Origin of the sequence: Curtobacterium sp. 1544 (assembly GCF_040544915.1) — a bacterium.
GTDB classification, from domain to species: domain Bacteria; phylum Actinomycetota; class Actinomycetes; order Actinomycetales; family Microbacteriaceae; genus Curtobacterium; species Curtobacterium pusillum_C.
Window position 1 is genome coordinate 55,478 of the sequence record NZ_JBEPKX010000003.1, and the last position, 113,600, is coordinate 169,077.

116 protein-coding genes and 1 pseudogene (2 of these 117 running past the window's edge) are annotated in these 113,600 nt (G+C 70.5%); 88 read left to right on the forward strand and 29 right to left on the reverse strand.

Features of this window, described 5'->3' with window-relative positions:
- Positions 1-499, reverse strand: the 5' portion of a protein-coding gene (locus ABIC61_RS02930; RefSeq protein ID WP_354028762.1) for an SDR family NAD(P)-dependent oxidoreductase. 257 nt of this gene lie to the left of the window's left edge; only the first 499 of its 756 coding nucleotides appear in the window; it begins with the start codon at positions 497-499; its stop codon lies off the left edge, out of view.
- A 35-nt stretch (positions 500-534) separates the two neighbouring features.
- Between ABIC61_RS02930 and ABIC61_RS02935 the strand changes: the two genes are divergently transcribed.
- Together ABIC61_RS02935 and ABIC61_RS02940 are read left to right on the forward strand one after the other, a co-directional pair.
- Positions 535-1,353, forward strand: a complete 819-nt coding sequence (locus tag ABIC61_RS02935; RefSeq protein WP_354028763.1) for a putative RNA methyltransferase — start codon at positions 535-537, stop codon at positions 1,351-1,353.
- A complete protein-coding gene (locus ABIC61_RS02940; protein WP_354028764.1) occupies positions 1,350-1,913 on the forward strand; it encodes a GNAT family N-acetyltransferase in 564 nt (187 codons plus the stop codon). The genes ABIC61_RS02935 and ABIC61_RS02940 overlap by 4 nt, the downstream gene beginning before the upstream one ends.
- Here the strand turns inward: ABIC61_RS02940 and ABIC61_RS02945 are convergent.
- Both ABIC61_RS02945 and ABIC61_RS02950 read right to left on the reverse strand, forming a co-directional pair.
- Positions 1,910-2,410 carry a hypothetical protein gene (locus ABIC61_RS02945; RefSeq protein WP_354028765.1) on the reverse strand — a complete coding sequence of 167 codons (501 nt, stop codon included), beginning with the start codon at positions 2,408-2,410 and terminating at the stop codon, positions 1,910-1,912. The two genes, ABIC61_RS02940 and ABIC61_RS02945, sit on opposite strands and share 4 nt — an antisense overlap.
- Positions 2,411-2,501: 91 nt before the next feature.
- Positions 2,502-2,918, reverse strand: coding sequence for a VOC family protein (locus tag ABIC61_RS02950; RefSeq protein ID WP_354028766.1), 417 nt, complete (start codon positions 2,916-2,918; stop codon positions 2,502-2,504).
- A gap of 62 nt (positions 2,919-2,980) precedes the next feature.
- Here ABIC61_RS02950 and ABIC61_RS02955 point away from each other — a divergent pair, with 62 nt between their 5' ends.
- The 5 genes from ABIC61_RS02955 to kdpC all read left to right on the forward strand — a co-directional run bounded on the left by ABIC61_RS02955 (position 2,981) and on the right by kdpC (position 8,618).
- The gene (locus tag ABIC61_RS02955; protein WP_354028767.1) at positions 2,981-3,925 is read left to right on the forward strand and encodes a helix-turn-helix transcriptional regulator; all 945 of its coding nucleotides are present in this window, start codon (positions 2,981-2,983) and stop codon (positions 3,923-3,925) included.
- Between the two features lie 226 nt (positions 3,926-4,151).
- Positions 4,152-4,241 (forward strand): potassium-transporting ATPase subunit F, encoded by a 90-nt coding sequence (locus ABIC61_RS02960; protein ID WP_354028768.1) that lies wholly within the window; start codon positions 4,152-4,154, stop codon positions 4,239-4,241.
- Positions 4,241-5,923, forward strand: a complete 1,683-nt coding sequence (kdpA, locus tag ABIC61_RS02965) for a potassium-transporting ATPase subunit KdpA (RefSeq protein WP_354028769.1) — start codon at positions 4,241-4,243, stop codon at positions 5,921-5,923. Before ABIC61_RS02960 ends, kdpA begins: the two co-directional genes overlap by 1 nt.
- A complete protein-coding gene (gene kdpB, locus ABIC61_RS02970; protein ID WP_354028770.1) occupies positions 5,920-8,013 on the forward strand; it encodes a potassium-transporting ATPase subunit KdpB in 2,094 nt (697 codons plus the stop codon). The genes kdpA and kdpB overlap by 4 nt, the downstream gene beginning before the upstream one ends.
- Positions 8,014-8,015: 2 nt before the next feature.
- Positions 8,016-8,618: a potassium-transporting ATPase subunit KdpC gene (kdpC, locus tag ABIC61_RS02975; protein ID WP_354028771.1), complete on the forward strand. Its 603-nt coding sequence runs from the start codon at positions 8,016-8,018 to the stop codon at positions 8,616-8,618.
- 8 nt (positions 8,619-8,626) lie between these two features.
- Here kdpC and ABIC61_RS02980 read toward each other — a convergent pair whose 3' ends face one another.
- Positions 8,627-8,770 carry a hypothetical protein gene (locus ABIC61_RS02980; RefSeq protein WP_354028772.1) on the reverse strand — a complete coding sequence of 48 codons (144 nt, stop codon included), beginning with the start codon at positions 8,768-8,770 and terminating at the stop codon, positions 8,627-8,629.
- A gap of 197 nt (positions 8,771-8,967) precedes the next feature.
- On the opposite strand from ABIC61_RS02980, the gene ABIC61_RS02985 reads away from it, so the two are divergent.
- The 5 genes from ABIC61_RS02985 (at position 8,968) to ABIC61_RS03005 (ending at position 14,706) form a co-directional block, all read left to right on the forward strand.
- Entirely contained in the window at positions 8,968-11,460 is a 2,493-nt protein-coding gene (locus tag ABIC61_RS02985; RefSeq protein WP_354028773.1) for an ATP-binding protein, read from the forward strand.
- A gap of 13 nt (positions 11,461-11,473) precedes the next feature.
- On the forward strand, positions 11,474-12,166 hold the full coding sequence (locus ABIC61_RS02990) for a response regulator (RefSeq protein ID WP_144753528.1): 693 nt from the start codon (positions 11,474-11,476) through the stop codon (positions 12,164-12,166).
- 113 nt (positions 12,167-12,279) lie between these two features.
- Positions 12,280-12,777 carry a helix-turn-helix domain-containing protein gene (locus ABIC61_RS02995; RefSeq protein WP_354028774.1) on the forward strand — a complete coding sequence of 166 codons (498 nt, stop codon included), beginning with the start codon at positions 12,280-12,282 and terminating at the stop codon, positions 12,775-12,777.
- Between the two features lie 124 nt (positions 12,778-12,901).
- Positions 12,902-13,987, forward strand: a complete 1,086-nt coding sequence (locus tag ABIC61_RS03000; protein ID WP_354028775.1) for a GNAT family N-acetyltransferase — start codon at positions 12,902-12,904, stop codon at positions 13,985-13,987.
- Positions 13,984-14,706: an alpha/beta hydrolase gene (locus tag ABIC61_RS03005; protein WP_354028776.1), complete on the forward strand. Its 723-nt coding sequence runs from the start codon at positions 13,984-13,986 to the stop codon at positions 14,704-14,706. Before ABIC61_RS03000 ends, ABIC61_RS03005 begins: the two co-directional genes overlap by 4 nt.
- On the opposite strand, the gene ABIC61_RS03010 is transcribed toward ABIC61_RS03005, so the two are convergent.
- Positions 14,666-15,106 (reverse strand): NUDIX domain-containing protein, encoded by a 441-nt coding sequence (locus tag ABIC61_RS03010; protein ID WP_354028777.1) that lies wholly within the window; start codon positions 15,104-15,106, stop codon positions 14,666-14,668. The two genes, ABIC61_RS03005 and ABIC61_RS03010, sit on opposite strands and share 41 nt — an antisense overlap.
- Before the next feature lie 45 nt (positions 15,107-15,151).
- Here ABIC61_RS03010 and ABIC61_RS03015 point away from each other — a divergent pair, with 45 nt between their 5' ends.
- The 3 genes from ABIC61_RS03015 (at position 15,152) to ABIC61_RS03025 (ending at position 19,094) form a co-directional block, all read left to right on the forward strand.
- The gene (locus ABIC61_RS03015) at positions 15,152-15,613 is read left to right on the forward strand and encodes a P-loop nucleotide/nucleoside kinase family protein (RefSeq protein ID WP_354028778.1); all 462 of its coding nucleotides are present in this window, start codon (positions 15,152-15,154) and stop codon (positions 15,611-15,613) included.
- Between the two features lie 125 nt (positions 15,614-15,738).
- Positions 15,739-16,506 (forward strand): HAD family hydrolase, encoded by a 768-nt coding sequence (locus ABIC61_RS03020; RefSeq protein ID WP_354028779.1) that lies wholly within the window; start codon positions 15,739-15,741, stop codon positions 16,504-16,506.
- 77 nt (positions 16,507-16,583) lie between these two features.
- A complete protein-coding gene (locus ABIC61_RS03025; protein ID WP_144753510.1) occupies positions 16,584-19,094 on the forward strand; it encodes a glycoside hydrolase family 65 protein in 2,511 nt (836 codons plus the stop codon).
- A gap of 33 nt (positions 19,095-19,127) precedes the next feature.
- Here the strand turns inward: ABIC61_RS03025 and ABIC61_RS03030 are convergent, their stop codons facing one another.
- Genes ABIC61_RS03030 through ABIC61_RS03040 form a run of 3 tightly spaced genes read right to left on the reverse strand, consistent with a single transcriptional unit; the run spans position 19,128 to position 20,316 of the window.
- The gene (locus ABIC61_RS03030; protein ID WP_354028780.1) at positions 19,128-19,514 is read right to left on the reverse strand and encodes a VOC family protein; all 387 of its coding nucleotides are present in this window, start codon (positions 19,512-19,514) and stop codon (positions 19,128-19,130) included.
- Complete coding sequence (locus ABIC61_RS03035) at positions 19,511-20,062, reverse strand: DUF1697 domain-containing protein (RefSeq protein ID WP_354028781.1); 552 nt, start codon at positions 20,060-20,062, stop codon at positions 19,511-19,513. Before ABIC61_RS03035 ends, ABIC61_RS03030 begins: the two co-directional genes overlap by 4 nt.
- On the reverse strand, positions 20,053-20,316 hold the full coding sequence (locus ABIC61_RS03040) for a hypothetical protein (protein WP_354028782.1): 264 nt from the start codon (positions 20,314-20,316) through the stop codon (positions 20,053-20,055). Before ABIC61_RS03040 ends, ABIC61_RS03035 begins: the two co-directional genes overlap by 10 nt.
- A gap of 136 nt (positions 20,317-20,452) precedes the next feature.
- Between ABIC61_RS03040 and ABIC61_RS03045 the strand changes: the two genes are divergently transcribed.
- The 3 genes from ABIC61_RS03045 to ABIC61_RS03055 are packed head-to-tail and all read left to right on the forward strand — an operon-like array spanning position 20,453 to position 21,763.
- Complete coding sequence (locus ABIC61_RS03045; protein WP_097181309.1) at positions 20,453-20,917, forward strand: prevent-host-death protein; 465 nt, start codon at positions 20,453-20,455, stop codon at positions 20,915-20,917.
- Positions 20,918-21,265, forward strand: coding sequence for a hypothetical protein (locus ABIC61_RS03050; protein ID WP_354028783.1), 348 nt, complete (start codon positions 20,918-20,920; stop codon positions 21,263-21,265). It begins immediately after the preceding gene.
- A gap of 36 nt (positions 21,266-21,301) precedes the next feature.
- Positions 21,302-21,763 (forward strand): hypothetical protein, encoded by a 462-nt coding sequence (locus tag ABIC61_RS03055; protein WP_354028784.1) that lies wholly within the window; start codon positions 21,302-21,304, stop codon positions 21,761-21,763.
- A gap of 52 nt (positions 21,764-21,815) precedes the next feature.
- On the opposite strand, the gene ABIC61_RS03060 is transcribed toward ABIC61_RS03055, so the two are convergent.
- On the reverse strand, positions 21,816-23,288 hold the full coding sequence (locus ABIC61_RS03060) for an NCS2 family permease (RefSeq protein WP_079237442.1): 1,473 nt from the start codon (positions 23,286-23,288) through the stop codon (positions 21,816-21,818).
- Positions 23,289-23,446: 158 nt separating this feature from the next.
- On the opposite strand from ABIC61_RS03060, the gene folE reads away from it, so the two are divergent.
- The 5 genes from folE to ABIC61_RS03085 all read left to right on the forward strand — a co-directional run bounded on the left by folE (position 23,447) and on the right by ABIC61_RS03085 (position 27,145).
- On the forward strand, positions 23,447-24,058 hold the full coding sequence (gene folE, locus ABIC61_RS03065; RefSeq protein WP_354028844.1) for a GTP cyclohydrolase I: 612 nt from the start codon (positions 23,447-23,449) through the stop codon (positions 24,056-24,058).
- A complete protein-coding gene (folP, locus tag ABIC61_RS03070; protein ID WP_354028785.1) occupies positions 24,055-24,993 on the forward strand; it encodes a dihydropteroate synthase in 939 nt (312 codons plus the stop codon). The genes folE and folP overlap by 4 nt, the downstream gene beginning before the upstream one ends.
- The gene (locus tag ABIC61_RS03075; RefSeq protein WP_354028786.1) at positions 24,990-25,742 is read left to right on the forward strand and encodes a pyrimidine reductase family protein; all 753 of its coding nucleotides are present in this window, start codon (positions 24,990-24,992) and stop codon (positions 25,740-25,742) included. Before folP ends, ABIC61_RS03075 begins: the two co-directional genes overlap by 4 nt.
- A gap of 117 nt (positions 25,743-25,859) precedes the next feature.
- Complete coding sequence (locus ABIC61_RS03080; protein ID WP_354028787.1) at positions 25,860-26,513, forward strand: HAD-IA family hydrolase; 654 nt, start codon at positions 25,860-25,862, stop codon at positions 26,511-26,513.
- Positions 26,514-26,602: 89 nt separating this feature from the next.
- A complete protein-coding gene (locus ABIC61_RS03085) occupies positions 26,603-27,145 on the forward strand; it encodes a type 1 glutamine amidotransferase domain-containing protein (protein ID WP_144753479.1) in 543 nt (180 codons plus the stop codon).
- A 16-nt stretch (positions 27,146-27,161) separates the two neighbouring features.
- Here the strand turns inward: ABIC61_RS03085 and ABIC61_RS03090 are convergent, their stop codons facing one another.
- Positions 27,162-27,734: a molybdenum cofactor biosysynthesis protein gene (locus tag ABIC61_RS03090; RefSeq protein WP_354028788.1), complete on the reverse strand. Its 573-nt coding sequence runs from the start codon at positions 27,732-27,734 to the stop codon at positions 27,162-27,164.
- Positions 27,735-27,823: 89 nt separating this feature from the next.
- On the opposite strand from ABIC61_RS03090, the gene ABIC61_RS03095 reads away from it, so the two are divergent.
- The 7 genes from ABIC61_RS03095 (at position 27,824) to ABIC61_RS03125 (ending at position 33,942) form a co-directional block, all read left to right on the forward strand.
- Positions 27,824-29,404, forward strand: coding sequence for an Ada metal-binding domain-containing protein (locus tag ABIC61_RS03095; protein WP_354028789.1), 1,581 nt, complete (start codon positions 27,824-27,826; stop codon positions 29,402-29,404).
- A complete protein-coding gene (locus ABIC61_RS03100; protein ID WP_144753473.1) occupies positions 29,401-29,913 on the forward strand; it encodes a methylated-DNA--[protein]-cysteine S-methyltransferase in 513 nt (170 codons plus the stop codon). The genes ABIC61_RS03095 and ABIC61_RS03100 overlap by 4 nt, the downstream gene beginning before the upstream one ends.
- Positions 29,914-29,941: 28 nt before the next feature.
- Positions 29,942-30,202, forward strand: a complete 261-nt coding sequence (locus ABIC61_RS03105; protein ID WP_354028790.1) for a type II toxin-antitoxin system Phd/YefM family antitoxin — start codon at positions 29,942-29,944, stop codon at positions 30,200-30,202.
- Positions 30,199-30,459 (forward strand): type II toxin-antitoxin system RelE family toxin, encoded by a 261-nt coding sequence (locus ABIC61_RS03110; RefSeq protein WP_354028791.1) that lies wholly within the window; start codon positions 30,199-30,201, stop codon positions 30,457-30,459. Before ABIC61_RS03105 ends, ABIC61_RS03110 begins: the two co-directional genes overlap by 4 nt.
- Positions 30,460-30,607: 148 nt before the next feature.
- Complete coding sequence (locus ABIC61_RS03115; RefSeq protein ID WP_354028792.1) at positions 30,608-31,426, forward strand: alpha/beta fold hydrolase; 819 nt, start codon at positions 30,608-30,610, stop codon at positions 31,424-31,426.
- Between the two features lie 14 nt (positions 31,427-31,440).
- Complete coding sequence (locus ABIC61_RS03120; RefSeq protein ID WP_502908778.1) at positions 31,441-32,322, forward strand: hypothetical protein; 882 nt, start codon at positions 31,441-31,443, stop codon at positions 32,320-32,322.
- Between the two features lie 144 nt (positions 32,323-32,466).
- Positions 32,467-33,942, forward strand: coding sequence for an APC family permease (locus ABIC61_RS03125; protein ID WP_144753459.1), 1,476 nt, complete (start codon positions 32,467-32,469; stop codon positions 33,940-33,942).
- A gap of 23 nt (positions 33,943-33,965) precedes the next feature.
- Here ABIC61_RS03125 and ABIC61_RS03130 read toward each other — a convergent pair whose 3' ends face one another.
- Positions 33,966-34,781, reverse strand: a complete 816-nt coding sequence (locus tag ABIC61_RS03130; protein WP_354028794.1) for a LysE/ArgO family amino acid transporter — start codon at positions 34,779-34,781, stop codon at positions 33,966-33,968.
- Positions 34,782-34,850: 69 nt separating this feature from the next.
- On the opposite strand from ABIC61_RS03130, the gene ABIC61_RS03135 reads away from it, so the two are divergent.
- Complete coding sequence (locus ABIC61_RS03135; RefSeq protein ID WP_354028795.1) at positions 34,851-35,786, forward strand: LysR family transcriptional regulator ArgP; 936 nt, start codon at positions 34,851-34,853, stop codon at positions 35,784-35,786.
- Here ABIC61_RS03135 and ABIC61_RS03140 read toward each other — a convergent pair.
- Complete coding sequence (locus ABIC61_RS03140; protein ID WP_354028796.1) at positions 35,768-36,313, reverse strand: TetR/AcrR family transcriptional regulator; 546 nt, start codon at positions 36,311-36,313, stop codon at positions 35,768-35,770. The two genes, ABIC61_RS03135 and ABIC61_RS03140, sit on opposite strands and share 19 nt — an antisense overlap.
- A 128-nt stretch (positions 36,314-36,441) precedes the next feature.
- On the opposite strand from ABIC61_RS03140, the gene ABIC61_RS03145 reads away from it, so the two are divergent.
- On the forward strand, positions 36,442-37,476 hold the full coding sequence (locus tag ABIC61_RS03145) for an aldo/keto reductase (RefSeq protein WP_354028797.1): 1,035 nt from the start codon (positions 36,442-36,444) through the stop codon (positions 37,474-37,476).
- A 193-nt stretch (positions 37,477-37,669) separates the two neighbouring features.
- On the opposite strand, the gene ABIC61_RS03150 is transcribed toward ABIC61_RS03145, so the two are convergent.
- Positions 37,670-38,449, reverse strand: coding sequence for an Fpg/Nei family DNA glycosylase (locus tag ABIC61_RS03150; RefSeq protein ID WP_354028798.1), 780 nt, complete (start codon positions 38,447-38,449; stop codon positions 37,670-37,672).
- 8 nt (positions 38,450-38,457) lie between these two features.
- The gene (locus ABIC61_RS03155) at positions 38,458-43,179 is read right to left on the reverse strand and encodes an ATP-dependent helicase (protein ID WP_354028799.1); all 4,722 of its coding nucleotides are present in this window, start codon (positions 43,177-43,179) and stop codon (positions 38,458-38,460) included.
- A 162-nt stretch (positions 43,180-43,341) separates the two neighbouring features.
- Between ABIC61_RS03155 and ABIC61_RS03160 the strand changes: the two genes are divergently transcribed.
- A complete protein-coding gene (locus tag ABIC61_RS03160; protein WP_354028800.1) occupies positions 43,342-43,998 on the forward strand; it encodes a PadR family transcriptional regulator in 657 nt (218 codons plus the stop codon).
- Positions 43,999-44,077: 79 nt separating this feature from the next.
- Here the strand turns inward: ABIC61_RS03160 and ABIC61_RS03165 are convergent, their stop codons facing one another.
- On the reverse strand, positions 44,078-44,695 hold the full coding sequence (locus tag ABIC61_RS03165) for an alpha/beta hydrolase (protein ID WP_354028801.1): 618 nt from the start codon (positions 44,693-44,695) through the stop codon (positions 44,078-44,080).
- An 85-nt stretch (positions 44,696-44,780) separates the two neighbouring features.
- On the opposite strand from ABIC61_RS03165, the gene ABIC61_RS03170 reads away from it, so the two are divergent.
- Entirely contained in the window at positions 44,781-45,323 is a 543-nt protein-coding gene (locus tag ABIC61_RS03170) for an NUDIX hydrolase family protein (protein ID WP_079237421.1), read from the forward strand.
- Between the two features lie 87 nt (positions 45,324-45,410).
- On the opposite strand, the gene ABIC61_RS03175 is transcribed toward ABIC61_RS03170, so the two are convergent.
- On the reverse strand, positions 45,411-45,614 hold the full coding sequence (locus tag ABIC61_RS03175; RefSeq protein WP_097181291.1) for a CsbD family protein: 204 nt from the start codon (positions 45,612-45,614) through the stop codon (positions 45,411-45,413).
- Between the two features lie 171 nt (positions 45,615-45,785).
- Positions 45,786-47,393 carry a DEAD/DEAH box helicase gene (locus ABIC61_RS03180; RefSeq protein ID WP_144753434.1) on the reverse strand — a complete coding sequence of 536 codons (1,608 nt, stop codon included), beginning with the start codon at positions 47,391-47,393 and terminating at the stop codon, positions 45,786-45,788.
- A gap of 230 nt (positions 47,394-47,623) precedes the next feature.
- Between ABIC61_RS03180 and ABIC61_RS03185 the strand changes: the two genes are divergently transcribed.
- Positions 47,624-48,457: an endo alpha-1,4 polygalactosaminidase gene (locus tag ABIC61_RS03185; RefSeq protein ID WP_354028802.1), complete on the forward strand. Its 834-nt coding sequence runs from the start codon at positions 47,624-47,626 to the stop codon at positions 48,455-48,457.
- Between the two features lie 154 nt (positions 48,458-48,611).
- On the opposite strand, the gene ABIC61_RS03190 is transcribed toward ABIC61_RS03185, so the two are convergent.
- From ABIC61_RS03190 to ABIC61_RS03200, 3 genes are all read right to left on the reverse strand, one after another.
- Positions 48,612-48,971, reverse strand: a complete 360-nt coding sequence (locus ABIC61_RS03190) for a GntR family transcriptional regulator (RefSeq protein ID WP_354028803.1) — start codon at positions 48,969-48,971, stop codon at positions 48,612-48,614.
- 10 nt (positions 48,972-48,981) lie between these two features.
- Positions 48,982-49,551 carry a DUF1684 domain-containing protein gene (locus ABIC61_RS03195; RefSeq protein ID WP_354028845.1) on the reverse strand — a complete coding sequence of 190 codons (570 nt, stop codon included), beginning with the start codon at positions 49,549-49,551 and terminating at the stop codon, positions 48,982-48,984.
- A gap of 128 nt (positions 49,552-49,679) precedes the next feature.
- Positions 49,680-50,171, reverse strand: a complete 492-nt coding sequence (locus tag ABIC61_RS03200) for a hypothetical protein (protein ID WP_354028804.1) — start codon at positions 50,169-50,171, stop codon at positions 49,680-49,682.
- 87 nt (positions 50,172-50,258) lie between these two features.
- On the opposite strand from ABIC61_RS03200, the pseudogene ABIC61_RS03205 reads away from it, so the two are divergent.
- Positions 50,259-50,879, forward strand: a pseudogene (locus tag ABIC61_RS03205) (carbonic anhydrase family protein); the annotation flags it as partial.
- A gap of 14 nt (positions 50,880-50,893) precedes the next feature.
- Complete coding sequence (locus ABIC61_RS03210; RefSeq protein ID WP_354028805.1) at positions 50,894-51,025, forward strand: hypothetical protein; 132 nt, start codon at positions 50,894-50,896, stop codon at positions 51,023-51,025.
- 24 nt (positions 51,026-51,049) lie between these two features.
- Here ABIC61_RS03210 and ABIC61_RS03215 read toward each other — a convergent pair whose 3' ends face one another.
- Positions 51,050-51,682 carry a GNAT family N-acetyltransferase gene (locus tag ABIC61_RS03215; RefSeq protein ID WP_354028806.1) on the reverse strand — a complete coding sequence of 211 codons (633 nt, stop codon included), beginning with the start codon at positions 51,680-51,682 and terminating at the stop codon, positions 51,050-51,052.
- Between the two features lie 96 nt (positions 51,683-51,778).
- On the opposite strand from ABIC61_RS03215, the gene ABIC61_RS03220 reads away from it, so the two are divergent.
- On the forward strand, positions 51,779-52,399 hold the full coding sequence (locus tag ABIC61_RS03220; protein ID WP_354028807.1) for a hypothetical protein: 621 nt from the start codon (positions 51,779-51,781) through the stop codon (positions 52,397-52,399).
- Between the two features lie 37 nt (positions 52,400-52,436).
- A complete protein-coding gene (locus ABIC61_RS03225) occupies positions 52,437-52,739 on the forward strand; it encodes a DUF427 domain-containing protein (protein ID WP_144753423.1) in 303 nt (100 codons plus the stop codon).
- A gap of 7 nt (positions 52,740-52,746) precedes the next feature.
- Here the strand turns inward: ABIC61_RS03225 and ABIC61_RS03230 are convergent, their stop codons facing one another.
- The 6 genes from ABIC61_RS03230 to ABIC61_RS03255 all read right to left on the reverse strand — a co-directional run bounded on the left by ABIC61_RS03230 (position 52,747) and on the right by ABIC61_RS03255 (position 58,176).
- On the reverse strand, positions 52,747-54,003 hold the full coding sequence (locus ABIC61_RS03230; protein WP_354028808.1) for an Nramp family divalent metal transporter: 1,257 nt from the start codon (positions 54,001-54,003) through the stop codon (positions 52,747-52,749).
- A gap of 73 nt (positions 54,004-54,076) precedes the next feature.
- Positions 54,077-54,772: a CGNR zinc finger domain-containing protein gene (locus ABIC61_RS03235; protein WP_144753417.1), complete on the reverse strand. Its 696-nt coding sequence runs from the start codon at positions 54,770-54,772 to the stop codon at positions 54,077-54,079.
- 47 nt (positions 54,773-54,819) lie between these two features.
- The gene (locus ABIC61_RS03240) at positions 54,820-55,296 is read right to left on the reverse strand and encodes a SprT-like domain-containing protein (RefSeq protein WP_354028809.1); all 477 of its coding nucleotides are present in this window, start codon (positions 55,294-55,296) and stop codon (positions 54,820-54,822) included.
- Entirely contained in the window at positions 55,293-56,132 is an 840-nt protein-coding gene (locus ABIC61_RS03245) for a hypothetical protein (protein ID WP_354028810.1), read from the reverse strand. Before ABIC61_RS03245 ends, ABIC61_RS03240 begins: the two co-directional genes overlap by 4 nt.
- A gap of 129 nt (positions 56,133-56,261) precedes the next feature.
- Positions 56,262-57,029: a hypothetical protein gene (locus ABIC61_RS03250; RefSeq protein ID WP_354028811.1), complete on the reverse strand. Its 768-nt coding sequence runs from the start codon at positions 57,027-57,029 to the stop codon at positions 56,262-56,264.
- 304 nt (positions 57,030-57,333) lie between these two features.
- Entirely contained in the window at positions 57,334-58,176 is an 843-nt protein-coding gene (locus ABIC61_RS03255; RefSeq protein ID WP_079237409.1) for a spermidine synthase, read from the reverse strand.
- A gap of 133 nt (positions 58,177-58,309) precedes the next feature.
- Between ABIC61_RS03255 and ABIC61_RS03260 the strand changes: the two genes are divergently transcribed.
- From ABIC61_RS03260 to rpoC, 6 genes are all read left to right on the forward strand, one after another.
- Positions 58,310-58,819, forward strand: a complete 510-nt coding sequence (locus tag ABIC61_RS03260; RefSeq protein WP_354028812.1) for a hypothetical protein — start codon at positions 58,310-58,312, stop codon at positions 58,817-58,819.
- Entirely contained in the window at positions 58,816-60,039 is a 1,224-nt protein-coding gene (locus ABIC61_RS03265; RefSeq protein WP_354028813.1) for a sensor histidine kinase, read from the forward strand. The genes ABIC61_RS03260 and ABIC61_RS03265 overlap by 4 nt, the downstream gene beginning before the upstream one ends.
- Positions 60,036-60,686, forward strand: coding sequence for a response regulator transcription factor (locus ABIC61_RS03270; protein ID WP_354028814.1), 651 nt, complete (start codon positions 60,036-60,038; stop codon positions 60,684-60,686). The genes ABIC61_RS03265 and ABIC61_RS03270 overlap by 4 nt, the downstream gene beginning before the upstream one ends.
- Positions 60,687-61,052: 366 nt before the next feature.
- A complete protein-coding gene (locus ABIC61_RS03275; RefSeq protein ID WP_144753394.1) occupies positions 61,053-61,571 on the forward strand; it encodes a hypothetical protein in 519 nt (172 codons plus the stop codon).
- A gap of 396 nt (positions 61,572-61,967) precedes the next feature.
- Positions 61,968-65,456, forward strand: coding sequence for a DNA-directed RNA polymerase subunit beta (gene rpoB, locus ABIC61_RS03280; protein WP_144753391.1), 3,489 nt, complete (start codon positions 61,968-61,970; stop codon positions 65,454-65,456).
- 42 nt (positions 65,457-65,498) lie between these two features.
- Complete coding sequence (gene rpoC, locus ABIC61_RS03285) at positions 65,499-69,380, forward strand: DNA-directed RNA polymerase subunit beta' (protein WP_354028815.1); 3,882 nt, start codon at positions 65,499-65,501, stop codon at positions 69,378-69,380.
- A gap of 69 nt (positions 69,381-69,449) precedes the next feature.
- Here rpoC and ABIC61_RS03290 read toward each other — a convergent pair whose 3' ends face one another.
- Together ABIC61_RS03290 and ABIC61_RS03295 are read right to left on the reverse strand one after the other, a co-directional pair.
- Complete coding sequence (locus ABIC61_RS03290; protein ID WP_354028816.1) at positions 69,450-70,598, reverse strand: Ig-like domain-containing protein; 1,149 nt, start codon at positions 70,596-70,598, stop codon at positions 69,450-69,452.
- 145 nt (positions 70,599-70,743) lie between these two features.
- The gene (locus tag ABIC61_RS03295) at positions 70,744-71,142 is read right to left on the reverse strand and encodes a VOC family protein (RefSeq protein WP_144753382.1); all 399 of its coding nucleotides are present in this window, start codon (positions 71,140-71,142) and stop codon (positions 70,744-70,746) included.
- A gap of 63 nt (positions 71,143-71,205) precedes the next feature.
- Here ABIC61_RS03295 and ABIC61_RS03300 point away from each other — a divergent pair, with 63 nt between their 5' ends.
- The 43 genes from ABIC61_RS03300 to rplO all read left to right on the forward strand — a co-directional run.
- Positions 71,206-72,240 (forward strand): GNAT family N-acetyltransferase, encoded by a 1,035-nt coding sequence (locus ABIC61_RS03300; RefSeq protein ID WP_354028817.1) that lies wholly within the window; start codon positions 71,206-71,208, stop codon positions 72,238-72,240.
- A gap of 172 nt (positions 72,241-72,412) precedes the next feature.
- Entirely contained in the window at positions 72,413-74,083 is a 1,671-nt protein-coding gene (locus ABIC61_RS03305) for a GspE/PulE family protein (protein ID WP_079237399.1), read from the forward strand.
- Between the two features lie 16 nt (positions 74,084-74,099).
- On the forward strand, positions 74,100-75,731 hold the full coding sequence (locus tag ABIC61_RS03310; protein ID WP_354028818.1) for a type IV pilus twitching motility protein PilT: 1,632 nt from the start codon (positions 74,100-74,102) through the stop codon (positions 75,729-75,731).
- Entirely contained in the window at positions 75,731-76,954 is a 1,224-nt protein-coding gene (locus tag ABIC61_RS03315) for a type II secretion system F family protein (protein ID WP_354028819.1), read from the forward strand. The genes ABIC61_RS03310 and ABIC61_RS03315 overlap by 1 nt, the downstream gene beginning before the upstream one ends.
- Positions 76,955-77,140: 186 nt before the next feature.
- Entirely contained in the window at positions 77,141-77,623 is a 483-nt protein-coding gene (locus ABIC61_RS03320) for a type II secretion system protein (protein ID WP_313957234.1), read from the forward strand.
- 53 nt (positions 77,624-77,676) lie between these two features.
- Complete coding sequence (locus ABIC61_RS03325; RefSeq protein ID WP_354028820.1) at positions 77,677-79,098, forward strand: type IV pilus modification PilV family protein; 1,422 nt, start codon at positions 77,677-77,679, stop codon at positions 79,096-79,098.
- Positions 79,095-79,787, forward strand: coding sequence for a PulJ/GspJ family protein (locus ABIC61_RS03330; protein WP_354028821.1), 693 nt, complete (start codon positions 79,095-79,097; stop codon positions 79,785-79,787). The genes ABIC61_RS03325 and ABIC61_RS03330 overlap by 4 nt, the downstream gene beginning before the upstream one ends.
- The gene (locus ABIC61_RS03335) at positions 79,784-81,574 is read left to right on the forward strand and encodes a hypothetical protein (protein WP_354028822.1); all 1,791 of its coding nucleotides are present in this window, start codon (positions 79,784-79,786) and stop codon (positions 81,572-81,574) included. The genes ABIC61_RS03330 and ABIC61_RS03335 overlap by 4 nt, the downstream gene beginning before the upstream one ends.
- A complete protein-coding gene (locus tag ABIC61_RS03340; RefSeq protein ID WP_354028823.1) occupies positions 81,571-82,410 on the forward strand; it encodes a prepilin peptidase in 840 nt (279 codons plus the stop codon). The genes ABIC61_RS03335 and ABIC61_RS03340 overlap by 4 nt, the downstream gene beginning before the upstream one ends.
- 23 nt (positions 82,411-82,433) lie before the next feature.
- Positions 82,434-83,489 (forward strand): type IV pilus assembly protein PilM, encoded by a 1,056-nt coding sequence (gene pilM, locus ABIC61_RS03345; RefSeq protein ID WP_354028824.1) that lies wholly within the window; start codon positions 82,434-82,436, stop codon positions 83,487-83,489.
- Positions 83,486-84,235 carry a hypothetical protein gene (locus ABIC61_RS03350; RefSeq protein WP_354028825.1) on the forward strand — a complete coding sequence of 250 codons (750 nt, stop codon included), beginning with the start codon at positions 83,486-83,488 and terminating at the stop codon, positions 84,233-84,235. Before pilM ends, ABIC61_RS03350 begins: the two co-directional genes overlap by 4 nt.
- On the forward strand, positions 84,232-85,038 hold the full coding sequence (locus tag ABIC61_RS03355) for a type IV pilus inner membrane component PilO (protein WP_354028826.1): 807 nt from the start codon (positions 84,232-84,234) through the stop codon (positions 85,036-85,038). Before ABIC61_RS03350 ends, ABIC61_RS03355 begins: the two co-directional genes overlap by 4 nt.
- A 176-nt stretch (positions 85,039-85,214) precedes the next feature.
- Positions 85,215-85,787, forward strand: a complete 573-nt coding sequence (locus ABIC61_RS03360; RefSeq protein WP_354028827.1) for a CBU_0592 family membrane protein — start codon at positions 85,215-85,217, stop codon at positions 85,785-85,787.
- 24 nt (positions 85,788-85,811) lie between these two features.
- Entirely contained in the window at positions 85,812-86,267 is a 456-nt protein-coding gene (locus ABIC61_RS03365; RefSeq protein ID WP_144753352.1) for a DUF6121 family protein, read from the forward strand.
- Between the two features lie 34 nt (positions 86,268-86,301).
- On the forward strand, positions 86,302-87,438 hold the full coding sequence (locus ABIC61_RS03370) for a hypothetical protein (RefSeq protein WP_354028828.1): 1,137 nt from the start codon (positions 86,302-86,304) through the stop codon (positions 87,436-87,438).
- Between the two features lie 476 nt (positions 87,439-87,914).
- Entirely contained in the window at positions 87,915-88,283 is a 369-nt protein-coding gene (gene rpsL / locus ABIC61_RS03375) for a 30S ribosomal protein S12 (RefSeq protein WP_071292552.1), read from the forward strand.
- Positions 88,284-88,287: 4 nt separating this feature from the next.
- A complete protein-coding gene (gene rpsG / locus ABIC61_RS03380; RefSeq protein ID WP_071299505.1) occupies positions 88,288-88,758 on the forward strand; it encodes a 30S ribosomal protein S7 in 471 nt (156 codons plus the stop codon).
- A gap of 89 nt (positions 88,759-88,847) precedes the next feature.
- Positions 88,848-90,962 (forward strand): elongation factor G, encoded by a 2,115-nt coding sequence (fusA, locus tag ABIC61_RS03385; RefSeq protein WP_144753346.1) that lies wholly within the window; start codon positions 88,848-88,850, stop codon positions 90,960-90,962.
- Positions 90,963-91,109: 147 nt separating this feature from the next.
- A complete protein-coding gene (gene tuf / locus ABIC61_RS03390; protein ID WP_079237384.1) occupies positions 91,110-92,297 on the forward strand; it encodes an elongation factor Tu in 1,188 nt (395 codons plus the stop codon).
- 193 nt (positions 92,298-92,490) lie between these two features.
- On the forward strand, positions 92,491-92,757 hold the full coding sequence (locus ABIC61_RS03395) for a DUF6079 domain-containing protein (protein ID WP_144753343.1): 267 nt from the start codon (positions 92,491-92,493) through the stop codon (positions 92,755-92,757).
- 347 nt (positions 92,758-93,104) lie between these two features.
- Positions 93,105-101,672: an isopeptide-forming domain-containing fimbrial protein gene (locus ABIC61_RS03400; protein WP_354028829.1), complete on the forward strand. Its 8,568-nt coding sequence runs from the start codon at positions 93,105-93,107 to the stop codon at positions 101,670-101,672.
- A gap of 95 nt (positions 101,673-101,767) precedes the next feature.
- Positions 101,768-102,745 carry a DNA topoisomerase IB gene (locus tag ABIC61_RS03405; RefSeq protein ID WP_354028830.1) on the forward strand — a complete coding sequence of 326 codons (978 nt, stop codon included), beginning with the start codon at positions 101,768-101,770 and terminating at the stop codon, positions 102,743-102,745.
- 81 nt (positions 102,746-102,826) lie between these two features.
- A complete protein-coding gene (locus ABIC61_RS03410; protein WP_354028831.1) occupies positions 102,827-103,636 on the forward strand; it encodes a DarT ssDNA thymidine ADP-ribosyltransferase family protein in 810 nt (269 codons plus the stop codon).
- A gap of 518 nt (positions 103,637-104,154) precedes the next feature.
- Positions 104,155-104,463, forward strand: coding sequence for a 30S ribosomal protein S10 (gene rpsJ, locus ABIC61_RS03415; protein ID WP_022903286.1), 309 nt, complete (start codon positions 104,155-104,157; stop codon positions 104,461-104,463).
- A 13-nt stretch (positions 104,464-104,476) separates the two neighbouring features.
- Positions 104,477-105,130, forward strand: coding sequence for a 50S ribosomal protein L3 (gene rplC / locus ABIC61_RS03420; protein ID WP_079237379.1), 654 nt, complete (start codon positions 104,477-104,479; stop codon positions 105,128-105,130).
- A gap of 2 nt (positions 105,131-105,132) precedes the next feature.
- Positions 105,133-105,792 carry a 50S ribosomal protein L4 gene (rplD, locus tag ABIC61_RS03425; RefSeq protein ID WP_079237378.1) on the forward strand — a complete coding sequence of 220 codons (660 nt, stop codon included), beginning with the start codon at positions 105,133-105,135 and terminating at the stop codon, positions 105,790-105,792.
- Complete coding sequence (rplW, locus tag ABIC61_RS03430) at positions 105,789-106,088, forward strand: 50S ribosomal protein L23 (protein WP_022903283.1); 300 nt, start codon at positions 105,789-105,791, stop codon at positions 106,086-106,088. The genes rplD and rplW overlap by 4 nt, the downstream gene beginning before the upstream one ends.
- 18 nt (positions 106,089-106,106) lie before the next feature.
- Positions 106,107-106,946, forward strand: a complete 840-nt coding sequence (gene rplB, locus ABIC61_RS03435) for a 50S ribosomal protein L2 (RefSeq protein ID WP_144753331.1) — start codon at positions 106,107-106,109, stop codon at positions 106,944-106,946.
- Between the two features lie 11 nt (positions 106,947-106,957).
- Positions 106,958-107,239 (forward strand): 30S ribosomal protein S19, encoded by a 282-nt coding sequence (gene rpsS / locus ABIC61_RS03440; protein ID WP_022906343.1) that lies wholly within the window; start codon positions 106,958-106,960, stop codon positions 107,237-107,239.
- Positions 107,240-107,264: 25 nt separating this feature from the next.
- Positions 107,265-107,657, forward strand: a complete 393-nt coding sequence (rplV, locus tag ABIC61_RS03445) for a 50S ribosomal protein L22 (protein ID WP_022906344.1) — start codon at positions 107,265-107,267, stop codon at positions 107,655-107,657.
- Complete coding sequence (gene rpsC / locus ABIC61_RS03450) at positions 107,657-108,454, forward strand: 30S ribosomal protein S3 (RefSeq protein ID WP_022906345.1); 798 nt, start codon at positions 107,657-107,659, stop codon at positions 108,452-108,454. The genes rplV and rpsC overlap by 1 nt, the downstream gene beginning before the upstream one ends.
- A 2-nt stretch (positions 108,455-108,456) precedes the next feature.
- Positions 108,457-108,876, forward strand: a complete 420-nt coding sequence (gene rplP / locus ABIC61_RS03455; RefSeq protein WP_066657030.1) for a 50S ribosomal protein L16 — start codon at positions 108,457-108,459, stop codon at positions 108,874-108,876.
- Positions 108,876-109,196, forward strand: coding sequence for a 50S ribosomal protein L29 (gene rpmC, locus ABIC61_RS03460; protein ID WP_071292542.1), 321 nt, complete (start codon positions 108,876-108,878; stop codon positions 109,194-109,196). Before rplP ends, rpmC begins: the two co-directional genes overlap by 1 nt.
- Positions 109,196-109,480, forward strand: coding sequence for a 30S ribosomal protein S17 (gene rpsQ / locus ABIC61_RS03465; RefSeq protein WP_022906348.1), 285 nt, complete (start codon positions 109,196-109,198; stop codon positions 109,478-109,480). The genes rpmC and rpsQ overlap by 1 nt, the downstream gene beginning before the upstream one ends.
- A gap of 31 nt (positions 109,481-109,511) precedes the next feature.
- Positions 109,512-109,880: a 50S ribosomal protein L14 gene (rplN, locus tag ABIC61_RS03470; RefSeq protein ID WP_017885523.1), complete on the forward strand. Its 369-nt coding sequence runs from the start codon at positions 109,512-109,514 to the stop codon at positions 109,878-109,880.
- Between the two features lie 3 nt (positions 109,881-109,883).
- Entirely contained in the window at positions 109,884-110,243 is a 360-nt protein-coding gene (gene rplX, locus ABIC61_RS03475) for a 50S ribosomal protein L24 (RefSeq protein ID WP_022906349.1), read from the forward strand.
- Entirely contained in the window at positions 110,243-110,833 is a 591-nt protein-coding gene (gene rplE, locus ABIC61_RS03480; protein ID WP_022906350.1) for a 50S ribosomal protein L5, read from the forward strand. Before rplX ends, rplE begins: the two co-directional genes overlap by 1 nt.
- 153 nt (positions 110,834-110,986) lie before the next feature.
- A complete protein-coding gene (gene rpsH / locus ABIC61_RS03485; protein ID WP_022906351.1) occupies positions 110,987-111,385 on the forward strand; it encodes a 30S ribosomal protein S8 in 399 nt (132 codons plus the stop codon).
- Between the two features lie 6 nt (positions 111,386-111,391).
- The gene (gene rplF / locus ABIC61_RS03490; protein WP_031261772.1) at positions 111,392-111,928 is read left to right on the forward strand and encodes a 50S ribosomal protein L6; all 537 of its coding nucleotides are present in this window, start codon (positions 111,392-111,394) and stop codon (positions 111,926-111,928) included.
- Between the two features lie 2 nt (positions 111,929-111,930).
- On the forward strand, positions 111,931-112,305 hold the full coding sequence (gene rplR, locus ABIC61_RS03495) for a 50S ribosomal protein L18 (RefSeq protein WP_031261773.1): 375 nt from the start codon (positions 111,931-111,933) through the stop codon (positions 112,303-112,305).
- The gene (gene rpsE / locus ABIC61_RS03500; RefSeq protein WP_354028832.1) at positions 112,302-113,117 is read left to right on the forward strand and encodes a 30S ribosomal protein S5; all 816 of its coding nucleotides are present in this window, start codon (positions 112,302-112,304) and stop codon (positions 113,115-113,117) included. The genes rplR and rpsE overlap by 4 nt, the downstream gene beginning before the upstream one ends.
- Positions 113,117-113,302, forward strand: coding sequence for a 50S ribosomal protein L30 (gene rpmD, locus ABIC61_RS03505; protein WP_022906355.1), 186 nt, complete (start codon positions 113,117-113,119; stop codon positions 113,300-113,302). Before rpsE ends, rpmD begins: the two co-directional genes overlap by 1 nt.
- On the forward strand, positions 113,299-113,600 hold the 5' portion of the coding sequence (gene rplO, locus ABIC61_RS03510) for a 50S ribosomal protein L15 (RefSeq protein WP_022906356.1). The gene runs 163 nt beyond the window's last position; only the first 302 of its 465 coding nucleotides appear in the window; it begins with the start codon at positions 113,299-113,301; the stop codon falls past the right edge of the window. The genes rpmD and rplO overlap by 4 nt, the downstream gene beginning before the upstream one ends.

Consider the following 113,600-nt stretch of genomic DNA (forward strand, 5'->3'; position numbering starts at 1 on the left):
CCAGTGCCTCCAGACCGGCCTTGGAGACCCCGTAGGCGCCGCTGGCCGCGAAGGGGCGGTGGGCCTGCTGCGAGCTGATGCTGATGATGCGGCCGTGGCTGCGCGCTGCCATGCCGGGCGCGAGCTGCTGTCCCAGGACGAACGGTGCGTCGAGGTTCACCGCCATGGTGGCGTCCCAGGTGTCCTCGTCGAGTTCGGCCATCGTCGGGCGGAGGTTGATCCCCGCGGAGTTCACGAGCACGTCGACGGCGCCGGCTGCGTCGGCGAGTGCGTGCGCCCCAGCGCGGGAGGAGAGGTCGGCGACGATGCCGTCGGCCGATCCGCCCTCGCGCCGGATCGTGGCGACCGTGTCGTCGATGGTCGCCTCGGTGCGTGCTGCGACGAGGACGTGCGCACCGGCGTCCGCGAGGGCGGAGGCGATGGCCCGGCCGATCCCGGAACTCCCGCCGGTGACCAACGCGGTGCGACCGTCGAGTCCGAAGAGCTGCTGCAGCGACATCCGGTCAGGCTACCGACGCCCGTACGCTGGTCTCCGTGCGCGACGACCTCCTGCCCGTGCTCGCCTGCCCCGTCTGCGCCGAGCCCCTCGGTCGTGTCGACGGCGGCCAGGTCGGCTGCGCCGAGGGCCACCGCTTCGACGAGGCGAAGCAGGGCCACCTGACGCTGCTGCCCGCGAAGCGTCGGGCACTGACCGCGGACACCCCGGAGATGGTCGACGCGCGCCTCCGTTTCCTGGGGCGCGGCCACTACGCGCCCGTCGAGCGGGCGCTCGCCGCGGTGGTCGCGTCGGTCGACGTGCCGGGCGTGGTCCTCGACGTCGGGTCGGGCCCGGGCACCTACCTCGCACACGTGCTGACAGCCAATTCCGTTCCTGTCTGGAGGCGCGGGGTGGCGTTGGACCTGTCGGCCATCGCGATCCGGCGGGCGGCTCGGGCACACGAGCGTGCGGGAGCCGTCGTCGGGGACGTGACCGAGCGCCTCCCGGTCGTGGACGGCGCGGCCGCCGTCGTGCTCGACGTCTTCGCCCCGCGGAACCAGACCGAGTACGCCCGGGTGCTGCACCCCGACGGCGTGCTGGTGGTGGTGACCCCGCGGACCGGGCACCTGGCGGAACTCGCCGAGGCCACGATCTCGGTGGACCCGGAGAAGGAGCGGCGTCTGCACGACTCCCTGACGCCGGCGTTCGTGCTGCGGTCGTCGGAGGACCTGACCTGGGCGATGGACCTCTCCGCCGAGGACGTCCACGACGTGGTGCACATGGGGCCGAGTCACCACCACGTCGACCCGGAGACGGTGTTCGCCCCGGCGACGGTGACGGCAGCGGTGACGGTGAGCACGTGGAGCCCGGCATGACCGCGCTCGCGGAGCGCCTCGCCGCGCAGCCGACGCTGACCACCGAGCGGCTCCGGCTCGTGCAGCTCGGTCCGGACCACCTCGACGAGACGATGGCGGCGCTCGACGACCGGGACGCGATGCGCCTCACCGGCACGCGCGGCTCGTTCACGCGCGAGCAGGTCCGTGCGCACCTCGACCGCCTGCCCGGTGCGGGGGACCGGGCCGACTTCGCGATCACGGACGCCGACGGTGCGTACCTCGGCGAGGTCGTCCTCAACGAGCTCGAGGAGGACGACCTCGCGATGAACTACCGGATCGCACTCGCCGGCCCGTCGCTGCGCGGGAAGGGCTACGGCACCGAGGCCGGTCGGGCGGTCGTGGACTGGGCGTTCGACGAGGTCGGGCTGCACCGGGTCTCCCTCGAGGTGTACGCGTTCAACCCGGGGGCGCAGCGGTCCTACGAGAAGATCGGCTTCGTCGTCGAGGGTCGCGCGCGGGACGCCCTGCGGTGGGACGGGGCGTGGGTCGACGCCGTGCGGATGGCGATGCTCGACACCGATCCACGCCCGGGCCGCTAGACCTGCCGCCGAGCGGTGTGCGCCCGCCCACGCGCCCGGTCGACCGCGATGCCGATCCGGGCGAGCAGGAGCACGGCGCCGACGACCCCCGCCGCGATCGGCGTGACGAACAGCCCGAGGTCCATCCCGGGCATCCGCCAGAAGTCGATCGACCACGCTGCGGTGCCGGCGAACCCGAGCAGGAGTCCGGCACGCCACCACCACGGCCCTGGCAGCGATCGGACCCCGAGGGCGGCGAGCACCAGGAGCGCCCAGCACCCCTCCGGAGCGAAGGACCGCGGATCGTTCGTGCCGCAGCTCGACACGGCGCACTCCCACACGACCTGGTCGGCGACGCCGGCGTACCAGTGGAACAGTGCAGCCGCCCCGACGACCGCGACCAGAGCGACCGGTGGCCCGGCCCAGCGCCAGACCCGGCCGAACCGGGAGCGACGACGGCGACCGGAGGCCCATCCGCTGCCGAGCTCGTAACCGGGCAACGGGCGGAACTCGGGCATGCCGGCACGCTACCGGTGGCCGGATTTCGTGGGGAAGTGGTTCGGAAAGCACCGTGCGGCCCGGGGCAGGTCCCCGAGCCGCACCGTCGTCCTACTCGGTCGGGGCGACGTCGAGCTGCCAGACGACGCCGAAGCGGTCGCGCAGCTGACCCGCCAGCGGTGCCCACGGTGTCGGGCCGAGCGGCTGGCGGATCTCGGCCTCTTCGGACAGCGCTGCCCAGTAGCGCTCGATCTCGGCCGCGTCGTCGCCGTGCACGAACACGTAGAACGCGTTCGAGCCCTGGTCGTACGGCTGGTCCGGCCAGACGTCGAACGCCATGACCCGGAAGCCGGCGTCGGTGGCGACCTGGCCCCACACGATCCGGTCCGCCCAGGCCGGGTCCTGGGAAGCGCCCATCGCGCCGTAGGTCATGGCGGAGACCTCGCCGCCGAAGACCGTGGCGTAGAAGTCGAGGGCCGCGCGGGCCTGTCCGTCGAAGTTGAGGTGGGTTGTCGTTTCGATGCTCATGAGACGAGCATCCGCGGTATTGCGGTCAGATCGTGGCCGCTTCTCCGGCGATACTGATCGACATGTCCGGTCCGTCCTCGCGCATGCTCGCGCTGCTCTCGCTGCTGCAGGTGCACCGCGACTGGCCCGGGGACGAGTTGGCCGGACGACTCGAGGTCAGCCCCCGCACGCTCCGGCGCGACGTCGACCGGCTCCGCGAGCTCGGCTACCGGGTCGAGTCGCTCCGCGGCCCGGCCGGCGGGTACCGGCTCGCAGCTGGCTCCGACCTGCCGCCGCTCCTGTTCGACGACGACCAGGCGGTCGCGATCGCGCTGGCACTCTCCGTGGCACCGGCATCGGGGGCGGACATCGCGGAGTCGGCCGCGCGGGCGCTCGCGACGGTCCGGCAGGTGATGCCGGCGCGGCTCCGATCACGGATCGACGCGGTCGAGGCGCTGACCACACCCGGTCCGACCCGGACCGACCCGGGGGTCCTCGTCGCCGTCAGCGAGGCCGTGCACCTCCGAGAACTCCTCCGCTTCGGCTACGGCGACGAAGAGACGCCGCACCGTGTCGAACCGCACGCGGTCGTCGCCCGCAACGGCCGCTGGTACCTGCTCGACTGGGACCTCGAACGCCAGGACTGGCGCACCCACCGGATCGACCGGATCACGCCGCGGATGCGGACCCGGGTGCCGTTCGCACCGCGGGCGATCCCGGGCGGCGACGCCGCGGCCTTCGTGTCCGCGCGGTTCAAGGGCTCGGCCCACGAGGACGTCTGGCCCTGCGTCGGCACCGCGGTCCTCGAGGTGCCCGCCCGGACCATCGCGCCGTACCTGCCCGCGGACGCCGAGCTCGAACCGCTCGGACCCGACCGGTGCCGAATCACCCGTGGATCGTGGTCGTGGGAGGGACTCGCCGCGGCGTTCGCTGCGTCGGCGGTGGACTTCACGGTGGAGGGCCCGGACGAACTGCGCGACGCGACCGCTGCCCTGGCCGAACGGCTGCGGGGCGCGAGCGCGCGTTAGCGAGGCGCATGCGTCCGCCAGGAGCGCGTTAGGGATCCGTCAGGACCGGCCTGGAGGCGCGGTGCAGGACCCAGCATCGGTTCGGCACCACACGTGGTGCCGTCCGCGTCGCCCGGCGCGGACCCCGTGACCTTCTGGAGTCCCTCGTGTTCGACGTCTTCGTCGTCGCCGGTGTCCTCGCCGTGTTCGGCGTGGTGGCAATGATCGCCAAGGGGGTGGAGCGGCTGTGATCGTCATCACCGTCGCGGCCGCCGTCCTCGGCATCGCCGCTGTCGTGTACCTCGTCTGGGCGCTCGTGCGCCCTGAGAAGTTCTGATGAGCACGTCGGACACGTGGGCCGGCATCGTCCAGGTCGCCACGCTCGTCCTGCTCCTCGTCGTCGCCTACCGTCCGGTCGGCGACTGGATGGCCCGTGTCTACACGCCGGTCCGGCACACCCGCGTCGAGCGCGGCGTCTACCGGGTGATCGGAGTCGACCCCGACGCTGAGCAGTCCTGGGCGGCGTACCTGCGCGGCGTCCTGCTCTTCAGCGTCGTCGGGCTGCTGGTCGTCTACCTGCTCCAGCGCATCCAGGTCGTGCTCCCCGGGGACCTCGGACTGCCGAACGTCGGACCGTCGCTCGCGTTCAACACCGCGGCGTCGTTCGTGGCGAACACGAACTGGCAGTCCTACTCGCCCGAGGCCACCGTCGGGTACTCGGTCCAGATGGCCGGACTCGCGGTGCAGAACTTCCTGTCCGCAGCGGTCGGCCTCGCGGTCGCCGTCGCACTCGCCCGCGGGTTCGCCCGTCGGAAGTCCGGCACCCTCGGCAACGTCTGGGTGGACATCGTCCGCGGGACCGGTCGGCTCCTGCTGCCGGGAGCGTTCGTGTTCGCGATCGTGCTCGTCGCCGGCGGTGTCATCCAGTCGTGGGGGAGCGGCATCGACGTCACGACCCTGACGGGTGGCTCGCAGCACATCCCGGACGGGTTCGTCGCCTCGCAGGAGGCCATCAAGGAACTCGGGACGAACGGCGGCGGGTACTTCAACGCGAACTCGGCGCACCCGTTCGAGAACCCGCAGGCGTGGACGAACCTCGTCGAGGTCTTCCTCATGCTCGTCATCCCGTTCTCGCTGCCGCGCACCTTCGGGCGCCTGGTGGGCGACGACCGGCAGGGCTACGCGATCCTCGCCGTGATGGGCACGATCTTCCTGGTCTCGCTCTCGGTGATGTCCGCGTTCGAACTCGCCGGGGCGGGAACGGCCACCCACGCGGCCGGTGCCGCGATGGAGGGCAAGGAGGTCCGGTTCGGGATCCTCGGCACGACGCTCTTCGGCACCACGTCGACCGCGACCTCGACCGGCGCCGTGAACGGGATGTTCGACAGCTTCACGCCGATCGGCGGGATGATGGCGCTCCTCAACATGATGCTCGGCGAGATCTCGCCCGGCGGCGTCGGCTCGGGGCTCTACGGCATGCTCGTGCTCGCCGTGATCACGGTGTTCATCGGCGGCCTGCTGGTCGGTCGGACGCCGGAGTACCTCGGCAAGAAGATCCGTGCCCGCGAGATGACCTTCGCCGCGCTGTACATCCTCGTCACGCCGACGCTCGTGCTGCTCGCCACGGGGCTCTCCCTGGTGATCCCGGGTGTCCGCGAGCAGGTCATCGGCACGTCGATCTTCAACCCCGGCAACCACGGCCTGTCCGAGCTGCTCTACGCGTTCACCTCGGGTGCGAACAACAACGGCTCGGCGTTCGGCGGCCTCACCGCGAACACGACGTGGATGAACTCCGCGCTCGGCGTCGTGATGCTGCTCGGCCGGTTCGTGCCGATGGTGTTCGTCCTGGCGCTCGCCGGGTCGCTCGCCGCGCAGGACAAGGTTCCGGAGACCGTCGGCACGCTGCCCACCCACCGCCCGCTCTTCATCGGGCTGCTCGGCGGCGTCGCCGTCATCGTCACCGCACTCACCTACTTCCCGGTGCTCGCACTGGGCCCGCTCGCAGAAGGACTGTCATGACCGTGACCACCGAGCCGGAACCGCGCACCGCAGTGGAGCCGGCCACCCGCTCGTCCGCATTCGGACCCCGCCAACTGGTGGCGGGCCTCCCGGGCGCCCTGCGGAAACTCGATCCGCGACTGATGTGGCGGAACCCCGTCATGTTCATCGTCGAGGTCGGCGCCGCGCTCACCACGGTCTCGCTGTTCGTCGAGCCGTCCGCGTTCACGATCGCGATCGCCGTGTGGCTCTGGCTCACCGTCGTCTTCGCGAACCTCGCCGAGGCCGTGGCCGAGGGCCGCGGCAAGGCGCAGGCCGACACCCTGCGGAAGACCCGTTCCACCACCACCGCCCGACGCGTGCTCCGGTACGAGGCGAGCGACGCCGCGGCGACCGGCAACGAGACCGAGGACGTCGCCTCGGTCGACCTCGCCAAGGGCGACGTCGTCGTCGTGGTCGCCGGCGAGGTCATCCCCGGGGACGGCGACGTCGTCGACGGCATCGCCTCGGTGGACGAGTCCGCGGTGACGGGTGAGTCAGCGCCCGTCATCCGCGAGTCCGGCGGCGACCGCAGCGCCGTCACCGGCGGCACCCGGGTGCTCTCCGACCGCATCGTCGTGCGGATCACCTCGACCCCCGGCGAGACCTTCATCGACCGGATGATCCGGCTCGTCGAGGGGGCCGCGCGGCAGAAGACACCGAACGAGATCGCACTGAACATCCTGCTCGCGTCGCTGTCGATCGTCTTCGTGATCGTCTGCCTCACGATGCAGCCGATCGCGGGGCTCGTCGGTGCGACCGTCAGCATCCCGGTGCTCATCGCACTGCTCGTGTGCCTGATCCCGACGACCATCGGCGCGCTGCTCTCGGCGATCGGCATCGCCGGCATGGACCGCCTCGTGCAGCACAACGTGCTGGCGATGTCGGGCCGTGCGGTCGAGGCGGCCGGCGACATCACCACGCTGCTGCTCGACAAGACCGGCACCATCACGTACGGCAACCGTCGGGCGTCCCGCGTGGTGCCGATCGCCGACGTCGGCGAGGAGGACCTGCTCGCCGCGTCCGCCCTGTCGTCCGCTGCTGACTCGACCCCCGAGGGCCGGTCGATCGTGGAGCTCGCCGCGGCCGCCGGTGTGACGACCGGACTGCCGACCGGGGCGACCGAGGTGCCGTTCACCGCGCAGACCCGCATGTCCGGGGTCGACCTGGCCGACGGCACCCAGGTCCGCAAGGGTGCCGCAGCGGCTGTGCTCGCCTGGGCCGGAACCGCCTCGGCCGGTGTCGCCACGGCGATCGACGAGACCGTCGTCGCCATCTCGGACGAGGGCGGCACTCCGCTCGTCGTCGCACGGCGTGACCCGTCCGGAGCCGTGTCGCTGCTCGGCGTGGTGCACCTCAAGGACGTCGTCAAGGACGGCATGGCCGCCCGGTTCGCGGAGATGCGCGAGATGGGGATCCGCACGGTGATGATCACCGGCGACAACCCCCGGACGGCTGCCGCGATCGCCGCCGAGGCCGGGGTCGACGACTTCCTCGCCGAGGCCACGCCGGAGGACAAGCTCGCGTACATCAAGCGCGAGCAGGAGGGCGGCAACCTCGTCGCGATGACGGGCGACGGTACCAACGACGCCCCGGCCCTGGCGCAGGCGGACGTCGGCGTGGCGATGAACACCGGGACGACCGCGGCGAAGGAGGCCGGCAACATGGTCGACCTCGACTCGGACCCGACGAAGCTCATCGACGTCGTCCGGATCGGCAAGCAGCTCCTCATCACCCGCGGAGCACTCACCACGTTCTCGATCGCCAACGACGTCGCGAAGTACTTCGCGATCATCCCGGCGATGTTCCAGCTCGCGTTCCCGGGGCTGGGAGCGCTGAACATCATGGGCCTGCACAGTCCGTCGTCCGCGATCCTGTCGGCGGTGGTCTTCAACGCGCTCGTGATCGTGGCACTCATCCCGCTGTCCCTCCGCGGGGTCGCCTACCGCGCGGCGTCCGCGTCGTCGATCCTCGGCCGCAACCTGCTCCTCTACGGGGTCGGCGGCGTGATCGTCCCCTTCATCGGCATCAAGCTGATCGACCTCGTCGTCGGTCTCATCCCGGGGTTCTAGTCATGGCATCTGCACGATCCACCTTCCGTTCCACGGGTGTGGCGATCCGCCTCACCCTGCTCAGCACCGTCGTCCTCGGCATCGCCTACCCGCTCGCGGTGTGGGGTGTCGGCCAGGCCGCGTTCCACGACCAGGCCAACGGCTCGATGGTGACCTCGTCCGACGGCACGACCGTCGGCTCGTCCCTGATCGGGCAGTCCTTCGACGGGAAGTCCGCTGACGAGTGGTTCCAGTCGCGGCCGAGCGCCGCGGGGGAGAAGGGCTACGACGCCAACGCGTCCAGCGGCTCGAACCTCGGGCCGAACAACCCGGACCTCCGCAAGGCGATCGAGTCGCGGCGCGCGGACATCGCGAAGGCCGACGGTGTGCCCGTGTCCGACGTGCCGGCGGATGCGGTGACGGCATCGGGCTCCGGTCTCGACCCCGACATCAGCCCGGCCTACGCGGAGCAGCAGGTCGCCCGGGTGGCTTCGGCCCGGGGCCTGTCGGAGTCGGCGGTGCGGAAGCTCGTCGAGCAGCACACCGAGGCCCGGCAGCTCGGGTTCCTCGGTGAGCCCGTGGTGAACGTCCTCGAGCTGAACCTGGCGCTCGCGAAGGCGTCCTGACCGTGCCGTCACGCCGCTGCCCAGGTCGGGCGCCCGCCGATACCGACGACCAGGTCGTCGTGCTCGTCGACGAGGCGCCGGACGGCGGCGGCGTGGCGATCGCACGGGCCGACGGTCTCGGCGAGGTGGGCCAGGAGCTCGAGCGAGTGCACGGGGGTGCGCTTCGGCAGGCCCGCCAGCCGCGCGACGTGAGCGGTGAAGAAGAGTGCCCCGCGCCGGGGAACGACGCGGGGCGGTGCAGTCCCACCCGATTTGAGGAAGCCGGAGCTCGAGCCTTGGTGGGAACCGTTACGAGGAGAATATCAGTCGATCGGATGCCCCGCAACCGCACACGCGAGAGGATGAGCACGTGAAGCGCGGGAAGCTGCGGGTCCTGCTCGGTGCGGCGCCCGGTGTCGGCAAGACGTTCACGATGCTCGAAGAGGGGCGCCGCCTGCTCGACGAGGGCCGGGACGTCGTCGTCGCCGTCGTCGAGACCCACGGCCGGGCCGCCACCGCGGCGCTGGTGGACGGGCTCGAGGTCGTGCCACGCCGTGTGGTGGAACACCGCGGGGTCGAGCTCGACGACATGGACCTCGAAGCGGTCCTCCGCCGGGCCCCCGACGTGGCATTGGTCGACGAACTCGCGCACACGAACGCCCCCGACGGCCGCCACGAGAAGCGCTGGCAGGACGTCGAGGAACTGCTCGCCGCCGGCATCTCCGTGGTGAGCACCGTGAACGTGCAGCACATGCAGTCCCTCGGCGACGTGGTCCGCGAGATCACCGGCACCGTCCAGCGCGAGACCGTCCCGGACGCGGTGGTGCGTGCGGCCGACCAGGTCGAGGTGGTGGACCTGGCACCCGCGGCGCTCCGTGAACGACTCTCGGACGGCCTGGTGTACCCGGCCGCCCGGATCGATGCGGCGCTGTCGAACTACTTCCGGCTCGGCAACCTCACCGCCCTGCGGGAGATCGCGCTGCTCTGGCTCGCCGACGAGGTCGACGACGCACTCAAGGCCTACCGCGCCGAGCACGGCATCGACCACCGCTGGGAGACCCGGGAACGCGTGCTCGTCGCCCTGACCGGCGGACCCGAGGGCGAGACACTGCTGCGCCGCGGTGCGCGCATCGCCGCCAGGAGCGCGGGCGGTGAACTCGCGGCCGTCCACGTCACGACCAACGACGGCCTCCGCGAGCGTCACCCCGGTGCCCTCGGGAAGCAGCGCACCCTGCTCGAACAGCTCGGCGGGACCTACCACCAGGTGGTCGGCGACGACGTCCCCACGACGCTGGTGCGGTTCGCGAAGTCGATCGACGCGACGCAGATCGTGATCGGGGTGAGCCGCCGCAGCCGTCTCGCCGCGGCCACCACGGGACCGGGCATCGGCAACACGGTGATCCGCGAGTCCGGCGACATCGACGTGCACGTCGTCACGCACGAGCGGGCCGGCGGGGGCTTCGCCCTGCCCAAGCTCGGCGGCAGCCTGTCCCGCGGCCGGATCGTCGCCGCGTTCGTGCTCTCCCTGGTGGCCGGCCCGCTGCTCACGTGGCTGCTGTCGTTCAGCACCGATCCGGACTCGATCACCGTCGACGTGCTCGCGTACCAACTGCTCGTGCTCGTCGTGGCGCTCGTGGGCGGGATGTGGCCGGCGGTGTTCGCGGCGGTGCTGTCCGGGCTGAGCCTCGACTTCTTCTTCGTGCAACCCCTGCACATGGTCACCGTGCAGCAGCCCTGGCACCTGGTCGCCCTCGTCATGTACGTGATAAGCGCCGTGCTCGTGAGCTTCGTCGTGGACCGGTCGGCTCGTCGCTCGCGTGCTGCCCGGCGTGCTGCGGCCGAGTCGGGCCTCCTGATGGGGATCGCCGGGAGCGTGCTCCGCGGGGACGACGCCCTGCAGGCACTCCTCGACCGGACGCGCGAGGCCTTCGGTTTCGCGGGCGTCCGGATCCGGCAGGGCGACGACGTCCCGGCCGCGTCGGGGACGTTCGGCGACGTGCCGGACGCGGCCACGCGCCTCCAGTCCGGTGCCGTCCTGGAGTTCGCTGGCGCACCCGACGACCCGACCCAGCGTCGGCTCCTGCGGGTCGTCGAGCAGCAGCTCGACGCCGCCGTCGAGCACCGTGACCTCACCCGTGCGGCGGTCGACGCGGAGCGGATCGCCGCGGCGGACCGCGTGCGGAGCGCCATCCTGGCGGCTGTCGGACACGATGTGCGGCGGCCGATCGCGGCCGCCTCGGCCGCCGTGCAGACGCTGCGTGCGTCCGACATCGAGCTGTCGCAGACCGATCGGGAGGCACTGCTCGCGACCGCCGACGAGAGCCTGCGTCAGTTGGCTGTCCTGTTGGCAGACCTGCTGGACGTCAGCCGTGTGCAGGCCGGGGTGCTCGCCGTCGCGCCGGTGGCACTCGCGATCGAGACGGTCGTCGCGCCGGCCCTGGACGAGCTCGAACTCGGACCGGACGACGTGGACCTCGACCTGCCGGCGGAGCTGCCGCAGGTGCTCGCCGACGCCGTCCTGCTGCAGCGCGTCGTCGTGAACCTGCTCGCGAACGCCGCTCGGTACGCTCCCGTCGGCACCCGGATCCGGGTCGCCGCGAGTGCGTTCGGCGGCGGGGTCGAGCTGCGCGTCGCCGACCACGGCCCCGGTATCCCGGACGACCGTCGCGGCGAGGTGTTCCAGCCGTTCCAGCGCCTCGGCGACACCGACAACGACACGGGTCTCGGGCTCGGACTCGCGCTCGCCCGCGGGTTCACCGAGGGCATGGGCGGGACCATCGAGGTCGACGACACCCCCGGCGGCGGGCTCACCGTCGTCGTGCGGCTGCCGATCGCCGGACACCTGGGAGTGGAGATCCGATGAAGGGCCGAGTGCGATGAAGGTCTTGATCGTCGACGACGACGCCCAGCTCGTGCGGGCGCTCGCGGTCACGCTCGCCGCCCGGGGCTACGACGTCGTCACCGCCCGCGACGGCCGCGCCGCGATCGACGCCGTGATCACCGAGCGGCCGGACCTCGTGCTGCTCGACCTCGGGATGCCGCGGCTCGACGGCATCGGGGTGCTCGAGGGCGTGCGCGCGTGGTCGCAGGTGCCGGTGCTCGTGCTCTCCGGTCGGACGGACTCGTCGGACAAGGTGGACGCGCTCGACGCCGGCGCGGACGACTACGTCACGAAGCCGTTCCAGATGGACGAACTGCTCGCGCGGCTCCGTGCCCTCGGCCGGCGGCAGGTCGCGGCGGCGTCTGCCGCTGGTGCGACGCCGACGGTGTCGGTCGGCGACCTGGTGGTGGACCTCGTCGCGAAGCAGGTGACGCCGTCGTCCGGCCCGGCCATCCGACTGACCCCGACGGAGTGGCGGCTCCTGGAGGTCCTCGTCACGAACCCCGATCGCCTGATGACGCGCGAGATGCTGCTCACCGAGGTGTGGGGACCGACGCACGGCAACGACTCCGGGTACCTGCGGCTGTACATGGCGCAGCTGCGGCGGAAGCTCGAGCCGGACCCGTCGCACCCGCGGTACCTGGTGACGGAGTCGGGCATGGGGTACCGGTTCAGTCCCGCGGGATGAGCACGCTGGCGGGCCCGTGGCGGGCGTGTGTCGAGCCCGTGGCGGGTGCGTGTCGTGCGGCTGTCGTGGCCGTGTCGTGGTCCGGGGACGGACGCTTCCCTAGTGTTCTGGGCATGAACGAGATGCGGATCGCTGAGCTGCGACGACACCGTGGATGGACGCAGGAACGCCTTGCCGAGGCGAGTGGGATCGCAGTGCGCACCGTGCAGCGCATCGAGCGCGGGAGCGACGCCAGCCTCGAGTCGCTGTCGTCCATCGCGAGTGCGCTGGAGGTGCCCGTACGGGAGTTGTTCGCCGTCGACGATGCGGGCGAGCGAACGCTCGGGCCCGAGGTCCGAGGACTCGACGAGCGGACGTCCTCGGAGCAGGCCCAGCGCGATGCGTTCATCCGTGGATGGCAGCACCTGTACACGGGGGTCGGGGTACTGGTGACGTTGGCGGCGGTCGCCTTGGTGGCCACCGACGTGGTCCCGTGGGTCGTGTTCCTCGTCGTGCCCGCGTACTGGGCCGCAGGGTCGCTGCTGTCCCGGTTCCTCAAGGCCACCGTGCTGGACCCGTGGCTCGACCGCCGGTACCCGCTGTCGCGGGTGGGCGCCACGCCCGGGCCCTGACGGCGGGACGGTGACTGAGCAGTAATCGTCGGGTGCGCGGTGCGGTACTCGACGATTGCTGCTCACTCGACGCGTCCGCCACCCGTCCACCCCGCGCCCGCGACCTCCGCGGTAGCGTCGGGGCGTGACGATCGAGCTGCGCCGGGTGACGGCGGACGACTGGGAGACCTGGCGCCCGGTCCGCCTGGCGGCGCTCGCCGAGGCCCCCGACGCGTTCGGGTCCACGCTCGACGACTGGGCGGACGCGCCGGAGCACCGGTGGCGGACCCGGCTCTCGATCCCGGGAGCGCTCGACCTGGTGGCGTACGACGGCTCGGCGGCGATCGGCATGGCGAGCGGCGTCCCCGGTGACGAACCCGGGACCACCGAACTCATCTCGATGTGGGTCGACCCGGTCGCCCGCGGCCGCGGTGTCGCGACCGACCTGATCCGCGCGGTCGTCGGATGGGCCGCCGGGGCCGACTCGCACACGCTCGAGCTCTCCGTGATGCCCGACAACGCAGCCGCCCGTCGGACCTACGAGCGGAACGGCTTCCTCGTCGCCGACGGGCCCGGGGACCCGCTGCCGGACGGCCGGCACGAGGTCCTCATGCGCCGCGACCTCACGGCGGAACGCACCCTCGCCGCGTACGAACACGGCGCCGAGCAGTACGCCGACCGCACCGACGGCCACCGATCCGGCCTCGTCGACGACCTGGTCGCGCTGGTCACGCCGGGGTCCCACGTCCTCGAACTCGGTTCGGGACCCGGTCGTGACGCCCTCGCGCTCGAGGACGCCGGACTCGTGGTGGACCGGACCGACGGCGCGCACTCGTTCGTCGAGGCGCTCCACGCCGACGGGCACACGGCACGCGTCCTCGACGTCCGGTCGGACGACTTCGGCGGCCCGTACGACGCCGTGTTCGCCAACGCGGTCCTGCTGCACGTCGCGCGCGAGCTGCTCCCGACCGTGCTGGAACGCGCCCGCGAGGCCGTCCGCCCCGGCGGGGTCCTGGCCGCGACGTTCAAGCACGGCGACGGCGATGCCTGGAGCACCCGCAAGCTCGACCGTGCCCGGCACTTCACCTACTGGACCGACCAGGACCTGACCGCCGTCGTCGAGCGAGCCGGCTGGACCGACGTCGTGGTCCGGGACACCACCCGCCCCGGCGCCGACGAGCGCTGGCTGACCGTCACGGCCCGTCGGCCGGAGGAAGCAGGACGACCGTGAACCGAGCACTCCGTTGGACCGCGGGGGTCGTCGCCGTGGTCGTCCTGATCGCAGTGGTGTTCCTCGTCTGGGCCAACATCGTCATGCAGGGCACCCGCAGCGCCGCGCTGCAGGTCTGGCGGGACGACCGCGTGTCCGTCCGCGACGCCGGTGACTCCGTCGTGATGACCCCGACCGGGACCGCGAACGGTGTCGGGATCGTGTTCATCCCCGGGGCGAAGGTCGACCCGTACGCGTACATGGCGACGTTCCGGCAGGTGGTGGCGTCCGGCACGACGGTGGTCATCACGAAGCCGACACTGCACCTCGCCTTCTTCGACACCCGTCCGCTCTCGACGTTCGAGGCGCACGCCCCGTCCGTCACGCGGTGGGCCGTCGGTGGACACTCGCTCGGCGGTGTGCGTGCCTGCCAGCTCGCCCCGGACGCGGACGGCCTGCTCCTGCTCGGGAGCTACTGCGCGAACGACATCAGCCGCTCGTACATCAGCGTGCTCAGCGTGTCCGGATCTCGCGACGGCCTCTCCACCCCGGCGAAGGTCGACGCCGCACGGCACCTCCTGCCGTCGAACGCGACGATGACGGAGATCCAGGGGTCGAACCACGCCGACTTCGGTGCGTACGGCGCCCAGCCCGGCGACGACACGGCGACGATCTCCCGTGCCGACGCCCGGCAGCAGATCAGCGCGGCGATCGAGGAGTGGGTCGGGACGCTGCGCTGACCGCGCGCACGGCTCGCGCCGGGACGAGACCGACGTCCCCGAGCGTGTCGATGCCCACCCACGTCGGACGGTAGCGGTTCTCCGCCGTCGTGCGTCGGGCCTCCGGGGAGTTCGGCCCCAGGGCCGGTTCGTCGCCCGTCACGTGGACCCGCAGGTACACGGCGGGGGCGTCGCGGTCGACCCCGACCGGCAGCAGCTCCTCGACGACCCCGTCGAGGCCGGTCTCCTCACGGAGCTCGCGCAGGCACGCCTCCTGCGGAGTCTCCCCGGCCTCGACCGCACCGCCGGGCAGCACGGCGTACGACCGTCCGTCGCGCTGGCGGAGGACGACCAGCACCTCGTCCCCCCGCACGGCCACTGCGACGGCTCGGATGCGCAGGGCTCCAGCCTGTCCGGTCATGCCCCGACGGTAGCCGGTGCGGGCTGCTGCTGGCAGCATCGGGGCATGGCCGTCGTCGCGTTCGACATCGACGTGCTGCGGGCGATGATCGGCGGCTGGCGTGACGCGCTCCGCCCGGCGGGCATCGTCGCCCGGGAGATGGCGATGGCGGCGATGCGCGCGCACCTCCGTTCCGGCCGGGACGTGATCGTGCCGCAGTACGCGCGGAGCGCTGCGTTCGTCGACGAGCTCGCGGCGCTCGCAGGGGACGAGGGCGCGGTGTTCGTGGAGTGCGCGCTGGACGCCGACCCGGCCGAGGCGGACCGGCGCTTCGCCGCGCGGGCCGCCTCCGGACCCGGCGTCCACGGTGATCTGGGCGGCGATCGGATGGTGGACGTGGCGGTCGGCCTGGAGGCGTTCCTCACGACCCGCAGGCACGTCACCCGGGTGGGTGGTCCGGCCCAGGGCATCGGTGCGGTCCTCGACCATGTCGACGCCGCCGTCGCCGCGGCGCGGCTGCAGGGGTGATCCCTCCACATCGAACGACTGTGTGAACTCTTTCCACAGCGGGCGGCGCGCCTGAACACCGCGCCTGGAGCGGTCCTAGACTCGTCCGGAAGCACGTCGACGACACCGTCCCCGGAGGGCACCACATGACGACGCCGGACCGGCGCACACCAGCGCGACTCGCAGACCAGCGAGCGCTCCTGTTCGACCTCGACGGTGTCCTCACCCCGACCGCTGACGTCCACATGCGTGCCTGGAGCCGACTGTTCACGCCGTACCTCGCGGCGCACGGCGTCGACCCGTACACGGAGCAGGACTACTTCGCGTACATCGACGGCAAGCCGCGGTACGACGGGGTCCGCTCCCTGCTCGAGTCGCGCGGCATCGACCTGCCGCAGGGCACGCCCGACGACTCCCCGGACGCCGACACCGTGTGCGGTCTCGGCAACCGGAAGAACGCCGAGTTCACCGCCGAGCTGACCGAACACGGTGTCGAGCCGTACCCGGGCTCGCTCCGGTTCCTCGACGCCGCGATGGCCGCCGGAGTGTCCGTCGCGGTGGTCTCCAGCTCCGCCAACGCCACCTCGGTGCTGCGCACGGCGGGGATCCTCGACCGCTTCCCGGTCGTCGTCGACGGCCTGGTCGCGCGACAGGACGGCCTGGCCGGCAAGCCCGCCCCCGACACGTACCTCGACGCCGCGAGCCGCTTCGGGCTGACCGCGACCGAGTGCGTCGTGGTCGAGGACGCCACGAGCGGGGTCGAAGCCGGCCGCAACGGCGCCTTCGGACTCGTCATCGGTGTCGACCGCGGTGCCGGTGCCGACGCCCTCCGGGCGCACGGGGCCGACGTCGTGGTGCAGGACCTCGACGAACTCGTCCACGAACTCCCCGAACCCGCCACGAGCGCGACGTAGGCCGACCGGCCGAGGCGATCCGCGCCTCCAGGCCGCTGTCGACCTCCCCACGAACCCCTCCCTTCCCACGGAGCACCATGAACCGCATCACCTCCGACCCGCTCGACCGCGTCCGCTACCCGATCGACGAGTGGGCACTCGTCGAGACCGAGTACGCGCCCGACGAGCAGGGCGTCGCGGAGACGAACTTCGCCGTCGGCAACGGGTACCTCGGCCTGCGCGGCAACCTCGACGAGGGCCGTGGCGGCGTGCAGTACGGCACGTACATCAACGGGTTCCACGAGACCTGGCCGATCCGGCACGCCGAGGACGCCTTCGGGTTCGCGAAGACCGGGCAGACGATCATCAACGCGCCCGACGCCAAGGTCATCCGGCTGTACGTCGACGACGAGCCGCTCGTCCTGGCCGAGGCGGACATCCTCCGGCACACCCGGCGTCTCGACTTCCGCGGCGGGTACCTCTTCCGCGAGACCGAGTGGTCGACGCCGTCGGGCAAGCGGGTGCTCATCCGCTCGCGGCGGCTGGTGTCGTTCACGGACCGCCACCTCGCCGTCATCGACTACGAGGTCACCGTGCTCGACGCGGACGCCTCGATCCTGCTGTCGAGCCAGATCCTCAACCGGCAGGACGTGCAGGACGAGTACCACGCAGGGATGCGGGCGGCGGCGAACGCGTTCGACCCGCGCAAAGCCGAGGCCTTCACCGAGCGTGTGCTCGAGCCGAAGCTGAAGCGCAGCACCGGTGGACGGTCCCTGCTCGGGTACCAGGCGGCGAGCTCCGGCATGACGATCTGCGTCGGTGTCGAGCACCACCTGGAGACCGAGAACAGCTGGGACGAGTCGTCGTCGATCGAGGACGACCTCGCGAAGCACGTCTACCGGGTGCAGGCACGGGCGGGACAGCCGATCCGTCTGACCAAGCACGTCGTCTACCACACCTCCCGCGGGGTGCCGGCGCGCGAACTCGCCGACCGGTGCGACCGCACGCTGGACCGCGCACACGCCGAGACCGTCGACGAGACGTTCGCGAAGCAGCGCACGTGGATGGACGACTTCTGGGCGCGGAGCGACGTCGAGATCGCCGGGCAGCCCGCACTGCAGCAGGCCGTCCGCTGGAACCTCTTCATGCTCGCGCAGGCCACGGCGCGTACCGACGGCCACGGCATCGCCGCGAAGGGCGTCACCGGCTCCGGGTACGGCGGCCACTACTTCTGGGACATGGAGATCTACGTCCTGCCGTTCCTGTCGTACACGGCGCCGATCGTCGCCCGGAACGCCCTCCGGTTCCGGTACAACATGCTCGATGCGGCACGGTCGCGGGCCCGCGAGCTCAACCAGCACGGCGCCCTGTTCCCGTGGCGGACGATCAACGGCGAGGAGTCCAGCGCCTACTACGCGGCCGGCACGGCGCAGTACCACATCGACGCCGACATCGCGCATGCGCTGATGCAGTACGTGCGGGCGTCCGACGACCGCGAGTTCCTCAAGCGCGGGGCGATCGACATCCTCGTCGAGACCGCCCGGCTGTGGGAGGACCTCGGCTTCTGGCGGTCCAACGGCGACCAGAAGTTCCACATCGACGGCGTCACCGGACCGGACGAGTACACGACCGTCGTCGACGACAACCTCTACACGAACGTGATGGCCCGGGCGAACCTGTGGTTCGCGGTGAACGCCTGCCGCGAGCTCGCGGCCGACGACCCGGAGGAGTACGACCGCATGGTGCGGCGGACCGGGCTGCAGGCGCAGGAGATCACCGACTGGGAGCACGCCGCCGAGTCGATGGAGATCCCCTTCGACCCGCACCGTGGCATCCACCCGCAGGACGCCCAGTTCCTCGACAAGGAACTCTGGGACCTCGACAACACCCCGGAGAGCAAGCGACCCCTGCTGCTCCACTACCACCCGCTGGTGATCTACCGGTTCCAGGTGCTCAAGCAAGCGGACGTCGTGCTCGCGTTGTTCCTGCAGGGACACGAGTTCACCGCTGCCGAGAAGCGTCGTGACTTCGACTACTACGACGCCCTGACCACGGGCGACTCGACCCTGTCGGCCGTCGTGCAGTCGATCATGGCGGCCGAGGTCGGCTACCACGACCTCGCGCTGCAGTACTTCCAGACGGCGCTCTACGTCGACCTGGCCGACCTGCACGGCAACACCACCGACGGTGTGCACATCGCATCGACCGGTGGCATCTGGGGCGGCCTCGTGAACGGCTTCGGCGGCATGCGGGACCACGGTGGCCGGATGTCCTTCAACCCCCGGCTGCCGCGGGACTGGGAGCGCATCACCTACCGACTGACGGTGCGTGGCTCGCGGGTGCGGGTCGACCTCGAACAGGACACGATGACCTTCACGGTCGAGACCGGTTCGGGCTTCACCGCCTGGGTGCACAACCAGCAGTGGGACATCACGGCCGGTGAGCCGACCGTCGTGCCGCTGCCGCACCAGGGGCCGCGGATGGCCGGGCGCGCACCGACGACGGCCGACATCCAGGGCACGCTCCGCGCGGACGGGTCGGTCATCACGGCGTCGATCCCGACGATCTCGCTCGACCGCGACCTGGAGCCCGACGAGACGACCGCCTGAGAGGCCAACCGCCCGCCGGGGCCGCCGGGCGGTTCAGCGTGCGACGAGCTCCACCTTGAACCGTTCGGTGTCCTCCAGGAACGCAGCGTGGTGCTCAGGGCCGCCGGCGTGCGGGTGCCGGTCGGCGTACAGCCGGCTCCATCCGTGGTCCGGCGCTGCCTCCCAGAGTCGAGCGACGTCGGCCTGGTCGCCGGCGTGGAACGCGAGGTGGCTCAGCCCGGGCCTCCGGCGGTCGTGTGTTCCGTCGAGCGGTGCCGACTCGAGCACGATGTACACCTCGCCGCGGCGCCAGCTCCGGCCGTCGTCCCACCGCTGGAAGGGTTCGTACCCGAGCTCTCCGAGCAGCCAGTCCCAGGCGGGCTCGGCCACGCCGAGGTCGGCGGTGCGCAGCTCGACGTGGTGCAGCGCGCCCCGCGTCACAGGAGTTTCCGGAGCGTGTTCGCGTTCCGGGTCGTGGTGGTGCGCTTGAACCGTGCGGCCCCCGCTCGTCTCGCGAAGGCCGTGTCCGTGCTCGACCCCTTCGGGCACGACCAGTAGACGACGCCGGATCCGCGGGCGACGCGTTCGACGGACTCGTCGAGTTCGAGGTCGGCGAGCAGGTCGTCGAGCGCGTCCTCGTCGGAGCCGAACACCACGTAGTCGTGCCGGTCCTCGGTGGAGTCGAACGGGAAGCCGTCCACGATCGATGCGAGGTCCTCGTGCTGGACCAGCACGATCCAGGCGTCGTAGCCGAACCGGTCACGGAGCGCCTGCTCGATGTCGGTCTTCAGAGCGCCGGCCGAGCCGTCGGACGTGAACACCACGTTGCCCGAGGCGAGGACCGTCCGGACGTCCTGGTACCCGCGATCCCGGAACAGCGACGCGAGGTCCGCGCTCGTGATCGTGATCCCGTTGACGTTCACCCCGCGCAGCAGCGCGACCCACCTGGTCGTGCCGGAACCGTAGCGGGCGCGGGCAGTCACGTCCACGTCCGGGCGACTCCCCAGCCGCCGCCTTCCGGGACGATGTCCACCACGAGTGACTCCCCCTCGTCCGCCGTGGCCTGGAAACGCCAGCCGACGGTGCGCTCGGGCGCGTGGGTGATCGCGGTCGGCAGTTCTGAACGCGTCACCGTCAGGCGGGTCGGTGTGTCGCTCACCCGCCACCGCCGTCCGGCCCAGACCATCCGCGTGGGGACGCCGTCGGACCACCACACCGTGGCGGCCGTGTCGATGACCATCATCGGGATCCTCCGTTCGAACGTGTGTTCGAATGCTAGGTCGCGGATCGGGCCGTCGCAACAGTCGCATCGAAGCTCGGCGCGTCGCGGCTGAACAGCGAGAGTTGCGTTCAGAACACGTTCTGAATGACCTTCCGACATGACTCTCCTCGCGCCCGCCCGGACCCGCCGATCCGTGCAGTCGTCCGACCTGTCCAGACATGCGAAAGACGTCTTCGCCGCGGCCGAGCAGGAGCCTCTGGAGGTGACCCGGCGAGACGGGAAACCGCTGGTGCTCACCACGAAGGAGCGCTCGGACGACGATGAAGCGGTCCTCGACATCGCTGCGCAGCTCATCGCCGCGGTGACGGTGAACGAGCACCTCCCGCTGCACGACCGGCTCGCGATCCCGTACCCGTGGCTGAAGATGCTCAGCCGTGCCGATCAGCAGCAGTTCGCACGCGAGATCGTCGACGTCGCCCGCGGGTCGTTCTCGCTCCGGCAGCCCCGTCGGCTCCTGCTCGAGATGCAGGCCTGGCGCAATTCCGCCGAGGCGATCGCTGCCGGTTGGGAGACGACCGAGCCCGAGTTGCTCGACGAGCCCGTCGTCGTCGAGAAGCCCTGAATGCTGGGCGCACGGCGAGCCGGTGTGTCGCGACCGGTGCGCACCACCGAGTTCACGATCGTCTTCGTGACCCGCGCCGCAGAGCAGGGCTGGCGTGACGTCGTCGCGACGCAGCGGAACGCTGTCGTCGGTGCCTGGGAACGCCTCACGTCGGACCCGGTGAGCGAGGACCTTGCGTGCCACGCACTCCGCGGCGAGCTCGGTGTCGTCACGCACTCCGGTCGCGACTGGGTCCGCCGGCAGTACGAACTGAAGCGTGGCGCACGGATCTGGTTCACGGTCGATGAGGCGAACCGTACGGTCCACCTCCTCGCTGTCCACACCCACCAACCGAACGCCACGAAGTAGAGAGCCGCCGCAGTCGCACTCCGGTAGACGGGACCCATGACGGACGAACCACATGATGACCAGGGACCCGACGAGCTGCACCAGGTTCCCGAGGGGGTGACCGACGCCACGGTCGAGGCCCTCGGGTCGCTGTCGGCCGCGGTCGAGGTCATCGAGCACGCTCGCGGGCTGCTGTACGGCTTCCACCGCCTCACCGGCACGGCCGATCTGAACCTCGGCGAGGCGGTCGAGCAGCTCCGGAAGGCGGGGCACACGGACCTCGCCGACCGGATCGACACCGAGCTCGTCGGGCGGAACGTCATCGCCGGCCGGTGGACGTTCCAGGTCATCGAGGACTACGACGAGGGCTACTACGCCCTCGCGAAGGAGCTCGAGCGCACCGCGCGTGACGAACTCGTGCAGGGACGGAAGCACCTGTTCGAGGCGGCCATGAAGGAGGACCGTCGCACGGCTGGTCGACGCCACCACGAGGCCACGCCGAGCGACCTGGCGGACTGACACCGCGCCTCCAGGAGAAGACGGAGCGCGCGAGCCGCGTCCGACCCGCGCGTCAGCCGACGCCGAGCACTGCCTCCAGCGGCCCCCGCGCGAAGTACAGCAGGAAGCCCGCCGCGACGACGTACAGCAGCCACGAGACCTGACGACCACGGCCGGACAGCAGCTTGATGAGCACCCAGCTGATGAAGCCCGCGCCGATGCCGTTCGCGATCGAGTACGTCAGCGGCATGATCACGATCGTCAGGAACGCCGGCAGCGCTGCACCGAAGTCGGTCCAGTCGATGTCCTTCACCTGCGCGACCATGAGCGCACCGACGACGACGAGTCCGGCGGCGGCGACCTCGAGCGGGACGACCTGGGTGAGCGGCGTCAGGAACATCGACGCCAGGAACAGCAGGCCGGTCACGACGGAGGCCATGCCGGTCCGGGCGCCCTCGCCGATGCCGGCGGCCGAGTCGATGAAGACGGTGTTCGACGACACCGAGGCGCCACCACCGGCGATCGCACCGGCACCCTCGACGACGAGTGCGGACTTCAGGCGGGGGAAGGTGCCGTCGGCGTTCGCGACGCCGGCGGCCTTCGCGAGACCGGTCATGGTGCCCATCGCGTCGAAGAAGTTCGTGAAGACGAGGGTGAAGACGAGCATCGACGCGGCGATCGGGCCGATGCGGGTGAAGGCGCCGAAGACGTCCGCGTGCCCGACCAACGACAGGTCCGGGACGGCGAACAGGGCACTCGGCAGACCGGGGGCGTTGAGGTTCCAACCGGTGGGGGAGTCGACCGAGGTCGGCACCTTGAAGATCGCCTGCAGGATGATCGCGATGATCGTCGTCGCCACGATGCCGATGAGCAGTGCGCCCTTGACCTTGCGGGCCATGAGCGTGCCGATGATGACGAGGCCGATCAGGAACACGATCGTGGGCAGGGCCGACACGGAGCCGTCCTCACCGAGCTGCAGCGGCGGCGAGGCGTTCTTCGTGGTGCGGACGAAGCCGGAGTCGACGAGGCCGATGAACGCGATGAACAGGCCGATCCCGACCGTGATCGCGGCCTTGAGCTGCGGCGGGACCGCGGTGAAGATCATCGTCCGGATGCCGGTGAGCGCCAGGATCACGATCACGACGCCGTTGATGACGACGAGGCCCATCGCCTCGGCCCAGGTGACCTGGTGCACGACGCTGACGGCGAGGAACGAGTTGATCCCGAGCCCCGCCGCGATGCCGAACGGCAGGTTCGCGATGAGGCCCATCGCGATCGTCATGAGACCGGCGACGAGCCCGGTGGCCGCGGCGACCTGCGCGTTCTGCAGCCAGCCGCCGAGGACGTCCTGCGGTGCCTGGTCCTGGCTGAACCCACCGAGGATGAGCGGGTTGAGGATGACGATGTACGCCATGGTCACGAAGGAGACGAGACCACCGCGGATCTCGCGGGGGATCGTCGATCCGCGGTGCGTGATCGAGAAGAAGCGGTCGAGGCCGGTCGCGAAGCGGTTCCGGGGTGTGGTGTCGGTCTGCGGGGCGCTCACCGATCAAGGTTAAAGGACGCTGGGTTTCCGGCGTGTCACAGCATCCACACAGGTAGTCGGCCTGGAGGCGCGGCTCGCCTCACCGGGGTACGTCACGCCCGGCAACCGCTCGCGTCCTCGGGCCGTGGCTGGTGTTGGATGAACAGGTGACGTCACGCATGGACCGTGCCCGCGTCGAGGCCGCGGTGCGCGAGCTGCTGCTGGCGATCGGCGAGGACCCCGACCGACCCGAGCTGGAGCGCACCCCCTCCCGGGTGGCCGACGCCTACTCCGAGTTCTTCGCCGGCATCGGCACGGATGCGGTGGCGATCGCCCGCGAGGGCACCGTGCACGCCGAGGACGGCGAACGCGGGCAGCTCGTCATCGTGCGGGACGTCCGGTTCCGTTCCGTGTGCGAGCACCACCTGCTGCCGTTCACCGGGGTCGCCCACCTGGCGTACGCGCCCGGCGACCGGCTGATCGGCCTCGGGACCCTGTCGCGCGTGCTCGACGCCGCTGCCTCACGCCCGCAGCTGCAGGAGCGTCTCGGCGAGCAGGTCGCGGCGACCATCGCGGAGGGGCTCGGCGCCGTCGGGGTCCTCGTGGTCCTCGACGCGCAGCACCAGTGTGTTACCACCCGTGGTGAACGGCAGTCGGGGTCGACGACGGTCACCGTCGCGGCGACCGGCAGCCTCGCGGACGCCGCCGGGCGGGCCGAGGCGATCGCGCTGATCGGCGCCGGCGCCGGAGCCGGTGCGGGCACTGGAGCCGACCCCGAGGCGGACGCATGACGACGGAACGGGCCGAGCCGCGCCTCCCGGCCCTGTCCACCGCACCCGGCTGGGTGGTGCCCGACCTGCGCGACCCCGTCCGGACCATCGGGCGTCGCACGTTCGACTTCGACCACCGCATCGCCGTCATGGCGATCGTCAACCGCACACCGGACTCGTTCCACGACCGTGGCGCGACGTTCGAGCTCGACCGTGCCGTCGAGGCTGCCGTCCGTGCCGCCGAGCAGGGCGCCGACTGGGTGGACATCGGCGGCGTCAAGTTCGCACCGGGGCCGGAACTGCCCACCGCGGACGAGATCGACCGCGTCGTGCCCGTCGTCCGGCAGCTCGCGCAGGAGTCCGACGTGACCATCAGCGTCGACACCTTCCGCCCCGAGGTCGCCGCCGCCGCGATCGAGGCCGGGGCGAGCGTCGTCAACGACACCACCGGCCTGTCCGACCCGCGGATGGCGCGCGTGGTGGCGGACTCGGACGCGACGATCGTCATCACGCACTCGCTCGCCGAGCCCCGCCGTCCGTTGCCCGCACCACCGCAGTACGACGACGTCACGGGCTCGGTCGTCGGGTTCCTCCGGGAGCGCGTCGACCGGGCGCTCGCCGCGGGCGTCCCCGATTCCCGGATCATCGTCGACCCCGGGCACGACCTCAACAAGAACACGGTGCACACCCTCGAACTCACCCGTCGGCTGCCCGAGGTCGTCGCGCTCGGGTACCCGGTGCTCGCGGCGGTGTCGAACAAGGACTTCGTGGGGGAGTCGCTCGGTCGTCCGCGCGGGGAACGGCTGGCCGGGTCGCTCGCCGTGGCCACGGTGAGCGCGATGCTCGGTGCCCGGATCGTCCGGATGCACGACGTGGTCGAGAGCGTCGACGCGATGCGGATGGTGGAGGCGACCCTGGGCTGGCGCGAGCCGGTCGAGTCGAGGCACAACACGTGAACCTCCTGCCACCCGCGGTCGCGGAGCTCTCCGACGACGAGCTGCTCGCGCTGTACGCCGCGGGTGCGGGGTCGCCGTGGCTGCGCGTGAACTTCGTGGCGACGCTCGACGGTGCCGCTTCCGCCGGTGGGCTCTCCGGGTCGCTCGGCGGGCCGGACGACCTCCGCGTGTTCGACCTGCTGCGCCGGATGGCCGACGTGGTCCTCGTCGCCGCCGGGACCGTGCGTGACGAGGGCTACGGGCCGATGGTCCTGCACGACGCCGACGTGGCCTGGCGCCGGGAACACGGGATGTCCGACCACCCGGTGTTCGCGATCGTGTCCGGGTCGCTGTCGCTCGACGCGGACTCGCGGGTGTTCACGGCGGCGCCCGTGCGGCCGATCGTGCTGACGTCGGCGGCTGCGGCGTCGTCGGACCGTGGCGCGGACCTCGCCGCCGTCGCCGAGGTCGTGCCGTGCAGCCCTGCGGCTTCGCCGGACGAGGTCGACGCCGTGCTCGTCCGGGACGCCCTGGTGGCGCGCGGCCTCGGGACGATCCACTGCGAGGGCGGTCCGTCGTTCCTCGGCTCGCTCGTGGCGGCGGACCTCGTCGACGAGCTGACGCTGACGATCGACCCGGTGCTCGAGGGTGGCGCCGCCCCGCGGATCGTGCGGGGTACCTCGCCGGAGCTGCGCCGCATGCGCCCCGCGCACGTGCTCCGCGGCGCGGGCGACGTCCTCCTCACCCGCTCCGTCCGCGCGCGCGGGTAGCCGCGCCGGATAACGGGCCCCGACCCCGTCGACTGAGCAGGAATCGTCGGGTGGCCCGACGGCACTCGACGATTCCTGCTCACTCGACGACCGGGTCGGCACGCTAGGGTCGGGCGCGTGATCGACATCGTGGCGTCCGGGGTCCTCTTCGACATGGACGGGACCCTCGTCGACTCGACCGCCGTGGTGGAGGCCGCCTGGACCGGGTTCGGCCAGCGGCACGACCTCGACCCGCAGACGATCCTCGCGTTCTCGCACGGCCGCCAGACGATCGACACCGTGCGGCACTTCTTGCCGGACCTCGACGAGGCCGAGCAGCACCGCATCGTCGACGAGATGATCGCGGCCGAGGTGGACAACGTCGACGGGATCCTCGAGGTCCCGGGTGCCGCCGCGTTCGTGTCCCGCCTGGTCGACGCCGGGGTGCCGGTCGCCCTCGTCACGAGTGCACCGCGCGACCTGGCCGTGAACCGGATGCGGGCCGCCGGGGTGCACGTACCCGAGGCGCTCGTCGCCTCCGAGGACGTCGACCACGGCAAGCCGCACCCCGACGGGTACCTCCGCGGTGCCGCCCTGCTCGGCGTGGACCCGGCGGAGTGCGCCGCGTTCGAGGACGCCCCCGCCGGGCTCGAGGCCGCGATCGCCTCCGGCGCCACAACGGTCGTCGTCGGGGCACTCGAGGCCGACGTCACAGCGGGGCTCTACCGCGTCGCGGGGTACGACGGCATCACCGTCGAGGTCGAAGGGTCCGCTTTCCGCATCCGCGGCTGAGCACCGGCTCCGTCCTGCGGACACGTCCAGCGTCTCCCGGCCACCGTGGACGGTGCGGCCGGAACGACCGGGCCGCGGAAGGAGCGACCATGGCAGCCCTCGACGGCAAGAAGATCCTCGTCATCGCGACGAACTACGGGGTCGAGCAGGACGAGATCGTCGTCCCGGTCGACCAGCTCCGTGAGCGCGGTGCAACCGTGACGGTGGCGGCGCAGGAGACCGGGACGATCCAGACGCTCGTCGGCGACAAGGACCCGGGGAAGACACTCGAGCCGGACACCACCATCGCCGGTGTCAACGCGGGGTCGTTCGACGCGCTCGTCGTCCCCGGCGGCACGATCAACGCCGACACCCTGCGCACCGATCAGCAGGCGGTCGCGCTCGTCTCGGCCTTCGTCGAAGCGGGGACGCCCGTCGCCGCGATCTGCCACGGCCCGTGGACCCTCATCGAGGCCGGGGTCGTCTCGGGGAAGACGATCACGTCGTTCCCGTCGCTGCAGACCGACGTGCGGAACGCCGGCGCCGAGTGGGTCGACCGCGAGGTCCAGGTCGACGGCGGCCTGATCACGTCCCGGAACCCCGACGACCTCCCCGCGTTCGTCGACGCGATCGAGTCGGCGCTCACCGCCTAGCAAGCGCCGAACGCACTCACCCGAGCGCGACCGGGCGGGCCGTGCGGAGCACCGCGGGACCGAGGGCGAGCACGCCGTCGGACCCGGGGTCGCACCGCACCCCGGCCCGCCCCCGCATCGCCCGGAACGCCCCCGGCGCGACCTCGTGGTCCATCCACGCGCACGGGTTCGCCGGTCGGTACCCGCGGAAGAGGACGGGTTCGCCGCCGGGGCTCTGCAGTGAGAACTCCTCGCCCCGGAGTGCCTCGACGTCGGCGCCGCGCAGGAACACGTTCCGCCGGGTCGCCACCGGATCGACGTCGACGCCGAGCGTGGCTCCGACGGCCTCGAGCGCCTCGAGTCCGATCACCGTCACCGAGGCGTGCACGTGCGCCCGGGACGCGAAGTAGCGGTCGCCGACGATCCCGAGCCCGGCGCGGAGCTCGACGTGGTCGCGCAGTTCGTCCGGGTCGTCCGCACGGACCGGCAGGGCGCCGTCGGCCGCCCGGCCCTCGTACCGGTGCCGCCGGGACACCAGCAGCAACGCGATCTCGACGTCGGTCCGGTACCGCAGGTCGCCGGGGCCGGCCACGTCGTCCACTGAGGTCACCCGCCCCACGCTAGCCGTGCCTCCAGGCCGTCCGCTGCCCCGTCCGATTTCCGCCAGTCGATGTCGGTGACCCGTGTCAGGCTGGACCCATGTCCTCCCCCGGAACCGACGCGCTGCACGCTGAGCGCTACCGTGTCGTCGCCTCCCGCGACGCCCGGTTCGACGGTCAGTTCGTCACCGCCGTGCACTCCACCGGCATCTACTGCCGCCCGTCGTGCCCCGCCAGGACCCCGAAGGAGTCCGGCGTCACCTTCTACCGGACCAGCGCGGCGGCGCACCTCGCGGGCTTCCGTGCCTGCAAGCGCTGCCTGCCGGAGGCGACACCCGGCAGCCCCGAGTGGGACCTGCGCGAGGACGTCGCCGGACGCGCCATGCGGCTCGTCCTCGACGGCGTCGTCGAACGCGACGGCGTCCCGGGGCTCGCCGCCCGCGTCGGGTACTCGGAGCGGCAGCTGAACCGCATCATGACCGCCGAGCTCGGCGCCGGACCGAAGGCGCTCAGCCGGGCGCACCGCGCGCAGACCGCGCGGAGTCTGCTGACGTCGTCGGACCTCCCGATCGCCGACGTCGCCTTCGCCGCGGGGTTCGCGAGCGTCCGCCAGTTCAACGACACCGTCCGCGAGGTCTTCGCCGTCACCCCCTCCGAGCTCCGCGCCCGACGCGTGGTCCGGCCGGTCGAGGACGGCGCGCTCCACGTGCACCTCCCCGCCCGGGCGCCGTTCGACGCGCAGGGCCTGCTCGACTGGCACGCGTTGCACGCTCTGCCGGGCACGGAACAGGTGGGCACGGACGCCTCGGGGCGCGTCACGTCGTACGGGCGGGTGCTGGACCTGCCTGGAGGCCCGGCCTGGTTCAGCGCGTCGGCTGCGGACACCGGGGCGGCCGGTTCCAGGGCGCCTGGTCGCGGCACCGGGATCGACCTGCGGGTCCGGGTCAGCGACCTCTCGGACCTGCCGACGCTGGTCGCGCGGGTGCGTTCGTACTTCGACCTCGACGCCGACCCCGCTGCCGTCGACGCGGTCCTCGGGGCGGTGCCAGCGCTCGCCGGCGCCGTGGAGCGGGTCCCTGGCATCCGGCTCCCAGGCGCCGTCGACCCGCACGAGATCGTGTTCCGCACGCTCATCGGCCAGCAGGTCTCCGTCGCGGCGGCCCGGACCGCGCAGAGCCGACTCGTCGCGGCGCTCGGGACGCCGGTGCCCGCCACGGTGCTCGACGGCGGGCTGCTCTTCCCCCGTGCCGCGACGATCGCGTCACGGGCACGTGAGGTCCTCCGCGGGCCCGCTGCCCGGGTCGACGCCATCATCCGGGTCGCCGAGGCGCTCGCCGACGGGTCGCTCGTCGTCGACGGCGGACAGTCCCTCGACGAGTTGCGCGCTGGGCTGCTGGCGGTGAAGGGCATCGGACCCTGGACGGCCGACTACGTGGCGCTCCGGGTCCGCCACCACCCGGACGTGTTCCTCCACAGCGACCTGGCCGTGCGGAACGGTGCACAGGAACTCGGACTGCCCGGGACGGCGCGCGAGCTCTCCCTATGGTCGGAGCAGGTGGCGCCGTGGCGGAGCTACCTGACGATGCACTGCTGGCGACCGATCATCGACCGCGCGATCGCGACGGCCGGTGCGGCGCACATGACGACTGCGGCACAGGCCGCCCGGAAGGACGAACGATGACCGACGCAACGATCCAGACGCTGGACACCCCGGACGGGCCCTTCACCGTGCTCGAGGACGCGCAGGGCCGGGTGCTCGCCTCGGGGTGGACGGACTCCGTCGACCGCATCCTCGGCCGGCTCGCCGACAAGCACCGGCCCGAGCGCATCACCGACGGCCGGGTCGCCTCGGCCGAGGCGGTCGACGCCTTCTACGGGGGCGAGGTCGAGCACGCCATGCAGGTCCCGGTGAGGCAGTTCGGCACCGAGCTCTTCACCGAGGGCTGGCGACAGCTCCGGCTGATCCCGGCCGGCGCCGTGCTGACCTACACCGAGTTCGCGGCGGCGATGGGTCGGCCGGACGCCGTGCGGGCTGCGGCGAGCGTGTGTGCCCGGAACGCCCCGGCGCTGTTCGTGCCGTGCCACCGCGTGCTCCGGACCGACGGCACGCTCGGCGGCTTCGCGTGGGGGCTCGACGTCAAGCGGGCGCTGCTCGAACGGGAGTCGGTGGGCACGACGGCCCTGGTCTGACTTGTACAAAACGCTCTAGAATGTACAGGTGAGCGAAGTGTCGATCTCCGAAGCGCGCAGCCGTCTGGCGTCGATCATCGACGATGCCCGGCACGAGCCCGTCTACCTGACGCGGCGCAACAAACGGGTCGCGGCCGTGGTGGACGCGGACGTCCTCGACCGTCTGCTCGAGGCGGCCGAGGACCTCGACGACCTCCGGGCCGTCGAAGAGGCCGAGGCGGAGAGCGCCCGCATCGGTGGCGAGAACGTCAAGTGGGAGGACCTCAAGCGCGAACTCGGTGTGGGATGACGTACGAGGTCGACGTCAGACCAAGCGCAGCGCGAGCCATCCGGAAACTCCCACCGCAGGCGCGCCACCTCGTCGAAGGCCTCCTCGTGATCCTGTCGGAGCAGCCGAGGCCACCGGCCGCCCGCAAACTGGTCAACCGGCCGGAGTGGCGAGTCCGGGCGGGGGACTACCGGGTGATCTACCGCATCGACGATGGTCGGCTGGTGGTGGTCGTCGTGAACGCCGGACACCGACGCGAGATCTACCCGGAACGCTGACCACGACGACACGGTGTTCTCCCCCTGGTTGCGGGTGTCGACGGGAGCGCTCCAGGCTGTCATGCTCGACACAACCGACCCGCCAGGACCAGACCCGAAGGACCCGACGCCTGCGATGCACCGCGGTCGAACCACCTTCGAGGAACCCATGGACCAGCACGTCGACCGCACGGTCGTCTCCGCCGACGGAACGGTGATCGCCGTGTCCGACGCGGGCACCGGTCCCGCGCTCGTCGTCGTGGGCGGCGCCTTCGACCACCACGGCACGCCGTACCTGTCCGGTCTCGCCGGCACCCTGCGCGACCGCTACCGGGTCGTCACGTACGACCGACGCGGGCGTGGGGCCAGCGGCGACACCGACCCGTGGTCGATCGACCGCGAGGTCGAGGACCTCGCGGCCGTCGTGGCCAGCGTGGGCGGACCCGTCTCGGCGCTCGGGCTGTGCGTCGGCGCGGGCGTCGTCCTGCACGGCCTCGCCGGCGGGGTCCCGCTCGACGCCGCCGTGCTCTGGGAGCCGCCGTACCGCGCGACCGTCGATCCGCACGCCGACGACGTCGTGTTCGCGGACCTCCTCGACGAGCACGTGGCGGTCGGCCGTCGCGCGCAGGCCGTCCGCGCGTTCCTCGCCCACGTGCTCGGCGTGCCGATGGGGCAGATCACCGCGCTCCGGCTGAAGGGTGCGCTCTGGCGGTCACTCGTCGTCGACGCGCACGTCCTGAGTCGTGACGTCCGGGTGTTGAACGGCCTCGCGATCCCGGAGCGGGTCGCGGCAGCGGTGGGCGTCCCCGTGCTCGTCGGTGCCGGCGGCGACGGCCTGGAGTGGATGCGGCAGGCGGCCCGAGCGGTCGTCGAGGCCGTCCCGGGGTCGGAGTACACCGAGGTGCCGGGCCAGGGACACGTCCCCGAGCCCGAGGCGATCGGCCACGTCCTCGACCGGTTCCTCGCCCGGAGTGCGGCGCGCGGCTGATCGGGGCTGCGAGGATGGACATCGTGAACGCACCACGTCTCGGACTCCTGCTCGACGTCGACGGGCCCATCGCCAGCCCCGTCTCCCGCACCATCGCGATCCCGAGCATCGTCGAGGACCTCGTGGCGCTCGCAGCAGAGGGCATCCCCGTCGTGTTCAACACCGGCCGGAGCGACGCGTTCATCCGGCAGGAGGTCGTGGGGCCGCTCCTGGCCGGCGGACTCGCAGCGGGCGGCCGGGTGCACGCCGTGTGCGAGAAGGGCGCCGTGTGGTGTTCCATCGGCCCGCAGTACGAAGGCGGCATGGGCGAACTCACCGTCGCCGAGGACCTCGCGCTGCCCCGCGACTACGCCGACGAGATGCGCGAGCTCGTGCGCGACGAGTACGCCGACCTGGTGTTCTTCGACGAGACGAAGCGCGCGATGGTCTCGATCGAGCAGCGCGTCGAGGTGCCGAACGCGACGTACCTCGCCCGTCAACCGGAGTTCGACGAGCGGGCGATGGCCGCGCTCCAGAGCCGCGGGCTCGGTGTCCGCCGGCTCGACGACGTCCGTCCCGACGCCGACGGTGCCGTCCAGTGGCGCATCGACCCGACGATCATCTCGACCGACGTGGAGTCGGACCGCAGCGGCAAGGACATGGGGGCCGAGCGCTCCCTCGAGCTCCTCGCGCAGGACGGCGAACTGCCGCTGGCCTGGCGCACGATGGGCGACTCGCGGAGCGACTACGCGATGGCGGACTGGCTGCACGCGCAGGGGCACGAGGTCGCGCACGTCGACGTCCGTCCGTCCGACGGTGTCCCGGCGACGCCGTACCCGGTGCTCACCGCACCCGACGACGTGATCCACGACGATGCCGGAGCGCGGTTCCTGGCGGACTGGCGCCGGACCGCCTGAGGCGAGCCGCGCCTCCAGGCGGTCACCGGACGCGCCACCGCGCGTCGCAGCGCCGGACGGAACCCATCCGCAGTATTTGCGTGCCGGGTTGGTACACCAGTACCCTCACGGGGTCCGCCGCCAGCCGATGACGGGAACCACCCCATGGCACCGAAGCTCCGCATCAAGTCGATCGAGGCCTCCCTCGCTGACTCCGAGGAGAAGGGGCGCTCCCTCAAACGGTCGCTGAAGACCTTCGACATCGCGGCGATGGGCATCGCCGTCGCGGTCGGTGCCGGCATCTTCTCGGTGGGCGCGAACGCCGCCGCGAACTTCGCGGGCCCGGGCGTCATCATCTCGTTCCTGCTCGCCGCCGTCACCTGCGGCCTCGCGATCATGTGCTACGCCGAGTTCGCCTCGACGATCCCGGTCGCCGGCTCCGCGTACACGTTCACCTACGCCACGATGGGCGAGCTGCTCGCCTGGATCGTCGGGTGGGACCTCATCCTCGAGACCCTGACCGCCAGCGCCGTCATCGCGAAGTACTGGGGGATCTACCTCAGCGAGGCCTTCAAGGTGTTCGGCGTGGACCTGCCGAGCACCATCGCCCTCGGCCCGATCGGCTTCACGTGGGGTCCGGTGCTCATCGTTGGCATCTTCACGGTGTTGCTCGCCTTCGGCACCCGCCTGTCCAGCCGTGTCTCGGCCGTCATCACGATCATCAAGGTCGCGATCGTCGTGTTCGTCATCGTCGCCGGTGCGTTCTTCGTGAAGGCCGCGAACTTCACCCCGTTCATCCCGCCTGCCGAGCCGACGAAGGGCGCCGAGGGCAGCGTCTGGACCCAGTCGCTCGTGTCCTGGTTCACCGGGTCCGAGCCCGCGCAGTACGGCGTCTTCGGGCTGCTCGCCGCGGCGTCGCTGGTGTTCTTCGCGTTCATCGGCTTCGACGTCGTCGCGACCAGCGCCGAGGAGACCGAGAACCCGCAGAAGACGCTGCCGCGCGGCATCTTCATCGGTCTCGGCATCGTCACGCTGCTGTACGTCGGCGTGAGCGTCGTCATCACCGGCATGGTGTCGTACCAGCGCCTCGCACAGGAGGACACGCCCTCCCTCGCCTCGGCGTTCAGCATCGTCGGCCTGCCGTGGGCCGCCGGGATCATCGCGATCGGCTCGCTCATCGGTCTGACGACCGTCGTCATGGTCCTGCTGCTCGGCCTGTCCCGCATCGTGTTCTCGATGAGCCGCGACGGGCTGCTGCCGCGCTGGTTCTCGAAGACCAACCCGAAGACGCAGACACCCGTGCGGGTGCAGGTCGTCGCGGGTGTCGTCGTGGCGCTGCTCGCCGGCTTCACGGCGGTGGACAAGCTCGAGGGCATGATCAACATCGGCACGCTGTCGGCCTTCGTCCTGGTGTCGATCGGCATCATCGTGCTGCGTCGTTCGCGGCCGGACGCGCCCCGGTCGTTCCGGGTGCCGTGGTCGCCGGTGCTGCCGATCGTGTCGGCGGTGCTGTGCTTCTGGCTGATGCTGAACCTCGAGGTCGAGACCTGGCTCCGGTTCGTGATCTGGCTCGTCGTCGGGTTCGTCATCTACTTCGGCTACAGCCGCCGGAACAGCCGGGTGGGCAAGGGCCTGCAGTAGCGGTTCGGGTTCCGTCGCTCGGGCTACGCGCCGAGGGCGAGCGCGGCGCCGAACCCGAGCATCACCAGGGCGACGAGACCGTCGAACACCCGCCAGGTGAGCGGCTTCGCGAACAGCGGTCGGAGCAGTCGCCCGCCGAACCCGAGCGCGCCGAACCACAGGCAGCTCGCGGCCACGGCGCCGATCGTCCACCACCAGCGGTCGTCCACGCCCTGCTGGTTCGCGACGGAACCGAGGAACACCAGCGTGTCCAGGTAGACGTGCGGGTTCGCCCAGGTGAAGACGAGCATGGTCAGGACCGCCGCGCGCATGGTCGGGGCGGGCCGGCCTGGAGGCACGGTGCGGGTCCGCCCCGCAGCCTCCGCCGCGCGGGTGGTCGCGGCCACCGCCTCGGCCGCGTCGCGCCCCGCTCCGGACGTCGCGCCCGCGTGCACCGGGGCGCGATGTCCACCCGCGGGCGCGATCATCGCCGGGTGCCCGCCCGCGTCGAGGACGGGTGCGCCGTCGTCGTGCGCGTCCTGCTCGACACGCATCGTGTCGCCCGACGGCCGGAGCGCCCGCCGTGCGGCCAGCACCCCGTAGGTGAGCAGGAACGCCGCTCCGACGAACCGGATCACGACGATCGCGACCGGGAACCGCTCGACCACCACCCCGACGCCGAGCACGCCCGCGAGGATGAGCACCCCGTCGGAGACCGCGCACACCACGACCGCGACCGCGACGACCTGCAGGCGTGCACTGACCGCGAGCCGGAGCAGGTACGTGTTCTGCACCCCGATCGCGACGATGAGGGCGAGCCCGGTGCCGAGGCCGGAGAGCAGGGGGAGGAGAGCGGTCACGGTTCGACGGTAGGTGCACGGTCGGATGCAGTACAGCTCACGTTCCTGATGCTGCGTAAGCTGCGCTGCATGGCACGTCTGCAGCGCGAACACCTCGAGACACTGCTCGCCGCCGTCGACCACGGCACGCTCGACGCCGCAGCCCGCGCCCTCGCGATCACCCCGTCGGCGGTGTCGCAGCGCATCAAGTCCATGGAGCAGCAGGTCGGGCGGGTCCTGCTGCAGCGGACGACCCCGGTGCGCCCGACCCCGGACGGCGAGGTCGTCCTCCGGCACGCGCGGCAGGCGCAGCTGCTCGACGAGGAGACCGCCCGGGCGCTCGGAGGCGGCGACTCCGTCGTGCCGTCCATCCCCCTCGCGGTGAACGCCGACTCGCTCGGCACGTGGTTCCTCGACGCCCTCGCGCTGGTCCGGGCGGACACCGAGGTCGTCTTCGACCTGCACCGCGAGGACCAGGACCGCACCGCCGAACTCCTGCGCGCCGGCACCGTGATGGGCGCGGTCACGGCCGAGGCGGATCCGGTCCAGGGCTGCTCGTCCGTGCCGCTCGGCGTCGACCGGTACCGTGCGGTGGCCTCGCCCGCCTTCGTCGCCCGGTACCTCGGCGACACGGACCCCGCAACGGCATCCGAGCGTCGGGTGACGGACCGGCTGGACCGGGTGCCGCTCGTGGACTACGACCGGGCGGACGACCTGCAGCAGGGGTACCTCCGCCGTGTGCTCGGCCACGCGCCGTCGGGCCCACGGCACTTCGTCCCGACCTCGGCGGACTTCGCGCGGGCGGTGTCGCTCGGCTTCGGCTGGGGGATGCTGCCCGAGGCGCAGTGCCTCGACGCCCTGGCTCGTGGCGAACTCGTCGAGCTCACCCCCGGGCGGCGGGCGGACGTCGCCCTCTGGTGGCAGCGCTGGAACCTGGCGTCACCGCTGCTCGAGCGGGTGACCGACGCCGTGCGGACCACCGCGGTCGAGCGGCTGCACCCGGTCGGTCAGGCCGTCGCGCGGTAGCGGAGGCCGTCCACGAGCAGCCCGACCATGAGCTGACTCTGCGCCGGGTCCGGGGCGCCGTGGCAGAGGTCGGCCACCGCGCGGAGCAGGACGGGGGCGTCCACGTCGGGGCGGATCGTCCCCGCGGCGGCAGCCGAGTCGAGCAGGCCGCCGAGGGCTCCGCCGAGACGGCCGATGAAGTACGCCGGGAGCGCCTCGAACGCCGGGTCGCCGGACTGCAGTGCGGCCGCGAGTCCGCGCTTGGTGGCGACGAACCCGGTGAACCGTTGGATCCACCGGGAGAGCGCTTCGTCCGGGGAGGACGTGGCGGCGTACTCGTCTGCTGCGTTCGCACAGTCCTCGACCGCCTGCTGGAACACCGCCACCACGAGGTCGGACCGCTGCGGGAAGTGCCGGTACAGCGTGCCGACACCGACCCCTGCCCGGTCGGCGATCACCTTCGCGGGCGCGTCGACACCGTCCGTCGCGAACACCGCCGTGGCGGCGTCGGTCAGGGCGTCAGCGTTGCGTCGGGCGTCGGCGCGCACGGATCCTCCTGGAAACGACTCTTGCGTAAACGGAAAGCCGTTCCGTATAGTTCCGGAAGGGCGTTCCACTTCGGTCCACGATACGGCACCGGAGCGCAGCACGCCATCGACAGCAGGAGGAACCGCACATGCAGTACCGCACCCTCGGCAAGGCCGGCATCCAGGTCAGCCCGTTCGCCCTCGGGGCCATGATGCTCGGCACCGACGGCCGCATCGGCAACGGCGACGAGCAGGACTCGATCCGGATCGTCCACCGCGCACTCGACGCGGGCATCAACCTCATCGACACCGCCGACCGCTACTCCCAGGGCGGGTCGGAGTCCCTCGTCGGCAAGGCGATCAAGGACCGCCGCGACGACGTCGTCCTCGCCACCAAGTTCAACGGCCCGATGGGCGACGACCCGAACCGCCGCGGGAACTCCCGGCGCTGGATCATGCGCGCGGTCGAGGACTCGCTCCGCCGTCTGCAGACCGACCACATCGACCTGTACCAGGCGCACCGCCCGGACGACACGGTCGACCTGGAGGAGACGCTCTCCGCCCTGACCGACCTCGTCCGCAGCGGCAAGGTCCGGGCGATCGGCAGCTCGGACTTCCCGGCGTCGATGCAGGTCGAGGCGCAGTGGACGTCCGAACGCCGTGGCCTCGAACGATTCCGCACCGAGCAGCCCACCTACTCGATCCTCAACCGCGGCATCGAGCGCGAGGTCCTGCCGGTCGCGCAGCGGTACGGCATGGGCGCCCTCGTGTGGAGCCCCCTCGCCGGCGGCATGCTGACCGGACGCTTCCGGAAGGGGCAGGACTCCGACCTGGCGCGGGCGACGATGTTCCGACACAACCAGGACGAGCGACGCATCGATGCCGTGGAGCAGGTCGTCGTGCTCTCCGAGGAGGCCGGCATCCCGATGACGCACCTCGCCATGGCGTTCGCGATCGCCCACCCCGGTGTGACGAGTGCGCTGATCGGTCCCCGCTCGATGGAGCAGCTCGACGACCTGCTCGCGGGTGCCGACGTGTCCCTGACGGACGACGTCCTCGACCGCATCGACGCGATCGTCCCGCCGGGCACCGACGTCGGGCGGCTCGACCAGCAGTACAACCCGCCGGCGGTCCTCGACTCCGCGCTGCGTCGTCGCTCGCCGGCCGATCGCGCTGCCGCCTGAGCGCCCCGCCCCGCGCCGGGTCTCGCGCGGCGTCGCTCGCACGGCGTCGCTCGCGCAGCGCCGAGCCGAGGCGCGGCGCCGCGGCGCGGCGCGGATCGCAGTGTGCGAGGTTCCGCGCACGGTGGGACCCCGGCGACCCCGCACGGTGTCCGGAACCTCGCACACTGCGCAGGCGCCGTCGCACGGTGCGAGGTCAGGTCTGGCAGCGCGGGCACCAGTAGGTGTCGCGCAGGGTGAGCTCAGAGTCGCCGAGCTCCCCGTGCCGGACCGGCGTCCCGCACCGCAGGCACGGCTTCCCCGCCCGCCCGTAGACCCAGAACCGCCGGCCCGGACGGTCCACCCCGGTCGTCACACGGGCGCTGCGGTCCCGGTTGGCCAGGATGAGCCGACTCGCCAGGGCGATCACCCGCGCCGGGTCGTGCACCTCGGCAGCCGGGCGGGTCGGCAGCACACCCCGGAGGAAGCAGAGCTCGTTCCGGTACACGTTCCCGAGGCCGGCGAGCACCCGCTGGTCGAGCAGCGCGAGGCCGATCGGGCGCTCCGGGTCCCGGATGAGGTTCGCCAGCGCGAGGTCGGGATCCCAGTCCGGGCCGAGCAGGTCCGGGCCGAGGTACCCGACGATCTCGGACTCCTGGTCGCGCGGCACGACCTCGAGGATGCCCAGCGCGAAGCCGACCGTCGACACCCCCTCGGCGTCGAGGATCGCCCGTGCCTGGTGCGCCGGTCGCCGCCACCGGTCGCCTGGCGCGTAGACGTCCCACCGCCCCTCCATCTTGAGGTGCGAGTGCACGGTCAGGTCGCCGATCCGGTGCAGGAGGTGCTTGCCGCGGGGGACGACCTCGTCCACGGTGCGACCGACGAGGTCGAGCGTCGCGAACGCCGGCACGCGGAAGTCGCTCCGGGTGAGGACCTTCCCCGCGAGCGCGGTGTGCAGCCGTCGTGCAGCGCGGAAGACGGTGTCGCCCTCAGGCACGTCGTTCCTCAGGCACGGAGCCGGACCCCCTGGGGCGTGGCGGTGAACCCGGCCTCGCGGAGCGCGGCACCGAGCGGCGACTCGAGCACGAACGCGCCGTCCACGCGCTCGACGGACAGCTTGCCGAGCCCGCTCCGGACCGACGCCGCGATCGATGCTGCGGCGACGGAGAGGTCCGCCGGGTCGTCGGTGAAGGTCAGCACCGACTTCCCGCCGCGCTCGACGTACACCGCGAGCTTCCCGTCGACCGTCGTCACGAGCGCGCCGGCCTTCCGACCAGGGCGGTGCCCGCGGGACTTCGTGGTGGCGTCGCCCGTCGGTTCGTCCTCGTCGGGCGCGTCCGTCGGGGCGTCGGTCGGCCACGGCAGTGACGCTCCGTACGGGTTCGCCGGGTCGGTCGCCGCCAGCGTCAGGGCCTCGCGCTTCCGGTCAGGGTCGGCGCGCTCGTCGTCATCGAGGTCCCGGGCGTAGGTGCGGAGTCGGTCGACGGTCGGCCCGGTCGCGAACTGTGCCGCACCGAGCCCCTCGACGAAGTACCCGCGCCGGGCACGTCCGGACTCCTCGAACCGCGAGAGCACCCGGTAGACGCCGGCGAACCCGCCGCGGACGCCCTCGACCTGCACGGCGCCCCGGGTCACGACCCCGTAGCGCTCGAGCAGTTGTTCGGCGGTCGCCGCGGCACGCACGGTCGCGTCCGACTCGGCCAGGGGCAGCAGGGACCATCGGCCGCCGACCGACGGTGGGCCGGACTGCGTCGGCATCGTCGGGCGACGACGACCGCGGTACGCCCGGGCCCGTGGCGCACTCGTGCTCTTCGCCTTGCCGCCGAGCATCGACCGCAGCGGGGCGAAGGTGTCGTTGGTGATCTGGCCCGCCCACACCAGGTCCCAGAGCGCGGTCGAGAGCGCCTGGTCGTCAGTGCTCCCCACGGCCTGCCCGAGCTGCCGGAAGAAGTACGCGCCGCCACCCGCGAGCGCGCCGAGCACGTCGCGCTGCAGTTCTGTGGTCTCGTCGCCGGACGGCTCGGCGAGGGTCGTCGCCGCGGTGTCGGCGAGGTGCAGCCGCACCCAGCCGTCGTTGCCGGGCAGGGTGCCGCCGCCGGACCAGAGGACTTCGCCCGTCGCGGTCAGCTCGTCGAGCATGCTCGGCGCGTAGTCCGTGACGCGTGCGGGGAGCACGAGGGTCTCCCATGCGCTGGCGGGCAGCGCGACCCCGGCGAGCTGGTCGATGACCTGCAGGACACCGTCGACGCCGCGCAGCCCACCGCGTGCGCCCGGGGTGTGCACGTGCTGCCACGCCGGCAGGAACCGGGCGAGGGTGTCCGGGGAGACCGGTTCGACCTCGTGCCGGAGCGCCGCGAGCGACTTCGTGCGGATGCGGCGGAGCACCTCGGCGTCGCACCACTCCGCCCCCTGGCGATCGGGTCGGAACTCGCCCTCGACCACCCGACGGTCGGCCACGAGCCGGCGCAGGGTGTCCTGCACGACCGCGATGCCGAGCCCGAGGCGCGCGGCAGCGTCCTGTGCGGAGAACGGGCCGTGCGAGCGTGCGTACCGACCGACCAGGTCGCCCAGGGGATCGGCGACCGGTTCGACGAACGCGGTCGGGACGCCGATCGGCAGGGGGACCCCGAGGGCGTCCCGGAGGCGGGAGGCGTCCTCGATGACGGCCCACCGGGTCGCCCCGGCGTGCGAGAACGAGAGCACGCGGCGGTCGCGCTCGAGTGCCGTGAGCGCACCCTGCACGGTCGCTGCCGCATCCGAGCGGTCTGCATCCGCATCCGCCGTCGCCAGCCAACTCCGGTCCACGATCTCGTCGAGGTCGAGCGCGCCCACCAGCCGGAGGACGTCGACGATCCCCTCGGCATCGCGCGCGCGGCGGTCCGGCGAGAGCCGCTGGAGGTCGCGTTCGACGGACGCGATCACCGCGGGGTCGAGGAGTTCGCGGAGCTCCGCCCGCCCGAGCAGTTCCCCGAGCAGGGTCGAGTCGAGCGACAGCGCGGCCGCCCGGCGTTCGGCGAGTGGGGTGTCGCCCTCGTACATGAACGCCGCGACGTACCCGAAGAGCAGGGAGCGCGCGAACGGCGACGGCTGTTCCGTCTCGGTCTCGACCAGGCGGATGCGACGCCCGGCGATGTCGTCGGCGATGCCGAGCAGGGACGGCACGTCGTACACGTCCTGCAGGACCTCGCGCACGGTCTCGAGCACGATCGGGAACGACGGGTACTTCTGCGCGACCTCGAGCAGTTGTGAGGCCCGCTGCCGCTGCTGCCAGAGCGGCGAGCGCTGCCCGGGGTTCCGCCGGGGGAGCAGGAGCGCCCGGGCCGCACACTCGCGGAACCGCGCCGCGAACAGTGCCGACGACCCGACCTCGTCCGTCACCAGGGCTTCGAGGTCGTCGCGCTCGAACACGAACAGGTCGGCACCGGGGGGCTCGGCGTCGGTCTCGGGGATGCGGACCACGATGCCGTCGTCGGCGGCCATCGCGTCGCCGTCGATCCCGTGGCGTTCCCGGAGTCGCGCGGCCACGGCGAGGGCCCACGGTGCGTGCACCTGCATGCCGTACGGCGAGTGCAGGATGAGCCGCCAGTCGCCGAGTTCGTCGCGGAACCGTTCGATCACGAGCGTCGTGTCGTTCGGCACGTGCCCGGTCGCCGCGCGCTGGTCGCGCAGGAAGGTCAGCAGGTTGGTCACGGCGCGCTCGTCGAGCCCGCCGGCGGCGACGCGGGCGCGGGCGTCATCGTCGGACGCCCCTTCGACCTCGCGCACGAACGCGCCGGTGGCACGACCGAGCTCGGCGGGCCGGCCGATGCCGTCGCCCTTCCAGAACGGCACCCGTCCGGGCTGCCCGAACGCCGGGCTGACGACGACCCGGTCGTGGGTGATCTCCTCGATGCGCCAACTCGTCGCGCCCAGGGCGAAGACGTCGCCGACGCGTGACTCGTAGACCATCTCCTCGTCGAGCTCACCGACGCGGGAGGCCTTCTCACCGACCATGAACACGCCGAACATGCCACGGTCGGGGATCGTGCCGCCGCTCGTGACCGCGAGTCGCTGGGCACCCGGCCGCCCCGTCAGGGTGCCGTGGACCCGGTCCCAGACCAGGCGCGGTCGGAGTTCGGCGAACTCGTCGCTCGGGTAGCGCCCGGTCACGAGGTCGAGCGTCGCCTCGAACGCAGAGCGGGGCAGGCCGCTGAACGGGGCGCTCCGCCGGACGAGCTCGAACCAGTGCTCCACGTCGACGGTGTCGATCGCGCCGGCCGCGACGGTGTGCTGGGCGAGGACGTCCAGTGGGTTCGCCGGCACCGAGATCGACTCGATCTGGCCGGACACCATCCGTTCGACGGTCACGGCGCTGTTCACCAGGTCGGCGCGGTGCTTCGGGAAGAGGACTCCGCGGGAGATCTCGCCGACCTGGTGCCCGGCGCGTCCGACGCGTTGCAGGCCGCTCGCGACCGACGGCGGCGCCTCGACCTGCACGACGAGGTCGACCTCGCCCATGTCGATGCCGAGCTCGAGCGAACTCGTGGCGACCACGCACCGCAGCCGGCCGGACTTCAGGTCGTCCTCGATGATGGCGCGCTGGTCCTTCGACACGGAGCCGTGGTGCGCGCGGGCGAGCACCGGAACCGAGGCGTCCGATCCGCCGCCACCGGTCTGTCCCGACGCGCCGATCACCTGTGCCGGCGGCCGTGCGTGCGCAGAGAGCCTGGCCGGGGACTGGGCACGAGGACCGGCTGTCGGCAGCCCGTCATCCGCGGGGGACGCGCCGGCCGGGACGAGCACCCCGTCGCCGGCCGCGGCGAGCACCCGTTCCTCGTGGATCTCGTTGAGCCGCGCGGTCAGTCGCTCGGCCAACCGCCGTGAGTTCGCGAACACGATCGTCGACCGGTGTTCCTCGATGAGGTCGACCACCCGTTCCTCGACGTGGGGCCAGATCGACCCGTTCGTCGGTGACTCGGTGGCGTCGGCGCCGACCGGGGGCGCCCCGAGCTCGGCCATGTCGTCGACCGGCACGACCACGCGCAGGTCGAAGGTCTTCTGCGCGGGCGGCGCGATGATCGTCACGGGGGCACGCCCACCGAGGAACCGCGCGACCTCCTCGGGCGGACGGACCGTGGCCGACAGTCCGATGCGCTGGACGGGCTTCTCGAGCAGGTCGTCGAGGCGTTCGAGCGACACGGCGAGGTGTGCGCCGCGCTTCGTCGACGCGACCGCGTGCACTTCGTCCACGATGACGGTGTCGACGTTGACCAGGGTCTCCCGCGCCTGCGACGTGAGCATGAGGTAGAGCGACTCGGGCGTCGTGATGAGGATGTCCGGCGGTTGACGCAGGAGCCGCTGCCGGTCGGACGACGGGGTGTCACCGCTCCGGACGCCCACCGTGACGTCCGGTGGTTCGAGCCCGAGCCGCCTGGCGGTCTGGGTGATCCCGACCAGCGGGCTGCGGAGGTTCCGCTCCACGTCGACGCCGAGCGCCTTCAACGGAGACACGTACAACACCCGGGTCCGCTGCTTCACGGGCGGGCGGTCGGACGCGCTGATGAGCCGGTCGATGGACCAGAGGAACGAGGCCAGCGTCTTGCCGGACCCCGTCGGCGCGATCACGAGCGCGTGCTGTCCGGTGGAGATGGCGTCCCACGCCCCGGCCTGCGCTGCCGTCGGTGCGTCGAATGCACCCCGGAACCACTCTGCGGTGGCGGGGGAGAAGCGCTCGAACACGTCCGTCATGGTCCGTCCCATCCTGCCCGCGACCCCCGACAACCAGCCCAGTCGCAGATCGGGGTTGACAGAGCGATAGATACCGATCTATCGTGAACACATCGCGATAGGAACGACACCGATCGCGAGCCAACTTCGAACACCGACCAGGAAGGACGCACCATGCGCCCCATGTACGACGACGACATCAACAACCACCAGCACCCGCGCGGCCCCCGGTTCGGCGGCGCGCGGCAGCACCACGGCGCCGGCTTCCCCGGCCGCGACCGCGGTGACCACGACCACGGCGGACGCGGTGGCTTCGGCCCGGGGTTCGGTCGCAGCTTCGGCGCCGGTTTCGGCGGCCCGGGCTTCGGCGGTCCCGGATTCGGCGGGCCCGGCTTCGGCCGTGAGCGCCGCCGTCGCGGCGATGTCCGCCTCGCGATCCTCGGCCTGCTGGCCGAGGGCCCGCAGAACGGCTACGCCGTGATCAAGACCATCGCCGAGCGCACCGGCGGCGCCTGGAAGCCGAGCCCCGGTTCGGTCTACCCGACGCTCCAGCAGCTCGTCGACGAAGAGCTCGTCGTCTCCACGGGAGACGGTCGCAAGACGCTCTTCGAGCTCACCGACGCCGGCAAGGCCGAGGCCGAGGCGAAGGCGGACGAGATCGCCGCGGCCTTCGAGGCGCCGGGCCTCCCGGACTCGTCACGCGAGTTCATCGAGGCGCTCCGCAAGACCATGGGCGTGCTGCACATGTACCGCACCAGCGCGACGGAGGAGCAGGCGAAGGCGGCCACGGCGAAGATCGACCAGCTCCGCAAGGACCTCCTGCAGATCCTCGCCGACTGACGTCGGAAACAGCGGACGGGAGGCGCGGTGCCAGCTGGCACCGCGCCTCCCGTTCGTCGTCTGGTGGCGTCGAGAGCCGTCAGTCGCCGATGAACGCGGCCACGTCCGCCAACTCCGCGGCGGACACCGCGTGCGGCAGCCCCTCGTAGGTGCGGTCCGTCACGGTGGTGTTCGTCGCTGCCCACGCCTGCGTGCGCGCGGTGGCCTCGGCCGGGATCACCGGGTCGAGGTCGCCGTGCCCGAGGAACACCCGCGGCCGGACCCCTGCCACGGCGGCGTCCCGCGCGTCGGTGACCCCCGGCACGACGAAGCCCGACAGGGACACCGCGAACGCGAACCCCGACGGCCGTGCGCGCAGCAGCTGCAGGGCCATCGAGCCACCCTGCGAGAACCCGAGCAGCCCGATCCGCGGGTGGTCGGCGGCGACGGAGTCGATCCAGTCGAGCACGCCGGACACCGACTCGTCGACCGGTTCGAGCGCGGGGGAGCCCGGCGTGCCGAGCGGGTACCAGCTGAACCCCTGCCCCCACGGCATCGGTGCACGCAGTGACGCCACGGTCCACGACGACGGCAGCGCCGGCGCGAGTCCGAGCAGGTCGCGTTCGTTCGACCCCACCCCGTGCATGGTCACGAGGAGCGGCGTGCCCGACCGCTCGGAGGGGTCCCGGGTCCACTGCACGACGTCGCGATCGATCATGTGCACGACTTTAGTTGACGCATCAACCATCCCCAACCCCCGCGCCTTGCGCCGAACTCGCCGGGGCGACTGGTAGACACGGTGCATGGCCTCGCTGCGCACCCCCGACCCCGACTCCGGCTGGCTGTCCGACGAGGAGCTCGCGAACGTCCGTCGTCGACTGCCGATCTGCTACGTCGAGGCGGTCCCCGTCCGCACCGACGGCCTCGGTGTCGTCACCGAGGTGGGCGTGCTGCTCCGGGTGTCCCCGAGCGGCTCGATCGCCCGCACGCTCGTGTCCGGCCGCGTGATGTACGGGGAGTCGATCCGCACGGCGCTGTTCCGGCACCTCGAGAAGGACCTCGGCCCGATGGCGTTCCCGCAGCTGCCCTCGAGCCCGACGCCGTTCACGGTGGCGGAGTACTTCCCGCTGCCCGGCGCCTCGGTGTACACGGATGAGCGCCAGCACGCGATCTCCCTCGCGTACGTCGTCCCCGTGACCGGCACGTGCGAGCCCCGGCAGGACGCCCTCGAGCTGACGTGGATGAGCCCGATGGAAGCCGCGTCGGACGCCGTCGCCGACGAGATGGAGGGCGGTCGCGGAGCACTCCTGCGCGCGGGCCTCGCGTCCGTCGGCGCACTCATGTAGCCGTTCCCGTCGACCCGCCCTGCGCACGACGAAGCCCCCGGATCCGAATCGGAACCGGGGGCTTCGCAGCGCGGTACTGGACCGGGCTTACTTGTTCTCGTTCTTGAGGCTGTCGGCGACGCCTGAAGCGGCGTCCTTGACGTTCGTACCTGCCTGCTTGGTGTCGGCCTTGACCTGGTCGGTCTTGCCTTCAGCCTTGAGGCGGTCGTTGTCCGTCACGTTCCCGACGGCTTCCTTGGCCTTGCCTGCTGCCTTCGCAGCGGCGTTCTTGACGTCTTCGATCCCAGCCATAGGCTCTCCTTCCGACAGCGGACAGTTCCCCGTCAGCCGCTTGCGCGGCATCCGGTGAAGGAGAACCTACGCGCCGGGTGCCTCAACGCGCCCAGGGGGCGTCAAGGTTACGGATCAGCGCGCGGAACCGGCGGGACCGCGGTTGGTCGACGCTGTGCGCGGTGCGAGCCGTCAGCGCGCGGAACCGGCGGGACGGGAGGCGCGGCGCGAGCCACCACGACGGTTGCCCCCCGACTCGGAGCCGGCACCACGGCCGGCGGCGTAGCCGCCCTCCGAGGACCAGACCGGAGCGGACCCACCGCGGACGGTGTCGCTCGACGCGCGACGGCTGCCGCCACTGCGGCGACCACCGGACGCGGCAGCGGAACGCTGCCCACCGGCGGAGCCGGCCGACGCGCCGGCGCCGGCCTCGGCGGGACGACCGCCGCGACGCCCTGCACCGGACGACCCGGAAGCCGAGCCGGTGCGCGCGGGCTGCGCCGCGCCTCCAGACCGACCGCCGCGACCACGGCGACGACCGCCACCCGCACTGTCGGACTCGTTCGTCCGCTGCTTGGGCTGACGCTGCTGCTGTGCCGGCTGCTCCGGGGCGACGTGGCGGACCGGAGCGACCTCGCCGACGAGCTCCGAGACGGCGGGGGAGTTCGCCGTGACCTGCTGCGGTGTGACCTTGATCGCGGCCGCACGCATCATCTGCGCGACGTCGCGACGCTCGGCCGGCATCGTGACGGTGACGACGTCACCGGAGGAACCGGCACGCGCGGTGCGGCCCGAACGGTGCAGGTACGCCTTGTGCTCGGTCGGCGGGTCGACGTGGACGACGAGCTCGACGTGGTCGACGTGCACGCCACGGGCGGCGACGTCGGTGGCGACGAGCACGAGGGCCTCGCCGGAGGAGAACTTCGCGAGGTTCCGCTCACGCGCACCCTGCGACAGGTTGCCCTGCAGGTCGACGGCCGGGATGCCCTGGCTGCTGAGCTGCTTCGCGAGACGCTTGGCGTGGTGCTTCGTGCGCATGAAGAGGATGCGACGACCGGTGCCGCTCGCGAGGGTCCGGACGAGGTCCTTCTTCGCGTCGGCGTCGGCGACCTCGAACAGGTGGTGCGTCATGGCCTCGACCGGGCTGGTCTCGTCGTCGACCGAGTGCATCACCGGGTTGTGCAGGAACTTCTTGACGAGCTTGTCCACGCCGTTGTCGAGCGTCGCGGAGAACAGCAGACGCTGCCCCTGCTCGGGCGTCGCCTGCATGATCTTCGTCACGCCGGGCAGGAAGCCCATGTCGGCCATGTGGTCGGCCTCGTCGAGGACGGTGACCTCGATGGCGTCGAGCTGCACGTGGCCCTGCTGCATGAGGTCGGCGAGGCGACCCGGGCAGGCGACGACCACGTCGACGCCACCGCGGAGCGCGTCGACCTGACGGCCCTGACCGACACCGCCGAAGATCGTCGTCGTGTTGAGGCCCATCGCCTTGGCGAGGGGGGCGAGTGTCGCGTCGATCTGCGTCGCGAGCTCACGGGTCGGGGCGAGCACCAGCGCGCGGGGGCGACCGGCGCGGCGCTTGCGCGGGTTCGCGGCGAGCCGGGCGGCGAGCGGGATCGCGAAGGCGATCGTCTTGCCGGAACCGGTGCGGCCGCGACCGAGCACGTCCTTGCCCTTGAGCGAGTCGGGGAGCGTGTCGGCCTGGATCGGGAACGCGGTCTCCTTGCCCTGCTGGGCGAGGACGTCGACCATCGGCGCGGGGACGCCGAGGTCGGAGAAACGGATGTCTTCGTTGGTCATGGTGACCTTTCGAGCCGGAGGACTCCGGCTGTGGGCGCGCTCTGGGGCAGCGCGCGGGCGGGATGCGCGCCAACGGGTGTGGCTGGCGCAGTCGCCGCAGCAGAGAAGCCTGGCACCTTCGGGAGGTGCTCGATCATCGGTCCGTGGACCGGGAGTTCGGGGGCGTCCGTACGACGCACGAGGCGATCGGCGCCTCGAGTACGTCCATCATAGCGTGCGAGGATCTGGGCGTGCGAGAACGGACAGTCCTTGGTGCGGCCGCGATGGCCGTGGTGGCGGTGATCGGGCTGTCTGGGTGTGCGGCAACCGGGTCTGGGTCGTCGTCTTCCTCCTACGAGAACCTGCCCGCCTCGGGGATCCCTGACTACCAGCTCGGCGGGGGCTACACGCCGCCGGCCGGGGTGACGATCGTCGAGCGGGACAGCACGGACCGCCCGGCCGCCGGGAAGTACTCGATCTGCTACGTGAACGGCTTCCAGACCCAGCCGGGCGACGCCGACGCATGGCTCGACGACCACCCGTCGGCGGTGCTGCGCGACGACGACGGGAAGCCCGTTTCCGACCCGGGGTGGCCGGACGAGATGCTTCTCGACACCTCCACGGCTGCGGCACGGTCCACGATCACGAAGGTCCTGACGACGTCGATCGCCCGCTGCGCCGACCGCGGGTTCGACGCGGTGGAGTTCGACAACCTCGACTCGTGGACCCGGTCTCACGGTGCGCTCACCCGCGCGGGCAACCTGGCGCTCGCCCGTGCCCTGGTCGAGGTCGGGCACGAGCACGGGCTGGCAGTCGGGCAGAAGAACACGCCGCAGCTCGGGGCCTCCGGGCGGAAGAGCACGGGGTTCGACTTCGTCGTCGCCGAGGAGTGCGTCGAGTACCAGGAGTGCTCGGCCTACACGAAGGCCTACGGCCAGCACGTCATCGACGTCGAGTACTCGGACGACATCGGCCGGTCGTGGTCGTCGGTGTGCGCGGACGACGACCGTCCGGCGATGACGATCCTGCGCGACCGTGACCTCGTGACGCCGTCCCACGACGACTACGTGTTCGAGCACTGCTGACGGTCGGCGGCGGCCCGGCACCTCGCACGGTGCGAGGCCCGCGCGATGTGCGCACGCCACGGTGCGAGGTTCCGCGCACCGTGGGACGCGCGCGGCCTCGCACCGAGCGCGGAACCTCGCACACTGCGGCAGCGCGGCAGCGCGGCAGCGCGCCTCAGGCGGGCCAGGCGTCCCGGAGTGCCGTCGCGGCCTGGTCGGCGGAGAGCCCAGCGGCCCGGGCAGCGGCGGCGAGTGCGCGTGCGGCATCGGTCACCGGTTCCGGGACGTCCGCCGGACGGATCACCCGGGTGCCGGCGCCCCGTGCGGTGTGCACGAGGCCGGACTCCTCGAGCAGTTGGTAGGCCTTCGCGACCGTCCCCGCGGCGAGACCGAGCTCGTCGGCCAACCCCCGGACGCTCGGCAGGCGTTCACCGTCGACGAGGTACCCCGCACCGATCTGCGCGGCGATCTGCGACCGCACCTGTTCGAACGGGGGGACACGCCCTCCGGCGTCGATCGCGACGAGACCCGACATGTGCTCCACCCTAGAAGTCGTACTGCTCGCCGACGGGGATCGGCACCGCGACGGTGTTGCCCGGAGGCGCGAGCGGGCACGCCCACGCCGGGTCGTACGCGCACGACGGGTTGTACGCGAAGTTGAAGTCGAGGACGAGCTCGCCGTCGTCGCCACCGAGGTCGGCGCCCTTGATCGTGTCCAGCAGGTAGCGGCCACCGCCGTACGTCCCGCGGGCCCTGCCGGCGCTGGCGTCCTTGACGGGGACGAAGACCCCGCCTGCGTAGCCGCCGTGCGACCACACGTCGAGCGTCCCGACGCCGGGCAGGGACACGACCCCGAGGCGGTCGAAGTGCACGGTGCCGTCGGTGCCGGTCTCGACGTCCATCGCCAGGGCCCCGGCCGGCTCGACACGGGCGCGGAAGCGCCAGGCGGGGTCGTAGTCCGGGACGGGCAGGGACTCGAAGTCGCGGGCGTCCTCGTCGAGGAGCGGGCTCGCGGGGTGCTCACCGAACATCGCGTCCCGGGTCTCGCGCCACATCGCGTGCGCGGTCTCCGGATCGGCGGTCGCCCGGACACGGCGGTACAGGTCGAAGGTCATCCGCCGCCAGTCCACGGTGGCGAGCGTGCTGTGCACGCGGTCGTCGGTTGCCGGCTCATGCGTCTGGCTCACGGTGCGAGCGTACGCCCGTTGCGCGCCGGCCGGGAGGCGCGTGGTGCGTCCGGCGGTCAGGCCGCGGCCCGACGGGGTCGCCGCCACTGCGGTGCGAGCTGCCGCATCCGGAGCGCGCGCCACTGCCAGATGACCCACATCCCCGGCCAGAGCAGGACGCCGAGCACACTCGGGCGCATCCGGTAGGTGAGTCGGTCGACCAGCAGGGTCCGTCCGTCCGGCGCCGGTCGGACGGCCATCCGGTGCTGCATGGTCATGCGCCCGAAGAGGCCACTGGTGCCACCCCCGTTGTCGCGCTGCACGGGCACGCCCTCGACCTCGTACAGGTCGATGTCCACGTGCGTGTCGCCGCTCGGCACGAGCCCGAACGCGTTCGCCGTGATCGGGTGCGGCTCACCGGGAACCCACCGCGGGGGGAAGCCCTGCGGGTCGCGGGACCGGTAGACGAGGAACGGTTTCGTGACCGCCACCATCACCGACGGGGACAGCAGGGCGTCGCGCACGGCCTCGACCGGCGCGTCGAGGACGATCCGGAGGCCCACGTGCATGAGCCGACGCTACCGACGCCGCCCTGAGCGCACCGCAGACGTCTGCGGCGTTCTGCATGTGAAATGCTACGTGTCAAGATCGGAGTCATGCGAACGAACCGAACCGTGGTGCCCCTGCTCGTCCTGCCCCTCTTCGTCTCCGCCCTGGTCGGCTGCGCCGCGGGGAGCTCGTCGGAGGCAACCGCGCACGACGCCGGCGCCGCATGGGCGTACGAGGGCGCGGGTGCCCCGGAGCACTGGGGTGACCTCGCGGGCGAGTACCGAGCCTGTGCGTCCGGGGAACAGCAGTCGCCGATCGACCTGCCGGCACCACGGGGCGGTACGGCGCTCGACCTCGTCGGGTCCGGACCGGTGCGTGGCATCACCGCCGACAACGGGCACACGGTGCAGTTCACGGCGGACGACGGCGCGACGACGGCCATCGCGGGCGCGGACCTCGATTTCGTGCAGGTGCACTTCCACGCCGGGTCCGAGCACACCACGGCAGGGGAGTCCTCGGCCGCCGAGTTCCACTTCGTGCACGCCGACGATCGCGGTGCCCTCACCGTCGTCGGTGTCCTCGCCGAGCGTGGTGCGCACAACCCGGCGTACGACGACCTCGTCGCCGGTGCCACGGCGGGCGCCGGGCGGGTGAGCACCATCGACGTCGAGGCGATGCTCCCGGCAGAGCGGTCCTTCGCGACCTACCGGGGCTCCCTCACGACGCCGCCCTGCACCGAGGGGTGCGCTGGATCGTCCTCGAGCGGGCGGTCGAACTCGGCGCGGACCAGCTCGCCGACCTCGAGGCCGCGCACGTCGGGAACGCCCGCCCGGTCCAGCCGCTGGGCGACCGCACCGTCCGCCACGCACTCTGACCGCGCGGTCCGGCCGCCGTCGGGTCAGGCGTGCCGGGCCGACCGGCGTCGGGACCCCTCGGCCCGGTCGTGCCGTCGCAGGCGCTCGGCCAGCGAGAGCCGGACCGTCGGCCACTCCGACGCGATGATCGAGAACACCACGGTGTCACGGAGCGTGCCGTCCCGCCCGACCGAGTGGTTCCGCAGCACACCGTCCTGCTTGGCCCCGAGCGTTGCGATCGCCGTGCGTGACTGCGTGTTGTGCCAGTGCGTGCGGAACTCAACCGCGATGCACTGCCAGACGTCGAACGCGTGCGACAGCATGAGCAGCTTCGCCTCGGTGTTGATGCCCGATCGCTGCGAGGACCGCGACAGGAAGGTCGCCCCGATCTCCACGCGTCGGTTCGCGGTGTCCGGGCTGAGGAAGGTGGTCGACCCCACCACGCGACCGGTCGGACGGTCTCGCACCGCGAACGGCACCATGCGTCCGGCGGCCTGCTCGGCGAGGCGACGGTCGATCTCGTCGTCGACCTGCGCCGGCGCCGGGATCGAGGTGTACCAGGTGCGCCAGAGATCGCCGTCGGCGACCGCCGCCCGCAGGTCGTCCGCGTGCTCCGGCCCGAGGGGCTCGAGCGTCACACGGTCGCCGGTCAGGGTGGGTGCGGGGGCGATCTCCATGGCACCGAATCCTACGGTCGCCGACCGTGGCGAAGTCCCGACGAGGGGCCATCTGTGGAAAAGGTCAGGGTGCTCCCGGCGGCTATCGTGGAGCGGGTGGCAGCACGCACGCAGCAGCGGTACCAGGTCCGTTTCGCATGGGGGATCGGTGGTGCGGCGCGCATCGCGCCCGACACCCACCTCATCGTCTGGATCGACGTCCTGCCGGCGACGGCGGCGGCCAAGGCGACGGTGCACGGCGACCGCACGCAGCGGGCGCTCCGCGCCGTCACCGCCCAGCTGCCGGACGGTCCGGAGGTGGTGCTCGGCCACCTCGGCAACGCACGGGCGATCGCGGAACGCGTGACGCGCCTCCAGGCCGAACGCGGTGACCGCTGTGTCGTCGCGATCGTCGCCGCCGGACGCCACCACGCACCCGGTGACGACGCGGCGGAGGCCGCCGGCGAGACCGCCGACGTGCCGGACGCACCCGACTTCGCGGTCGAGGACCTCCTCGCTGCCGGAGCCGTCGTCGACGCGCTCGCCGAGGTCGGCATCGACCACACCTCACCAGAGGCGGCGGCGGCCTGCGCGGCGTACACGGGACTGCGCCGAGCGGTGAGGCACCTCGTCAGCGCGTCCGAGGCGGCTGCCGCACTCGGGCCGGAGGCGGTGCACGCGGCGCTCGCCGCCGGTGGCGAACTCGTCACCCTGCGGGAATCGACCCGTCGCGCGTAGCGTTCCGGTCGTCACCCGAAGAGCGAAGGAGCACGCCATGAAGGCAGTCGTCGGAGACACCGTGATCGCCGAGGCCCCGCAGGAGGACCTCATCCAGATCGAGGGCAACTGGTACTTCCCGCCGTCGAGCGTGAAGTCCGAGCTGTTCACCGAGAGCCCCACCCAGTACCACTGCCCGTGGAAGGGCGACACCCAGTACTTCACGGTGAACGTCGACGGCCAGGCGCTGCAGGACAACGCGTGGTCGTACCCGACGCCGATCCCGTCGTCGTTCGACCGCGTCGGCAAGGACTACTCGGGCTACGTCGCCTTCTGGAAGGGCGTGCGCGTCATCGAGTAGACGCGGCTCAGCCGGCCAACGTCAGCGCGATGAGCGCGACGTTGAGCGCCACGATCACCAACGCGATGACCCCCGCCACCACGCGGGTGGTCATCGCGTTGACGTCCGCCCCCATCACGCTCCGCCGTGAGGTGTAGACCACGAGCGGCACGATCGCGAACGCGATCCCGAAGCTCAGCACGACCTGGCTGACCACGAGCAGCATCGTCGCGTCGGCGTTGACCGCGAGCAGGACGATCGCCGGCACCAGGGTGACGAGCCGCCGCACGATCAGGGGCACCCGGACGTGCAGCAGTCCGTGCATGATCTCCGCGCCGGCCATGCAGCCCACCGAGGTGGAGGCGAGCCCCGACGCCAGCAGCCCCACCGCGAACAGCACGCCGACGACCGGCCCCACGTTGGCGGCGATGGCCTGCTGGGCTCCGGGGATCGAGTCGGTGCCGGACACCCCGGGCAGCGTCGCGGCGGCGAGCACGAGCATGCAGATGTTCACGCCACCGGCCACGACGAGCGCGAGCCCGACGTCCCACCGGGTCGCGACGAGCACCCGGCGGCGTTCGGGTCCGGCGGGGACGTCGCCGTGGCGGTCCCGGGCGAGGGCCGAGTGCAGGTAGACGGCGTGCGGCATGACGGTCGCGCCGAGCATCGACGCCGCGAGCATCACCGACTCGGCGCCCTGGAAGCGTGGCACGAGCCCGGCGACGAGTTCACCAGGCGACACCTGCGCGAACAGCAGTCCGGCGCAGAACCCGATGGTCAGGATCGCCAGCATCGCGGTGACGACGACCTCGAACGTCCTGGTGCCCCGACGGCTGTGCAGGGCGAGGATGAGCATCGAGACGACGCCCGTGATGACGCCCCCGGCGACGAGCGGCACCCCGAACAGCAGGTGCAGGGCGAGTGCGCCGCCGATGACCTCGGCGACGTCGGTCGCTGCCGCCACGATCTCGGCCTGTGCCCAGAACAGCAGCCGGGGCGTGCGCTTCATCCGGAGCCCGAGGTGCTCCGGCAGGGACTTCCCGGTGACGACACCGAGCTTCGCGGAGAGGTACTGCACGACGACGGCGCTGGCGTTCGCGGCGACGAGGACCCAGAGCAGCAGGTAGCCGTACTTCGCCCCGGCCGTGAGGTTGGCGGCGACGTTCCCCGGGTCGACGTAGGCGATCGCGGCGACGAACGCGGGACCGAGCAGCGTGAGGGTCGCACCACGACGGCGCGGGGTCGCGGGGTCACGGGTGGTGGGCGGGGTCGCCGTGTCGGTCATGCCGTCCAGCATGCCAGAGAATTCGGCGCACCGAATCCTTGAATTCGTGTCTTTACAACACGCAGTGAGACGGTCAGGCCGTTGCGCGTCGAGCCCGGTGCGCCCGCACCTTCGCCCGGTTCCCGCAGCGCTGCATCGAACACCAGCGGCGCGTGCCCCCGCGCGAGGAGTCGTAGAACACCAGCCCGCAGTCGTCCGCCGAGCAGCGGCTCAGGCGGGTGGGCTGTCCGTCGGCCGCGACGTCGTCGAAGCCGACCTCGGTGAACAGGGACACCGCGTCCCGTGCGACGCTCGACAGCGCCTGCGCGAGCCGCACCCGGTTCGCCCCGGCACGACGTCGACCACCCGGCAGGCTCGGGGGCACGTCCGGCAGCGCGGCGAACAGGTTGACGGTGTCGATGTCGTCGGGTGCGGGGCGGGTGCGACCGGTGCCGGCGCGCAGCCCCGCGGCCACCGCGGTGCGCTCGGCGGCGGTGGACGCCGGGCCGGGAGCAGCGGCGACGGCCAAGCGGGCGATCGCGGCGCGGAGTGCACGGGCGTCCTGCAGCTCACGCGCCGTCGCTCCGACGTCGATCGGCTCGGTGTGGTCGGTCAACCACTCGTCCAGGTCGGCCGGGGTCATCAGCAGCTCCCCGAGCTGTGCACGCGGACGTCGACCGTCCGGGTCGTCGGCGAACCCACCGGTGTGCGCGAAGTCGAGGGCGATCCGTCCCGCGTCGAAGAACCAGGTGGAACCGGCGTCGGTCCGGATGTGCTGCCCCGTGTGCATCCGCCCAGGCTAACGGGTTACCGGCGCGCCTCCGAGCGGTCCGGTCGTCATGCGGTAGCTCGGCGCTCGGTCTCGCTCCGTCGGCGCCACGTGATCACGTTGCGAGCGTCGAACCGTCTCGAACACGCGGCGCACGCCAACGGCCGCGTCGGCGTGCGGTAGCGGAAGTGCTCGTGGCCGGCCGGGCAGGTGCCGATCCACGGCGCGAGCTCGCTCGCCACCGGGCCGTCGTACAGCCGCGAACCGGTGTACCCGAGCGCCGCCGCCGTCCGTCGCCAGCGCTGCCCGTGCCCCGCGCGGGGACCCGCCAGCGCGTGCGCGATCTCGTGCAGCAGCACCTGGTCGACGTCGTCCTCGGAGAACCGCACGGCCAGGTGCCGGCTCACCGTGATGCGCCTCCGGGCGAAGTCGCACTGTCCGGCGCGGGTCTTCGCGTGGTCGAAGGCGAACGACCAGCTGCCGGCCCCGAGGTGCGCTGCCATGAGGTGTTCGGCCCGGGCCCGGACCGCCTCGAGCGTCGTCACCGCACGTCGTCGTCGGGGTCGCCCCGTCCGGCCTGGCCCTTCTGCGCAGCCCGTGCGGCGATGCGACCCCAGAGGTCGTCGGCCTCCGTGCGGGCTGCGTCCGGGGCGCCGAGCACGCGGCGGCGGATCGGTGGGACCTGCTTCACCGGTTCGGCGACACGGGTCTGCGGCTCGTCCTCCTCGGAGCGACGGGCGGCGACCTCGCGAGCGGTCCGGGGACGTTCCTCGTCCTTCGGCTGGGCGACGGAGGCGCGGAGGGCGGCCTCCACGGCGGTCCGCAGGGCCTCGGTGCGCTCCGACGGTGCTCCGGCCTGCCGGAACGCCTGGTACGCGCGGGAGAGGGCCGAACGTGCTTCCTCGAACCGGGACAGCTCGAACAGCGACCAGCCCTCGAGCTCGGCGGCGGCGCCCTCGAGCTCCGGCCACTCCTCGGTCCGAGCGGTGTCGCGTGCCATGGCGGACTCGGTGGCGGCACGCTCGTACCGGCCGAGGTCGTGCAGCACGTGCGCGCGACGGATCCGGGCGGAGACCTTGTCCGAGCGCTCCCCGGTGAACATCGTCAGCCGGAAGACCTCCTCCGCGATCACGAGCGACTCGTCGAGTCGACCGAGCAGCCTGAGGAGTTCGGCGCGTTCGGCGAGGGCCTCGGTGCTGCGGCTCTGCCCGAGGTCGCGCAGGCGCTGCTGGATCGCGTCGGCGTCGACGGCGGGGCGCAGGCTGATCGGGGCGAAGGTGCTGCCCGGGCTGACCCCGGCCGTCACGGGCGCTGCGTGGCGCGGTTCCCGGGCACGGTCGAGGCGGTCGGGCTGCTGGCGGTCGTCGGGCGGGAGGGACATCGGTTCGAGGGTAACCACGCCGACCCGAGAGTGCGCGGTGCCACGCGCACGGGGGTCACGCAGTTCGTCCCGGACGCGGAACAGCCCGCCGTGCTGGTGCACGACGGGCCGTTCGGGTTCCCGCTGTCGTCAGTTCGCGCCGCTGACTGCTGCCGCCGCGGCCACGCCGATGTACGTGCCGAAGGTGGCGATGGTCGCCACCACGGCGAGGATGATCGCGAACACACCCCAACCACGACCGCGCTTCGTCGCGATCGCGACGATGCCCTGGACGAGTGCCCAGAGGCCGAGGAGCGCGGCGATCCCGGCGACCACGCCACCGGCGCCGATCTGCGACATGACGTTCGGGTCGTTCATGAGTTGCTGCTGCAGCTGACTCTGATCGGGTGTGGACCCGTCGGTGGGGACCAGACCGGAGAGCGCGTCACTGTTCGCGAGCGCGGATCCCATGATCCAGCCGCCGATGACGCCGATCACCAGGGACGCGAGCCCGAGGATGAACGCCACCACACCGACGGTCTTCTTCTTGCGCTTCGGCTCCTCGTAGCCCTGCCACGAGGGTGCGCCGGCACTCGTCGGCGCTGCCGCCGCCGCGTACGGCTGCTGGCCGTACTGCTGTTGCTGCTGCTGCCCGTACTGCGGCTGCGCGTCGTCCGGCCGGCCGTACTGGCCCTGCTGCTCGGCGTACTCGGTCGAGCCGTACCGCGGGGCCTCGCCCTGCGCGGCCTGCTCGCCGTACTGCGGCGTCGAGGTCGGCGCCGGGTCCACCCGCTCGCCGTAGCGCGGTGCGTCGTCCGCGGGCGCTGCACCGGCGGCAGGCTGCTGCGGGGCGTCGCCCCAGCTCGGCACCTGGCCGTCGCCGGTCCGGTCCTCGTTGCTCCGGTCGTCGTTCGTCATCGGGTGTCCCCTCGCTCGGTCGCGCTCCTGCGCGGTCGTTCAGAACCATCCTGGCAGTCGCGTCCTCCGCGTGCCCACCGAACACCGGACTGGAGGCACGGCGCCCGCCCGCCACGCGCCTCCCCTCCGCCAGGTGGTTGCGTCCGCAACGGGCGACAACGCCGATGTCGGACGACATCGCGCCTGTCGTCGTCCAGCGTGCGCAACTGTTGCGCACGCGCGGTTGCGACGAGTCCGGTGTCGTACGACGTCGGTGTCGTCGTTCCGAGTCCGCAGCCGACCCGGTCGCGCGCGCCCGCGCCCGTCAGCCGCCGAAGACGCTCCGGTTCGGCTCCGGCGACGCCACCGCCGTCTGGTCCGTCACGATCGGCGCCCCGGCGATGAACGACCGCAGCTCGGCACCGTGCACGACCTTCGCCGGCATCGGGTCGGAGGAGTACCGCCGCGGCATGTCCGCCACGGGCAGGTCGGTGGGCGAGCCGAGCAGCACGATGTTCCCGAACCGGCGCCCCTTGAGCATCCCGGTGTCCGCGACCGCCGCCACCGACGGCAGCACCGCCTGCAGCGTCGAGGCCTGCCCTCGTGCGAACGCCAACCCGGCCCCGTCCGCCACGTTCACCGCGACGATGCCGGTGGGCGACAGGAACTCCGCGACCTCACGGTAGAACTCGATGCTCGTCACGTGCGCCGGGATCTGCGAGCCGCCGAACACGTCGACGACGGCGAGGTCGACGGTGCCGCGGAGCCCGGCGGGGAGCTTCCCCAGGACCTCCCGCGCGTCGCCGTACCGCACCCGGATCGAGGCACCCCGGGGGAACGGCAGCGCGTCGCGCACGTGGTCGACGAGGTCCCGCTCGAGCTCGATCACCTGCTGGCGCGAACCCGGCCGGGTCACCGCGACGTACCGGGGGAGCGTGAGGGCGCCGGCGCCGAGGTGCAGCGCCGTGACGGGCCCGTCCGGGAGCAGGTCGATGGCGTGCCCGATCCGCCGGATGTACTCGAACGCCAGGTGCGTCGGGTCGTCCAGGTCGACGTGCGACTGCGGGGTGCCGTCCACCACGAGCGTGAACGAGCCCGGCCGGTGCCGGTCCGGCTCGACGACCGCGTACCCCGCACCGATCCGGAACCCGTCGAACGCATCAGCCATGGCACCAATCGAACACCACCGCGATCACCACCCGCGTCCCCACCCCTGGTTGGTGTGCCCGCGGACGCCGTCGAACGAGGCTGGTGGCACCGGTCGGGACAGCCCCGCCGTACCTCTTCGAAAGGCACACACCATGTCGGTCCAGCTCGTCGCGAACATCCTCATCGGGATCGCGCTCGTCGTGTTCCTCGGGTACCGCCAGGCGACCTGGCAGTACCTCGACCCCGCCCGGATCTGGCGCACGCCGCTCATCATGGCGATCGTCGGCGTGGTCGTCCTCGCCCAGACGAAGGCCACCGTCACCACCACCGACGTCGTCTTCCTCGGCATCGAGGCGCTCATCACCGTCGGGGTCGGCCTGACCATGGGCAGCATCACCCGCTTCCGCACCGTCGGCACCCCGGACCGCAAGGGCCGCACGATCCAGTCCCGAACGGGCTGGCTCGGTGCCGTCCTGTGGATCGTCCTGATCGGCGTCCGCATCGGCCTCGACGTACTCGGCGGTCACCTCGGCGCCCACCTGCTCACCTCGACCGGCACGATCCTGCTCGTCCTCGCGCTGAACCGTGCGGCCCGGGCACTCGTCATCGACCAGCGCATCCCCCGCGGCGACCGGCAGGCGCGCGGCATGATGGTCCGGTGACCCTGCTGACCGGCCGTGACGAGGCCGACCTCCCCGGAGGTCGGCCGCGTTCGAGCGCCGCCTGGGGACTGAACGCGCTCGGCATCGCGATCGTCGCGTTCTTCTTCGTCCGGAACGGTGCGCTCGTGGGCCTGCCCGTCTGGGTGTGGGTGCTCGGCACGGTGGCGCTCGCCGGCTGGGTGCTCCGCGAGTTCGGCCGGTCGCCGCGACTCGTCACCACGGCGGGTGTCGTGATGGTCGCCGCCGGGTCGGTGACCGTGGTGCCGACGGACTCGCTGATGGTCGTCCCCGTGATCGTCGGCATCGTCCTGATCGGGGCGAACCTGCGCGCACCGGTCTGGGCCGCGTCGGTCACCGCGCTCGCCGCGATCGTCGTGGTCGCCGTCACCGCGACGGTGGAGCACGCGTCGCTCCAGTTCGTCCTCGGCACCAGCGGCGGCATGCTGCTCGGTGTCCTCATCGGCTTCAGCAGGCGGCAGTTCCGGGTCGCCGCCGAGCGCGCTCGCGAGGCCGAGCGGGAGCAGCAGCGCGCGCAGCTCCTCGCCGATCGTTCCCGGGCGGCGCGGGACATCCACGACGTCCTCGCGCACTCCCTCGGTGGGCTGGTGCTGCAGCTCGACGCGGTGGAGGCCCTCCTCGAGGCGGGCCGGGTCGAGGACGCGACGAAGCGTGCCGGTGAGGCCCGCACCCTCGCGGCCGACGGGCTCGCCGAGGCCCGACGCGCGGTGCACGCGCTCCGCGAGGACGCGGACTCGGACACAGGACCGGAACCGGCCACGTCGACCACCGCAGCCGACACGACGGAGCCGAGCCGTGCCTCCAGGCCGACCACCGACCACGAGGCGGGCCTGACGGCCCTCGTCGACGCGCACCGCTCGTTCGGCGGCGAGGTCGTGACGCAGGGAGACGAGACGCTCGCCGACCTGGATGCGGCCCACCGTGCTGCCGTGGTCCAGGTCGTCCGGGAGGCACTGAGCAACGCCCGCAGGCACGCCCCGGGCCGCCCCGTGTCCCTGTCCGTCATCCGGGACGGCGACGCCGTGGACGTCGTCGTCGCGAACCCGCTCGCCCGCGGCGGCCACGGCCTGCTCGGGATGCGCGAACGCTTCCAGGAGCTCGGCAGCTCCGCCACGGTCGAGGCGGAGCGCTCGGACGACGAGTTCGTCGTGGCGATGCACCTGCCGGTCGACCCCGTCGCGGCAGCGGGGGACCGGTCGTGACCATCCGCGTGCTCGTCGTCGACGACCAGGCCATCGTGCGCGACGGCCTGGTGACGGTGCTGTCCCTCATGCCGGATCTCGAGGTCGTCGGCGAGGCTGCCGACGGCGTCGCGGCCGTCGCCGCCGTCGACCGCGACCTCCCTGACGTCGTGCTGATGGACCTCCGGATGCCCGACGTGGACGGGCCGACCGCTACCGCGCAGATCACCGCGGCGCACCCGCAGGTGGCCGTCCTGGTGCTGACCACCTACGCCGACGACGAGTCCATCGTCACCGCGCTCCGAGCGGGCGCGCGTGGCTACCTGACGAAGGATGCCGGCCGCGCGGAGATCGCGACGGCGATCCGTGCCGTGGCGTCCGGGCAGTCCACGTTCGACGCGACCGTCGGTGCACGGCTCGTCGCGCAGCTCGCGGGCGGTGCGGTTCCCACACCCGAGGCACCGGTCGGACTCCGGACGCGCTTCCCGGACCTCACCCCGCGCGAATCGGACGTCCTCGAGCGCATCGCCGAGGGCCGGTCGAACCCGGAGATCGCCGCCGAGCTGTTCCTGACGGTTCCGACCGTGAAGTCGTACGTGAACCAGGTCTTCACGAAGCTCGGCGTCCGGAGCCGGGCCGAGGCCGTCGCGCTCGTCCTCCGCTCGTAGCCGCGCGTCACCGGCTGCGCGGTGTGCGCGGTTGAGTACGCGCAGTTGAATGCGTACACATGCACGGCCAGCGGACGTCAAGGCTCGTCTCCTATCGTTCACCGGGTCGTCACCTCGGTGCGTCGAACCGCGCAGTGCCCCACACCTCGCGGTTCCGCACCTCGACCGTGACCGCGGCGCGCCCGCCCGGCAACCCCCACTGCCGGCTCCGAGTGCGTGCCGTCGGCGTGCGCCGGGCCTCCCCGCTCTCCTGCGCGCCGCCCGTGGCCCTGCCCTGCGCACTGGCCATTGAGAACATCGCGTGCGTTATGTAAAATACGAGTGCAGCACACGCACCGGACCACGAATCCGCAGGAGCCCGCAGCCATGACCGACACCATGAGCGTCCCGACGTACCGACTCGTCACCGCGACCCGTACCGCCCGGCCGACGCCGGCACCCCCGCAGACCGACCGTGACCACGCGCCGACCTGGATGCGCGCGGTCGGCGGGGTCCTGCTGGTCGGCGGACTCGCGCTCGTCGCAGCGGTCCTCGGGTGGCCGGGCGAAGCGCCGGAGGCGGCCCTCGTCGTCCCGGGGCTCGTCGGTGTCGCCGTCGGCCTCCTGCTCCTGCTCGCCCGGACCGGGTTCACCGTGACGGACACCCACGTCGTCCTGCACTTCCGGCCGCTGCCCGCGCGACGGATCCCCCGACGGCGGATCGTGGACGTGCGGGTCGCCGAGGCGGATGCCTCCACGTACGGCGGGATCGGTCTCCGGCTCGGCCGTGGCGTGCGGGCGCTGATCCTCACACCGGGGCGCGGGATCGAGATCACCGACGATCGTGGGCGCGTGACGTTCGTGCGGGTCCGGCGGCCGGAGAAGGCGCTCGGCGCGCTGCGCTGACGGGCGTGGCGCGGGCGCGTGCTCGCGGCAGTCGGCGTGATCTGGCCTGGCCGAGGAGCGGCGGGCGAGGGGAATACCGGGTCGGTCCACCGGCTTATACACGGCACTGACGAATTCGGTCAAGCCAGGACTGGACATCGCGCACGAGCGCGACCTATGATGACAGTTCGCGCTCCCTGGCATCCGTGTCGTCATATTGCGGTCGACGCCCGCCCTGGTGAAGCCGGACCCGTATATGTCGGCGGGTACCGCTCACCCAGATCATCGCACATGTGTCCTCGCTCACGCGGCGGCCCGTGATCGCGTGTCTTCGAGGGGTGCGCCGAAGCGTCAATCCACTCACCTACGTGCTGCTCGTCAGTACCGGCCCGACGGGGCCTACCGGAGGTCAAACCCTTGGCTGCTGCGCCCAACGCATCCACCAACCCCAAGAACGGTCGCAACCACTCGCGACTCTCGTTCGCCAAGATCACGGACACCCTCACGGTTCCTGATCTGCTCGCACTCCAGACGGAGAGCTTCGACTGGCTCGTCGGCAACGACGTCTGGAAGGCCCGCCTCGCCGAAGGCCAGGAGCAGGGTCGCACCGACCTCGCACTGCACTCCGGGCTCGAGGAGATCTTCGAGGAGATCTCCCCGATCGAGGACCTCGGCGAGACCATGCAGCTCGGCTTCACGTCGCCCGAGCTCGAGGACCCGAAGTACTCGATCGACGAGTGCAAGGAACGTGGCAAGACCTACGCTGCCCCGCTCTACGTCAACGCCGAGTTCATGAACCACATGACCGGTGAGATCAAGACGCAGACCGTGTTCATGGGCGACTTCCCGCTCATGACCGAGCGCGGCACGTTCATCATCAACGGCACCGAGCGTGTCGTGGTCTCGCAGCTCGTCCGCTCGCCGGGCGTGTACTTCGAGCGTCAGCAGGAGAAGACCTCCGACAAGGACATCTACTCCGCCCGCGTGATCCCGTCGCGTGGTGCCTGGCTCGAGTTCGAGATCGACAAGCGCGACCAGGTGGGCGTGCGCATCGACCGCAAGCGCAAGCAGTCGGTCACCGTGTTCCTCAAGGCGCTCGGCATGACGAGCGAAGAGATCATGGACGAGTTCCAGGGCTTCGCCTCGATCGAGTCGACCCTCGAGAAGGACGCCATCCTCACCAAGGAAGAGGCGCTCAAGGACATCTACCGCAAGCTGCGTCCGGGCGAGCAGGTCGCCGCCGAGGCCGCGCGTGCGCTCCTCGACAACTTCTACTTCAACCCGAAGCGCTACGACCTCGCGAAGGTCGGCCGCTACAAGGTCAACCGCAAGCTCGGCATCGACGCGCCGCTCAGCGACTCGGTCCTGACCGTGCAGGACATCGTCCGCACGATCAAGTACCTGGTCTCGCTGCACGCCGAGAAGACCAACCTCGACGGCGTCCGCGACGGCGAGCCGGTGCAGCTCCGCCTCGACGTGGACGACATCGACCACTTCGGCAACCGTCGCATCCGCGCCGTCGGCGAGCTCATCCAGAACCAGGTCCGCACGGGTCTGTCCCGCATGGAGCGCGTCGTCCGCGAGCGCATGACCACGCAGGACATCGAGGCGATCACGCCGCAGACCCTGATCAACGTGCGCCCCGTCGTCGCCGCGATCAAGGAGTTCTTCGGAACGTCCCAGCTGTCGCAGTTCATGGACCAGAACAACCCGCTCGCGGGTCTGACGCACAAGCGTCGTCTCTCGGCCCTCGGCCCGGGTGGTCTGTCCCGCGAGCGTGCCGGCGTCGAGGTCCGTGACGTCCACCCGTCGCACTACGGCCGCATGTGCCCGATCGAGACCCCGGAAGGCCCGAACATCGGCCTGATCGGTTCGCTCGCGTCGTTCGGTCGGATCAACTCCTTCGGCTTCATCGAGACGCCGTACCGCCGCGTCGTGAACGGTCAGGTCACCACGACCATCGACTACCTCACGGCTTCGGAGGAGGACGACTTCGTCGTCGCGCAGGCGAACGCCCCGCTCACCGACTCCTTCCACTTCCAGGACGACAAGGTGCTCGTCCGGAAGAAGGGCGGCGAGGTCGAGCTCGTCGGCAAGGACGAGGTCGACTACATGGACGTCTCCCCGCGCCAGATGGTGTCGGTCGCGACGTCGCTCATCCCGTTCCTCGAGCACGACGACGCGAACCGCGCCCTCATGGGTGCGAACATGCAGCGTCAGGCAGTCCCGCTGCTCCGTTCCGAGTCGCCGCTCGTCGGCACCGGCATGGAGGGCTATACCGCCATCGACGCCGGTGACGTCGTCACCGCCGACAAGGCCGGTGTCGTCTCCGAGGTCTCGGCCGACGCCGTGACCCTGCAGCTCGACGAGGGCGGCACGCAGACCTTCTACCTGCGCAAGTTCGACCGCTCGAACCAGGGCACCAGCTACAACCACCGCGTGGTCGTCTCGGCCGGCGAGCGTGTGGAGCAGGGCGAGGTCATCGCCGACGGTCCCGCGACGGAGAACGGCGAGCTCGCGCTCGGCAAGAACCTCCTCGTCGCGTTCATGCCGTGGGAGGGCTACAACTACGAGGACGCGATGATCCTGTCGCAGAACCTCGTGAAGGACGACACGCTCTCCTCGATCCACATCGAGGAGTACGAGGTCGACGCCCGCGACACGAAGCTCGGCAAGGAGGAGATCACCCGCGACCTCCCGAACGTCAGCCCGGACCTCCTGGCCGACCTCGACGAGCGCGGCATCATCCGCATCGGTGCCGAGGTCCGCCCCGGCGACATCCTGGTCGGCAAGGTCACGCCGAAGGGCGAGACCGAGCTCTCCGCTGAGGAGCGCCTCCTCCGTGCCATCTTCAACGAGAAGTCGCGCGAAGTCCGCGACACCTCGCTCAAGGTGCCCCACGGTGAAGAGGGCACGATCATCGGCGTCAAGGTGTTCGACTCGCAGGACGGCGACGACGAGCTCGGCTCGGGCGTCAACCAGCGCGTGGTCGTCTACATCGCCCAGAAGCGCAAGATCACCGCGGGTGACAAGCTCGCCGGTCGTCACGGCAACAAGGGCGTCATCTCGACGATCCTGCCGGTCGAGGACATGCCGTTCCTCGCGGACGGCACCCCGGTCGACATCGTGCTCAACCCGCTCGGCGTCCCCGGCCGCATGAACTTCGGCCAGGTCCTCGAGATCCACCTCGGGTGGCTCGCGAAGCAGGGCTGGAACGTCGAGGGCATCCAGGAGTGGGCTTCGGCTCTCCCCGAGGCCGCCCACAGCGCGGAGCCCGGCACGAAGGTCGCCACCCCGGTGTTCGACGGTGCGTACGAGCGTGAGATCGAGGGCCTCCTCGACAGCACCCTCCCGAACCGCGACGGCGAGCGTCTGATCGGTTCGTCCGGCAAGGCGCAGCTCTTCGACGGCCGCTCCGGCGAGCCGTTCCCGGAGCCCGTCTCGGTCGGCTACATGTACATCCTCAAGCTGCACCACCTGGTCGACGACAAGATCCACGCCCGTTCGACCGGTCCGTACTCGATGATCACGCAGCAGCCGCTGGGTGGTAAGGCGCAGTTCGGTGGACAGCGATTCGGTGAGATGGAGGTGTGGGCGCTCGAGGCGTACGGCGCCGCCTACGCCCTCCAGGAGCTCCTGACGATCAAGTCCGACGACATCCTCGGCCGCGTGAAGGTCTACGAGGCGATCGTCAAGGGCGAGAACATCCAGGAGCCGGGTATCCCGGAGTCGTTCAAGGTCCTCATGAAGGAGATGCAGTCGCTCTGCCTGAACGTCGAGGTCCTCTCGGCCGACGGCCAGGCGGTCAGCCTCCGCGACACGGACGACGAGGTCTTCCGTGCCGCTGAAGAGCTCGGCATCAACATCTCCTCGCGGTTCGAGTCGTCGTCCGTCGACGACATCTGATCCCGCCCGTACTCGTAACGAATCCAGCTAGAGAGAAGAACATTGCTCGAAGCAACTTCATTTGACGCACTGCGGATCGGCCTCGCCACGGCCGAGGACATCCGCCAGTGGTCGTACGGCGAGGTCAAGAAGCCGGAGACCATCAACTACCGCACCCTCAAGCCCGAGAAGGACGGTCTGTTCGGCGAGCAGATCTTCGGTCCGTCCCGCGACTGGGAGTGCGCCTGCGGCAAGTACAAGCGTGTCCGGTTCAAGGGCATCGTCTGCGAGCGCTGCGGCGTCGAGGTCACCAAGTCCTCGGTCCGTCGTGAGCGCATGGGCCACATCGAGCTCGCCGCACCCGTCACGCACATCTGGTACTTCAAGGGCGTCCCGTCGCGCCTCGGGTACCTCCTCGACATGGCGCCGAAGGACCTCGAGAAGGTCATCTACTTCGCGGCGTACATGATCATCGACATCGATGAAGAGGGCCGCCACGCGGACATGCCGGGTCTCGAGAACGAGATGCGCCTCGAGATCAAGAACCTCGAGGGTCAGCGCGACTCGATCATCGCCGACCGCCTCAAGAAGCTCGAGGACGACCTCGCAGCGCTCGAGGAAGAGGGCGCCAAGGCCGACGTCAAGCGCCGCACCAAGGACACCGCCGAGAAGGAGATGTCCCAGGTCCGCAAGTCGTTCGACGAGGACATCACCCGTCTCGAGCGCGTGTGGGAGGACTTCCGCAACCTCAAGGTGGGCGACCTCAAGCCCGAGGACGCCGTCTTCCACGAGCTCCAGGACCGCTTCGGGATCTACTTCGACGCCTACATGGGCGCCGAGGCGATCAAGCTGCGGCTCGAGGCGTTCGACCTGGCCGCCGAGGCCGAGGCACTGCGCCTGCAGATCGCCGAGGGCAAGGGCCAGAAGAAGATCCGCGCGATCAAGCGTCTGCGCGTCGTCAGCTCCTTCCTCGCCACCGGCAACTCGCCGGCCGCGATGGTGCTCGACGTCGTGCCGGTCATCCCGCCGGAGCTGCGCCCGATGGTGCAGCTCGACGGTGGCCGTTTCGCCACGTCGGACCTCAACGACCTCTACCGTCGTGTGATCAACCGCAACAACCGTCTCCGCCGCCTGCTCGACCTCGGTGCCCCCGAGATCATCGTGAACAACGAGAAGCGCATGCTGCAGGAAGCGGTCGACGCGCTGTTCGACAACGGTCGTCGTGGTCGTCCGGTCACGGGTACCGGCAACCGCGCCCTGAAGTCCCTGAGCGACATGCTCAAGGGAAAGCAGGGTCGTTTCCGCCAGAACCTGCTCGGCAAGCGCGTCGACTACTCGGGCCGTTCGGTCATCATCGTCGGCCCGCAGCTGAAGCTGCACCAGTGCGGTCTGCCCAAGCAGATGGCGCTGGAGCTCTTCAAGCCGTTCGTCATCAAGCGCCTCATCGACCTGTCGCACGCGCAGAACATCAAGTCGGCGAAGCGCATGGTCGAGCGTTCGCGTCCGCAGGTGTGGGACGTGCTCGAGGAGATCATCCGCGAGCGCCCCGTGCTGCTGAACCGTGCGCCGACGCTGCACCGTCTGGGCATCCAGGCGTTCGAGCCGCAGCTCGTCGAGGGCAAGGCCATCCAGCTCCACCCGCTCGTGTGTGCTGCGTTCAACGCGGACTTCGACGGTGACCAGATGGCCGTGCACCTGCCGCTGTCGGTGGAGGCCCAGGCCGAGGCCCGCATCCTGATGCTCGCCTCGAACAACATCCTGAAGCCGTCCGACGGCCGCCCGGTGACCCTGCCCGCACAGGACATGATCATCGGTCTGCACCACCTCACGACCGTCCGCGAGGGCGCCGTGGGTGAAGGCCGTGCGTTCTCCTCCGTCGCCGAGGCCATCCTCGCGAAGGACCAGAACACGCTGCACCTCAACGCGCTGGTCAAGATCCGCATGTCCGACGTGTGGTTCGCCGAGGGCGAGGCGCCGGAGGGCTACGTGCAGGGCGAGCCCGTCCTGCTCGAGACGACCCTCGGTCGTGCGCTCTTCAACGAGACCCTCCCGGCGAACTACCCGTTCGTCCAGAAGGTCACCGACAAGGGCGTGCTCTCCGCGATCGTCAACGACCTCGCCGAGCGCTACTCCAAGACCGAGACGGCCGCCGCGCTGGACCGGATCAAGGACGCCGGCTTCTACTGGGGCACGCGCTCCGGTGTGACCGTCGCGCTCTCGGACGTCGTGACGCCTCCTCGCAAGAAGGAGATCATCGCGGGCTACGAGGTCCAGGCAGCCAAGGTGCAGGGCGAGTTCGACAAGGGTCTGATCACCGACGCCGAGCGTCGCGCCGACCTGATCAAGATCTGGACGGAAGCCACGAACGAGATCGCGCAGGAGATGCGCGACAACTTCCCCGTCGACAACACCATCAACCGCATGGTGTCGTCGGGTGCTCGTGGTAACTGGCTCCAGGTCCGGAACATCGCCGGTATGCGTGGTCTGGTGAACAACCCGAAGGGCGAGATCATCGCCCGCCCGATCATCAACTCGTACCGCGAGGGCCTGACCGTGGCGGAGTACTTCATCGCCACGCACGGTGCTCGCAAGGGTCTTGCCGACACCGCGCTCCGTACCGCGGACTCCGGGTACCTCACCCGTCGTCTCGTGGACGTCTCGCAGGACGTCATCATCCGCGAGGACGACTGCGGCACGACGCGGGGCCTCGAGCTCCCGATCGCGACCGTGGGTGCCGACGGCAAGCTGGTCCGCGACCCGCGCGTCGAGAACACCGTGTACTCCCGCACCCTGGCCACCGAGGCCGTGGACGCGAAGGGCACGGTCGTCGCCGAGGCTCGTGAGGACGTCGGTGACGTCCTGATCGACAAGCTGCTGGCAGCCGGTGTCGAGAGCATCAAGGTGCGCTCGGTCCTGACCTGCGAGTCGGCCGTCGGTGTCTGCGCGAAGTGCTACGGCCGTTCGCTCGCCACGGGCAACCTCGTCGACATCGGCGAGGCGGTCGGCATCATCGCCGCCCAGTCCATCGGTGAGCCCGGTACCCAGCTGACGATGCGTACCTTCCACACGGGTGGTTCGGCCTCGGCTGACGACATCACCCAGGGTCTGCCGCGTGTCACCGAGCTGTTCGAGGCGCGTACCCCCAAGGGCGCGTCCCCGATCGCCGAGGCCCCCGGCCGCGCGACGATCGAGGACACCGACAAGGGTCGTCGCATCATCCTGACGCCGGACAACGGCGACGAGCCGTTCATCTACCCGGTGCTCAAGCGTGCGACGCTCCTCATCGAGGACGGCCAGCACGTCGAGCTCGGCGAGCAGTTCATCGCCGGCACCGTCGACCCGAAGGAAGTCCTTCGCGTCAAGGGTGTCCGTGAGGTCCAGAAGCACCTCGTCAACGGTGTGCAGGACGTGTACGGCTCGCAGGGCGTGCCGATCCACGACAAGCACATCGAGGTCATCGTGCGCCAGATGCTCCGCAAGGTCACCGTCGTCGACCACGGCGACACCGACCTGCTCCCGGGTGAGCTCGTTGACCGTTCGCGGTACAACATGCTCAACCGTGCGGCGCTGCAGGAGGGTCGCAAGACCGCTTCCGCTCGCCAGGAGGTCATGGGCATCACGAAGGCGTCCCTCGCGACCGAGTCGTGGCTGTCCGCCGCTTCCTTCCAGGAGACCACCCGCGTGCTCACGCAGGCGGCCATGGAGGGCAAGCAGGACCACCTCGTCGGCCTCAAGGAGAACGTCATCATCGGTAAGCTCATCCCCGCCGGGACGGGCCTCAGCCGGTACCGCGACGTGGACGTGAACGCGACCGAGGAAGCGAAGGCGGAGCGGTACCCGAACCGCATCTTCGCGGACGACTCGTCGTTCTCGGACGCCGACCTGAGCTTCGTCGACTTCGACAGCTTCTCGTCGGACGACTTCACGCCGGGCACCTACAACTGAGTCGAGTGACCCACTGAGGAGGGCCCCGCATCCACCAGGATGCGGGGCCCTCCTTCGTCGTCCGACGGGTCAGCGGAACGCGACGGTGGCGCTCCCGAGCGGGTCCGGGCCGTCGGCCGCGGACACGGTCACGGTGCTCCCGGTGAAGCGCCGGGGGTCGAGGGTGACGGTCCACGTGGAGCTCCCCGGCACCGGTGGTTCCACACGGTTGCCGTCGGCGTCGGTGATGGGTGCGCCGTCGGCATCGGTGAAGGACAGCCGCGCGCCCGGCTCGGCGCTCCCGGTGAGCACGAGCTGCTTCGGCGTGTACTTCGACACGGCCGCCGTCACCGGGAACGGGATGGTGGCGCCGGACGTGGCGGAACCGACGAGCGTGTCACCGGAGTAGACCTCCGCCACGATGCCCATGAAGCGCGTGCCGGCGCTCGGGTACACCAGGTCGGCGCTCCACGTGCCGTCGGTGTTCGTGGTCCAGTCCTGGCCGTCGGTGAGCGACCACGGCGCACCGGACGCATCGACGAACCGCATCTCGGTGCCGGCCGGCCCACGTCCCTCGACGTGCACGGTGCGCCCGATCGGGTCGACCCGGATGTCCTCGAACTCGGGGTCGCCGCTGATCTCGGTGCGGGTGTTCAACCGGAGCTGCTCCGCGCCGTCGAACCGTTCGATCGTGGTGACGGTGTGCTTCCCGAAGGCGACGTCGGAGATCCGGTGCGCGAAGGTGCCGTCGCGGTCGGCGGTCGTCGTGCCGATCGGAGCGCCGTCGAGCAGCATCTCGATGCGGGCGCGGGGCTCGAAGCCGAGCCCGGTGAGCTGGAGGAAGCGCTTCGCATCGTCGTGCGTCAGCTGGAACGACCGGAAGCTCACCTGGTGGGTGGAGGCCTGCAACGTCCGCGCCGAGCCTTCCGAATCGCTGACCCGGAAGGTGTGGTCGCCGAACCCGTCGACGTGCGCCTTCGCCCGCCACGACCCGTCCGGCCGCACGCGGGTGTCGAGCGGCTCGCCGTCCGAGGGCGTGATCGAGACGAGGTCACCCGCGTCGCCGGTGCCGGTGAGGGTGACGTCACCGGCGTTGTGCGCGATCGCCCCGACCCGGGCCGAGAACTCGAGCGCGTGCGCCGGGGAGGCCACCGCGACCGATCCGAGCACCACCGCGGCGGCGATGCCGCCCCCGATCCACTTCCGGCGTACCACATCTGAAATACGTGTTGTCTGCATGGCCGACATGCTGGCACCGCGTCTGCCACCTTGTCCAGAGGGGAAACGAGACGTTCACACGCGCGTGCTGCAGCGCAGAACGCACGGACGGACGGGAGGCACGGTGCCAGCCGACACCGCGCCTCCCGTCCGTGGGCGGGCACGTCTAGATGCTGCGCCCGGCGTCGCTGTCGCGACCGCCGGAGCCGCGACCCGTTTCGTCGACCAGCGAGAAGAGGCTCAGGACGTTGCCGTCCGGGTCGCGGACGTCGAACCAGTCGACCGCGCCGTCGACGCACTCGACGGGACCGACGTCGATCCCGAGCGCGCCGATCCGGGCGTGCTGCGCGGCGACGTCGTCGACGCCGAAGCGGACGCTGACCGGGTTCTCCTCGGCGTTCTCGTCCTCGTAGAGCTGGATCCAGATGCCGCCGACCTCGTACTCGGCGATGCCGTCGTCGGGCTCGAGGTCCGGTTCGGCGCGTTCGAACACGGCGCCGTACCAGAGGCAGGACGCCTCGATGTCGGTGACGGGCAGCCCCACGGTCACGCTCGTGATGTCCATGACTCATCATGTCCCGCGGTGGGCGTGCGCGTCGAGCAGTTTCTGCCCTGGCAGGCTGGGGGCATGGCGACGCTGCGCGAACGGATCACGGCCCCTGCCCATCTCGAGCCCCCGGTGTCGGTCGGTGGGCTGACGTTCCGGGCTGGATCGCGGGACGACCTCGCCGCGGTGCACGCGCTCGCGGTGGCGGCCGCGGCGGTGGACGACCCGCACGCGCGTCCCTCCACAGCCGACTTCGAGCGGACGTTCTCCACCGAAGGGCTCGACGTCGCGCGGGACACCGTCGTCGGCGTCGATGCTGATGGGCATGTGCAGGCCTACGGCATCGTCATCGACGTCCCCTCCCGGGTCACCGCCGCGCGGGTGGTGCTCGACGGCACGGTGCACCCCGGGTTCCGCGGCCGGGGGATCGGCCGACGGGTGCTCGCGTGGCAGGTCGGCCGCGCACGCCAGCGGCTCGCGGTGCTCGACGTCGACCTGCCCGCCACGATCGAGGTCGGTGCCCCACAGGGCGCCGGGTTCCTCCGGCTCGCGGCACGGTCCGGGTTCGAACCGACCCGCAACTGGATCGACATGCAGGTGGTCTTCGGCGAGGGCGAGCGCGAGGGCGACGTCCCGGACGTGCCGGCGCTGCCGGACGGCCACGTCGTCCGGGCTGCGACCCCGGACGACATCGAGCCGCTGCGGCACGCCAAGAACGACTCCTTCCGCGACCACTGGGGATCGCAGCCGATGGTCGCGTCCGACTGGCACGGCTTCCTCACCGCGAGCAAGAGCCGGCTCGACCTGTCGCGCGTGGTGCTCGACGCCGACGGCGCGATCGTGGCGTTCGCGATCGTCGAGGTGGACCCGGACGGCTTCGCTGCCCGCGGTCGCTCGTACGGGTACGTGCACTGGGTCGGTGTGGTCCGAGCCGCCCGGGGACGGGGACTCGCGCCCCTCGTGCTCGACGCCTCGCTGCAGGCGATCCGGGCGGATGGCCTGTCCGCCGCGGTGCTGCACGTCGACGCCGAGAACCCCAGCGGTGCTGGTCGCATCTACGAGCGCCTCGGCTTCGTCGCGGGCGAGGTGCACGTCACCGCGTCGACGCCCCTCTGACGAGGGTCGATACCCGCGGGTACCCCTGCACTGGGGCCACGGAACACCCCGTCGCCCCCTCGTTGTGGGACTGCGGTGGCCGTTCGGCGCGGACGTAGCGTGGTCGGGCGTCGAACCCCTGCGGCGCTCGTCCCCACGTCCAGCGTGCGACCCGAAGGAGGCTCGGAGGCACATGGCCACACTGTCCGAGATCCTCATCCTCAACGGAGCCCTGCCGATCGAGCACCTCGACTCGATGACCGGCGACGAGGAGATCGACGACCGCTCGATCCGGTCGCTGGTCGACCAGGGGCTGGTGAGCGAGGCGCAGTACATCACCGCCCGCGCCGCGTCGAACAACTCCAAGACCGTCCCGCTCACCGACTACCCGGTGGACGGCACCGCGGTGTCGATGCTGCCCGCGGCGCTCTGTCGTCGGCACGGCGTGCTCGGCGTCGGGTTCGAGGGCGAGACCCTCGTCCTCGCGATGGTGAACCCGACCAACGTCCTGGCGATCGACGACGCTCGTACCGCCTCCGGTCGTCCGGTGAAGCCGTTGCAGGTCGACGAGCGTGACCTCGCCGCAGCACTCGACCGGTACCTCCGCGCCGACGATGAGCTGAACGACCTGACCTCCTCCCTCGAAGAAGAGGCGTCGGCCCAGGCGCAGCAGCAGGTCGACCTGACCGACGGTGCGCTCGACGACGTCCCGATCGTGCGCTTCGTGAACCTGCTCGTCTCGCAGGCGATCCAGGACCACGCGTCGGACATCCACATCGAGCCCGGCGAGCACGAGGTCCGTGTCCGCTACCGCATCGACGGCGTGCTGCACGAGATGGCCCCGGCGCCGAAGAACATCCAGAACGGCGTCATCAGCCGCCTGAAGATCATGAGCGACATCGACATCGCGGAGCGCCGGAAGCCGCAGGACGGCCGCATGTCGGTGCGCCACGGCGGCCGGCAGATCGACCTCCGCGTCGCGACCCTCCCCACCGTCTGGGGCGAGAAGGTCGTCATGCGGATCCTCGACAACACGAACACGTCGATGTCCCTGAAGGACCTCAACCTGCTCGAGCAGAACTTCCAGGCGTACCAGCGCTCCTACTCGAAGCCGTACGGGATGATCCTCGTCACCGGCCCGACCGGGTCCGGCAAGTCGACGACGCTGTACACGACCCTCAACGCGGTCGCCCGCCCGGAGATCAACGTCATCACGGTCGAGGACCCGGTCGAGTACCGGATGGCCGGCATCAACCAGGTGCAGGTCAACCCGAAGGCCGGTCTGACCTTCGCGTCCGCCCTGCGTTCGATCCTGCGCTCCGACCCCGACGTCGTGCTCCTCGGTGAGATCCGCGACCACGAGACCGCGCAGATCGCGATCGAGGCCTCCCTCACCGGCCACCTGGTGCTCTCGACCCTGCACACGAACGACGCCCCCTCGGCGATCACGCGTCTGACGGAGATGGACATCGAGCCGTTCCTCGTAGGGTCCGCGCTCGACTCCGTCGTGGCCCAGCGTCTCGCACGCCGGCTCTGCGACCGCTGCAAGGCCCCTGCGCAGTACACGCCCGCGCAGCTCGCCGCGCTCGGCTTCATCGACACCGAGGACTCTGCCGTCCCGGAGTTCTTCGGCCCCGTCGGTTGTGCGGTCTGCTCGAACACCGGGTACCGCGGCCGCATCGCCCTGCACGAGGTCATGACCGTGACCGAGGAGATCGAGCGACTCGCCGTCTCCCGTGCGTCCAGCGCCGAGATCAGCCGCGTCGCCCAGGCGCAGGGCATGCTCACCCTCCGCCAGGACGGGTGGGAGAAGGTCAAGCTCGGCATGACGAGCATCGACGAGATCCTGCGCGTGGTCGCGTAGGCGTGGGAGTGGAACGATGACTGACTCCGTCTACGACATCTCCGTGCCCGGGGACGAACCCGTCGCCGGCTGGCACCCCGGACGCCCCGGCACCGAGGTCGGTGGCCGTCGCGCCGCGCGACTCGCGGCAGCCGCTGCGCAGCAGCCGACCTCACCCGACCTGGAGGCACGGGTCGCCCCCGCCCCGTCGGTCCCCGTCCACGACCTGTCCAGTGACACCGCCGTGTGGCCGGCGCAGACCGGTGCGGTCGCGTCCTGGCCGGCACCGGCCGGCGACCCCGTCGCCGTGCCGGTGGCGCAGCCGCACGCGGCTCCCGCGACGCCACCCGCAGCCGTCCCGCCGTCGACCGCGTCCTACGGGTACGCCGACGCCGTGACCCAGCACCTGCCGGTCGTGCCCGCGGAGCCGACCACGCGCCTCCAGACCGTCACCCCCACCACCTACGCGCCCGCACCCGACGGGCAGGCCGAGATCAACTTCACCCGTCACGCGCGCGAGGTCGCCGACCCCGACCTCATCACCGCGCTCGCGCAGGTGGTCTACCAGGGCGCCTCCGACCTCCACCTCACCGCCGACGCCGCACCCACCGTGCGCGTCGACGGGTCGCTCCGTCCCGCCGTCCCCGGCGGTCCGTGGGCACGCAACAAGGTGATCGCCGCCCTCAAGACGCTGCTTTCCGTCGAGCAGGCCGGCCAGTTCGACCACGAGCAGGAGCTCGACTTCGCGTACTCGCTGTCGCCCGAGTACCGCTTCCGCGTGAACTACTACCAGCAGCGCGGCAACTGGGGTGCGGCGTTCCGCATCATCCCCACGAAGATCAAGAGCCTCAAGCAGCTCGGCATCCCCGAGTACGTGGGGGAGTTCGCCAAGCTGCCGCGTGGGCTCGTGCTCGTCACCGGGCCGACTGGTTCGGGCAAGTCGACCACCCTCGCCGCGCTCATCGACCTCGTGAACGAGACCCGTGCCGACCACATCGTGACGGTCGAGGACCCGATCGAGTTCATGCACGACCACAAGAAGGCGATCATCAACCAGCGCGAGGTCGGTGCGGACACGCACTCCTTCGCCGCCGCCCTCAAGCACGTGCTCCGGCAGGACCCCGACGTCATCCTCATCGGCGAGCTCCGCGACCTCGAGACCATCTCCGTCGCCCTCACCGCCGCCGAGACCGGCCACCTCGTGTTCGCGACGCTCCACACGCAGAGCGCACCCGGCACCATCGACCGCGTCATCGACGTCTTCCCGCCGCACCAGCAGGGCCAGATCCGGACCCAGCTCGCCTCCACGCTCGAAGGCGTCGTCTGCCAGACGCTCGTGCCGAAGGCCAACGGCTCCGGCCGCGTCGTCGCCACCGAGATCATGAAGACCACCCCGGCCATCGGGAACCTCGTGCGCGAGGGCAAGACCTACCAGATCACCTCCGCCATGCAGGCCGGGCGTGACATGGGCATGCACACGATGGACCAGGACCTCGCCGAACTCGTCAACGTCGGCACCATCACGCGGAAGGCCGCGCTCGAGAAGGTGCACGACCTCGAGGGCTTCGACCGGCTCGTGCAGCGCGTCGAGTCCCCGTCGGACTCCTCCGCCGCCGCGATCGCCGCATCCGAGATCGACTTCGGCGACAAGTACTCAGGAGGCCACTGATGTCGCTCGCCTACGACTACCGGGGTCGCGACGGCGCCGGCAAGCTCGTCAAGGGTCGGCTCGACGCGTCCTCCGAGGGTGCCGTCGTCCAGCGACTCCGGGGCATGGGGGTCTCACCGATCGCCATCACCGAGGCGAAGGCCGGCACGGGCCTGCAGACCGAGATCAAGATCCCCGGGTTCGAGAAGGGCGTGGGGCTCAAGGACCTGGCGATCATGTCGCGACAGGCCTCGACCATGCTGTCGTCCGGACTCTCGCTCCTCCGCGCGCTGTCGATCCTGGCCGACCAGACCGACAACAAGAAGCTCAAGGAGATCCTCGGCAAGGTCCGGGACGACGTCGAGCGGGGTGTCTCGTTCTCCGACGCCGTGGCGAAGTACCCGGTCGACTTCCCGCCGATCATGATCAACATGATCCGGGCGGGGGAGACCGGCGGCTTCCTCGACCAGGCGATGGACTCCATCGCGACGAACTTCGAGAAGGAGCACAAGCTCCGGTCGACGATCAAGTCGGCGATGACCTACCCGGTCGTCGTGCTCGTCATGTCCCTCGTGGCCGTCGTCGTCATGCTCGTGTTCATCGTCCCGATCTTCCAGAAGATGTTCTCGTCGCTCGGCGGCCAGCTGCCGTTGCCGACGATGCTGCTCGTCTACGCGTCGCACGCGATGGTCTGGGTCGGTCCGATCCTGCTCGTCGCGATCGCGTTCGCCTGGTTCTGGTGGCGCGCGAACAAGAACACCGATCGTGTCCGCGGGTTCGTCGACCCGATCCGACTGCGTTTGCCGGTGTTCGGCGAATTGAGTCGGAAGATCGTCATCGCGCGGTTCGCGCGGAACTTCTCGAACATGATCGGTGCCGGTGTGCCCATTCTGCAGGCATTGCAGATCGTCGGAGAAGTGTCGAACAACTTCGTCGTGCAACGCGCTCTCGAGCGAGTCGCGGAATCGGTTCGAAAAGGTGAGTCGATCGCGGTTCCGTTGGCGGCGGAGAAAGTCTTCCCGGAAATGGTCTCGCAAATGGTCGCGGTCGGCGAAGACGCCGGATCACTCGAAGTGATGCTGGAGAAGATCGCCGAGTTCTACGACAACGAGGTCGAATCGACCACGGAAGCGCTGACATCACTCATCGAGCCCCTGCTCATCGCGTTCCTCGGCGTCGTCGTGGGCGGCATGATCGTCGCGCTGTACCTGCCGATCTTCAAGATCACGTCGCTGATCCACTGAACTCGTGGCCGAGAACACTGTCCCGCGCCCGGGGGTGGTTTGGTCGAGAATGCCCCCGTTACTGGGGGCATTTTCTTGCCCGTTGCCCCCCGTTCTCGGGATTATGCCCAGAAAGTGCCGTCAATACGCTTGTCGACGGCGGCAGAGCACAGCCCCATCATCATTTCCAATCACATTCCCGAAAGAATGGAAGAAGTCATGTACTTCGCGCTCATGGGCAAGCTGAACGCTCGCCGCAACGAACTCGTCAAGGACTCCGAGAAGGGCTTCACGCTCATCGAGCTCCTCGTCGTCGTGATCATCATCGGCATCCTCGCCGCGATCGCCATCCCGGTGTACCTGGGTGTGCAGAACAACGCGAAGGACTCGGGCGTGCAGAACGACGTCTCGAACTTCAAGACCGCGATCGTCTCCATCCAGACGCAGAACAGCGGCACCCTTCCGGACGACGCCGATCTGAAGTCCACCGCGGACGTTGCGGCGGCTTCCAAGGTCGGCGCGGTCGCCGGGCAGACCTGGGCGGACGCTGGCGCGACCTGGAGCGACGCCGAGAACGGACTGACCTACAAGAAGGTTGGCACCACCGGGTTCTGTGTCCAGGGCACCAGCTCGACGACGAAGACGTTCTTCGCGACGCAGACCGCGGGTGTCAAGGCAGGCAAGTGCTGATCTGATCGCACCAGCGAGAGGGCTCGGGATGCCGGGCCCTCTCGTCGATCCCGATGACCTGTCAGAGAGAGGAACGGTCGACCGTGGGCATGCTCAAGCTCGCCGTGTCCCGAGTCAGCCGTCGGGACGACGGTTTCACGCTCGTCGAAGTGATCGTCGCCATCACCGTGTTCGGCATCATCATCGCCGGCGCGCTTGTCGGGGTCGCTTCAGTTATGCGCGTCACTTCGGACAATTCGGCCCGAAGCACAGCGACGAACCTCGCTGCCGGAGCCATCGACACGGCCCGCATCGAAGCCCAGAACAACATCACCGGCATGGCCGGCAGCACGGACCAGCCGACGGTCGACGGGCGGACGTACACCGTCAAGCGGACCCTCGACTGGCAGTACACCGACGGCACGACGAACCGCTGCTCGGCCGCAGCGAGCGGGACGACCGCGCAGCTCCTCTTCCTCAACGTGCACATCAAGGTGACGTGGCCCGGCATGGGGTCCGCGGCGCCGGTCACGCAGGAGACCGTGTTCTCCCCCTCCACCAAGATCAACGACCCGACGCTCGGCACGATCCTCGTGCAGGTGCAGTCGATCACCGGCAGCGGTGGTGTCGGCGGCGTGAACGCCACGATCGCGCCGTCGACGTCCGTTGCATCGAACACCGCGAAGACGCTCTCGACCCAGCCCGAAGTCACGAACCAGGACGGCTGCACCGTGGCCATCAAGGTCACCCCCGGTACCTACACGGTGACGCTCGGCCCCCCGTCGGGTCAGTACCGCGACCAGGAGCAGACGGCCACCCCGACGAAGACCGTCGTGGTCAAGGCCGGACAGTCGAGCGGAGCCTCGTTCAACTACGACCCCGCCATCGCGGTGTCGATGAACTACGCGAGCAACGGCTCCGGCGCGCTCCTGCCCACGAACCTCGTGACCTCCTTCGTCAGCACCTACGGCACCTACAAGGCGACCGGCACGAGTGCGACGCAGTACCTCAGCCCCATCGGTTCCGGCTACGTCGTCTACCCGGGCGTCTACGACTCGAACGTCACCAACGCCGACACGACGACGAACCCGAACAGCTGCCTGTCGACCGATCCCACGATGTGGCCGAAGGCGAGCGACGGCCGGATCGGCAAGACGCCGACGCCCCCGGTTTCGAAGGACCAGCTCACCGCCAACGTCGCGATGGGTCTCGTGACCGTGACGATCAACAAGTCCGACACGATCCTGACCGCGAAGACGGCCGCTGCCACGGGCGGCGACCCGGGGTGCAAGGTCACCCAGAGCTACTCGTTCGCGCGCACCGCCACGGGGACGTCGGGGACCACCGACATCACGCTCGCGCTCCCCTACGGCACGTGGTCGGTCACCAGCCAGAAGAACTCGAGCTCAGCCGCGGTGAACGTGACGGCGAAGGGGCTGATCGGGGTGATCCTGAACTCCGGTTCGGTGACCCTGGACCCGAGGGTGGCGCCGTGATCGAACGCATCAGGTCGGTCATCCGTGGTGAGCGCCGTGAAGACGGTCTGACGCTCATCGAGCTCCTCGTGGCGATGGGTCTGTTCGCGGTGCTCCTCGCCATCGTCGGCGGTACGTTCTACTCGATCACCCGGGCGACCACGTTCGCCGCGGCGCGCGACCAGAACAGTCGGAACGCCTCCAACGCGATGAACGAGATCGTGCGTCAGGTCCGCGCTGCCGCGGACAACCCGCGCGTCGGTGCGAGTGACTCGCCGGCCTTCATCTCCGCCGGGACGTCTGCGCTGCAGTTCACGACCCTCGTGTCGACCGGCCGCGACTCCGTGCCGCAGCAGGTCACGTTCTCGGTGAGTGCTGCCGGAGTGCTCACCGAGAAGATCGTCGCCGGATCCACGACCGACAACGCGTACTACACCTTCTCGGGCGCCGGGTCGACCTCGACGATCGCGTCGTCGATCGAGGTCCCCGCGACCACTGCCACTCCGATCTTCCAGTACCTCGACGTCGGGAAGACCGTGCTGACGCCGAACGCAGCCGGCCTGCTGACCGCGGACCAGGTCGGCCAGATCGCCTTCGTCCAGGTCACCCTCCGCTTCTCGTCCACGGCGAGCACCCTCAAGAACGGCATCACCCTGCAGAACACCGTCGGGCTGCCGAACCTCCTCCAGCCGTCGGGAGACTCGACATGATCCGGGTCCGCCGCTTCTTCCACCTCGACGCCCTGCGGGACGATCGGGGCATGGCCCTGGCCATCGCCGTGATCTTCGGGACCGTCGTGGTGTTCATGATCGCGACCGCGACGTCGGTCGCCGTCGCGGGCATCAAGAAGTCCTCCACCGACTCCGACTGGAACGCCGCCCTGAGCGCTGCGTACGCGGGCGTGCAGGACTACGAGGCACGTCTGTCGAACGACACCGGGTACACCCAGTACGGCAACCCGGCGGCGCCGTTCTCGTCGACGAGCACGGGACTCACGCTCCCCACCGGTGGCGCCGCGAACACCGCGTTCGGCACCGGGACGACCGGTACGTGGGCCACCGTGCCCGGCGGCGACGGCAAGTCGTTCTACCGGTACGAGGTCGACTCCTCGAAGTACTACGACACGGGGGTCATCCGGATCCGCGCCACCGGCAAGGTCGGATCATCCGTGCGCTCCGTCGTCGCCAGCATCCGCCAGCAGGGCTTCATCGACTTCCTCTACTTCACCGACTACGAGATCCAGGACCCGGTGATGACGAACGTGGACACCGCTACCTGTGTCAAGCACGCGTGGGAGGGACGGCCGACGTCGACCTCGCGCAACCTGTGCGGCGAGATCGCGTTCAGCGGTGGCGACACCATCGACGGTCCGGCGCACTCGAACGACACGATGCGCATCTGCCAGGCGACGTTCACCAGCCAGATCACGACCTCGAACCCGACGTCCGGACTGCGCTACAGCAAGATCGACTCGAACGGGTCGAGCTGCACGGGGCAGAAGTTCCCGGCAGGCGTCACGCAGCCCGCCTTCACGTCCACGATCGGCATGCCGTCGACGAACGCGCAGCAGAAGGCCGCGACGCAGTACAACACCACCGTGACGGCGACCCGCAGCCCCGGCTGCCTGTACACCGGTCCGACGGACATCACGTTCAACGCCGACGGGACCATGACGGTCAAGTCGCCGCGGTCGATCAAGACGCAGACCGATGCGACGGACCCGACGAAGGGGCAGACCCCGACCGCCTGCGGTCTCCCCGGAACCGGAGCGGGACAACTCGGCTCGGCCGCAGGGGCCACCGTCCCGGTCCCCGCCAACAACCTCGTCTACGTGCAGAACGTGCCGCAGTCGGGCGACGCGAACGCGACGACGACGGCGAAGCTGGCGGACTCCTGCAACACCGGGAACGGTGTCGGCTACCCGCGGACCGGTGAGACCCAGCTGAGCACCTCGCCGTGCAGCTACGGCACGCGATCCGGAGACGCCTTCGTGCACGGTGTCCTCGACGGTCAGGTGACCGTGGCTGCCGAGAACTACCTCTACGTCACGGGCGACATGACGTACGCGGACCGCGGATCGGACATGCTCGGGCTCACCGCCACGAACGCCGTCATGGTCTGGAATCCGGTGAAGGCGGTCTCCTGTGGCTACAACAGCACGTGCTACTCGTCGATCCTCGGTGACACGGACCGAGAGATCGACGCCGCCATCATCTCCGCCGCGCACACCTTCCAGGTGCAGAACTACGGGTACGGCGGGGACCGCGGGACGCTGACGGTCTACGGGGCGATCGCGCAGAAGTTCCGTGGCGTCGTGCGGTCGGGGGCGAACGGCTACATCAAGGCGTACGCGTACGACGCGCGCCTCAAGCACTCGGCTCCACCGAGCTTCCTCAACCCCGTGACCACCACGTACGGCGTGACGACGATGGCGGAGGTCTCGCCGGCGTACGCGACGTCAGGTGACTGCGTGAAGAAGGCAGGTGTCTGCGTATGAGCGCGCTCCAGCAGCTCGCGGTGGTCGTCGTCGGCCTCGCCGGCGTCTTCGGCCTCCTGATCGGCTCGTTCCTCAACGTCGTGGTGTACCGGGTCCCGGCGGGCCTCTCGGTGGTGCGCCCGGCGAGTTCCTGCCCGCAGTGCGGGCACGAGATCCGAGGGTTCGACAACGTCCCGGTGCTGTCCTGGCTCATCCTCCGCGGAGCGTGCCGTGACTGCGGCAACCGGATCTCCGCGCGGTACCCCCTCGTCGAAGCGGCCACCGCTGCGCTCTTCTCGGTGGTCGCCGGCATGGTCCTCGCACGCGCCGCCGGTAGCGGGACGACGCTCGTCCCGACCATCGGCATGCTCGTCGTGCTCCTGTACCTGATGGCGATCACCGTCGCGCTGGCACTCATCGACGTCGACACCCACCGTCTGCCGGACAAGATCGTGCTCCCCGCGTACGCGGTGCTCGCCGTGCTCCTCACGGCCACGTCTGCTGCATCCGGGGATTGGTGGGCGCTCGTGCGCGCCGGCATCGGCATGCTCGTGCTCCTCGCCGTGTACTTCGCCCTCGCCGTGGCGGTCCCCGGCGGGATGGGGATGGGCGACGTGAAGCTGGCCGGCGTGCTCGGCCTCGTCCTCGCGTACCTCGGATGGGGACCCCTCGCAGTGGGAGCTTTCGGCGGGTTCGCGCTCGGAGCTATCTTCGCCATCGGTCTCCTCGCCGCTCGCCGCGCCAAGCGGGGGAGCGGGATCCCGTTCGGACCGTGGATGCTCGCCGGAGCCTGGCTCGGCATCCTCTGCGGCGGCCCGTTGTGGGACGCCTACACCGGCCTCATCGGCCTCACCTGAACCGCCCGGAGGAAGCGATCACCATGACGAGCAACGTCGTCGGCATCGACATCGGCAGCGTGTCCATCCGCGCCGTCGAGGTCGCCCGCTCCCGGAAGGGCGTCGCGTCGATCGAGCGCATCGCCGAGGTGCCCCTGCCCGAGGGGTCGACCCAGCGCGGAGAGGTCCTCGAGACGAACACGATCGCGGGGGTCCTGCGGCAGCTGTGGTCCGTCGGCAAGTTCAAGTCCAAGGACGTCGCCCTCGGCATGGGCAACCAGCGCGTGCTGTCGCGCGACCTGACCGTCCCGAAGGCACCCCTGGCCCAGATCCGCGAATCGCTCCCGTTCCAGGTGCAGGACCTGCTCCCGGTCCCCGTCGGTGACGCGATCCTCGACTTCTACCCCACGGGTGAAGGCTTCAGCGAGGCCGGTCCGGTCGTGCACGGGCTCCTCGTGGCGGCCGTCAAGGACGCCGTGCTGGCGAACGTCCGAGCCGCGCAGCTCGCCGGTCTCAACCCCGTGAGCGTCGACCTCATCCCGTTCGCGCTCAGTCGTGTGCTCACCCCCATCGGCTCCGCCGCGGGGACCGTCGCCCTCGTCGAGGTGGGTGGCAACACCAGCACCGTCGTCATCAGCGTGGACGGCGTGCCGCAGTTCGTCCGCATCATCCCGACGGGCGGGGACGAGATGACGAAGCAGATCGCGGTGCGACTCGAGATCCCCGTCGAGCAGGCCGAGGCCGTGAAGCGGTACATCGGCATGGGTGCGCGGGCGCAGACGCCCGACGACCAGCGCGCCGCGGCGGTCATCCGCGAGGCCGCGCACGAGCTCGTCGCCAGTGTCCGGAACACCCTGAACTACTTCGCGAACACGAAGAACGACGGTCGGCCGGTGGGGCGGATCGTCCTCGCCGGCGCGGGAGGCGACCTCGTCGGCTTCCGGGAGGCGCTCGCCGACTCGACCGACGCGGACGTCGTCCACGGCGATGCCTTCGCGGGCGTCCCTCGTGCACGCGGTGTGGACGCCTCCGTCGTCGAACAACGTGGTACCTCGCTCGCAGTGGCGTGGGGCCTCGCAGCAGGAGGACGAGCAGCATGACCGAGACCCTGTCGAAGCCGGTGACCGGCTCCCGCACCGGCAAGGCGAAGCGGGCGCGGAACACCTCCGATGCTCCCCGCGCTCCGAAGACGACGGGCAAGACCCTCCTCGTCATCGGGGGCGTCCCCCGCGCTGACCTCCTCCCGCCCGAGGTCCTCGTCCACCGACGGCAGCGTGCCACCGTGCGTCGAGCGTGGCTCGGCGTGGTCGTCGTCGCTGCCGTCGTCGCACTCGGCGTCGGGGTCTCCACGATGGACAACGTCTCGTCGGCGGCGCAGCTCCGCGCGGCGCAGGACGAGGGCACGTCGCTGCTGCAGCAACAGGGGCAGTACTCGGAGGTGCGGAAGGTCGAATCGCGGACCGCCCTCGCCGAGGCCGGTCAGGCCGTCGGCGGGGCACCGGAGATCGACTGGAGTGACTACCTGAAGAAGGTGCAGGCATCGCTCCCGACTGGTGTGAGCATCGTCGGCGTCACGGTGGACTCGGCATCTCCCCTGGAGAGCTACGAGCAGCCGACCACCCCGCTGCAGGGCGAGCGCGTCGCGACGCTCACCGTCGAGGCGGACAGCCCGACCCTCCCGTCGATCCCGGACTGGCTCGACAGGGTCCACGGGCTCACCGGCTTCGTCGACGCGAACGCCAACGCCGTCACCCTCAACTCGGACACGGGGCACTACACGGTCGACATGACGCTGCACATCAACGACGAGGCGTTCGACGGCAAGTACGCGGAGAAGACGAAATGACCAAGAACCGGTTGCACCTCGTGATCGCCCTGGCGATCGGCGCCGTCGTGCTCGTCGGCGGTTTCTTCCTCGGCGTCCAGCCCCAGCTCGCCTCGGCTGCGTCGAACCGCGAGCAGCAGCAGTCGATCGACTCGACGAACGACACCTACCGCGCCGAGCTCGCGCGGCTCGCTGCGCAGTCGGCGAAGCTCCCGGCGATGCGGCGCGAGGCCGCAGCGCTCGAGCGCTCGGTGCCGTCCTCCGCGGACACCTCGGCCTTCTACAAGGAGGTCGACGGGGTGGCTGCCTCCACCGGGGTGACCGTCAGCGGGATCACGACCTCGTGGGCAGCCGCGTACACGCCCCCGGTCGCGGAGACGCCGGCGACCACGCCGACGGACGCCGCGAGCCCCTCGGCCGCGGCGACCCCGTCACCCACCACCACTGCGACGCCGTCGACCCCCGCCGTGACGGCTCCGGTGACGGACGCGCAGATCACCGCGTCCAACTTCTCGACCATCGCGATCAGCATCGACGTCACCGGGTCGTTCGAACAGGCGCTCGCCTTCACCTCGGGGGTGCAGAACGGTGAGCGGCTCTTCCTCGTGAACGACATCAAGTCGACGCGTGCCGAGACGACGGACGGCTCCGCGACCGACGGCTCCACGACCGACACTCCGGCTGGCTCCGGAGCGACGACCTGGACGCTGTCCGGCTTCATCTACGTGCTCTCCGACGCAGCGTCGGCCCAGTCCTCGCAGAAGTCGGAGAGCGGCTCCGGGGCTGCAGCCGACGCCTCCTCGACCACCGCGTCGAAGGGCTGACGACACCCCTCCCGAACGGGGTGTGACGCGCCACGCCGCACCCTCTTCCGCGACGCCTGTCGGTGTGCTTACGATGCTCCTGACACCGCACTCGCGGCTGCTCATCCCCCTCTCGAACGGCCGCTCGAAATGGCCGTTCCTCGTCGTGCCCGGAGTCGCGCGTGTTGGCTGGAATCGTGGAATTCCTCGGCTGGTTCGGAGCCGTAACCGTCCTTGCTGGTTACCTGCTGTTCTCGATGGGCAAGCTCCCGAACGGGCCGGTCTACCAACTCTTCAACCTCGTCGGCGGGCTCGCTGTCGCGATCAACGTCGCGGCCCACCACGCGGTCCCGTCGACCATCGTGAACGGCATCTGGGCGATCGTCGCCGTGGTCGTCCTGGTGAAGATGGCGAAGGCCCGGCGTGCTGCGAAGCGAGGAGCTCCGGCGACGGCCGAGATCCCGGTGCTGCACACCGAGCCGGCGGCGACCACGGCGGTCCTGCCGGTCATCGGTCCGGCGCTGCGTGACCACGAGCCGGAGGTGCCCGACACGGCGGACGCCGCCCCGCGCCTCCAGGTCGAACCGACGGCGGCGACGGCGACGACGGACGCACCCACCGCCGCCGCCCCGATGACCGAGTCGATGCCGGTGATCACCGCGACCATCGCCCTGGCACTCGTCGCGGCAGCCCAGGAACAGCACACGCAGCAGGAACAGCACACGCAGCAGGAACAGCAGCCGCACACCGCAGACGCCTCCCACGCCTGACCCTCCCAGCGATACGATCACCGCATGTCCCGGTGGTTGATCGCGACGATGACGTCGATCCTCTTCATCGCGCTCGTGATCGCGGTGACGGGGTTCGAGGCGCTGCTCGCCGACGTCGAGGTCATCTCCCAGCCCGACGCCACCCCGTACCTCGGTCCCGCGATGGTCCTGGCCGGCGCGGTCGTCGTCTTCCTCGCCACCGCGGTCGGTGCTCGAGAGGGCAACCCCGGCGTCACCGGCCTCGTCGCCGCTGCGACCGTGTACCTCGTGATGCTCGGCGTCGGAGCGGTCGGGTACGCCCTGGTCCGCGGCGACCTCACCGAGCTGGTGGTGTTCCCCGCGGGCTACGCGCTCGGCCCGTTCGTGGTCGGCTCGGTGGTCGTGGCGCTCCTCAGCGTCGTCGGGGGGATCGCGGCGTCCCGCCACCAGTCGCGTGCGGAGCGGGTCACGACGACCGGCGATGACGGTGCCCGACGGTAGGATTCCAGCAGCACCACAGGACGACGGGGGACCGATGACCGACCAGCAGCAGGCCGACGGATGGGGTTCCGTCCCGAACGTCGACGACATCAGCGGCGAGCACGGGGCGCCCTTGCAGACGGAGCCCCCCGTACCCGCGAGACCGCGACGGAAGCTCGGGCGCGGTCCACTCATTGGCATCATCGCCGGTGGCGCCGCGGTCGTGCTCCTGGCCGTCGCCGGCGTGGTCGGCTACTCCGTCGGGACGTCGACGCACTCCGCGGACCGCCCGGTGCGCGCGTTCCTCGACGACCTCTCGGCCGGCAAGGTCGAGGACGCCTTGAAGACCGCGGGCATCGACCACGACAAGGACGACGTGCTCCTGACGGATGCCGCGTACGCCAAGGCGAAGGGTCGCGTCACCGGCTACCGGATCGCCGCCACCCGCGACGACGGCGACACCGCGACGGTGACCGCCTACCTGCGGCAGGGCGGCCGCGACGTCTCGTCGACGTTCACGCTCGACAAGACGGGCACCGACTGGGGCGTGTTCCCGGTCTGGGAGCTCGAGGCCCCGAAGCTCGGTGCGGTCGATGTCAGCCTCCGTGGTCCGGCCGGCGCGAAGGTGCTGGTCGGCGGGCAGGGCGTCACGACGTCGAAGGACGGCACGGCGACCCTGACGGCGCTCCCCGGCACGTACGACGTCGCGGTCGACGGCGGCAAGTGGTACTCGGCCGACGCGACGACGGCGACGGTGTCGGGCTTCGGCGGGACGGCGTCGTCGCCGGTGTCGATGACGACGAAGCTCACGGCGGCGGGGGAGCAGTCCGCGAAGGCCGCCGTGGACGCCTGGGTCGACGGCTGCATCGCCTCGACGGACGCGGCACCGAAGGGCTGCAGCTTCTACGCCTACGGCGAGGACTCCGCCTACACGTACACGAACCAGAAGTGGACGCTCGACACCCGTCCGGCGGTGTCGGTCGGCGGGTGGCTGTCGAACGGCTGGCTCGTCACGACGACGACGTACGGCCGGGCGACCTTCACCGCGGACATCTCCGGCGCCGGTGGCGTGGGGACGGCCTCGGCCGGTCCGATGAACGTCAACGCGAGCGGTTACATCACGGGCTTCACCGACGCCGGCGCGAGGTTCCGGTCTGCCATCGGCAACGGCTCCTCCGACACCGGTTCCTGACCCGTCTCGCGTCCGACGCCTGGTCGGCGGTCCGGCCTGGAGGCACAGCGCGCGCCCGCAACGTCGGCTCGCGTCGGGGCCGGCACGGCTCCACCGCCCGGCCCCGATGCGCGGCGTGCGCCCGCCACACCGGCGAACGCCGGACGCGGTCCGGCCCCACCACCCCGCGCACGACGACGTGCCGGCGCGCGTCGGCGTCGCGCCCCGCGCGCAGCGCGACCACCCCGTTCAGGCGTGTTCGCCCACGGCGGTCCGGACGGGCCTCCAGGGCGACGCGCCCGGATTGATTTCGCGAGGTTACGCGGGTAGGCTCTTCCGGGTGTGCGCCCTCGTGCGCGCCCGAAAAATCCGGCTCGACCAACGGTCGACCGGACTCCGTCCCCCATCGTCGTCCGCCGTCAGGCGGCAATCAGCGTGGGACGAGGAAGCCGGCGGACCGCGTCGGCCAGAGAACACGAGCAGGACCAGGAGAACAGTTGCCTACTATTCAGCAGCTCGTTCGCAAGGGTCGTTCGCCGAAGGTCACCAAGACCAAGGCGCCCGCCCTGAAGGCGAACCCCCAGCAGCGTGGTGTGTGCACCCGCGTCTACACCACCACCCCCAAGAAGCCGAACTCGGCACTGCGCAAGGTCGCTCGTGTGAAGCTCTCGAACGGTACCGAGGTGACGGCCTACATCCCCGGTGAGGGCCACAACCTCCAGGAGCACTCGATGGTGCTCGTGCGCGGCGGTCGTGTGAAGGACCTCCCCGGTGTCCGCTACAAGATCATCCGCGGCGCGCTCGACACGCAGGCCGTGAAGAACCGTAAGCAGGCGCGTAGCCGCTACGGCGCGAAGAAGGGTTGAGCCAATGCCTCGTAAGGGTCCCGCCCCCAAGCGTCCCGTCGTCGCAGACCCGGTCTACGGCGCTCCGATCGTCTCCCAGCTGGTGAACAAGATCCTGCTGGACGGCAAGAAGGGCCTCGCCGAGCGCATCGTCTACGACGCACTCGAAGGCGTTTCCGCCAAGAACCAGCAGGACGCGGTCGTCACGCTCAAGAAGGCGCTCGACAACGTCCGTCCGACCCTCGAGGTCCGCAGCCGCCGCGTCGGTGGCTCGACCTACCAGGTGCCGGTCGAGGTCAAGCCGCACCGCGCGAACACCCTCGCGCTCCGCTGGCTCACCTCGTACGCCAAGGCCCGTCGCGAGAAGACGATGACCGAGCGTCTCATGAACGAGATCCTCGACGCGTCGAACGGTCTCGGTGCCGCGGTCAAGCGCCGTGAGGACACCCACAAGATGGCCGAGTCGAACAAGGCCTTCGCCCACTACCGCTGGTAGTCCCGGCACCGTCCGGGCGCCGGTGGTCATGAACCGCTGGCGCCCCGGACGGCCGCCAACCTCTCCTACAACTCTTCCGGAGGAACCCTGTGGCACAGGACGTGCTCACCGACCTGAACAAGGTCCGCAACATCGGCATCATGGCGCACATCGATGCCGGCAAGACCACGACGACCGAGCGCATCCTGTTCTACACGGGCATCACGCACAAGATCGGTGAGGTCCACGACGGCGCCGCGACGATGGACTGGATGGCGCAGGAGCAGGAGCGCGGCATCACGATCACGTCGGCCGCGACGACCTGCTTCTGGGACAACAACCAGATCAACATCATCGACACCCCCGGTCACGTGGACTTCACGGTCGAGGTGGAGCGTTCGCTCCGCGTCCTCGACGGTGCGGTCGCCGTCTTCGACGGCAAGGAGGGCGTCGAGCCCCAGTCCGAGACCGTGTGGCGTCAGGCGGACAAGTACAACGTCCCGCGCATCTGCTTCGTCAACAAGATGGACAAGCTCGGCGCTGACTTCTACTTCACCGTCGACACGATCATCAACCGCCTCGGTGCGGAGCCGCTCGTGCTCCAGCTCCCGATCGGCGCCGAGAACGACTTCGTCGGCATCATCGACCTGATCGAGATGCACGCCAAGGTCTGGCCCGGCGACGCCAAGGGTGATGTCACCATGGGCGCCCAGTACGAGGTCCAGGAGATCCCCGCCGACCTCCAGGCCCGTGCCGAGGAGTACCGCGCCAAGCTGATCGAGCGCGTCGCCGAGACCGACGACGCCCTGCTCGAGAAGTACTTCGGTGGCGAGGAGCTGACCAAGGACGAGATCAAGGGCGCGATCCGCAAGCTCACGATCTCCTCCGAGGTCTACCCCGTCCTCTGCGGTTCGGCCTTCAAGAACCGCGGTGTGCAGCCGATGCTCGACGCGGTCATCGACTACCTCCCGTCCCCGCTCGACGTGCCGCCGATGATCGGCCACGACGTCAAGGACGAGGAGAAGGAGATCATCCGCAAGCCGGATGCCTCCGAGCCGTTCTCCGCGCTCGCGTTCAAGGTCGCGGTGCACCCGTTCTTCGGTCGCCTCACCTACGTCCGCGTGTACTCCGGCTCGATCGAGTCCGGTGCGCAGGTCATCAACTCGACCAAGGGCAAGAAGGAGCGCATCGGCAAGATCTTCCAGATGCACTCCAACAAGGAGAACCCGGTCGACAACGTGACCGCCGGCCACATCTACGCGGTCATCGGCCTCAAGGACACCACCACCGGTGACACCCTCTGCGACCCGCAGAACCAGGTCGTCCTCGAGTCGATGACGTTCCCGGAGCCGGTCATCGAGGTCGCCATCGAGCCGAACACGAAGGCCGACCAGGAGAAGCTCTCCACGGCCATCCAGAAGCTCGCCGAAGAGGACCCGACGTTCCGCGTCGAGCTCAACGCCGAGACCGGCCAGACGACGATCAAGGGCATGGGCGAGCTCCACCTCGACATCCTCGTCGACCGCATGAAGCGCGAGTTCAAGGTCGAGGCGTCCGTCGGCAAGCCGCAGGTGGCCTACCGCGAGACGCTGACCAAGGTCGTCGAGCGCTACGACTACACCCACAAGAAGCAGACCGGTGGATCCGGTCAGTTCGCGAAGGTGCAGATCGCGCTCGAGCCGATGGAGGTCACGGCCGAGAAGGTCTACGAGTTCGAGAACGCCGTCACGGGTGGCCGCGTCCCGCGCGAGTACATCCCGTCGGTCGACGCCGGTATCCAGGACGCCATGCAGGTCGGCATCCTCGCCGGGTACCCGACCGTGGGCGTGAAGGCCATCCTCAAGGACGGTGCGGCGCACGACGTCGACTCGTCCGAGATGGCGTTCAAGATCGCCGGTTCCATCGCCTACAAGGAAGCCGCTCGCAAGGCCGGCCCCGCCATCCTCGAGCCGATCATGGCCGTCGAGGTCCGTACTCCCGAGGAGTACATGGGCGACGTCATCGGTGACCTCAACTCCCGTCGTGGCCAGATCGCCTCGATGGAGGACGCTTCCGGCGTCAAGGTGGTCCGCGCGAGCGTGCCGCTGTCCGAGATGTTCGGCTACGTCGGCGACCTCCGGTCGAAGACCTCTGGTCGTGCCGTCTACTCGATGACCTTCGAGACCTACAGCCAGGTCCCGGCCAAGGTCGCCGAGGAGATCATCGCGAAGAACGCGGGGGAGTAGCGCTCCAGCGCTTCTCCACAGGCGGGGGCGCCCGGCGACGGGCCCCTCGCCACCAAGTAAAGTAAAGACACACACCGCGCACCAACGGTCCCGAGCCCATCCAGGGCCGGCCGGGGGTGTCGCTTCCGAGTCCTGAGGAGGACCCCAGTGGCCAAGGCCAAGTTCGAGCGCACCAAGCCGCACGTCAACATCGGAACCATCGGTCACGTCGACCACGGCAAGACGACGCTCACGGCGGCGATCACCAAGGTTCTGCACGACCAGTACCCGGACCTCAACGAGGCCCGTGACTTCGCGCAGATCGACAGCGCTCCCGAGGAGCGCGACCGCGGTATCACGATCAACATCTCCCACGTGGAGTACCAGACCGAGAAGCGTCACTACGCGCACGTCGACGCCCCCGGTCACGCTGACTACGTGAAGAACATGATCACGGGTGCGGCGCAGATGGACGGCGCGATCCTCGTGGTCGCCGCCACCGACGGCCCGATGCCCCAGACGCGTGAGCACGTGCTGCTCGCCCGTCAGGTCGGCGTCCCCTACATCGTCGTCGCGCTGAACAAGTCCGACATGGTGGACGACGAGGAGATCCTGGAGCTCGTCGAGCTCGAGGTCCGTGAGCTCCTCGGCTCGCAGGAGTTCGACGAGGACGCCCCCGTCGTGCAGGTCTCGGCGCTCAAGGCGCTCGAGGGCGACGAGAAGTGGGTCAAGTCCGTCCAGGACCTGATGGCCGCCGTCGACGAGAACGTCCCGGACCCGGTGCGCGCCACCGACCAGCCGTTCCTCATGCCGATCGAGGACGTCTTCACGATCACCGGTCGTGGCACCGTCGTCACCGGTCGCGTCGAGCGTGGCACGCTCGACCTCAACTCCGAGGTCGAGATCGTCGGCATCCGCCCGACGCAGAAGACCACGGTCACGGGCATCGAGATGTTCCGCAAGCTGCTCGACAAGGCCGAGGCTGGTGACAACACCGGTCTGCTCATCCGTGGCCTCAAGCGCGAGGACGTGGAGCGCGGCCAGGTCGTCGTCAAGCCCGGTTCGGTCACGCCGCACACGGACTTCAAGGCGAACGCGTACATCCTGACCAAGGACGAGGGTGGGCGTCACAACCCGTTCTACGCGAACTACCGCCCGCAGTTCTACTTCCGCACCACGGACGTCACCGGCGTCATCACGCTGCCCGAGGGCACCGAGATGGTCATGCCCGGCGACACCGTCTCCATGACCGTCGAGCTCATCCAGCCGATCGCCATGGAGCCGGGCCTCCGTTTCGCCATCCGTGAGGGTGGTCGTACGGTCGGCGCCGGTACGGTCGAGGAGATCACCAAGTAACTCCGGTTACCTGCTGAAGCGGGGTCGGGCCTTCGGGTCCGGCCCCGCTTTCGTGTCCCCCGGAGTCGTCGTTTGCTCACAGTTCGCCTGCGTTTCGCGGACAGCGGGCACGACCGGGGGCACGATGTGGGCCAAGCGGTCGGGAGGTCCGGCCATCGAGCGGCCGGTTCGCCCGGCCGGACAGGGAGGCAGCATGGCCGGCTTCGACGACATCCAGAAGAACGTGTCCGCCAAGGCGCAGGAAGTGACCGACAAGGCGAAGGCCTTCGTCGACGAGAACCGCGACAAGATCGAAGAGGCCGTCAAGAGCGACAAGGCCGAAGAGGTCTCGGACAAGATCATCCACGGCCTCGCGGACGGCATCAAGAAGGTCACCGGCGGCAAGTTCGACGAGCAGATCGACAACACCGCGCGGAACCTCGACGACAAGATCGGGAACAACGGCAGCGACCCGGCCTGAGCGCTTCGCTCCGACTGCGCCCGTCCGGCACCGAGCCGGGCGGGCGCAGTCGTGCGAGGGCGGCCCGTTGTCGCCCGCTCGGGGGTCGTCCGCGCAAAGGGGGGCACCCGTGTACCCCACACTGGGTGCAGCGGCGGTTTCCCGCAACTGGATACCGTGGAGTCGCGAGGCCGGACCGGCCCGCGTGGTGACCCGAACACCCCCGCAGCACGCACCCAGGGACCCTGCCCGCACGGTGCTGCTCCGCTGCGCTCCGCTCGGCGTCACCCGACGACGACCCGAGAGCACTCCCGATGCGTTCTGCCCTGTTCCCTGCACGCCCGCGCGCCGTCGCCATGGCGGTGGTGGTGAGTCTCCTCGCCGCGTTGCTCTCCGTGTTCGCGGTCGCCGTACCCACGAGCGCCGCTGGATCGCTGGTGTCGGTCTCCGTCAAGGCGGACGACTCGGTGCTCAACGGCGCACCGGCCGGCGTGACGATCACGGCGAAGAACACCACGGCCGCTGGCAGCGGTACTGCGCTGTACAACCTCGGCTACACCTACAAGCTCCCGGCTGGGGTCTCGTACGTCGCGGGTTCCGCAGGGACGCAGACCGGGGAACCAGTCATCACGACGCTGACCGCCGCGCAGGGCGGCGGGACGCTCCTCGTGTGGTCGAACGTCTCCGACCTGGTCGCCGGGGACCAGAAGTCGATCTCGTTCTCGGTCCAGTCCGCTGATGCGTCCTGGCCAGTCGGTACGGCCTTCACCGCCGACGCGCAGGTCGCGGCGAGCACGGACGCGCGCACCCTCCCGACCTACGGCGCCACGGGGACGCCGACGGCCGGCACCGGGATCAACGCCGCCGCCGCGACGTCGAACGCCACGACGGTGTCAGCGCTGAGCATCACGAAGGCCGAGCCGAGCCCGGAGAACGAGCTCGTCCGGGGCGTGCACGACCACCCGACCGTCTACACGCTGACGGTGAAGAACACGGCGCAGGCGCCCACCACGGGCGTCGTCGTCACGGACTACCTGCCCGCCGGACTCGAGTTCCTGCAGTGCGGCGCGATCGACAACACCACCTCGGGCGCGGAGTACACGGGTGCCCCGTCCCTCACCGCGACCACCGCGGCGAAGGCCACCGGTACCTGGGACGCCACTGCCTGCCGCACGCCGCAGAGCGTCGAGACGGTGAACACCGTCGCGGGCCAGGGCTCGTCGGTCTTCACGAAGGTCGTCTGGAACGTCGGCGACCTCGCCAAGGGTGCGACCGTCACGATCAAGTACCTGGCTGCCGTCCCGCTGCGCGAGAACACGATGTCGTTCGCCGGCCAGCCGGGCCAGCCCTCGACGAGCTCCACCGCTCCGGCCGCCGCGTCGCTGCAGCAGGCCGCCGACCTCGACAACAACAACGGCGCCTCGACCCGGCAGAACACCGCCGACACCACCTCGAACGGCCACGGCCTCACCAACCTCGTCGACGCACAGGGCACGTACACCGGCTCGGTCGGTGGCGGGGCGACCTCCGCGCAGAAGGCGAACGCCTCGCTGACGGTCGAGGCGATGGACCTCGCGGTCGCCAAGAGCGTCTCCCCGACCACGTTCGCGGCGGGCAAGCTGGCGACGTACTCGCTCCTCATCCGCACCAGCGAGTACGAGTCCTCCGCCGGCATCACGCTGACCGACACGCTGCCCGACGGCCTGTGCCCGGCGTTCCCCGCCGGGACCCCGACGACCGGCACCCTGCCGGCCGACTGCGACCCGGCGAAGAACGCCGCGCTGGACCAGCAGATGACCGGTGCCACGATCGACTCGGTCGCCTACTCCGCCGCGGACGGCAGCTTCAGGGTCACGTTCCACATCGCGGACCAAGCGACGAACGCGGCGCCGACCGTGACGTACAAGGCGCTCATGCGCCAGAGCTACTCCGTGGCGGGCAGCGCCGGGCCGACGGCCGCGGGCGACGACTTCACGAACAAGGTCGCCATCGCCGGGACCTCCACCGGTGTGCACGGCGACACCGGGACGCAGAAGGTCGTCGACGACTCGAAGGCGACGATCACCTCGAACAGCCCGCAGATCGCGAAGTCGGTCCTCCCGCGCAGCACCACCTCGCCGGTGACCAGCGCCGCTGACTGCGCCGCCTCGACCGGGACCTACTCGTCGGCGACGCCCGCCGACCCGTTCACCGTCAACGACCTCGTCTGCTTCCGCCTGCAGGTCGCGTTCCCCGCCGGCGTGCAGAGCCGCAACGCGACCGTGACGGACATGCTCCCCGTGGGCACCACGGCGTCTGCGGCCCAGTGGGTCGAGGGCACCGACTGGGCCTACGGTTCCGAGAGCACCGTCCCGGCCGCGCAGGTGAAGCTCACCGGTTCGAGCGCGTCGATGGCGTCCTTCTCCATCGGGTCCTCGGCCACCGGCGGCACGTACGTGGACGGTGACACCGCCGGTGCGACGGTCGTCCTGTACGTCGCCGCCCGGATCTCGAAGGCCGGTTCCAGCACGACGGTGCCGGACATCACCGCGAACCTCATGAAGTTCGCCCAGCAGAACACCGCCGGCTCTGTGACCAGCCTGCGGTCCTCCGCGAACTACAAGGTCGCCGGGGTCGCCTCCGCCACCCTGGCGAAGAGCATCGCGCAGACCGGCAAGGACGCCGGCAGCCTCAGCGCGAACGTGAACCCGGCGAACACGACCGAGGGGCAGGTGCTGCAGTACAAGGTCAGCGTCACGAACCCGACCGGTACGGGTGGTGCGTACCCGATCAGCAACGTCTCGGTGTGGGACGCGCTGCCCGCGGGCATCCGCTGCGCCGCGGTCGACGCTTCGGCCAGCGGCGGCACGTGCACGAACACGCCGCCGACCGGTGCGTCCTCGACGTTCTCGGGCCGCTCGTTCATCGTGTGGACCGGTGTCGGCCCGATCGTCTCCGGCGCGACGACCGACCTGCTGTACACGATGCAGGTCCCGGCCCAGTCGTTCGCCGGCACCGCGTACAAGAACTCCGCCTCGGTCGTGCGCTTCGACACGACGGCCGACACCGGCGCTGCACAGACCTGGGTTCCCACACCCGTCGCCGGGACGAGCACGCACGCCTCGGGGGCGACCGGTTCGCAGCTCGTCGCCGTCACCGCGGACGCCCAGCGCCAGGTGACGATCACGCCCGTCGTCGTCGCCAAGACCGGCGGTACCGACGGTGGTGCCACGAACCGGTCCGGTCTGAACGCCGTGCCGGGTCAGCCGCTCAAGTACACCTACTCCGTCACCGTGAAGGCCGGCACGAGCGTCGGATCCGCGTCGCTGGTGGACCCGCTGGCCAAGGTCACCGGGCTGCAGACCACGAGCGCGACCACGTGGACGCTGGGCCTGCCCGGCACCGCGAACGCGGCGACGCGCGGCATGACCGACGGGGACACGACCGTCACCTACGGCGGCCAGGACTTCACGTTCACGGGCGGTGCCACGACCAACACGAACGCCGGCGCGGGCGCGATCGTCTTCCCCGCCGTGTTCGACAACACCACCGGCACCGACCTCACCTTCTCGGTGACGGTCTCCGGGCTCGCGGTCTCCGCCGGCACCGGTGCGTACCCGAAGTCGGACGGCACGACGTTCTCCTCGGCGACGATCACGAACACCGCGACGTTCCGCAGCACCGACCCGGTCACGGGCACCTCCGTCGCCCCGACGAAGCAGGTCGCGGTCGCCGTGACGGCTCCGAACCTCGCGATCACGAAGACCGACGACCGGAACGGCGCCGTCGTGTCCGGCCAGGACGTCGTGACGTGGACGCTCACCGCGTCGAACAAGTCGACCACCACCGACGCCCGCAGCGTCCTCGTCGCCGACTGCTTCCCGTCGTCCCTGCAGTTCACGGGGTCGTCGCGGACGGAGGCGACCCTGACCCAGGCGCAACGCGATGCGCTCGGCACGTGCGGCACCGACCGCACCCTGCACGCGTGGAACGTCGGCACGCTGGCCCCCGGCGCCTCGACCACCGTCACGGTGACCGGCACCCTTGCCGACAAGGCACCCGCGGGCACCAGCTACGCGAACACCGCGAAGGTCCTCGGCTCGAGCCTCGACACCGACTACGCGACCGCCGGCGCGACCTACGTCCAGACCGCGAGCGCCGACGACACCATCACGGTGGCGTCCCCGTCCGTGTCGAAGCAGCTGACGGCGCCGACCTGGTCGAACAGCGACGGCTCGGCCGGTACCCCGGCCACGACGAACCCGGCGAACACCACCGCCCTGCCGGTCCGCCCGGGTGACGCGGCGACCTACCAGGTGACGGCGACGATCCCCGCGAACGTGGCGGTCTTCGACGCCCGGCTCACGGACGCGCTCCCCGCCGGCCTGACCGTCGACGGCACTCCGACCGTGACCTCGTCCGACAGCTCCGTCACGGCGACGGGCACCGTCGACGCGTCCAGCCGCACCGTGACCGTCTCCGTCAGCGACATCGCGACCGGCCGACCGCAGGCCGTGGTCGTGACCGTGTCGATCCCGGTCCGCCTGTCCACCGCGGCCACGGCGGGCACTGCACTGTCCAACACCGCCACCTTCGCCTGGGACAAGACCGCGAAGGGAACGGCTCCGACCGACGGCTCGGCGACCTCGAACCAGGCGAACGCCTCGGTCGTCGCTCCCTCGCTGTCGATCGGCAAGACCGCGACCGTGCTCGGGACCACCAGCACCGACCTCGACGTCGAGCCCGGCCAGTCCGTCCGCTACACCGTCACCGTGACGAACGCCAAGGGCGCATCGCCGGCGTACGGTGCCGTCGTGACCGACTGCGTGCCGGCGGGCATCGTCGTCGACGGCTCGTCGATCTCGGACGGCGGGACGCTCGGCACCACGACGTCACGGTGCGGCGGTGGCGTGATCACCTGGCCGTCGACCACCGTCGGCGGCGCCGGTGCCACCGTGCAGCACACGTACTCGGCGAAGCTCGCCGACGACGTCTCGCTGAGCGGTGCGCCGCTCACGAACGCGGTCTCGACGGGTGACTACCGCAGCCTGGCGACCGGCGGCGCGTCGTACGACGCCGTCACGGCCACCGCCACCGTGACCCCGGCGTTCCCGGACGTCGCCGTCGCGAAGTCGAACGACACCCTCGGCGGGCTGTCGTACATCGGCGTCGCCTCGGACTTCTCGGTGACGTTCACGAACACCGGAAGCGCCGCGACGAAGGTCGCCGCGAAGGACGTCCTGCCCGCGAACTGGGAGTACGTCGCCGGCAGCGCCACGCTCGTCCGTGACGGCGGAGCCGCCGCCGAGGTGGCCGACCCCACGGTGAACGGCAGCACGCTCACCTGGTCGGACCTCGGCCAGCTCGGGGCGAACGCCACGATGACCCTGCACTACCGGGCGACCCCGACCGCGGACGCGGCCACGACGCCCGGCGCCGGCACGAAGGTCGCGCACGTCAACCACGTCACCTCGACCGTCACGGACGCCTCCGGTGGCACCGCGTACGACGGCGGCGACGGCTCGTTCGTCTCCTACCCCGGCGGCGGGGACGACGCGACGGCCACGGCCCGGATCGCCGCGGCCGACCTCGCGCTGACGAAGGCGGCCACGACCGCGAAGGTCGTCGCCGGTGCCACCACCGCGAAGGCCTGGACCATCACGGTGACCAACACGGGTGACGACGCCGCCCACGGCACCACCGTCGTGGACGCGCCGACCGGCCTGCCCGCGGGCGCGACCCTGACCTTCACGGGCACCGGCTGGACCTGCACGCCGACCGCCGGCACGTGGTCCTGCGTCAACGGGGCCACGGTCGCCGCGGGCAGCGCGTTCCCCGAGCTCGACGTCGCGCTGACCCTGCCCGCGAACGCCCCGCTCACGGCGATCCGCAACACCGCCACGATCCACCAGGGCACGGGGCAGACCTTCGACCCGGAGGCCGGCAACGACAGCGACACCGCGAGCGTGACCCCGGTCGCGGTCGCCGACCTCGCGATCACGAAGACCGGCCCGTCCGAGAAGGCCCAGGCCGGCCGCACCATCTCGTGGAACCTGTCGGTGCAGAACCGGAAGGACGCTGCGGTGCAGAGCCTCTCGGACGCCCGCGGCACGGTGACCGTCACCGACACGCTGCCCGGCACCGTGACGCTCGTCAGCGCCGCCTCGACCGACACGGCGTGGACGTGCGACACGGAGGACAACACCGTGACCTGCACCCGCGACGGCCTCGCGAACGGCACCACCGCCGGCGCGATCTCGGTCACCGCGACCGTGCACTCGGACGTCACCGCCGCGCAGTCGATCGTCAACACCGCCGCGGTCGCGGTGGACACGACGAAGACGACCGACCCGACCTCGTCGAACGACGACTCGAAGGCGACCACCGCCGTGGACGACGCGACGTCGCTGACGATCGACAAGGCCTTCGGCTCGGAGTCCCTGGTCGCCGGTGACCCGGCGGACTGGACCGTCACGGTGAAGAACACCGGGACGGCGGACGCCCGCACGGTCCGCGTGACGGACACGCTCGAGTCGGGTACGCGCCTCCGGTCCGACGAGCCCGTCGACAAGGGGACCGACACCATCACCCAGACCGACGGTGCCTGGACGTGCACGGCCCCCGCGGCCGACGGCAACGACGTCACCTGCGTGCTCGACGGCACCCTCGCCGCCGGGGGGAGCGCGACGTTCACCCTCACGGTGACGACCCCGTCGTCCTTCACCGGCACCCTGGTGAACACCGCCGTGGTGACGGCCGACAACGCCGCGACCGCCCAGGACCAGGCACGCAGCGACGCCTCCCAGACGGCCGGCCTGTCGGTGACCAAGACCGCGGACGTCGAGACGGTCGACGCCGGCGAGGACGTCACGTACACGATCACGGTCGCGAACCCGAAGGGCCCGTCCGACCTGCCCGCCGGCGACGACAGCACGCCGAGCGTCCGGGTGCAGGACACCCTGCCGACCGGCGTCGAGTTCCGCAGCCTGTCGCCGGAGACCCAGCAGCACTGGACGCTCGAGGCGAACGAGGGCGGCGTCCTGACCCTGTCGAGCGCGGACGGCATCGCCGCGGGCGCCACCGACCCGAACACGATCGTCCTGACCGTGCACGTGCCGGCGTCCTTCCGGGGTTCGTCGATCGTGAACACCGCGACCGCCTCGCCGATCACGGCGTCCGGTCCGGTCGTGCAGGACGAGGCGACGGTCGACGTCACCACGCACGCCGACCTGTCGATCACGAAGCAGCGCACGAGCGCCCCGAGCGCCGACGCCGGCACGGACGTCACCTACGACGTCACCGTGACGAACGACGGCCCCTCGGATGCGCAGGACGTCACCTGGACCGACACCCCGCCCGCGGGCATGACGATCCGGAAGGTGACGACCGACGCCGCCTGGGAGACAAGCGCCGAGCAGGGCGCCGACCGGAGCACCTGGACCACGGCCACCCTGGCGAGCGGTGACACCGCCGTGTTCCACGTGACCGCGTCGATCGCGTCCGGCACCCCGGCCGGCACGCTCCGCAACACCGCGGCGGTGTCGAGTGCGACGCCCGACACGGACCCGACGAACGACACCGCCGGCGACGACGTCACGGTGACGACGCACGCGGCGCTCGGCCTGACGAAGACCCCGGTCACGGAGGTCGGGTCGACGACGGCCGCGAAGCGGGTCACCGCGGGTGCGGAGCAGGTCTGGCTCCTCCAGGTCCGCAACGAGGGACCGTCCGACGAGCAGCCCACCACGGTCGTCACCGACCGGCTGCCCGAGGGCCTGACCTTCACGGGCGCGTCGAGCGACGGCTCCGTGTGGACCTGCGACGGCACGACCGACCCGACCCTCGTCACGTGCTCGCTCCCGACGACGATCGTCGCCGGGACGGACGCCCCCGGCCTGTGGATCACCACGAAGGTCGCGTCCGGCTACACCGCCGGCACCATCGAGAACCGGGCGGTCATCACCGGGCAGGGCACCAACCCGCCGGTCGGCACGAACGACGAGCCGGTGACGAGCCCGCTCGACGTCGACGACGTGGCGAACGTGACGATCACGATCGGGCACGACGGCACCGCCGTGATCGGCAAGGACCTGCCCGAGACGATCCAGGTCCGGAACGCCGGGCTCTCCGACGCCGTGGCCGTCACCGCGACGTACACGCTGCCGAAGGGGCTGACGTACGTCTCGACCGAGGCCGACCCCGCGTGGACGGTCACCGGCGTGGTCGCGAACTCCGACGGCTCGACCACCGTGTCGTTCGCCCTGGCGGGCACGCTGGCGGCGGGTTCGCTCGCGCCGGTCATCACGGTGCACCAGACGCCGACGGCAGTCGCCTACCCGGGCGTGCAGCCGAGCGCGACCGTGGCGACGAGCACGACCGAGACGACGCTCGCCGACAACGAGGCGGCCGACGAGCTCGCCGTCGACCCCGCCTCCAGCCTGTCGGTCACGAAGACCCACACGGGTCAGGTGGTCCGTGGGAAGACCGTCGGCTACACCATCACGGTGCGCAACGACGGCCCCACCGAGGACCCGGGCCCCGTGGTCGTCACCGACCGGCTGCCGTCCGGCCTCACCCTGGTGAGCGTCAACGACGGGAAGGCCGCCACGTGCACCACCGGGCAGACCGTCACCTGCACGCTGACCGGTCCGCTCGCGGTCGACGGCCGTGTGGTGTTCCAGGTCACCGCCAAGGTGGCGGACGACGCCCCGGACCGCATCACGAACGTCGCCACGGTCGCGTCGCCCACGACCCAGGTGGTGCCGGTCTCCGGTTCCGCCAGCCCGACGGACCCGATGCGTGCCAGCGACCCGGCCCCGGTGCGCGACGCACCGAAGCCGGCGGGCGAGCTCGCCTTCACGGGTGCGGCCGGACTCGGGATCGGCGCGCTGATCGCGCTCCTCGCGATGGCAGCCGGTGGCGTCCTGCTGGTGACGCGCCGACGACGCCGCGCGTGACCACCTGACGGACGGGAGGCACGGTGTCAGCTGGCACCGTGCCTCCCGTCCGTCGCCGGGCCGGGTCACAGGCGGCAGCGAGTTGCATCGGGGACGTGACACGTCTCCGCCGCTCCGCGACCAACGGTCGCGGCTACCACCGCGTCCGCAGCGGCCGCGGGTTCTCGTACCGCGACCCGGACGGCGCCACCGTCACCGACGCCGCGGTGCGCCAGCGCCTCGAGGACCTCGTCATCCCGCCCGCGTGGGACGACGTGTGGATCTCGCCCTACGAGAACGGACACGTCCTCGCCACCGGGATCGACGGCGCCGGACGGCGGCAGTACATGTACCACCCGTCCTGGCGCGAGCGCATGGACCGGATCAAGTACGACCGAGCCCTCGCACTCGCCGAGTCCCTCCCCGTCGCCCGTCGCGGCGTGACGCAGGACCTCCGCCGCCCGGAACCGGACCGCCGACGTGCCCTGGCCGCTGCGTTCCGGATGCTCGACCAGGGATCCCTCCGCGTCGGGTCCGAGCGCTACGCCTCCGAGCACGGCAGCCGCGGGCTCTCGACGCTGCTCTGCGCGCACGCCCACGTCTCCGGGGACGACATCGAACTCGGCTTCCCCGGGAAGAGCGGGCAGGAGTGGTCGTCCTCCATCCACGACGCCGACCTCGCGACCGTGATCGCCGGCATGAAGCGCCGGGGACCGAACGCCCGGCTGCTCTCCTTCCGGGAACGTCGCGGCGCCGAGTGGGAGCCGCTCTCCGCCGAGGACATCAACGAGTACGTGAAGGAGCGCGCGGGGGACGAGTTCACCGCGAAGGACTTCCGGACGCTGCACGGCACGGTGGCCGCTGCCGTCGACCTCGCGTCGACCGGGCCGCAGTCGTCCCAGGCGAAGCGGCGGAGGGCCGTCTCGCGCGCGGTGAAGGTCGCGAGCGAGGAACTCGGGAACACCCCGACGGTGTGCCGGCAGAGCTACATCGACCCGCGACTGCTCGACGCCTACGACCACGGCGAGACCATCGACCCCGACCGCACGCACGCGGCGGAGTCGGAGGTCCGCGCACTGCTCTACCGACAGTGACCGGGAAGGGGCCGGGATGACGTACCGTTGGACCTCGTGCCCGATCACCCCCACCCGGGCACGGAAGGACCCCCACCAGTCGTGACTGACGAGTGCATCCACGGATTCCCCACCGAGCTCTGCGACATCTGCGCCCCGCGCCAGCGCGAGGCAGCGGAGAACCCCACCCCGACCCCGCGCCGTACCCGGATCACCACCTCGCTCCGGAGCGTCCCCGGCCAGGCCGCCACACCCGCGTCCTCGCTGCGGTCCCCGGTGCCCGACCTGCCCGAGGCGCGTGACTTCGCATCGCTGCGTGCCCACCACGTCACCCACGTGGACAACCTCGACGACATCGTCGGCTCCGGTGCGATCCTCGCCTCCGACGCCGTGACGCCGGTCGTCGACGTCTCCTCCGCGACCGCCCGTGCGGCGCGGGCCGAGGCCACTGCCCCGGACGGGTCCCCGATCGCCGGCCACGTGCCGTTCACGCTCTCCCCGGACGCCACGCGCTGGGACGAGCTGCGCACCGGTGCCGAGGGCGAGCGCTGGTCGGACGCCGCGCGCCGGACCCGGGCGACGGAGTACATCATGCTCGTCGTGCCCGTGTCGGCCTTCGGCGCGTCCGTGATCGTCGCCGACCAGGACGCCGAGGCCGAGGACGTGCGCTTCGCCGTCGGTCCCGAGGCCGCGACCAACCTCATCCGCCGCACGGACTTCACCGACCCGGAGATGCACGAGCTCGAGCTGCTCGCCGGGCCGAGTGTGCCGTTCTCCGCCGTCGCGGTCATCGGCGTGCCGAACGACCGCGTCCGGCAGACCGTCAAGGCGGTCCTGCAGGACCACGGCGGACACGCTCCCCGGGTGGCGGTCTTCCCGCCGTGGTTCGTCCCGCCGGTGGTCGCCGAGTAGCGTCGGCACCGACCTTCCGCACATGCCCTCCGGATCCGCTCCGGAGGGCATGTCGCGTGTCGGGGCCGACCCGTGCCTCCAGGCCGTCGATCCGCGTGGATCCGGGGAAGTGGGCCGATCCCGACACGCCCGCGAATCGCGACACGCCCGGGTTGCACGGATGCCGTGCCTATGCGAGACTTGTCCGGTTCCGAATTCCGCGTGCGTCCGCGTGCGCAGGATCACTGCTCTGGCAGTGCACAACCCCCTTGTTCAGCAGGGCTGGGTTGGGCCGCAGGCAGCAGAACACGATCGACTCCCTCGAATGCGCCCGGCCACTGCTGTGTCCGGACGTGGGGGAAGCGACATGCCCACGCTGGACGGCCCAGGTCGCCCCGCGCGGTTGACAGGAGAACAGCGGTCATCCCCAGCGGATGCGGCCGGTTGGTTCAGGAAAACAGCCAAGTCGTGCAGGAATGCACGGCGCAGGCGGCGTCAGGCGGCCCGAGGGTGCGCGGCGCAGAGAGGACAAGAGACACATGGCGGGACAGAAGATCCGCATCCGGCTCAAGTCGTACGACCACGAGGTCATCGACACGTCGGCCCGGAAGATCGTCGACACGGTGACCCGTGCCGGTGCGACCGTGGTCGGCCCGGTGCCGCTCCCCACCGAGAAGAACGTGGTCACCGTGATCCGTTCTCCCCACAAGTACAAGGACTCGCGCGAGCACTTCGAGAAGCGCACGCACAAGCGGGTCATCGACATCGTCGACCCGACGCCGAAGGCCGTCGACTCGCTCATGCGACTCGACCTGCCGGCCGACGTCAACATCGAGATCAAGCTGTAAGGGGGCTGCACTGATGGCGAATTCAACCAAGACCGTCAAGGGCCTCCTCGGCAAGAAGCTCGGGATGACCCAGGTGTGGGACGAGAACAACAAGTTCATCCCCGTCACCGTGATCGAGGTCGGCCCGAACGTGGTCACCCAGATCCGCAACGTCGAGCGCGACGGCTACGAGGCGATCCAGATCGCCGCCGGCGCCATCGACCCGCGCAAGGTCAACAAGCCGGCCGCTGGTCACTTCGAGGCCGCCGGGGTCACCCCGCGCCGCACCCTCACGGAGATCCGCACCAACGACTCCGCCGAGTACACGCTCGGCCAGGAGCTCACCGTCGACACCTTCGAGGCCGGCCAGAAGGTCGACGTCGTCGGCACTTCCAAGGGCAAGGGCTTCGCCGGTGTCATGAAGCGCCACGGCTTCCACGGCGTCGGCGCCTCGCACGGTGCGCACCGCAACCACCGCAAGCCCGGCTCGATCGGTGCTTCGTCGACCCCGTCGCGTGTCTTCAAGGGCATGCGGATGGCTGGTCGCATGGGTGGCGAGCGCGTGACCGTCCTCAACCTCACGGTGCACGCCGTCGACGCCGAGAAGGGTCTGCTGCTCGTCAAGGGCGCGATCCCCGGTGCTCGCGGTCGCTCCGTCTTCGTCCGCACCGCCGTGAAGGGTAAGTGATCATGGCCACCACGACCGCAACCACGATCGACGTCCTCGACGCATCGGGTACCAAGTCCGGCACCGTCGAGCTCCCCGCCGAGCTCTTCGACGTCGAGACCAACGTCCCGCTGATCCACCAGGTCGTCACCGCGCAGCTCGCAGCCGCGCGTCAGGGCACCCACAAGACCAAGAACCGCGGCGAAGTCCGCGGTGCCGGTCGCAAGCCGTTCAAGCAGAAGGGCACCGGCCGCTCCCGTCAGGGTTCGGTCCGCGCTCCGGAGCACACCGGCGGTGGCGTCGTCCACGGACCGACCCCGCGCGACTACTCGCAGCGCACCCCGAAGAAGATGATCGCCGCTGCTCTGCTCGGCTCGCTCTCGGACCGCGCCCGCGGTGGCCGCATCTCCGCTGTGGAGGGCTTCGTCACGGCCGAGGTGCCGTCGACCAAGACCGCCCGCACGCTCCTCGAGAAGGTCGCGCCCGTCAAGCACGTGCTCATCGTGCTCGAGCAGGACGACGAGCTGACGCTCAAGTCGATCCGCAACCTGCCGAACGTCCACGCGCTCTCGTACGGCCAGCTCAACGCCTACGACGTGCTCAAGGCCGACGCGCTCGTCTTCAGCAAGAGCGCACTCGACGCCTTCATCGCGTCGAAGACCGCGAAGGAGATCTCCGCATGAGCGGCTTCAACAAGGACCCGCGCGACATCATCATCTCGCCGGTCGTCTCGGAGAAGAGCTACGGCCTGATCGACCAGGGCAAGTACACGTTCATCGTGGACCCCCGTTCGAACAAGACCGAGATCAAGCTCGCCATCGAGAAGATCTTCGACGTCAAGGTCGCGAGCATCAACACGCTGAACCGTCCGGGCAAGACCCGTCGCACGCGTTTCGGCATGGGCAAGCGCAAGGACACCAAGCGCGCCATCGTGACGCTCAAGTCCGGTTCGATCGACATCTTCACGGCTGTCGGCTGAGGACCAGAGGGATAAATCATGGCTATTCGTAACTACAAGCCGACGACCCCCGGTCGTCGCGGCTCGTCGGTCGCCGACTTCGCTGAGATCACCCGTTCGACGCCGGAGAAGTCGCTGCTTCGTCCGCTGCCGAAGACCGGTGGTCGCAACAACTCCGGCCGCATCACCACGCGTCACATCGGTGGTGGCCACAAGCGCCAGTACCGCGTGATCGACTTCCGTCGTCACGACAAGGACGGCGTGGACGCCAAGGTCGCACACATCGAGTACGACCCGAACCGCACCGCGCGCATCGCGCTCCTGCACTACGTGGACGGCACGAAGCGCTACATCATCGCGCCGAACAAGCTCAAGCAGGGCGACGTCATCGAGCAGGGCCCCGGTGCCGACATCAAGCCCGGCAACAACCTGCCGCTGCGCAACATCCCCGTGGGTACCGTCGTGCACGCGATCGAGCTCCGCCCCGGTGGCGGCGCGAAGATGGCCCGCTCGGCCGGCGCCTCGGTGCGTCTCGTCGCCAAGGACGGCCCCTACGCGCAGCTCCGTCTGCCGTCGGGCGAGGTCCGCAACGTCGACGCCCGCTGCCGCGCCACGATCGGCGAGGTCGGCAACGCCGAGCAGTCGAACATCAACTGGGGCAAGGCCGGCCGCATGCGCTGGAAGGGCGTCCGCCCGACCGTCCGTGGTGTCGCGATGAACCCGGTCGACCACCCGCACGGTGGTGGTGAGGGCAAGACGTCCGGTGGTCGTCACCCGGTCAGCCCCTGGGGCCAGGCCGAGGGTCGGACGCGCAAGCCGAACAAGCCGAGCGACAAGCTCATCGTCCGTCGCCGTAACGCCGGCAAGAAGCGCAAGTAGGAGTTCAGAAGATGCCACGCAGTCTGAAGAAGGGCCCCTTCGTCGACGAGCACCTGCTTCGCAAGGTCGTCACGCAGAACGAGGCCAACACCAAGAACGTGATCCGCACCTGGTCGCGTCGCTCGATGATCATCCCGAACATGCTCGGGCACACGATCGCCGTGCACGACGGCCGCAAGCACATCCCGGTGTTCGTCACCGAGTCGATGGTCGGTCACAAGCTCGGCGAGTTCGCGCCGACCCGCACCTTCCGTGGTCACGTGAAGGACGACAAGAAGGGCCGTCGCCGCTAACGCGGCGACGCAGAGGAGGAACGAAATGGTGGAGTCGATCGCACGCGTGCGACACATCCGCGTCACGCCTCAGAAGGCCCGTCGCGTCATCGAGCTGATCCGCGGCAAGCAGGCCCACGAGGCGCTCGCCATCCTGAAGTTCGCCCCGCAGGGCGCTTCGGAGCCCGTGTACAAGCTGGTCGCCTCGGCGATCGCGAACGCCCGGGTGAAGGCGGACTCGACGAACAGCTTCCTCGACGAGCGCGACCTCTACGTGAGCCGCGTCTTCGTCGACGAAGGTACGACCCTGAAGCGGTTCCAGCCGCGCGCCCAGGGCCGCGCCTTCCGCATCAACAAGCGCACCAGCCACATCACGGTCGTCCTCGCGACGCCGGATGAGGTCGAGGCTGCCGCGACGAGCAAGAAGGCGAGCAAGTAATGGGCCAGAAGGTCAACCCGTACGGCTTCCGTCTCGGGATCACGACGGACCACGTCTCGCACTGGTTCACCGACAGCACGAAGCCGGGTCAGCGCTACGCCGACTACGTGGCCGAGGACATCAAGGTGCGCGAGTACCTGAAGAAGACCCTCGACCGTGCCGGCGTCGCCCGCATCGAGCTCGAGCGCACCCGTGACCGTGTCCGCGTGGACATCCACACCGCGCGTCCGGGCATCGTCATCGGTCGCCGTGGCGCCGAGGCGGAGCGCGTCCGTGGCGAGCTCGAGAAGCTCACCAAGAAGCAGATCCAGCTCAACATCCTCGAGGTCAAGAACCCCGAGACCGAGGCCCAGCTCGTCGCGCAGGGCATCGCCGAGCAGCTCTCCGCTCGTGTCGCGTTCCGTCGCGCCATGCGCAAGGGCCTGCAGGGTGCACAGCGCGCCGGCGCCAAGGGTGTCCGCATCCAGGTGTCGGGTCGTCTCGGCGGCGCCGAGATGTCGCGCTCGGAGTTCTACCGCGAGGGCCGCGTGCCCCTGCACACGCTCCGCGCGAACATCGACTACGGCTTCTACGAGGCCCGGACCACGTTCGGCCGCATCGGCGTGAAGGTCTGGATCTACAAGGGCGACATCACGAACAAGGAGCTCGCTCGCGAGCAGGCGAACCAGCGTTCGTCGCGCCCCGAGCGTCGTGGCGGCCCCCGTGGCGAGCGCGGCGACCGCCGTGGCGGCGACCGCGGTGGACGTCAGCAGCAGGCTCCGCAGGACGCGCCGGCCGGCGCAGGAGTTGAGGCGTAACCATGCTTATTCCCCGTCGAGTCAAGCACCGCAAGCAGCACCACCCGAAGCGTTCGGGCCAGGCAACCGGTGGCACCAAGGTGTCGTTCGGTGACTTCGGTATCCAGGCCCTCACGCCCGCTTACGTGACCAACCGTCAGATCGAGTCCGCTCGTATCGCCATGACGCGTCACATCAAGCGTGGCGGCAAGGTGTGGATCAACATCTACCCGGACCGTCCGCTCACGAAGAAGCCGGCCGAGACCCGCATGGGTTCCGGTAAGGGTTCCCCCGAGTGGTGGGTCGCCAACGTCAAGCCGGGTCGTGTGCTCTTCGAGCTCTCCGGCGTCAGCGAGGACATCGCCCGCGAGGCGCTGACCCGTGCAATCCACAAGCTGCCCCTCAAGGCACGCATCATCAAGCGCGAGGAGGGCGACGCATAATGGCGATCGGTTCCAAGGAGCTCCGTCCGACGGAGCTCGACACGTTCGAGAACGAGCGTCTTGCTGACGAACTGAAGAAGGCCAAGGAGGAACTCTTCAACCTCCGCTTCCAGTCGGCCACCGGCCAGCTGGAGAGCCACGGTCGTCTCCGTGCCGTCAAGCGCGACATCGCTCGCATCTACACCGTCCTCCGCGAGCGCGAGCTCGGCATCCGTGCCACTCCCGCGCCCGTCGAGACCGCCACCAAGGCCAAGAAGACGACCAAGAAGGCTGAGAAGCCGGCTGAGTCGACCGAGGCCGAGACCGCCGAGGAGAAGTAATGGCGAACGAAGAGAAGACCTCCGCCGCCTCCGCTCGCGGCTACCGCAAGACGCGTCGTGGCTACGTCACGAGCGACAAGATGGACAAGACCATCGTGGTCGAGGTCGAGGATCGCGTGAAGCACGCGCTCTACGGCAAGATCATCCGTCGCACGTCCAAGGTGAAGGCCCACGACGAGCTCGGCACCGCTGGTGTCGGCGACCTCGTCGTGATCAGCGAGACCCGTCCCCTCAGCGCTTCCAAGCGCTGGCGCCTGGTCGAGATCCTCGAGAAGGCCAAGTAGGCCCCGGCCTGCTTCGGAATAGGAGACAGCAGTGATTCAGCAGGAATCCCGCCTCAAGGTCGCCGACAACACGGGTGCCAAGGAGATCTTGACCATCCGCGTGCTCGGTGGCTCGGGTCGTCGCTACGCCGGTCTCGGTGACGTCATCGTCGCCACGGTGAAGGACGCCATCCCCGGCGGCAACGTGAAGAAGGGTGACGTCGTCAAGGCGGTCATCGTTCGCACCAAGAAGGAGACCCGTCGTCAGGACGGCTCCTACATCAAGTTCGACGAGAACGCGGCAGTGATCCTCAAGGCTGACGGCGACCCGCGCGGCACGCGCATCTTCGGTCCGGTCGGTCGCGAGCTCCGTGACAAGAAGTTCATGAAGATCATCTCGCTCGCGCCGGAGGTGCTGTAAGCCATGGCGAACATCAAGAAGGGTGACCTCGTCCAGGTCATCACGGGTGCCAAGCAGGAGCGCGGCGGTGACCGTGGCAAGCAGGGCAAGGTCATCGAGGTCCTCAAGGACAAGAACCGCGTCGTCGTCGAGGGCGTGAACTTCGTCACGAAGCACGTCCGCGTCGGCCAGACGCAGCGCGGCTCGAAGACCGGCGGCATCGAGCAGCACGAGGCTCCGATCCACGTGTCGAACGTCGCCATCGTCGACCCGAAGACCAAGAAGCCGACGCGTGTCGGTTTCCGCAACGAAGAGGTGGAGAAGGACGGCGTCAAGAAGACCGTCCGCGTCCGCTACGCCAAGAAGTCGGGTGAGAAGCTCTGATGACCGACACGACTGCCGCGCCGGCGACCAAGGTCGAGCCGCGCCTCAAGCAGAAGTACAAGAACGAGATCAAGGCTGCCCTCACCGAGCAGTTCGGGTACGCGAACGTCAACCAGGTCCCCGGCCTGGTCAAGGTCGTCGTGAACACCGGTGTCGGTGAGGCCGCTCGCGACTCGAAGATCATCGAGGGGGCCATCAAGGACCTCACGGCGATCACGGGTCAGAAGCCCCAGGTCACGAAGGCCCGCAAGTCCATCGCGCAGTTCAAGCTGCGTGAGGGCCAGGCCATCGGCGCGCACGTCACCCTCCGTGGTGACCGCGCGTGGGAGTTCATCGACCGTCTCGTGACCCTCGCACTGCCCCGCATCCGCGACTTCCGCGGCCTCAGCGACAAGCAGTTCGACGGCAACGGCAACTACACGTTCGGTCTCACGGAGCAGTCCGTGTTCCACGAGATCGATCAGGACCGCATCGACCGCGTGCGTGGCTTCGACATCACCGTCGTGACCACCGCGAAGTCGGACGACGAGGGCCGCGCGCTGCTCCGCCAGCTCGGGTTCCCGTTCCGTTCTGCCGAGCAGACGGTCTAAGATACTTCGGGCGGTGCGGGCCGGAGGATTCACGTCCTCCGGCCCGCACGCACGAACACACCGATCCAGGGGAATCGCCCCAGGATCACCCGATCGCTCAGGTCGGCATTCGTGGAACGGGTGTCGAAACCAGGCGAAGAATGGACGACCATCATGACGATGACCGATCCGGTCGCAGACATGCTGACCAGATTGCGGAACGCGAACTCGGCGCACCACGACGCCGTCTCGCTTCCCAGCTCCAAGCTGAAGAAGAACATCGCTGAGATCCTCAAGCGCGAGGGTTACATCAGCGAGTGGAAGATCGAGGACGCCCGTGTCGGCGAGACCCTCACGATCGACCTGAAGTACGGCCCCGAGCGCGAGCGCTCGATCGCCGGCATCAAGCGCGTCTCGAAGCCCGGTCTCCGGGTGTACGCGAAGTCGACGGAGATCCCCCAGGTCCTCGGTGGCCTCGGCGTGGCGATCCTCTCGACCTCGTCGGGACTGCTCACCGACCGCGAAGCCGAGCAGAAGGGCGTGGGTGGGGAAGTCCTCGCCTACGTGTGGTGATCGACAATGTCTCGAATCGGACGTCTTCCCATTGACATCCCCGCTGGCGTGACCGTCTCCATCGACGGTCAGAACGTCGCGGTCAAGGGCCCGAAGGGCGAGCTCGCGCTCGTCGTCGCGGAGCCCATCCAGGCCAAGGTCGAGGAGAACCAGGTCCTCGTCACCCGTCCGGACGACGAGCGCAGCTCGCGTGCGCTGCACGGCCTGACCCGTACCCTCATCGCGAACAACATCGTCGGGGTCACCCAGGGCTACTCCAAGGGCCTCGAGGTCGTCGGCACCGGTTACCGCGTGCAGGCGAAGGGCAACAACGTCGAGTTCGCGCTCGGGTACTCCCACCCGATCACGGTCGAGCCGCCCGCGGGCATCAGCTTCGCCGTCGAGGGCAACAACAAGCTGACCGTCAACGGCATCGACAAGCAGTCCGTCGGCGAGGTCGCTGCAAACATCCGCAAGCTGCGCAAGCCCGAGCCCTACAAGGGCAAGGGTGTTCGCTACGCCGGCGAGATCGTGCGCCGCAAGGCCGGAAAGTCAGGTAAGTGATCATGGGTCTCCTCAAGACACGAGGCAAGAGCAAGTCGGCCGCCAAGGCGCGCCGTCACAACCGTCTCCGCAAGAAGATCACCGGCACCGAGGCCCGTCCGCGTCTCGCTGTCACCCGTTCGGCGCGTCACGTGTTCGTCCAGGTCATCGACGACGCGAAGGGCCACACGCTGGCCAGCGCGTCGACGATGGAGGCCGACCTCCGCACGTTCGACGGCGACAAGACGGCCAAGGCCCGTCGCGTCGGCGAACTCCTCGCCGAGCGCGCGAAGGCCGCTGGCGTCGAGGCCGTGGTCTTCGACCGCGGTGGTAGCAAGTACGCCGGTCGCGTCGCCGCGATCGCCGATGGTGCCCGTGAAGGAGGGCTGAACCTGTGAGCGACATCGCGAACACGAACGAAGACGCCAACGTCGAGTCGACCGAGGCCGTAGAGCCCACCGCGACCGCCGAGGCGACCGAGGCCGACACGAGCGCCAAGGCCCCCGCGGCCAAGGAGCCCGAGGTTCCGGTCGTCGAGCGTCCCGTCGAGACCGCAGCGGGTTCGGCATCGAACAACCGCGACTCCGCCGACAACCGTGGCCGCCGTGGTGGCGGACGCGACCGTCAGCAGGGTGGCGGCCGTGGCAACGACCGCAACGGGCGGGGTGGCGACAGCCAGTTCCTCGAGCGCGTCGTGACCATCAACCGCGTCTCCAAGGTCGTCAAGGGTGGTCGTCGCTTCAGCTTCACCGCGCTCGTCGTCGTCGGTGACGGCAACGGTCTCGTGGGCGTCGGCTACGGCAAGGCCCGCGAGGTCCCGACCGCCATCTCGAAGGGTGTCGAGGAAGCGAAGAAGAACTTCTTCCGCGTCCCGCGCGTCGGCAACACCATCCCGCACCCGGTGCAGGGTGAGGCCGCTGCCGGTGTCGTGCTCCTCCGTCCGGCCGCTGCCGGTACCGGTGTCATCGCCGGTGGTCCGGTCCGCGCCGTCCTCGAGTGCGCCGGCATCCACGACGTCCTGAGCAAGTCGCTCGGCTCGTCGAACACGATCAACATCGTGCACGCGACCGTCACGGCGCTGCAGCAGCTCGAGGAGCCCCGTGCGGTCGCAAGCCGCCGCGGTCTCCCCGTCGACCGGGTCGTCCCGGACCGTCTGCTCCAGGCCGAGGCCGCTGCTCTGCGTGCCGCGTCCGAGAAGGCAGGTGCGTGATGGCGATGCTGAAGATCACGCAGACGAAGTCCGTTATCAGCGAGAAGCAGTACCAGCGCGACACGCTCCGCAGCCTGGGTCTCAAGCGCATCGGCCGTACGGTCCTGCGTGAGGACAACGCCCAGAACCGCGGGTACGTCGCAACGGTCGCGCACCTCGTGAAGGTCGAGGAGGTCGACGCATGAGCGACGAGAAGAACGAGCGCGTGCAGGTCCTGAAGCTGCACCACCTCCGTCCCGCCGAGGGTGCCAAGAAGGCTCGCACCCGCGTCGGTCGCGGTGAGGGCTCCAAGGGCAAGACCGCCGGCCGTGGTACCAAGGGTCAGAAGGCTCGTTACCAGGTCAAGGTCGGCTTCGAGGGTGGGCAGATGCCGCTGCACATGCGCACCCCGAAGCTCCGCGGGTTCAAGAACCCGTTCCGTGTCGAGTACCAGGTCGTGAACCTGGACAAGATCGCGGAGCTCTACCCCAACGGTGGCGACGT

Coding starts and splice junctions, on each gene's coding strand:
- ABIC61_RS02940 (WP_354028764.1), top strand. CDS start 1,350: ATGACCGCGCTCGCGGAGCGCCTCGCCGCGCAGCCGACGCTGACCACC.
- ABIC61_RS03215 (WP_354028806.1), bottom strand. CDS start 51,682: ATGGAGATCGCCCCCGCACCCACCCTGACCGGCGACCGTGTGACGCTC.
- pilM (WP_354028824.1), top strand. CDS start 82,434: ATGACGAGCAACGTCGTCGGCATCGACATCGGCAGCGTGTCCATCCGC.
- ABIC61_RS03180 (WP_144753434.1), bottom strand. CDS start 47,393: ATGACCAACGAAGACATCCGTTTCTCCGACCTCGGCGTCCCCGCGCCG.
- ABIC61_RS03235 (WP_144753417.1), bottom strand. CDS start 54,772: ATGCACACGGGGCAGCACATCCGGACCGACGCCGGTTCCACCTGGTTC.
- rplF (WP_031261772.1), top strand. CDS start 111,392: ATGTCTCGAATCGGACGTCTTCCCATTGACATCCCCGCTGGCGTGACC.
- rplB (WP_144753331.1), top strand. CDS start 106,107: ATGGCTATTCGTAACTACAAGCCGACGACCCCCGGTCGTCGCGGCTCG.
- rplX (WP_022906349.1), top strand. CDS start 109,884: ATGGCGAACATCAAGAAGGGTGACCTCGTCCAGGTCATCACGGGTGCC.
- ABIC61_RS03095 (WP_354028789.1), top strand. CDS start 27,824: ATGTCCTCCCCCGGAACCGACGCGCTGCACGCTGAGCGCTACCGTGTC.
- ABIC61_RS03115 (WP_354028792.1), top strand. CDS start 30,608: ATGGACCAGCACGTCGACCGCACGGTCGTCTCCGCCGACGGAACGGTG.
- ABIC61_RS02995 (WP_354028774.1), top strand. CDS start 12,280: ATGAACGAGATGCGGATCGCTGAGCTGCGACGACACCGTGGATGGACG.
- ABIC61_RS02950 (WP_354028766.1), bottom strand. CDS start 2,918: ATGAGCATCGAAACGACAACCCACCTCAACTTCGACGGACAGGCCCGC.
- ABIC61_RS03300 (WP_354028817.1), top strand. CDS start 71,206: ATGGCGACGCTGCGCGAACGGATCACGGCCCCTGCCCATCTCGAGCCC.
- kdpC (WP_354028771.1), top strand. CDS start 8,016: ATGGCATCTGCACGATCCACCTTCCGTTCCACGGGTGTGGCGATCCGC.
- ABIC61_RS03260 (WP_354028812.1), top strand. CDS start 58,310: ATGTCGGTCCAGCTCGTCGCGAACATCCTCATCGGGATCGCGCTCGTC.
- ABIC61_RS03370 (WP_354028828.1), top strand. CDS start 86,302: ATGACCGACCAGCAGCAGGCCGACGGATGGGGTTCCGTCCCGAACGTC.
- ABIC61_RS03055 (WP_354028784.1), top strand. CDS start 21,302: ATGACGGACGAACCACATGATGACCAGGGACCCGACGAGCTGCACCAG.
- ABIC61_RS03190 (WP_354028803.1), bottom strand. CDS start 48,971: ATGTCGGGTCTCGTCGCGATCGACGCCGGAGGGCGTGTCCCCCCGTTC.
- rplC (WP_079237379.1), top strand. CDS start 104,477: ATGGCGAATTCAACCAAGACCGTCAAGGGCCTCCTCGGCAAGAAGCTC.
- rplW (WP_022903283.1), top strand. CDS start 105,789: ATGAGCGGCTTCAACAAGGACCCGCGCGACATCATCATCTCGCCGGTC.
- folE (WP_354028844.1), top strand. CDS start 23,447: ATGGACCGTGCCCGCGTCGAGGCCGCGGTGCGCGAGCTGCTGCTGGCG.
- ABIC61_RS03120 (WP_502908778.1), top strand. CDS start 31,441: ATGGACATCGTGAACGCACCACGTCTCGGACTCCTGCTCGACGTCGAC.
- ABIC61_RS03255 (WP_079237409.1), bottom strand. CDS start 58,176: ATGGCTGATGCGTTCGACGGGTTCCGGATCGGTGCGGGGTACGCGGTC.
- ABIC61_RS03160 (WP_354028800.1), top strand. CDS start 43,342: ATGTACGACGACGACATCAACAACCACCAGCACCCGCGCGGCCCCCGG.
- ABIC61_RS03290 (WP_354028816.1), bottom strand. CDS start 70,598: ATGCAGACAACACGTATTTCAGATGTGGTACGCCGGAAGTGGATCGGG.
- ABIC61_RS03225 (WP_144753423.1), top strand. CDS start 52,437: ATGAAGGCAGTCGTCGGAGACACCGTGATCGCCGAGGCCCCGCAGGAG.
- ABIC61_RS03250 (WP_354028811.1), bottom strand. CDS start 57,029: ATGACGAACGACGACCGGAGCAACGAGGACCGGACCGGCGACGGCCAG.
- ABIC61_RS03100 (WP_144753473.1), top strand. CDS start 29,401: ATGACCGACGCAACGATCCAGACGCTGGACACCCCGGACGGGCCCTTC.
- ABIC61_RS03335 (WP_354028822.1), top strand. CDS start 79,784: ATGATCCGGGTCCGCCGCTTCTTCCACCTCGACGCCCTGCGGGACGAT.
- ABIC61_RS03245 (WP_354028810.1), bottom strand. CDS start 56,132: ATGTCCCTCCCGCCCGACGACCGCCAGCAGCCCGACCGCCTCGACCGT.
- ABIC61_RS03340 (WP_354028823.1), top strand. CDS start 81,571: ATGAGCGCGCTCCAGCAGCTCGCGGTGGTCGTCGTCGGCCTCGCCGGC.
- ABIC61_RS03195 (WP_354028845.1), bottom strand. CDS start 49,551: ATGACCTTCGACCTGTACCGCCGTGTCCGGGCGACCGCCGATCCGGAG.
- ABIC61_RS03395 (WP_144753343.1), top strand. CDS start 92,491: ATGGCCGGCTTCGACGACATCCAGAAGAACGTGTCCGCCAAGGCGCAG.
- rplE (WP_022906350.1), top strand. CDS start 110,243: ATGACCGACACGACTGCCGCGCCGGCGACCAAGGTCGAGCCGCGCCTC.
- ABIC61_RS03230 (WP_354028808.1), bottom strand. CDS start 54,003: ATGACCGACACGGCGACCCCGCCCACCACCCGTGACCCCGCGACCCCG.
- ABIC61_RS03085 (WP_144753479.1), top strand. CDS start 26,603: ATGGCAGCCCTCGACGGCAAGAAGATCCTCGTCATCGCGACGAACTAC.
- rpsG (WP_071299505.1), top strand. CDS start 88,288: ATGCCTCGTAAGGGTCCCGCCCCCAAGCGTCCCGTCGTCGCAGACCCG.
- ABIC61_RS03025 (WP_144753510.1), top strand. CDS start 16,584: ATGAACCGCATCACCTCCGACCCGCTCGACCGCGTCCGCTACCCGATC.
- rplV (WP_022906344.1), top strand. CDS start 107,265: ATGGTGGAGTCGATCGCACGCGTGCGACACATCCGCGTCACGCCTCAG.
- ABIC61_RS03135 (WP_354028795.1), top strand. CDS start 34,851: ATGGCACGTCTGCAGCGCGAACACCTCGAGACACTGCTCGCCGCCGTC.
- ABIC61_RS03175 (WP_097181291.1), bottom strand. CDS start 45,614: ATGGCTGGGATCGAAGACGTCAAGAACGCCGCTGCGAAGGCAGCAGGC.
- rpmC (WP_071292542.1), top strand. CDS start 108,876: ATGGCGATCGGTTCCAAGGAGCTCCGTCCGACGGAGCTCGACACGTTC.
- ABIC61_RS03155 (WP_354028799.1), bottom strand. CDS start 43,179: ATGACGGACGTGTTCGAGCGCTTCTCCCCCGCCACCGCAGAGTGGTTC.
- ABIC61_RS03320 (WP_313957234.1), top strand. CDS start 77,141: ATGGAAGAAGTCATGTACTTCGCGCTCATGGGCAAGCTGAACGCTCGC.
- rpsC (WP_022906345.1), top strand. CDS start 107,657: ATGGGCCAGAAGGTCAACCCGTACGGCTTCCGTCTCGGGATCACGACG.
- ABIC61_RS02955 (WP_354028767.1), top strand. CDS start 2,981: ATGTCCGGTCCGTCCTCGCGCATGCTCGCGCTGCTCTCGCTGCTGCAG.
- ABIC61_RS03125 (WP_144753459.1), top strand. CDS start 32,467: ATGGCACCGAAGCTCCGCATCAAGTCGATCGAGGCCTCCCTCGCTGAC.
- ABIC61_RS03325 (WP_354028820.1), top strand. CDS start 77,677: ATGACCTGTCAGAGAGAGGAACGGTCGACCGTGGGCATGCTCAAGCTC.
- ABIC61_RS03350 (WP_354028825.1), top strand. CDS start 83,486: ATGACCGAGACCCTGTCGAAGCCGGTGACCGGCTCCCGCACCGGCAAG.
- ABIC61_RS03010 (WP_354028777.1), bottom strand. CDS start 15,106: ATGACCGGACAGGCTGGAGCCCTGCGCATCCGAGCCGTCGCAGTGGCC.
- ABIC61_RS03050 (WP_354028783.1), top strand. CDS start 20,918: ATGCTGGGCGCACGGCGAGCCGGTGTGTCGCGACCGGTGCGCACCACC.
- rpmD (WP_022906355.1), top strand. CDS start 113,117: ATGGCGATGCTGAAGATCACGCAGACGAAGTCCGTTATCAGCGAGAAG.
- ABIC61_RS03110 (WP_354028791.1), top strand. CDS start 30,199: ATGACGTACGAGGTCGACGTCAGACCAAGCGCAGCGCGAGCCATCCGG.
- rpsH (WP_022906351.1), top strand. CDS start 110,987: ATGACGATGACCGATCCGGTCGCAGACATGCTGACCAGATTGCGGAAC.
- kdpB (WP_354028770.1), top strand. CDS start 5,920: ATGACCGTGACCACCGAGCCGGAACCGCGCACCGCAGTGGAGCCGGCC.
- ABIC61_RS03040 (WP_354028782.1), bottom strand. CDS start 20,316: ATGATGGTCATCGACACGGCCGCCACGGTGTGGTGGTCCGACGGCGTC.
- rplP (WP_066657030.1), top strand. CDS start 108,457: ATGCTTATTCCCCGTCGAGTCAAGCACCGCAAGCAGCACCACCCGAAG.
- ABIC61_RS03315 (WP_354028819.1), top strand. CDS start 75,731: ATGTCGCTCGCCTACGACTACCGGGGTCGCGACGGCGCCGGCAAGCTC.
- rpsS (WP_022906343.1), top strand. CDS start 106,958: ATGCCACGCAGTCTGAAGAAGGGCCCCTTCGTCGACGAGCACCTGCTT.
- ABIC61_RS02990 (WP_144753528.1), top strand. CDS start 11,474: ATGAAGGTCTTGATCGTCGACGACGACGCCCAGCTCGTGCGGGCGCTC.
- ABIC61_RS03310 (WP_354028818.1), top strand. CDS start 74,100: ATGACTGACTCCGTCTACGACATCTCCGTGCCCGGGGACGAACCCGTC.
- ABIC61_RS03365 (WP_144753352.1), top strand. CDS start 85,812: ATGTCCCGGTGGTTGATCGCGACGATGACGTCGATCCTCTTCATCGCG.
- ABIC61_RS03020 (WP_354028779.1), top strand. CDS start 15,739: ATGACGACGCCGGACCGGCGCACACCAGCGCGACTCGCAGACCAGCGA.
- ABIC61_RS03305 (WP_079237399.1), top strand. CDS start 72,413: ATGGCCACACTGTCCGAGATCCTCATCCTCAACGGAGCCCTGCCGATC.
- rplD (WP_079237378.1), top strand. CDS start 105,133: ATGGCCACCACGACCGCAACCACGATCGACGTCCTCGACGCATCGGGT.
- ABIC61_RS03045 (WP_097181309.1), top strand. CDS start 20,453: ATGACTCTCCTCGCGCCCGCCCGGACCCGCCGATCCGTGCAGTCGTCC.
- ABIC61_RS03170 (WP_079237421.1), top strand. CDS start 44,781: ATGGCCTCGCTGCGCACCCCCGACCCCGACTCCGGCTGGCTGTCCGAC.
- ABIC61_RS02945 (WP_354028765.1), bottom strand. CDS start 2,410: ATGCCCGAGTTCCGCCCGTTGCCCGGTTACGAGCTCGGCAGCGGATGG.
- rpsQ (WP_022906348.1), top strand. CDS start 109,196: ATGGCGAACGAAGAGAAGACCTCCGCCGCCTCCGCTCGCGGCTACCGC.
- rplR (WP_031261773.1), top strand. CDS start 111,931: ATGGGTCTCCTCAAGACACGAGGCAAGAGCAAGTCGGCCGCCAAGGCG.
- ABIC61_RS03015 (WP_354028778.1), top strand. CDS start 15,152: ATGGCCGTCGTCGCGTTCGACATCGACGTGCTGCGGGCGATGATCGGC.
- kdpA (WP_354028769.1), top strand. CDS start 4,241: ATGAGCACGTCGGACACGTGGGCCGGCATCGTCCAGGTCGCCACGCTC.
- ABIC61_RS03200 (WP_354028804.1), bottom strand. CDS start 50,171: ATGCACGTGGGCCTCCGGATCGTCCTCGACGCGCCGGTCGAGGCCGTG.
- ABIC61_RS03165 (WP_354028801.1), bottom strand. CDS start 44,695: ATGATCGATCGCGACGTCGTGCAGTGGACCCGGGACCCCTCCGAGCGG.
- ABIC61_RS03145 (WP_354028797.1), top strand. CDS start 36,442: ATGCAGTACCGCACCCTCGGCAAGGCCGGCATCCAGGTCAGCCCGTTC.
- ABIC61_RS03295 (WP_144753382.1), bottom strand. CDS start 71,142: ATGGACATCACGAGCGTGACCGTGGGGCTGCCCGTCACCGACATCGAG.
- ABIC61_RS03355 (WP_354028826.1), top strand. CDS start 84,232: ATGACCAAGAACCGGTTGCACCTCGTGATCGCCCTGGCGATCGGCGCC.
- folP (WP_354028785.1), top strand. CDS start 24,055: ATGACGACGGAACGGGCCGAGCCGCGCCTCCCGGCCCTGTCCACCGCA.
- ABIC61_RS03275 (WP_144753394.1), top strand. CDS start 61,053: ATGACCGACACCATGAGCGTCCCGACGTACCGACTCGTCACCGCGACC.
- rpsJ (WP_022903286.1), top strand. CDS start 104,155: ATGGCGGGACAGAAGATCCGCATCCGGCTCAAGTCGTACGACCACGAG.